Here is a 115,343-nt window from a genome sequence, read left to right as displayed (position 1 = left end):
ATTTATCATGCTTCCGCTCAATTCGTAACACGGACTTTTCACGATCGAAATACGTTGTATAACCTTCTTCTTCGAATGTTTGTGTCATCATTCTTCGGATTTGTTGTAGTTCCACTTGATTTCATCCTTTCTATCATGAAAAAAAGCGAGTCAGCGCTCGCTTTTTTCTTAAACCGTTTCTAAAAATGCTGTCACTTGTTCTGGTGTCTTCCGCTCTTTGCCGACATAACGCCCTGTTTCTTCACCATCTCGGAACGCGACAAAACTTGGAATTCCGAAGATGTCCATTTCCTGGGCAATTTCAATGTGATCGTCGCGATCAACATAGTAAAATTCGAACGCGTCAAACGTCTGCTCGATTTCCGGCATGAACGGATCTAAAAAGCGACAATCCGGGCACCAGTTTGCTGAGAATAAAAAGACGGCCTTGCCTTGTTTTGCTGTATCGAATTCTTGTTTAGATTGTAATGTTTTCATGATGGTTTCCTCCTTTAATTTCCCTAGAAGTCATTGCCCTCATCATAGCATATTCAAATGTGACTGTGCGTTTTTGTGCTCGGTTTGCTATACTGCAACTAGAAAACACCTTGAAAGGACTTCACTATGGCAGATCAACCAATCAAACATCCGTTCGAACGCTTCGTCGGCTTCATCGGCATGACGAGTTGTTTACGTTACGGCTATTCCTTCATTGATTCCGAACGGAGCTTACCCGAAATCTTTTTATATTTAGTTGTCGGTTTCGCGGTCATCATTCTACTCGAAGCACTCGGAAAACGACTTGCTCGGAAATTACCTATCGTGCGCATGCGTTACTTGATACCCCTCTATCTTGTTTATCTTTACATCTTCTTCACGAGTTTTTATTCGAGTTCATTCGGATTCTCTTTATGAAATGAAAAAAAGCTGATTCAAAAGGCATGTCCTTGTTTATCCACCATTCGGTCAAACAGACATATCCTTTAGAATCAGCTTTTTGTACTTAATATTCGATTTTCAAGTCACCATCTTGAATCCGACCGAGTCGAAGTAATAACCGATAGATGAGATAACTGATGATGCCAGGCGCAATAAAACATAATACGACGACGGCTACATAGTATTCCATTTCAAACCCCATCGTCTTCAATAACATCAATGGACCAACAAAACCACTCGTTCCCATGCCTGAGCCTTCTGGGTTGCTCTCAAGCATCAACAGAACAGTCGCGAATGGCGCTAGGATAGCACCTGCGATCGTAGGCGGAAGGAGAATCCAAGGATTGCGGATGATGTTTCCGACTTGGAGCATCGATGTGCCGATACTTTGTGCGATGACGCCCCCAATTCCGTTATCACGATAACTGATGACACCAAAACCAATCATCTGAGCGGCACAGCCGATCGTCGCAGCACCCGCAGCAAGTCCATCCAATCCAAGCATGATTCCAAGTGCAGCACTTGAAATTGGCGCTGTCAATGCAAGTCCCATCACAGTAGCAATAAAGATACCCATGAACAACGGTTCGCGTTCCGTCCCCCAGCGAATTATTTCACCCAGATCGGTCATGCCTTTTCCAATCCATTTCCCGGCATAACGTCCAGCAACGAATCCAACTAGCAACGTGACGAATGGTGTCACCAGAATATCGAGTCGCGTCGTCTTTGACACGAGTTTTCCGATTTCTGTTGCAAGTAGCGTCGCAATGTAACTACCTGCCGGTCCGCCAGCTTCATATCCAAATGCTCCAACCGCAACTGCTGCAAATAAGATGAGTGGCGGTGCTTCAAGCGCAAACGCTACGGCGACACCGATCGCTGGTCCCGTCAGAGCAATCGCCTGCTCGCCTAATTGAATGAGGAACTTTGCTTCGATACCACGATCTACCAACCCTTCTCCGATTGTTTGAACAATCAAGCCCATGATCAGCGAACTGAATAAACCAAGCGCCATATAACTTAATACAGTGATGAAATATACTTTAGGGCTAAGTGAAATTCCCTTTTGCTTGAACATCTTGTCACGTCCTTTACTCAACATCGCGTATTATTATACCAAATCCACTTTCGATTCGACTAGGCTGTTTTTTCAACTGACAAGACAATCAATATCATTATGTTCTCACTACAATAAAATAGACGACGGATTATAAGTCCGCCGTCTATTTCATGAGGATGGTCCTCCCCGTTCGTTATTTACTTGACTTGCAATGTTGCAAGCGTCGTCGTATCAAGATTCGTGACGAGTTTTCGTAGCAATTCCTTCGCCGAATCATAATCATCTGTATGCATGATCGATGCGTGCGTATGGATATAACGTGCCGGTAAACCAACGACTGTTGTTGGAATACCATTGTTCGAGCGATGGATGACACCGCCGTCCGTTCCACCTGCACCGACGTAGTATTGATACGGAATCTTGTTCGATTCTGCCGTATCAAGGACATAATCCGTCATCTCTTTCGAAAGAATCATGACGCTGTCTTTAATACGGAGTAATGGTCCTTGTCCAAGTTGACCAAATTCCGTTTTGTCTCCTGACGCATCATTGGCAGGAGACGCATCGACGACGAACGCCACATCAGGATCGATAAGTGTCGTCGCTGTTTGGGCACCGCGCAATCCGACTTCTTCTTGAACAGTTGCACCAGAGAACAAAATGTTCGGATGATCCGCTGCTGTCGTCTCCTCCAACAATTCGATTGCCATTCCGACACCATAGCGGTTATCCCATGCTTTCGCCATGATTTTCTTCGGATTCGCCATCGGTGTGAACGGGAAAAATGGTACTGCCGGAATACCCGGACGTACACCAAACGATTCCGCTTCTTCTTTTGAATCCGCACCGATATCGATGAACATGTCTTTGATTGCCATTGGCTTATTGCGTACTTCTTCTGTTAATAAGTGTGGTGGAATCGACGCGATGACACCAGGGATGATACCGTTGTCTGTACAGATCGAGAACCGTTGGGCAAGCAATACTTGACTCCACCAACCACCGAGCGGTTGGATCCGTAACATCCCATTCTTCGTGATTTGCGTCACCATGAATGCCACTTCGTCCATGTGTCCGGCAACCATGACTTTCGGTCCTGTCGCATCCCCTGTTCGCTTCCCGAAAATCGAACCCAGTCCATCTGTAACGATCTCATCCGTGACAGGTGTAATGCGTTCGCGAACGAACTGACGCACCTCGTGTTCAAACCCTGGTGCCCCATTTAATTCCGTCAGTGTTCGAAATAACTCTCTCGTTTTTTCATTCATATGTATCGCCTCCTGTTACCCATTATACAAAAAATTGCTTCAATCACTTAACCTTTTGTTTCTCTCTGAACGAATTATTTGGTACAGTAGGAATAGAACCTGTAAGGAGGGGAATTTTAATGAAAAAACGCTATTGGATTATCGGATTGGCAGCAGCTGTCGTCGCCGCTTTCGCAGTGAAGAAGGCCGTTGACAATAAACAACTTTCTGCCGAAGAAGCGCTCGAAATCACGAAACGCACATTTTCAGCAAAAGGACGTGTCCAAGGTGCATGGATCTCTGCAACACCGGAGGCTTACGCATATGAGTCACGTGACTACCAAAGCTATAAAGGTGGCATCTCGGTCCTTGAAGGTGATGACGAAAAAACGTATCAATTCACAGTCGATGCCGAAACTGGCGCATTACTCGAATACGCTTAATCAGAAGACCGTGCTTCAATCGATGAAGTACGGTCTTTTTTTCACGTTCCTATAAAGGAGGTATGATTCATGTCCATTCTTGCTACTATCTTCGTTTTACTTGTTTCCTTAGAGCACTTTTATATCATGGCTCTTGAAATGTTCTTTTTATCCTCTAAGGCGGCACGACGTACATTCGGACTGACGGATGAAGCGGTCGCATCTAAGCAAATCCAGACGCTTTTTGCCAATCAAGGTCTCTACAATGGATTTTTAGCTGCTGGTCTTCTGTTTGGTCTGATCCGTGAAGATATTGCTGTCCAACTGTTCTTTTTAGCTTGTGTGATCATCGCCGCACTCTATGGCGCCTTGACGGCTAATCGTTCCATTTTACTTAAACAAGGATTACCCGCCATACTCGCTTTCATCTTTGTATTGTTAGCATAAAAAAAAGCCTCTACCCAAACGGGTAGAGGTTTTTTTGATTAGCGCGGGTTATCGTTGCGCTCATAAATCGGATTCATGTATTCCGAAGTAGAGTACAAACGTGGTACGACGATGTATAAGACGATCGCTGGTACAGCGATGATCAACAACATCAAGAGTACCGGTAACCAGTAAACGACTTTTTGATGAAGATTATCCGAGTTGCTGTCGATGTATTCTTTTACGCCATCAACTTTTGCAGCGTCGGCATTCGTCAACAATTTACCGCTATCGGCATTGAAGAAGTGAATTTCACGTTTGATTGTGATGAAGATGCCGTCACGAACTGTCTTGATGACAGCGATTCCGCCAATGACTTCTTCTCCTTTTCCGTTCGTGAACGTCTTCGGATCCTCGATTTTGACCGAACCTTTTTTATAATCGTAATGCGTCGTTGGTAATTCCTCATTTAATGCTTTTGTCATTTCTGAGGTATCAACCGCAGCAAGTACCGATTGACCGATACTTAACGCGAGAAAGAGCGCCGTTACGAAGGCTAAGCTTTTCTGCCACATCCCCAAATTCCCCCTTTACCTATAAGTACAAGTTCTTCAGTCAACAACATTGTACCAATTAATAAGAAAAAAGTGTGAAAGAAATACCAGGAAAATAAGAAAACTTTTTGTCTAAATTAATTTTGGTATGTTGCTTCCATCCGATAAATTGGTTGACCCATTGAAGAAAAGCGCTCTTCATACTCTGTCCGGACGTTATCCTCCGGTTCATTCGCATGTAGATCAAGCGACATCCAGTCAAAACGCATACCGTATGCCGACATCGTCATCAGACTCGATTCAAACAACTTTCGATTGTCAGTCTTGAAATGGATTTGTCCTTTCGCAGGTAAGATGTCTTCATACGTTGAGAGGAACGTTTTATACGTCAAACGACGTTTCGCATGGCGTGTCTTCGGCCAAGGATCCGAGAAGTTCAAATAAACGCGCGCTACTTCACCTTTTTCGAAGTAATCACGTAAATCTTTCGCATCGACCGTCAAGACGCGAACATTTGCTTGTGGAGCCTCTACTAATTTTTGAACGATCGTCACTGCTACGCTCTCAAAAAGTTCAATCGCGATGAAGTTGATCTCCGGATGTTGGTTTGCCATCCCTGTAATGAAGGCTCCTTTTCCTGACCCCACTTCGATGTAGATCGGATTATCATTTTTAAACTCTGTCGCCCAGTTTCCTTTCAGGGATGCTGGTTCTGCTATATAGATCGAGGATTGTTCCTTCATATAATCCTGTGCCCATGGTTTATGTCGTAAACGCACTATCGTTCATCCTTTCCAAACTTAAATTATCCGCAGATAAGTTTATCATGATTCGGGTAATTATATAAGAACTTCTTCAATCCCGATTGAAGAATGTTCAGCAGTTCGTCACTTGAGAAACAGTGAGCAATCTACTACACTAAAGGTACGTAAGAACTAAAAAGGAGGGCTATACCATGGAAGACTTCTTGATTGCTTGGGGCTCCCCCATCGTTCTCGTCATGGGCATCTGTGCCTTATTCGTCTGGGCGACTTTCGGAAAAGTCGACGTTGAATAAGCGCAATCTCTGTACCTTGTGTAATCGTACACAAGGTACTTTTTTTATTCTCTAAACGAATTTAGGTTGGATTTACCATGAAACAGATGTATACTTTTTTCGAAACAGATTATTTATTACAGCTATCGAACACCAAAAACGTTGGTAAAAAGGAGAATTGTAATGAACGAAAATAAAAACAGTGATTCAAAAGAACTAGTACAGAAGAAAACAGGTGCAGACTTAGTCGTCGATTCACTCATCGAACAGGGTGTAGATTACATTTTTGGTATTCCTGGCGCCAAAATTGATTCCGTCTTCAATGTGTTACAGGATCGGGGACCTGAACTCATCGTTGCACGTCACGAACAAAATGCTGCATTCATGGCTCAAGCCATTGGTCGCTTGACAGACAAACCAGGCGTTGTACTTGTAACATCTGGCCCAGGCGCATCAAACTTAGCGACAGGTCTTGTGACAGCAAACTCTGAAGGTGACCCAGTTGTCGCAATCGCCGGAGCCGTTACACGAGCAGATCGCTTAAAACGAACACATCAGTCCATGGACAATCAGGCACTCTTTACACCGATTACGAACTTCAGTGCAGAAGTGCAAGATGCCGATAATATTCCAGAAGTACTGTCCAATGCTTTCCGAACAGCGGAAACGACAGCTGGGGCTGCTTTCGTTAGTATCCCGCAAGACGTCGGATTGAGCGAAGCGAACGTCACGGCATTCCGTGCGGTTGAAGCACCGAAGCTCGGTGTTGCACCAGAAGCTTGGGTTGAAGAAACAGCTCGTTTGATCCAAGATGCGAAGCTACCTGTCTTGTTGCTCGGTATGCGTGCGAGTCAGCCGGACGTCGTACATGCGATTCGTTCCCTGCTCAAACACGTCTCGATTCCTGTCGTCCAGACGTTCCAAGCGGCCGGCACATTATCACGTGAGCTTGAATCGAATTTCTATGGACGCGTCGGACTATTCCGTAACCAACCGGGAGATGCACTGCTCGCAGAAGCGGATCTCGTCCTCTCGATCGGCTATGACCCAATTGGCTATGATCCGAAATTCTGGAACCAACCGACGCACGACCGGACGCTTGTCCATATTGATCAAATGCGTGCTGAAATTGACCACTTCTATCGCCCAGACCGCGAGCTTGTCGGTGATATGGCGAAAACGGTCGATGCAATCGCCGAGCGCCTGCAACCACTCACATTACCTGAAAGTTCAGCTCAATTCCTTGAAGGATTACATCAACGTCTTGTCGATCGCGATGTTCCTCCTGTCGCGGATTCTCCGTTGACGCACCCACTCTATTTCATGAAGACGTTACGTGAAAAAATTGCGGATGATGTCACGGTAACAGTCGACGTTGGTTCTCACTATATTTGGATGGCACGTCATTTCCGTTCGTACGAACCACGTCACCTTCTCTTTAGTAATGGGATGCAAACGCTTGGTGTCGCGCTTCCTTGGGCAATCGCAGCAACACTCGTACGTCCTGGTAAGAAGGCCGTCTCGATTTCAGGTGATGGTGGATTCCTCTTCTCGGCAATGGAACTTGAGACAGCTGTTCGTTTGAACTCACCACTCGTCCACTTCGTATGGCGTGATAGCGGATTCGACATGGTCGCGTTCCAACAAGAGATGAAATACAAACGGAAATCCGGTACGTCATTTGGTGACGTCGATCTCGTCAAATATGCTGAGAGTTTCGGAGCAAAAGGATTACGCGTCAATCATCCATCTGAACTAGCCACAATCATGGATGAAGCACTCGCGACAGAAGGACCAGTCATCGTCGATGTTCCGATTGATTATCGCGACAACATCGCGCTCGGAGAACAAGTTCATCTCGATCAATTGAACTGAGGAGGATTCACATGACACACGATAAAACGCTCGTCCAGATTTCAACGATGATGGCACTGCTCGACGGAGTATTCGAGAGTGAAGTCACATACGCGTCCGTTCTTGATCAACGGAATTTTGGTATTGGAACGTTCGACCACTTGGATGGTGAGATGATTGGTTTTGATGGTCAGTTCTACCAGCTCCGTTCAGACGGTAGCGCTCGGCCACTTCAGCCTGAGACGACGACGCCGTTTGCGACATTGACCCGTTTTGTGCCAGAGCAAACGCTCTCCGTGACAGAAGAGATGTCAAAATCGGAATTCGAACACTGGTTGAATGAACAACTACCGACGATCAATAGTTTTTATGCCGTTCGAATTGATGGAACGTTCACAGAGGTGCAGACACGTACCGTCGCACGTCAAGAGAAACCGTTCGTTCCAATCACGGAAGCTGTCGCCTCTCAAAGCGCGCGTACTTTCGAACAAACGGAAGGAACACTCGCTGGTTACTACACACCACGGTTCGGTCACGGTATCGCCGTCGCTGGATATCATCTTCATTTCATCGATGCTGAACGCGCGGGCGGAGGCCATGTCTTTGACTACACGGTCAAGAACGTCACCGTCACATTCGAAGAAAAACCGCAGCTTGATTTACGTTTACCAACGACTGAAGCGTATCGGTCGGCGGATCTTGAAAGTCATGATATTGAAAAAGAGATTAAAATCGCAGAAGGTTAATCAAAAAAGCGTGTCGTTCCTTTTCGGAATGACACGCTTTTTAGTCGTTCGAGTATTCAAGTAACTGTTCTAGAAAATGATAGCTGTCCTCGACATCCGGATGACGCATATCTTCATACCAATACAAGGATAATACAGCTTGCGCTACGACATACCAATGCATTCGTTGTTTCAGATCATTCGTCAACGGATGACCATAATGCTCAAACCATTCGGGCCAAGCCGCTTCATCGACATAACTGTATAACATCATCCCGAGGTCATACGCACGGTCGGCAATGATCGCATCATCCCAGTCGTTCAGGTAGAGTTGACCGTCCGCTCCCGTCAACCAATTATTATGATTTAGATCTGAATGACAGACGACTTGTTCATCCGTTCTTACTTGCTCCAGATTTCGTTCGAGATAACCCATCGCAAGTTCTACCAGTTCTGGATTCTCTAAGTCTTCTGGTTGAAAATATAAGCGACATTGGCGCAATAACTCATCAGGCTCGATCGGACGTTGGTCAAGCTGTTGTAGCATGAACAGCAATTCCTTCGAATCATGAATTTTCCCAAGCAAACGCGCCACTTCCGGACGTTCCATCATTTCCGGCTCCAACTCGTCGCCTTCAATGAATTGTTGCGCACTGATGACATCCCCGCTATAGATTCGTTTCGTCCATAATAATTTCGGGACGATTCCGTCCGCGGATAAAATCGCCAAGAACGGCGATGAATTTCGTTTTAAGAACAATTTTGATTGTCCGGTTGAAGCGATGTACGCTTCTCCTGTGATTCCACCTGCTGGCGTAAGGGTCCAGCCTTCGCCAAGCGCATCTAAAATATCTATTTCCATTATAATCCGCTCAACTTTTTTAGTAGATTTGCCTAAGGCACAATGCTTATCTTAACACGTCGCAATCGTCGTTGACAACGGAAGGACTTGAATCCTATCGACACCTTTCAGAAGCGGGTCGACCGAGGCATCATCCCCTTGGACATGTACATTCCAGCGCGAGTGATCGAGTGCGACTTCCACGATTTCGTGCGTCGTATTGTAGACAACGAGCGTGCGTTGCCACGCATCGTACGAATGGATCGCTTCGACTTCGTAGGCGATGACACCCGGACGTAAGTTGATGAAACGAAGCAGTTCTCGAACCTGATTCGCCCGGTGTAGACGGAATCCGCCATGCATTCTGCGAATTTGTAAAATCGTCTTGATATACGTAACGAGGGAGAGATGATCATCCCGGCGTTCCCAGTCCATTCGGTTGATTTCGTCCGATGCATTATAACTGTTTTCGACACCTTGTTTCGTACGCAAGAACTCTTGACCCGCATGCAGAAACGGAATGCCTTGCGCAAGCAAAGCGATCGTTTGAGCTAATCGACTCATCCGTAATAACTGAAGTTCGTCCGCTTCCGGACAGGAGATTTTCAATTTGTCGTACAGCGTATGGTTATCGTGCGCCTCGACATAATTGATCGAATATGTCGGTTCCGGAAAACGTCCATACGTTTGGTTATCGATATGAACACTACCCGCAATCCCGTTTCGGACTTCTCCTTCTTTCCATCCGTCTCCGGCAACAAATCCTCGATCGTATGCACTGAACGTCGATCCTTTCAAGGCATCACGGAACACGTCATTAAAATGAGCGATTCGCGGCATTTGCGCAGCCGAGGCGCTCATCGCTTTGAATCGTTCCGGCAATGCCGTCGCAAGATCCCAGCCCTCTCCATACACAAGAATCGTAGGATCAATCGCATCGAGTGCTGCACGTACTTCATTCATCGTCTCAATGTCATGAATGCCCATTAAATCAAATCGAAACGCATCAATGCGGTAGACACGAGCAAAGTAGGTCAAGCAATCAACGATGAGTCGACGCATCATGAATCGCTCGGATGCGGTATCGTTTCCAACACCCGTTCCGTTTGAGAGCGTGCCGTCTACTTCATAACGGAAATAATAACCCGGAACGAGCTGTTCAAGAGAGGAACGCTCCCGAACAAAAACGTGGTTCATGACGACATCGAACGTAACACGAATCCCTGCTTCATGGAGTCGCTCCACCATATCCGCGTATTCTCGGACGCGAACGAGCGGTGCGACCGAACTCGCGTAGCTCCCAGCTAATCCGAACCAAAGCATCGGATCGTATCCCCAGTTATATGGCGACCTTGTTCGTTCATCGGTCGTTTCGAAGAAGTGGACCGGTAACAGCTGCAGATGCGTAATCCCGAGATCAAGAAGATAATCAAGACCTGTCGCATGTCCACGAGAAGAAACTGTTCCACGTTCCGCCACCCCTGCATATTGTCCCGGATGACTTGAACCAGCGGAACGATCAATTGTAAAATCGCGAATATTTGCTTCATAGATGACAGCGTCCGACGGTTTGACGAACAAAGGACGCGCGACTCGCTTTGGAAACCACTCGGAAATCGTCTGTTCAACGTCGGCGATGACACCGTAACGACCGTTCTCCGATATCGCATGAGCGTATGGATCGACGACTTCATGTGTGCCAACGTACGTCGTCACTTCATAGCGGTACCATCGTTCTGCTGATTCTTGCCCAAGTCGAAGGTGATAGGTACCTTGCTCTTGTCGTTCCATCTTGTGTCTTCCGAGTACCTGTTCATCTTGATCGTATACGATACATACGATTTGCTCTGCGACAGGCGACCAGACAGCAAAATGATACGCCTCGTTTTCTTCCCAGACACCGAGCTTCTCTTCGTAACGGTACTTTCGCTCGAACGCTTCCGTCCGGACTAATCGATCAGGAACGACACGGATTGACTTGCCTGCTCCGAATATCTCATAGCGACATTTTAACTCGACTGGTTCAAGAACCGTTAACTCATAAACCACGAACTGTTCCTCTCGATGCGTTTCGGTCTGTTGAATTTCAAGCAGTTTCCCATCACATTCAAGCGACCAGTGGATTGACGGATTGCCTTCGACCTCGACTCGGATGCTTCGAAACGATGAGAACTCTGCCCGGATCACCGGTATTACCACCTCTTGGTTCATCATGTCTTTCGCAACGACAATGCCGTCGCTTCCTCCCCTACTCTTGAATTCGTGACTGCCCTTCACTTAGAATTGCCATTTGAAACGGAATCGATACGGTCTCTTTTAGGATTTTTTCACACACCCGCATCTGAAACGCTTTTGTATGCGGCGCACTTGCATTCATTCGTTGTAGCCAGTTTGGAAACTCGACTTTATTGACGTAAGTCGTCGTCGTCTCTTTTGGAATCTGATCAAAATAACCTGAAGGTGCTAAAATGACTCGTTCGATCGGCAAGACATAATCTCGCCCAAGTACGACTCGTAGAATATCTTCCGTCCGCTTTAAACCAATGTTCGGATTCAAAATTTGTTTTGCGGATGCCTTGAACGGTTGTTCCCGCCACAACTTATCTCGCCGGATGTGATAGATACTTTCGTCACCGTCAAGCCATTCCATGATATAAATCGCGGATGGACCGACGACGAACGGACTCAATTCGACTTCCCCAACTTGATATTGAATGACGGCGCGATAAAACATTGCATACTGTTCATTCAAGAGATGTAACATCTGATAAAAGTCTAAATGACGTTTTAACGGAATCCGCCAAATGTCCTCTTCGCCCGCTCCACCAGTGACGTTTAATAATTTTTGTAACTCGAGACGTTTTTTGTACCATTTATCAAACGCTCTTCGAGATAATTGTTTACCCGGAAGTTGAATGACTTCGCTTTTTTTCATCACTTGCCACCACTTCTTCGGACGGATGAGCGTTTCCCCGGGAAATAATTCTCCAGCCTCCCATCTACGATAGACATGAGCGTAATCAAGTACCTGATGTTCACCGAACCGTTTTGTCATCTCAAGCGGATTTTTTTCAAATCGACTATCTAAGTCATATAGTTTCATCAAGATTGCGATGGGGATCACCTCATTCCTCTTTACCTAGATGAATCCGGTAAACCGGTTCATATCGCGGCGAAACGCCTGGTCGTACTTCAAACAGAATAAGTTCACGAACAGTCCATTCCACCGGTTGTATCGGATTCGTCGTCCATTCTCCCGCCTCCGCGCGCCACTTCTTCGCGATCGTGACATGCGGAACGAATGGTTTAGTCGCACTTGGATCAATCAGACGCACTAATCGAAACAATTCCTCTGCTTCTGTTCCGAATCCGACGACACGTGGTCGCTCGCTTTGTCCAAAGGTAATTAGACGATCTAATCGAAGTACGAAAGGTTCGATCGTGCGCGCAATCTCCTGCAGTTGCTGTTTCCACGATTGTTGTTCTTTTTCATCCAATGGACCAAAAAAACGAAGCGTCAAATGGTACTCTTCTAACGTATAGACATTTCGAAAGTAATCAGATAGAGATAAACGATTAGCGATATTTGCTAAATCTTCAGAAGGAATCGGTAAGGCAACGAAAAAGTGTCGTTCCTGTCTCATCGTATCTTCACTCCTTCATTCGACCACTGACACTGTACAAGACGGCACCAAGAATACTGCTAATTGTATATACCCAAAAGACGGTATAGATTGTACTTTGGTCTAGCACAAACCCACTCATCAAGTTAAACAGCGCTGTCGCTAGCCCTGTCGTCGTTGCCATATATGTACTGACAGCTGTTGCGACCATCGTCTCTGGAACGAGTGACCGAACATAGTCTAATGCAACAGGGATCAACAATCCGACGATCATTCCTTGCATCGCAGACAATACCCAAAGCATGACGATCGGAAGCTCTAATGCGATCATCGCCGTACGAGCAGCTGACAGCAAGGAAATGAAGACAAGAACTGGAATCGCTCCAAATCGTAACAATAAACGCGAAGCGATGCGCATGAACGGGATTTCGCACAGAACGGCGACGAAGAACAAGGTCCCAACGAGCGCGGTTGTCTCTCCACGAATCGTGACGTAGCTGCCAAAGTAATAGTTATTGGCGAAGATCGGTCCGAAGATCAAACTCCCTCCCGCTAAGAATAACAAGAAGCGTCGATTCGAAAAGAGTTGTTTCAACGGTACCTGTTGTCGATGTGAAATGTGCACACTTCCCGTTTCTTCAATACCGATCAACACAAGAAAACCAAGAACCCACGCTGCACCGGTCGCATAAAAAATCAGACCAAGTCCGCCCTCCTCAGTGATTTGTCCAAGAATGAAGACGGCTAAAGCAAAACCAGCTGATCCAAAAAGACGCAAGGCGCCATAATCTACCTTACGTTTTCGCGTATATTCGATCGCTAATGTATCAACGAGTGGAATATGCGCACACTGGAATAATGCCCAGACACATGAAATCAATAGTAAAAGTAGATAGGCGGACGTCAGTAAGTAACTTAATGTAAATACTCCAGCGGCGAGCATGGCAACGAGTAAGAGACGTTTCGGCTTTCCGAGTCGATCTGCCGCGATGCCCCAAACGGGCTGTAAGAAAATAGAGAGAATCGGTCCGATCGCAACGATTGTACCAATCTCTGAAGCGGACAGACCGAACGCATCGCTTGAAAAATAAAGCGCAAGATACGGAATGAGTGCACCTTGTCCAAAGAAAATAAAGAAATATAACGCTTGGAAATGATAAGTTTGACGATTTTTCACACGGAACTTCCTTTCAAGAAGCAATCCCCCCATCTTCACGATGCGGGGGATCATCAGTCATTATTTTGCGAGTTCATAAATTGCTTCTGCATAAATCGCGACAGCAAGCAAGAGTTCTTCAAAATCAACATATTCATCGACTTGGTGGGCAACTTCAGGACCACCTGGGAAGACTGGTCCAAATGCAACCCCTGCCGTCAACGAACGTGCATATGTACCACCACCGATAGCAATCAGATCAGCTGGTTGGTTCGTATGACGTTCATACACGGCACTCAGTGTCTGAATCAATTCATGATCCGGATCGACATGGTGTGGTGTCATATGTGTTCGAGTCTGTAACTCGAAGCCATATCCCGCTGCCGCTTCCTTGATGATTTGCAAGCGTTCCGTGAAGTCTGCTGAATAAGGATAACGGATGTTGATCGACGCTGTTCCTTGCTCTTCTGCATACCGGAATACACCACCGTTGATCGTTAAGTCACCTGTCTCGTCTGAAGCAGCGACACCAATCGCTACACCGCGAGAATCACGGAGCATGTGCGTGACAAGCTGAATATAACGACGACCGTTATAATCCAAGTGAAGCGTATTGAGAAAACGTGCTAAATGTAAGGCAGCATTTTTACCGTTATCCGGCTCCATGGCATGGGCTGCGACACCGTTCACATCAAGAACGAGACCTTCCGTTTCTTGCTTGACCGTCCCAGACAAACCTTGTTCTTCAAGATACGTATGGAAATCCGTTTCAAGTGTTCCCACTTCGACGACACGAAGAAGTGCTTGGGCATGACCCGGAACCATGTTCGGACGTTCGCCGCCTTCAAAACGAACGAGATGGTAGCCTGTATCAGATGCTTGCGCTGGTTTCCCTTGAATCAATAACCCATCATACAGTCCTTTTTCCGCATTGATGATCGGGAAGTCGGCATCTGGTGCAAAGCCGAGAGTCGGCATCTCTTCATGTTTGAAGTAATGATTCACACAACGCCATTCACTCTCTTCATCTCCTCCAGCAATCAAACGAATACGTTTTGAGAGCGGTAATCCGAGTTCTTTGACGATCTTCAAGGCATAATAAGCTGCCATCGTCGGTCCTTTATCATCGATTGCACCGCGCGCATACAGCTTCCCATCGACAAGCGTTGGGTTAAACGGACCGTATGTCCAGTGATCGCCACCAGCTGGTACGACGTCTAAGTGACAAAGAATACCGAGTAACTCTTCCCCTTGACCATATTCCAAATGTCCGGCGTATCCATCAACATTTTTTGTCTTGAATCCGTCTCGTTCCCCTGTCGCGAGCATCCAATCAAGGGCTCGTTTGACTTCTTGGCCAAACGGCGCGCCTTCTTCGATTGTTGATTCATCAAGTATACTCGGAATCCGCAGTAGTTCTTTTAAATCCTCTAATAAGTCCTCGCGACGCGCGAGTACTTCTTCTTTCCAATTCACCATCTGATTTCGCTCCTTCATTCTGGGTTGAATTCGTTTCCTTATACACCTTTCTAGTATAGCGAATATTCGTTCAGATACGAACATCCAAATTCTGTTTTCTTTTTTATTTGTTGAAATAACGAACATTCAACGACATTAAAACTACAATTATCGACTTTACAATCTGTTTGAATGTGTTTTTTATGCAAACGTTCGGTTAAATCACTTGCAATTTAACATCAAAACGTTATACTAAAGGCGAAATAACTGGATATTGCATTGTCTTTTGTCACCCGAAGCTTTAGAACACTATTCTATCCATTGGGGGAGTGGTTATACCAATGAAAGATTCTACAGACCGTATGTTGACCCGGATTAAATCGATTTATCTCTACATCCAAGAGAACGGAGCTACTACGACAGCAGAGTTGGTTGAAGAGTTTGGCATCACTTCAAGGACCGTTCAGCGGGATTTGAACGTGCTCGAATACAACAATCTCATTGTGAGCCCTCGACGCGGTACATGGACGTCGAGCAAGAAACAAAAGCAAGCGGGTTGATCCACTGTTTCACTATGTATATCTTTCGATGACGCGATTCTTCGCGTCTTTTTTTGTTATCTTTTTTAAAACGTGGGGTATAGCTATTAGGAGAAGGAGTTGAGAAGAATGAATATTTTAATCATTGGAGCAAACGGAACGACTGGACGCAAGATGGTCGAATTGATCGCTAAACAAGGTGATCATCAAGCAATCGCGGTCGTACGAGAAGAAAATCAAATCAACGATTTGATTGCACTCGGTGCATCTGAAGTCAGACTTGGGGATTTGACGAAGGATGTCAGTGGTGTCATCAGTAATGCGGACGTCGTCATCTTTGCAGCGGGTGCTGGTGGCGCATCAGACGAATTGACGCGCGCCGTCGATCAAGAAGGCGCAATTAAAGTCATCGATGCAGCAAAAGCCAACGGTATCGATCGTTTCCTGATGCTCAGTTCAGTAGGTACCGAAGAACCAAAAGGTGAATTGAAAGTATATCTCGAATCTAAAGCAACAGCAGACGCACACCTCCAGGAAAGCGGACTCAATTATACGATCGTACGTCCTGGTCCACTCAGCTATGACGACCCTGCAGGCACTGTCGAAACGAAAGAGCATTTCGATTCATACGAAGATCGTAAAGTGTCGCGTGATGATATCGCAGCATTATTCGTTCACTTGATCGATCATCCGACACAATCTCGTGTATTCGAAGTACTCAGTGGTCCTTATCCAATCGCAGAAGCATTGCGTAATCAATAATCGAAACCCATAACAAAAGGCGATGGAATGTACGCTCATTCCACCGCCTTTTCGTTTTGCTTATTCAGGTTGCCACTCAAACAAAGACAGTTCCGCTGGCGTCAGTTCACGATAATCTCCGAGCGCAAGTGCCGGATCGAGTTCCAAGCGGCCAATCGAGCGCCGTTTCAAGAACGTGACCTCTTTCCCGAGCGCAAGCATCATCCGTTTGACTTGATGGAACTTCCCTTCCGTGATCGTCAACTCAAGCTTTGAATCTGTTTCTGTCGTCGATAAGATGACAAGTTTTCCCGGCTTTGCTCGGTAGCCGTCTTCTAACGTGACGCCTGCCGCAACCACTTCGATGTCTTCTTGCGTCAACACTCCTGTCACTTCTGCGTAATACGTTTTTTCGACGTGTTTCTTTGGAGACATTAAAGCGTGATTAAACGACCCATCATTCGTCAACAGCAATAGACCCTCTGTATCTTTATCGAGTCGTCCGACCGGGAACGGTTTGAAATACGTCACGTCTTCAAACAACAGATCAATGACGGTCTCATCTCGTTTATCTTCTGTTGCACTAATGACACCCGGTGGTTTATTCATCATCAAGTAGATGTATTTTTGATACGTAACCGGTTCCCCATACATCAGAACCTGTTGCGTCTCGACATCGACATGTTGTTTCGGATCACGCACGATCTCTCCATCGACTTGAATCGCCCCTGCCTTCAGCAGCAGCTTCACTTCTTTTCGGGAGCCTGCTCCCATGTTGGATAACAATTTATCTAGACGCATGACCTCGTCCTCGTTTCAATGAAATTTTACGTCCTAATACGACTTCTGCTAAGCCACTCCAAATCGAGAGTCCTGCAAAAATCACGATTCCGACTGCTGCCCCTACGATCAGAATCAATAGAGACGCCCATGTCGTCTCTGGCAAGATGGATACCATTCCCCACTTGACGAGCGCGACACCCGCTCCCATCAAGGCGCTGATGATCAAGATCAACGACGTCCGGCGTAAGACCGTACTGAATGGGAACTTCACCGTTTGTGTGATTCGAAAGAACATCAAACCGGTCGCAACGAGATAGCCGATGATCGTCGCATATCCAGCACCTGTTCCATCACCCGTCAAATGAATCAACGGTGCATTCAAGAGATACTTCGCAAGTAATCCAGCAAGTGTTGCGATGATCGTAAAGTACTGACGGTTAATCCCTTGAAGGACCGCTGCCGTGACTGAATAAAGGGCAAGGAACAAGGCACTTGGTGCATAACTCAACAGATAGACCCATGCTGCTTGATCTTTCGGAAAGAGCACATGGAACGTTTCTTCACTGAGGAGAATCATTCCAACAACTGCCGGAATCGTCACGAAGAAGACGAGTTGATAAATCTGTGAAATTTGAGCCCGTACTTTTCGCATATCTCCTTGCGTAAAGGAAGCTGTCAACAGTGGCGTCGCAGACAACGATAAGCCTGTTGCGACCGAGACCGGAATCAAGACGATCTTATGACTATCCGCAATCAGATAGGCCGTCGCATTTCCGGCAGCTTCGAGCGTATAGCCAATACTTTGTAACGCGGCATTCATCGTGTTCTGATCGATGACTTGGTAAAGCGGCGTCGAAAGACCGACCATGACGATTGGAATCGCGTACGTCAATAATTCCTTATACAAATCCGTTAACGGGCGATCCGGCGAACGGACGATTTGAGTAGCACGAAGTTCCTGCAGCCCACTGGATCGTTTGCGGAAGTAATAGATGAGAACCGCGACACTACCGATTGCACCAATGAATGCGCTGAACGTTGCAATCGTCGCTGCAAAGGCTACACCTGAATCAAATACATAGATAGCGATGCTGACTCCTACGAGTAAGAAGATGATGCGGACGATTTGTTCTAGGATTTGCGAAATCGCAGTTGGACCCATCGATTGATACCCTTGGAAATATCCACGCGTCATACTCATCGGTGGAATCAAGAGTAACGCAAAACTAACCCCTCGAATCGTCATCGTGACGGCATCGACGTACGAGGCTGAATCGACGTCACCGCCTGGAATCGCCCGGTGTGCTAAATACGGTGCAAGGAAGAATAAGGCGAGAAAAGAGACAACCCCGGTCAAGGACATGATTTTTAGACCAGACCGATACAAACGTTCACTCGTATCATATTCTCCTAACGCATTGTATTTGGCGACGAATTTCGAGACGGCAACAGGAATCCCCGCTGTCGCAAGACCAATCATGATCGCATAGTAGTTGTAGGCATAGGTATAGAACATGATACCTGTCGCACCGACCATGAACTGAAACGGAAAGAGATAAATCAAACCCAGTGCGCGGGAAATCAGTGACGCACCGGACAGGAGCATCGTTCCACGAACGAATCCTGCATTGCCGGAAGAAGTAGACTGCTTATTACTGACTGTGGACATGGTAACATCCCTCACGCTTTCTAATTTTTAAATCGACACTCTAATCGTGACTGTCTCATTATACAAGTTCTCTCGTACACAATTGCAAATCATTATACCGCTGTCTATCTTGAATTGAAAGAGACGGTTTGTTTACAGTCGCAACTTCTGCTAAAGTGAAACAAGCAGAATTCTATGAATGAGGTGACCTTATGTACGATGTAATCGTAATCGGAGGCGGACCGAGCGGTTTGATGGCGACGCTCGCCTCTTTACAAGCTGGAGCCCGGACGCTCCTGCTCGATAAAGGAAATAAATTAGGACGAAAGCTCGCAATCTCTGGCGGCGGACGGTGTAATGTCACGAACCGAAAGCCACTCGATGAGCTCGTCCAGTCGATTCCAGGAAACGGACGTTTCCTTTATAGCGCCTTTTCTCAATTTAATAATGAATCGATCATCGATTTGTTCGAAGGATTTGGTGTCGCACTCAAAGAAGAGGATAACGGTCGGATGTTCCCGGTCTCGGATAAGGCGGCAGACGTCGTTCGTGTATTGATCGATCAAATCCGTGCACATGGCGCCGAGATTCAAACAGACGCGCAAGTCGCTACGCTCGACTTCCATCCAGATGGTTCTTTTGCAGCTGTCATCTTAGAAAACGGCATGCGTCTTGAAGCAAAAAGTTGTATCGTAGCGGTCGGCGGACAATCTGTTCCGCACACGGGTTCGACGGGTGACGGCTATCCGTGGGCTGAAAAAGCTGGTCATACGATCACGGAACTTTTCCCAACGGAAGTCCCGATTTTGTTAGGTGATACGTTCATTCATGAAAAAACATTACAAGGACTGTCGTTGCGTGACGTTGCCTTAACGGTTCACGGTAAAAAGGACAAAGCAATCAAGACACATACGGGTGATCTACTGTTCACACACTTCGGTTTAAGTGGTCCGATCGCTTTACGGTGTAGCCAATATACGATCAAAGAGCGCAAACGATCGAAAGAGACGATCGTTCATCTATCGATCGATCTCTTCCCGGATGAGTCACTTGGTGCATTAACAGAACGCTTCCAGGCAGCACTTGCGGCAAATCCGAAGAAATCGGTTCGGAATGCCCTTCGTGGTTTTGTACCAGAACGATTGCTTGAACTCCTGTTCGCTCGAATCGGCTTTGGCGATGAAGTTTGTACACAAGTAAAGAAACAGGACTGGACGGACTTCCTGCAACAATTGAAACGATTCCCACTCAAAGCAACAGGAACGCTCGATTTCGATAAGGCCTTCGTCACGGGTGGCGGTGTCTCGATTAAAGAGATTGATCCCAAAACGATGATGTCGAAAAAGGCGGAGCGATTATTCTTCGCTGGCGAAATTCTTGATATCCATGGCTATACAGGTGGATACAATATCACAGCTGCGTTCGTGACGGGTCATTGTGCCGGTAGTCACGCTGCAGAGATGGCACGTGACACTGTCTCTTAATACAAAAAAGACCCGATTTGTCTCTGTTAATCAGAGAAATCGGGTCTTTTTTCTACATCAGTCAATCGGTGTGAACGATCGACTTGAGAATTTATCCGTGACGACTAAGGCGAACAATTCATTATCTTGTACAAAGATTCCTTTTGATCCATACACTTTCGGACTCGCTGTCTCCCCCGTAATCGTTTTCTCTTTCTGATCAATCGAATAAAGATAAAGTGCTTCTGAGTCTAACGTATAGATCCGACCTTGCCGTTCTGCAAGACCAATCGGACGGAATCTGGATTCAAATGCTTTTTTCGCATCACTTCGCATTCCGCTCGCTGCTTCGATTTTCTCTCGTTTGATGATCGACAAGTACGGTGGTTTTTGCTTTTTCTTTAAGGCACGCTTCTTCTTTTCCGAAGCATCTGGATCAATCTTGATTTTGTCCTCTTTCATTGCAAAGTAAGTCAATTCAACACGACCAATCGAGCGAATTTGATTGATTGTATAGAATTCTTTTTTCTTCGCATCATATCCAAGACCGTGGAAACTGTCTCGAATCGTCGTCCCTTGTACTTTTTCGCGTTTTTCTTCGCTCCAGACGCCATCTTTTCGTTTAATCGTGACTAGAATTTGATTCGACGTCAATAAAGCGACTGTCTCTCCGTCAACGAGTGTCATCCCGTCAAGACCAGACAATAAGAGTTTCCCTTCTTCCAACTGAAACGTCGCATTGATGCGTTCTCCAGTTCCACTGATTTCAAAGAAACGATAGTCCTCTGTTACGACGAGGTACGAACCTATGGAATCGTCATATAACATCTGTTGAACATTTTTAATTAACGGTTCTTCTGGATTCGGAATGGCTGAAGGCGTTTTCGGTGGCACCTGTTTGACAGCTGCCTGATGCTTCGATTGCGTCTCGATTTTCGCGAACGTTTCCTGAATACGTGACAACGTCTCTGGCTTCGAGAAGACGAGCAGTATACAAAGGATCAACCCCGAAACGACAGCAAAAATCGTTGTATAGACTATATAAGATCGTTTCATTGATGATAATCGCCTTTCTTTCTCGGTTTCTGATTCAGTGTAGCAGAAGGACGTTCAAAAAAAAAGCGGACTTGCGACGGAAATGAAGAAACCCCTTCCATTCGCATCAAGTGAATGAAAGGGGTTATGGCTTAGTTCGCCACGATATTGATCAATTTTTTCGGTACGACGATGACTTTCCGAACCGTCTTGTCGCCAATCCATTCTTGTGTCTTTTCATCAGCAAAGGCAAGTGCTTCGATTTCTTCTTTTGTCGCATCGATGTTGATTTCGATTTTCGAGCGAACTTTACCGTTCACTTGAATGACGAATTCCATCGTATCGCTGACAAGTTTTGATTCATCGAATGTTGGCCATGCCGCATACGTCAATGTCTCTTCAAAGCCAAGTTGTTCCCACAGTTCTTCACCAAGGTGCGGCGCGACAGGTGTTAACAATTGAATGAATCCACGAAGGAAGTGACGCGGGAGAACCGGCTGTTTATTCGCTTCGTTGACGAAGACCATGAGTTGCGAAATCCCGGTGTTGAACTGAATGTTCGCGAAGTCTTCCGTGACCTTCTTGACGGTCTGGTGGTATGTCCGTTCGAAGTCAGCATCGACTTCCGTGACGTCTTGAATGTCTGCTGTCCGTTCGAACAAGCGCCAAACGCGATCGAGGAAACGACGCGCCCCGTCAAGACCATTCTCAGACCAGGCAACCGATGCATCGAGTGGTCCCATGAACATTTCGTATAAACGTAACGTATCAGCACCATGCGACTTGACGATTTCATCTGGGTTGATGACGTTACCGCGAGATTTTGACATTTTCTCGTTGTTCTCTCCAAGGATCATTCCTTGGTTGTATAACTTCTGGAATGGTTCTTTTGTTGGTACGACGCCTGCATCATACAAGACTTTATGCCAGAACCGTGCATACAACAAGTGGAGAACAGCATGCTCTGCCCCACCGATATAAATATCGACTGGAAGCCAGTATTTTAATTTTTCTGGATCCGCAATCGCTTCTTCATTGTGTGGATCGATGAAACGAAGGTAGTACCAGCAGCTTCCGCCCCATTGTGGCATCGTATTCGTCTCGCGACGGCCTTTCATTCCTGTTTCAGGATCTGTGTAATCCAACCAGTCTTCAGCAAGCGCAAGTGGTGATTCGCCCGTACCAGACGGTTTGATTTCTGGAATGATTGGAAGTTCAAGCGGTAATTCCTCTTGATTGAGTGTTTTCATTGAACCATCTTCCATATGAACGACTGGAATCGGCTCGCCCCAATACCGTTGACGACTGAACAACCAGTCTCGGAGTCGATACGTGATTTTTTTACGACCGACTTGGTTCGTTTCGAGTTCAGCGATCATCGTCTCGATTGCTTCTTGTTTCCCAAGTCCATCAAGCATATGCGAGTTGACGTGTTCGCCCTCTCCTGTGTAGGCTGCTTCGTCGACATTTCCACCCGCAACGACTTCAACGATCGGTAAGTCGAATTGTTTCGCGAATTCGTGGTCGCGCTCATCGTGTCCTGGAACAGCCATGATCGCACCTGTTCCGTAAGAAGCAAGGACGTAATCAGCGATCCAGATTGGAAGACGATCGCCTGAGATCGGATTGACCGCAAAAGCACCCGTGAAGACACCCGTTTTTTCCTTCGCTAAATCCGTTCGCTCGAGATCTGACTTCGTTTGGACTTGCGAAATGTACGCATCGACGGCTTCCTTGTGATCCGCTGTCGTGATGTCAGCTACGAATGGATGCTCCGGTGCAAGTACTAGATACGTCGCACCGAAGATCGTGTCCGGACGTGTCGTAAAGACCGTGACTTGTTTTTTATGTCCATCAATCGTGAAATCAATCTCAGCACCCTCAGATTTCCCGATCCAGTTGCGTTGCATCTCTTTGACAGAATCCGGCCAATCGAGATCATCCAGATCTTCAAGAAGGCGATCCGCATATTCCGTGATTTTCAAGACCCATTGACGCATCGGAACACGCACAACCGGATGATTTCCGCGTTCGGATAATCCGTCGATGACCTCTTCATTCGCAAGGACAGTTCCAAGTGCCGGGCACCAGTTGACTGCGACTTCGTCTACGAAGGCAAGTCCTTTTTCATACAACTTCGTAAAGATCCACTGCGTCCATTTGTAGTATTTTGGATCCGTTGTGTTGATTTCACGATCCCAGTCATACGAGAATCCAAGTTCTTTAAGCTGACGCTTGAACGTCTCGATGTTTTTCGCTGTGAATTCGCGTGGATCGTTTCCTGTATCGAGCGCGTATTGTTCTGCTGGTAATCCGAACGCATCCCATCCCATTGGGTGAAGGACATTGTATCCTTGCATCCGCTTCATCCGTGCGAGGATATCCGTTGCTGTGTAACCTTCCGGATGACCAACGTGGAGTCCAGCACCTGACGGATACGGGAACATATCAAGGGCATAGAACCCTTCTTTTTCTGGATCTTCTGTCGTGACGAAGGCGTTGTCTTGATCCCAACGCGCCTGCCATTTCGGTTCAATTTCGCGATGATTGTACGGCATGTCTTTTCCTCCTCTAATCTAAAAAAACCGGTCTTCCGCCCCTAAGAAAAGGGACGAAAGACCGGTTTGGCTTCCGCGGTACCACCCACGTTGTCTGTCTATGACAGACCGCTTGATTCACGGATAACGGTGTGAAAGACCGGATTCGCTACTACGACTTCACGAATCGTGCTCCCTGACGAGTTCACGGTTGTTACCGACTGGTTCGCACCTTCCACCAGCTCTCTTGACGGCACCTTTCCCCTACTACTTCAGTTCCATGCATTTGACTATCTTTTTCTAGTGTAATCTGTTTCTTCCTCAAGCGTCAACGCTTCCGTAAAATTTCCTCGATTTCTGCGTGTGATTGCGCGACATGATCCGCTTGCTCTAAGCGTTGCGTTGGCATCCGGTCATCAAGAAGCGCAATCACTTCCATGCCTGCTGCTTTCGCACCAATCATCCCGTTCGCAGCGTCTTCAATGACAAGACAGTTCTCGGGTGCGTGTCCAATCCGCTCTGCCGCAAGTCGAAAAATCGCGGGATCCGGTTTCGAACGGATGACTTCTTCTCCACTGACGTAGTGCGTGATCGGAAGCCCATAATGACGGATGACACGTTCGATTTTCTGAAGTGAACTCGAAGAAGCAATGCCGATATCGTAACCAAGAGTCGCCGCTTGTTCGATGACTTGTGTGACGCCTTTTTTTAATCCACACTCCTCCGGCTTTGCATGAATTTGAAACAAGCGATGTTCTTCCTCAAGCAACGCACTAGCTGTTTCTTTCAGCTGATGCTGGGCGACGAGTTCTTCCCACATTTCATCTCCTGTTTTTCCCATGAACGTCGCATACTGAACCGGATCAAGCGGAATCGATAACCTTTTGAACATCTGTTGATGCACTTCAAAGTAGCGAATCTCACTATCTAAGATAACCCCGTCCATATCAAAAATCAGACCGCGTTTTTTCACGATAACTCCCCCTTTATTGATCGATCCTGACTTCAGCATATCAAAAAAACGACTACACGATGTAGTCGTTTTCATACTCTCATTATCTATTTAACTAGTTGCCACCTGAATACCAGCTTGTCGATACGCCGGAAAATAATCGGAATCAGCATTTGATCCGTATCGTACGCAGAGCAAATCATATAGTGATGGCTGCAGGATGGATTTTCCTTGATGATACTCAAATAGTCGATATCCAGTGTAACGGCATTTACTCTCAAAAAGACTATCCCGTTCTTGATACCCGCCCCCAAGATGTTGTTCGACGAGTCCCCGTGCTTTTGCCTGAAGAATTGCTTCGTACTCAAGTCGCTGATTCGGGAACATCTTCGCTTCATCCCGCTTACAGCCGATCAAATGACCGTGGGCGTATTCTTTTCCAAGCAATACGAAGTATCCCCCAACCGCTTTTCCGTCGATTTCCGCCATCAGTAATAAGGGCTCACAAAGTGGGTTCGTCTCCATCAATTGCTCAAAATACGTCGCGGTAAAATAATAATGAGCCGAGGCATTCTTCCGGTCCATCGTTTCATGATACAACGCTAAAAAAACAGGTAGATCGTCCCGTGTTCCTGTTCTGACGGTTAAGGGTGAAGCAAGCGATTTACGAATCATGCTTCTCGTCTTCTTATGAAATGTCTGCATGATATCTTCAAGTGAAGGACGCAAATCAATACTCGTCGTATGACGGATGAAGGAAACTTTTGTCCAGTCCTGCATAAACCGTTCATTACCTGTTAATGGATTAAAGCGGATCATTTCCGAGACGATCGATTCTTGCTCCGCCCACCTCTCAAAGGATAAACGAGCCTGCTGGATCTCGGACGCAGTCAGTCGACCGATGATTTCCGGTCCGCCATAGCCGTACGGGGTAATGAGATCTGAATAAGGCGTATCAAAAATACGACGCTTCAAAAAAGGATAAAACAGTGTTCCTGCATGACCTTCATAAAGAAATAATACCGCTTGCTCAGACGGTCTAGCGTTGAGCGTGACGTATTTGTGACTATAGAAGATATCAAGAGGCTGTTTCTGTACGTGTGTCGTCCAAGTTGCGGCATCTGTGATGAATTGACACCTTTCCATCCGTGCACCTCCAGTCAAAAAGAAGCAACGTTCATATGACCTTTCTTTTCAAGTTCTTGATTAGAAAGTACCCGTTTCTTTGCCGAAATATTCCATATTATTAAATGTTTGTTTTATAATTTTCGAACGAATGATGTAACAAAAGACAGCTGATCTATTGTCCGCTGTCTCACAAGATAAAGCTCATGATGTGGTTTTAGGAATAGCACGAAGGAAGACAACTCCTGCTAACAGGATCAATCCAATTAAGGTCAAGAAAACTGCTGACATACCTGATAAATCGTAGATCAAACCTCCAACTGTCGGACTGATCATCCGCCCTGCTGAAGCAGCGATATTAACGTACCCTTGGAATTCTCCTTCTTTTCCGATTGGCGCAAGTCGCGCCGCCATTGCAGGAACCGCTGGCCAGATGAACATCTCACCGATTGTCAGAATGATCATCGCCACGAGGAACATCTTGAAGCCGCCTGCAAACGGAACAATCAGATAAGAGAGAAGGAAGATGCCTGTCCCGGTCATCAGTTGGCGTTTCAAATCATCTCCAAACCAACGAAGAATTGGTGTTAATAAAGGTTGTGCGAACACGATAAGCGCTCCATTGATTGTCCAAAGAATCGAGTACTCGGAAATCGTGACACCGAGCGATTTCGTATGGACAGCAAAGGTCCCTTGCCATTGCACATAAACGAACCAAAGTAAGACATAACCGATCGAAACGAGCAACATCGTCCGTGCGGATCCGCGCGAAAGTGGTGTGCGTGTCGTTTCGATCTCGTCATGTGCCGCATGCATCCGCGCTGGCGCCTGAATCCAGGACAAACCGACAAACAAAATGATGGCAAAGACGATATAGAGAACGAGATTGGCGATGAAGATGTACTGAATCGAAAAAGCAGCAATTTGACCACTAACAGCTGTCCCGAGGGCTACACCGACGTTTTGCGCGACATAGATCGCATTAAAGGCGCGGCGTCCGCCTTCCGGCCAGATGACGCCCGTCATTGCGTAGATCGTTGGGAAAACCATCCCACCGACGAATCCAATCAATCCAAGCATCGCGACGTATCCAATATACGTCTGATGAAATAGCAACAAGCCGACGGAAGACAGGACAAGTCCGATGACACTGATGACAAGCGTCTTCTTTCCACCGAGTCGGTCAAACGCTTTTCCGCCTAAGTAGTTCCCAACGATTGCTAAGGCTGAGTTGACGAATAACGCCATTCCGGCTTTTGTCATCGACTCCCCTAAATATTCATGAATATATAATGTATTGAACGGCCATAAAAAAGAGGATCCCGTCGTATTGATGGCCATCGCAAGGACGAGGATCCAGACCGCTTTTGGTAATTTTGGCATACCTTTGGTCCTCCTATTTCATTCTCAACCTTGCCACTTTACGCAATCCCTCCCCCGCCTGTCAAGCCACTTCACTTTTCGTCAATGACTCAAAAGATGGTATAATGCAGGAGGAATCATACATACGATGATCATGTATAAAGAGAAAAACAGCCCATAGGAACAGGAGTCTATGCCATGTCACTTGCCCGTGTACTACCTTATACGAAACAATTACTGGAGTCCGTCATCGAACCTGGTGACTGCGTCGTCGATATGACTGCCGGAAATGGACATGATACGCAGTTCTTAGCAGAATGCGTCGGTCCAGAAGGTAGAGTCCTTGCGTTCGACGTCCAAGCTCAAGCCATCGAGGAATCGACACGACGTCTCGACGAAGCCGGAATGTTAGAACGCGTCGATCTTTATCACGAAAGTCACATCCATGTTGGTGCGCGTCTTTCGGACGAACGACGGCCTGTTCGTGCCGGCGTCTTCAATCTCGGATACTTGCCTGGAAGTGATAAATCGATCACGACGACAGGTGAAGAGACGCTTGAAGCACTCGACGCTCTCCTCCCGGTACTTGCACCTGGTGGTCTTGTCGTCCTTGTCGTCTATCACGGTCATCTTGAAGGAAAACGGGAACGCGATGCTGTCCTAGATTACGTCACAGCCCTTGATCAGCAAGGTTATGCCGTTCTTCAGTACCGCTTCTTGAATCAACAGAATCATCCACCGTTCATCATCGCGATCGAGAAAAAAGTGCGCTGACAGTAGAAATAAAGAAGTGATGGCTTCCGCTATGGAAACCATCACTTTTTTCATTCTTCGACTAATTTAAAAAACAACAATAATTTTTCCGCAAACCGTGTATTCAACCGTTCAAAGCTGAAATGCGGGAAACCGTGTAGACGTTGTAAGTAAATCTGATCGCCACCCATTTTCCGACATACTTCGAGTGTCAGTTTGACGTCTGCGAACTGATCGTCTGGTGCATAAAAACAAGCCAAGTTTACACGAGGCAGTTTTTTTCGTTCCTCGTCATGTACGACGATCTCTTCTTCGATTTCCCGGTACTGCGCATACGTCAGTTCACCGATGCGAACGGTATCTTCCGTACTTTGACCAAACGGCAACGTACCGAGTGGCGCATCGGGACGGAAACGATCAAACGCACTCGCGAAGACTTGTTTGACACCTCCGAGTTGTTTCGATGGATGCCAATCAAACAATGGTGAAACGAACGCAAGACTTGCGACTGGTAATTCATATTCTTGCAACAGACGATTGACGACGAGTGCGCCCATGCTACAGGCGATGATATGAATCGGTAGCTTTCGTTTTCCTGCTTCGCGTAATGCTTCTTTTAACAGTTGACCGTGCTCTTCAAACGAAATGCGACGTGGTGCGTCGACGAGTAGCACTTCATACTCTCTTTCGAGTACTCGAATCAAAGCTTCACTCGGACGGGCACGCAGTTGTAACGGATAGACTAATACGATGATTCCTGTTGGTTGTTCAACCACAAACTCACCTCTTCACTTCATACTTCCTTTTCACGATACCTTATTTCAAACGCAAACGAAACCGTCCCGAGACGGATTTCACGAGGCAACATGGCGAAGACGAACGACTGATTCCGCTTGCCCAAACACTTCTTCCGTCATCTCACTAAGTTCTTCAAAACCAAATGAGGTCAGGAATTGACGCGCTTTATAGTTACGTGCTTCCACGTAGACTTCGAGTGGGACGGCTCCTTGTCGTTCGAGTTCACGAATCAGACGTCTTCCGATTCCGTTTTGCTGATATTCCGGCAAGACGTAAAGCCGAATGATCTCCCATGTTCCTTCGACATCAACAGCATGAATGAAACCGACGATTTCCTCGTCGATGATTCCGACATAAAAATACTCTCCCCGTGCTTCTTCCGCCGTCCGGATTGCACGAACGACTTCTTCTTGCGGATACGCCTCCTGCACGAAATGCGCTTTCGAACGTTCGGAATAGATTTCTTCATAAGTATCCAACCAAGATGTGATAGCAATGTCATGAATACGTCCTGCATCAGCTGGAATAGCTTCGCGTATTTCCATAATCGGAACCCCCCTTTATACTCATACAAATCGACTCATGTACTTTTACCCTTTTCTAGAAAAAACATTCGTTTCCTGCAAAGTTCCGCGGAAACAAAAAAGCCCGAAAACCCACGTAGGATTTCCGGACTTTTTGATTATGCGAAACGTTTTGCTTGTTCTTCAAGAACTGCTGCTTTATCTGTTTGCTCCCATGGAAGCTCAACATCTGTACGACCGAAGTGACCGTATGCAGCTGTTTGACGATAGATCGGACGACGGAGATCAAGCATGTTGATGATTCCAGCCGGACGAAGATCGAAGTTTTCAGCAACCAATTCGACGAGTTGTGCTTCAGGAAGTTTTCCTGTGCCGAATGTATCAACTGCGATTGATACAGGGTGCGCGACACCGATTGCGTACGCAAGTTGAACTTCTGCTTTGTCTGCAAGACCTGCAGCAACGAGGTTCTTCGCGACGTAACGTGCTGCGTATGCAGCTGAACGGTCGACTTTTGTTGGATCTTTACCTGAGAATGCTCCACCGCCGTGGCGTGCGTATCCACCATACGTATCAACGATGATCTTACGACCAGTCAATCCAGCATCTCCTTGTGGTCCGCCAATGACGAAACGACCAGTTGGGTTGATGAAGAATTTCGTTGCTGCGTCGATGTATTCAGCCGGGATGACCGGTGTGATGACGTGTTCTTTCAAATCAGCTTGGATTTGCTCAAGCGTAACTTCTTCCGCATGTTGTGTCGAGATGACGATCGTATCGACACGAACCGGCTCGTTGTTCTCGTTGTATTCGACCGTGACTTGTGTTTTTCCGTCCGGACGAAGGTAGTCGAGTTGACCGTTTTTACGCACTTCTGCCAAACGGCGTGCGAGACGGTGCGAAAGCGAAATTGGAAGTGGCATGAGTTCTGGTGTTTCTTTCGTTGCGTAACCGAACATAAGACCTTGGTCTCCTGCACCGATTGCATCGATTTCTGCATCAGACATGCTACCTTCACGTGCTTCAAGCGCTTGGTCGACACCAAGAGCGATATCTGCTGATTGCTCATCGATCGATGTCAATACAGCACATGTATCCGCATCGAAACCGTATTTCGCGCGTGTGTAGCCGATTTCACGAATCGTTTCACGAACGACTTTTGGAATGTCGACGTAAGTGGATGTCGTGATCTCACCTGCAACGAGAACGAGACCTGTTGTAACAGAAGTTTCTGCCGCAACACGTGCGTTTGGATCCGCTGCAAGAATCGCATCGAGGATTGAATCCGAAATTTGGTCACAGATTTTATCTGGATGACCTTCAGTGACTGACTCCGACGTGAATAGTCGGCGATTAAGGTTTGTCATGTATGACCCTCCCAAAAAAGAATTTGACGGTGTACTCATTTCCCCTAGTTGAGTGGGACGGTAAAATGAAAAAAACCTTTCCAAGTCCAAAAAATGGTCAGGGAAAGGTTGTGCGTTCTTCCTTTACCCTCTTATCGTTCGAAGTGTTTACTTCGCTTCAGGAGAGCACCTTTTCCCTCATTAATATATGAATTAATGTAGGACGGTTGCCGGGTTTCTTCGGGCCTTGTTCCCTCCACCTGCTCAGAATAAGAGTATCCGTTACGAATTACATGATATAAAGTTGTACCTACTCTGTCAAGCAAGGTTTCAAATTCTAGTCGAAACTTTTTAAAAGAGATGTTAAACTATTAATGCTGAAAGCGTTTCCAGATAAATAGAAATCAGCACCAGAAAATGATTGCGCTCCCTTTAGTATGTCATATATAATGAATGTGTCATACTAAATGCAGTGAGCCAAAACCAACGTAGGGGAAAGGTGGGGTCAGGATGCCGATGACGGTCCTGAATATCGAAGAACTACTCAAGAAAGAGCATGTGTTCAAACAACTATCTGTTGCTGAACTTGTCGAACATGCGATTCGAAACGAAGAAGGTGTCCTTGCTGAGAACGGCGCACTATCTGTAGAAACGGGGAAATTTACAGGTCGTTCACCGAAAGATAAGTTCATCGTCCGTGATTCTTCCTGCGAGTCTCACATCGATTGGGGTCATGTTAACCAACCGATGGATGGAGACAAATTTGAACAATTGTTACAAAAGGTTCTTCGTTACATGAACGAAGCCGATCAGCTCTACTACACAGAAGCTGCTGCTGGGGCAGATACGCACTTCACCCTTCCGGTTCGTGTGCTCACACAATACGCTTGGCATAACCTGTTTGCCAAACAACTCTTTTTACGCGAGTATCCTGAAGTGGCTGCCTTCGAACCGTTCACGGTCGTCTACGCGCCACATTTCAAAGCAGATCCTACCGTTGACGGAACGAATTCCGAGACATTCATCGCCATGTCGTTCGAACACCGGATCGTCTTGATCGGCGGAACCGAATATGCGGGCGAAATCAAAAAATCGATCTTTTCTGTCATGAACTACCTCTTACCACAAGAAAATGTCCTTTCGATGCACTGTTCAGCAAACGTCGGACACGAAGGCGACGTCGCCTTGTTCTTCGGTCTATCCGGTACTGGTAAGACCACCCTGTCAGCAGACGATAGCCGTCAATTGATCGGTGACGATGAGCATGGTTGGTCGCATGACGGCGTCTTCAACATTGAAGGTGGATGTTATGCGAAGACGGTCAATCTGTCACGCGAAAAAGAACCGCAAATTTTTGATGCGATCCGTTTCGGAACTGTCCTTGAAAACGTCGTGCTCGATGAATCTCGTCATCCTGATTACGATGACACATCGTTGACAGAAAATACACGTGCTGCTTATCCGATCACAGCGATCGATAACATCGCTGTTCCATCACGGGCTGGTCATCCGAAGACGATTGTCTTCTTGACGGCTGATGCGTATGGCGTCTTGCCTCCGATCAGTAAATTGACGAAAGAACAAGCGATGTATCATTTCCTATCAGGTTATACATCAAAACTTGCTGGAACAGAGCGTGGTATCACGGAACCGGAAGCAACGTTCTCGACATGCTTCGGTTCACCATTTCTTCCACTGATACCTGAAAAGTATGCGACGATGCTCGGAGAACTGATTGATCGTCACGGTGTGACCGTTTATCTCGTCAACACAGGCTGGACAGGCGGTGCTTACGGGACAGGTAGTCGAATGAAGCTATCGTATACACGGACGATGGTCAACGCTGCCGTCAACGGAACACTTGCAGCGATTCCAACAGAAGAGCACCCAATCTTCGGACTTCATATGCCACTTGAAGTTCCTGGTGTTCCAAGTGAATTACTCAATCCGGTACGCGTCTGGTCAAATCCTGACGAATACAACACACAAGCGCGTTCGCTTGCTGAGAAATTCCAACATAATTTCCTTCGTTTCGAAAGTGCGACGGATGCGATCAAGTCAGCAGGTCCATGTCTATAAAAAAAAGAGCCTCAGGGCTCTTTTTTTATAGAATGGCATCTGTCTCTTCTTGAAGATGCATCTCTTTTTGCATAAGCCACTCCTGACTTTCCGTCAGTAACGCATATGCTCGCGAAAGTGATACACCTAACCGTTGACTCAGCAATTCGAACTGTTCGAAATCACCGCGATCTGCGCTGATCGCAAGCACTAGACAATCCCGGAACGGATGGTCTTTTCCTTGGAGGACAATCTTCAAGGAATCCTCGATTGGCAATTGATCGATGATGTCGTCAATATCAACGGACAATAACGCATCGATATGCGATAACAAGCCGATCATATAGGCACTCTCTTGTTGCAGCGTCCTTGTTTCTGTTGCAAACAACTCACAGAGCTTTGCGCAATGTAAGGAAGAACGCAGCAACTCATTCGACCATTCATAAGGACTTGCGAGCTTCATTTCACGTAAGACAATCAACGAAATCCAGCTTTTAAGTTGAGCGAAGCCAAGTAGTGAGATCGCTTGACGAACGGAACTAACTGTATTGCGTAATCCCACTCCCGGAGAATTGATTAGTTGTAATACCTGGATGCTGATATACGGATTGGCTTCGATTTCATCAATGACTTCATCGTACTTCTCATCCGTATCAAGCCACTTCAGCATCTTTAACAACACCGGCAATTGTGGTGGAACAGCTTTCCCTTTCATCAGCATCGGTTTAGCATAAAAATAGCCTTGGAACCAGTCATACCCCATATCAAGACAACGTGTATGATCCTCGTGCGTCTCGACACGTTCAGCAAGCATCTTAATATGAGGATAATTACGTCGAACGATATGCAAAATGGCACTTTGCTCGCGAGGGGAAATTGCCTCGATGTCGATTTTAATTAAATCAATCAACGCAAACAATTCCGCTCCGTGCTGTCGAAGTAAATCTGTCACAAAATCATCAAGTGCTAATGTGAAGCCTGCTTCTTTCCAACTATGCAGAACCGACAATATTTCAGTATCAATATCAACTGTCTCTAAAATTTCAATGACGAATCGGTTAGGATCTAAATAATGAATCAGATCACTTTTCAACAAATCTGACGTAAAGTTGACGAAAAGTTTTTTTCCTTCCGCGACATGTTCCACCCCCATATGGACGAGTGTATTCGTCAATACATCCATCGTCGCTAAATCCCCATCAAAAATAGTCATTTGTTCAATCGAACGATACAATAATTCAAATGCATCAATTGATCCAACTCGATTAACGATGGGTTGACGTGCTAATAAGATATCCATCGTTCTCCTGCCCCCTCCATTGTCCTCAGATGGTTTCTATTATATCAAAGTTTACTTTTTAGGAGATTATTGTTTTTTACAATGTATCAATGGTCTGTTTTTTCAATCTCTATGCTTCATCTTCCAAAATACAAAAAGCAATACGACAAACGTCGTATTGCTTGAATCATGTATCATATCGGTTCCAAATGCCTGTCTCGAACCAAGTCAAAATATCACGCGTCACACGTAATTTTTCATGGATCGGGAACTGATGTGCATACGCATAAGTCTGAAGCAGGGTTTGGTCGGGATGACGTGCAGCATAAGCCGTCGCATGTCGTAAACGAACGTTCTCATCATACGCACCGTGAATCAATAATACTTCACCTTGAGGAGCGACATGAAGCGGCGAGCGCACCTTATACGCCTCAGGTACGGTGTCTGGTGTCCCCCCCGTATAGCGACGCAACATTTTTTGCATCGTCTTCTGCTCCTCGTAGGTCCATGTCAACTCGGTCACGCCTGCCCACGACACCGTCCGCGAAACTGGACGATGATGAGCCAGGAGTAATGCCATTTGCCCCCCACGAGAAAATCCGAATGCATGAACATGCGAGACACGTTGTTGCAACCAATCGAAAGCACTGCATGCGTCTTCGACATCCCGATGTCCGAAATCTTCTTTTCCTGTTCCGCCTAAGTTTCCCCGATAGAAAGGTGCCATGACGAAAAAACCAGCCTGCGCGAACGCGAGCAGCCGTGTCGGTCGAACCATTCCGATAGATCGTGTGCCACCTCGCAAGTAGAGAATCCCCTGTCCGTTCGCGACTTGCGGAAGTACGATATAGGCACCGACGCGCTCCCCGTCTGTCGTCGTATAGAACATCCGAAACGTCCGAAACGGACCTTGCCGCGGAAGTTCAAACCAATCGGCGTTCGCTAAGTACACGGAGTGTCTCTGGAAGGACGCGGTCCTTCATCATGAAACTGTATTGTCGGTTCGTATCGAGACGATCAGGGAGTTCCTCGAACAGAAAAGCACCATCTGTTTCATCTACAGCCAAATGGGATGACAGCGATTCGATTTGCGCGAAGTAGATATTTTTAATGATCGTATCCCCTTTTCCGGCAACACGATATTGCCCGATGTACTTCAAGGAATCGATTTTTCCGCCTGTCTCTTCCATCACTTCACGACGTGCGGCTTCTTCTGCCGTTTCACCCGGTTCAACCTTCCCACCCGGAAATTCATATCCGCGTTGCTTATGATGGGTCAGCAACCATTTCCCTTCGTACACGGCAATGACCCACACATGTAGAGGGCGATCCGAGAACGGATGGTCCTCAAAACTTAACTCCACTTGATTTTGATAATAATCCAAGAATGTAATCACGTACGTGCACCTCATTTCTTCTTCTAACTTCACTTTACCTGTTTCACGGGTATTCTAAAAGTGAAAACGCTAGGATTGCCTATAAATCTGGAAAATGATTACTCGTCCTCATCTCGTGAACGTAAAAAAACAGCCGATGTTCCACTAAGGAACAATCGACTGTCGTTTTGTATTACTTCAAACGTGCTTCGAGTTCTGCTTTTTCTGCTTCGAATCCTGGTTTTCCAAGAAGAGCGAACATATTTTTCTTGTACGCTTCGACGCCTGGCTGATCGAATGGATTTACTCCAAGGAGGTAACCACTCATCGCACATGCTTTTTCGAAGAAGTAGAACAGGAATCCGAGGTGATACGGTGTCATCTCTGGAAGTTCGACTGTCAGGTTCGGAACTTGTCCGTCCGTGTGCGCAAGCAATGTGCCTTCTGCTGCCTTATCGTTGACGAACTGAATCGACTGTCCTGCGAGGAAGTTCAATCCATCAAGGTCCTGAGCGTCTTCTTCAATCGTCAACGCGTGACGCGCTTGTCCGACTTTAATGACTGTCTCAAACAGATCACGACGACCTTCTTGGACATATTGTCCCATTGAATGAAGATCGGTCGAGAAATCAACTGCTGCTGGGAAGATCCCTTTGAAGTCTTTTCCTTCAGATTCGCCGTACAATTGCTTCCACCACTCTGATACGTAATGAAGTGCTGGTTCGTAGTTGACGAGTAGCTCGATCGTTTTCCCTTTCGCATACAATGCATTTCGGACGACTGCGTATTGGTACGCTTCGTTGTCAGCTAAGTTTTCGCTCGCGTAGCGCTCTTGTGCGTCACGTGCCCCTTGCATTAACTCTTCGATCGAAATTCCTGCTGCTGCGATCGGTAATAGACCAACTGGCGTTAACACAGAGAAACGTCCGCCGACATCATCTGGAATAACGAATGTTTCGTATCCTTCAGAATCTGCGAGTGTTTTTAATGCACCGCGGGCTTTGTCCGTTGTTGCGTAAATCCGGTGTTTCGCTTCTGCTTTACCGTACTTTTCTTCCATGAATGCTTTCAAGAGACGGAACGAGATTGCTGGTTCTGTCGTCGTACCTGATTTCGAGATAATGTTGACCGATACATCTTTTCCTTCAAGTACTTCAAATAAATCATGCAGATACGTTGATGAGATATTATGCCCTGCATAGATGATTTGTGGTGCTTTACGCTCGTCTTTTGATAACAAGTTATGGAATGAGTGTCCAAGCATCTCGATTGCCGCACGTGCACCGAGATACGAACCGCCGATTCCGACGACTAGCAACACATCAGAATCCGACTTGATTTTTTCTGCAGACGCTTGGATACGTGCAAACTCCGCTTGATCGTAGTTCGTCGGAAGATCTACCCATCCTAAGAAATCACTTCCTGCACCTGTTCCTGCATGAATCGCATGGTGGAGCGTCTTTACGGTCTCCGTCATGTGTTCTACTTCATGTTGACCTACGAATTGTAGGGCTTTCGAATAATCAAAACGTACTGTTGACATGCCATCGTCCTCCTTATTCATTCGCAACGAAATGCGACCTTCCTTTTCATTAAAACGCAAGAAGGAAGGTCGTTCAAGTCTTTTGTGAAAAGATTAGCAAATGTTACGAGTTGTTATAGGGCAGCTGTCACGATTTGACGAACATCCTCGTTTCCGAGTGATTTGAAGTTTCCGAAGTCGCCGCGAGTCATTGCTGACTTGACGATTGAATCGACTGTATCTTCTTTGATGTCGTAATCCGCAAGACGGTTTGGTGCGCCGAGTGATGTCCAGAAAGCACTAATCGCGTCGATTGTTGCATGTGCTGCTTCCATCTCTGATTTACCTTCCGTGTCGACGTTAAAGACGTTCTCACCAAGTGTGACGAAACGATGTGCGTTTGATTCGTCGAGTACGTGGCGCATCCAGTTCGGGAAGAGGATGGCGAGTCCACCTGCATGTGGGATGTCATGAACAGCTGAGACAGCATGTTCGATGTTGTGTGATGCCCAGTCGCCGCGTGCTCCCATTTGAAGAACACCGTTGAGTGCCATCGTACCAGCGAAGAGAATCGTTCCACGAAGTTCCACGTTTTCGAGATCGTTCACGAGTTTTGGTGCTGCTTCGACGACTGCTTTCATGACACCTTCTGTCATGCGTTCTTGAACCGGTGCATGTGCAGGGTGGAAGTATTGCTCAAGGCAGTGACTCATCATATCGACGATACCATAGATCGTTTGATCTTTCGGTACGCTGACTGTGTATTTCGGATCAAGAATTGAGAATGTTGGGTACGTAAGCGGACTACCCCAACCGTATTTCTCTTGTGTTTTCCAGTTCGTGATGACCGATCCTGAGTTCATCTCAGAACCTGTCGCTGCAAGCGTCAAGACTGTTCCGAATGGGATGACTGTTTTGGGTGTCGCTTTACCGATGACGAGATCCCATGCTTCGCCTTCATACGGGATACCTGCTGCGATCAATTTCGTGCAGTCGATGACAGAACCGCCACCAAGTGCAAGTAGTGCGTCAACGCCTGCTTCACGTGCAATTTTAATTCCGCGTTCTGCAGTTTCGATGCGCGGGTTCGGTTCGACACCGTCGCATTCGACGTACTCGATTCCTGCCGCATTGAGTTCACGTGTGACATCATCATAGACGCCGTTACGTTTAATACTTCCGCCGCCAAAGACGAGCATGACTTTCTTCGCACCAAGTGACTCGAGTTGTGGTTTCAGTTGGCTGACTTGACCGTCACCAAAAATAAGTCTTGTTGGATTGCGATATTCAAAGTTTTCCATCTGTGTTGCCTCCTCAATAAGTAATGAACACCTTACATTATCCACACATTCCCCTTTCGCATCTAATTTAATGCTTATTGTATGTAACAATCGCAAAAAAAAAGAGAACCGACCGATGTCGATTCTCTCATGTGGCTTATTTTTGGAAGTTTGATTTTTCAATCCATTCTTCCAATTTACCTTTAAGAACGTTGAATCCAGGTGCTTCTTCTTGTTTGAAAGCAGGACCTGCATCGCGACGTCCAGCGTTTTTGCGTGGACCTTTCGCGCGTGCTTCACGTTTTGGAGCTTCCTGAGTTGCTTTGATCGAAAGCTTCATTTTTTTGTTAGCTTCGTCGATGTCGAGAACTTTAACAGTTACTTCATCGCCAACTTTTACGTAATCGTTAATGTCTTTTACGTAATCGTGTGAGATTTCTGAAATGTGGACGAGACCTTGTGTTTGCTCGTCAAGTGCTACGAAAGCACCGAAGTTTTGAATACCAGTTACTTTACCAGTAACGACTTGGTCTTTTTCAAAGTTTGCCATAATGTATACACTCCCTAACTAAATTCATCAACTTATAATAACACACTTTTCTTGTATCGTAAAAAATATTTTTGGAATTTGTTTATTTTTTATTTCACAAGGGAACATTTTATTAGCAAGACTTCAAGTATTCCCCCTGATTCTGCCGAACTTTCCGAGTTCGGCCCTTTTTTTGTTCTTTTGTTGAATTGACCTAGGTGATAAAGAAAAGTAATGCTTGAAACGATAAAGACAAAGGACAGATAAGACTATTAAAAAACGGACAGTCTCGGTCTGCTCGCTTTCCGCGGACAAGCCATCATGCCGCTTCAGATGCGTCGCATCTTCCAGGGTCATGATGACTTGTTTTTCCGCAGGAGTCGAGCAAGACCTCACCTGTCCTAGGTTATATGAATTCTCTCTGTGAAGCAATTACAATTTAAGACGATTAATTAATTACTCAAAAATTAAATCGTAATTGACAATGACCGTTCACAAACGAACCTGAACGAAAATGTTCATTAATCCAGCGAGTCCCGCGATAGTGACCGCAGACCCAATGTGGATTACGATAATGAGGCGCAATAATACACATTTAGAGTTACCCCCTTCCCTTTTAGCAGGGAAGAATGACTCGCAACATTAATCAAATAAAGTTTTACCTGAATACGCATATGTAGTATCGTATAAATTAAGTATTTAAACACTACCTCTATTCATGTTGTATTGGCGTACAACATGAGTGCAACGCGTAGTTGAAGATCATTCTTCACTGCCGTACTAAGCAGTTGCGTTCTCGCAGCTGCTTTTTTTGTAAACTTTTTCGGATCACCTCCTCTGATATCTGAATTTTCGATAATTTAAGCCGTTAGAAAAAGGACTAACTGAATAGTGTAAACAAAACTTTATCAGTTAGTCCTTTCCACATGCTTTTCATTTCACTTACAGATCATCGAATCCATTCGCATCCGTTACTTTCGCATATGAACGTGATTTTTGTTCGAAGAAGTCCGATTTCGTCGCGTTCATCGAATCATCTGAATATGCACGAATCCACGGCATGACGTCTTCGTCGTGTCCTTCGTAAAGATCCGACAAACCGATAACGCGAAGACGTTTATTCGCGAGATATTTGACGTAGTCACGCATTTCACTAACATCAAGACCATCTAGATCACGCAAGACATATTCGCTCCACTCGATTTCAAGATCCACGGCACGCTTGAACGTGTCGTAGACGAATTGTGTGAATGAGCCATCTGCATCGATTTCTGGATGCTCCGACAAGACAGCACGTAATAACTGGCTGATGAAGTACGAGTGTTGCAATTCATCACGTTGAATATAGCTGATCATCGTCGATGTTCCGACCATCTTCTGATGGCGCGCTAGGTTATAGAAGAAAGCAAAGCCAGAATAGAAGTTGATCCCTTCAAGAACGATTGAAGCAACGAGTGATTTCGCGAAGTTCTCTGGCGTCCGGTCATTTTGGAAATCTTCGTATAAATCAAGAATGAATGCATTACGCTTCATGACCATGTCATCGTCTTTCGCGATATCGAAAATCCGGTTTTGTTCAGCCAATGGAACTAAGCTGGATAAGACGTAGCTATACGATTGATTATGAACGACTTCCTGTTGCGCGATGATGGCGAGAATCGCATGAACGGATGAATCTGATGTGAACATCGCTGATTCCAAAATATAACGTGTCTGAACCGAATCAAGGATCGAGAGTAGCCCAATGATTCGTTTGAATGCATCTTGTTCCCGTTCGCTCAGTTGATTCCATTGTTGCATGTCTTTTGACATTGAAATCTCATCTGGAATCCAGAAGTTCGATAACAGTTGTTTGTAGATCGAGTAAAACTGTGGATAGGCAATATCGTTCCAATTGACGATGGCACTTGTTTCGCCACCTATGATTGCTGTCGCGCGGTTTGGATGACGTGCATCAAGCAGTTTGATTTTTTGTAGCTGTTCCATGTGCTTCGACTCCCTCTTGCTGTAATTGAAGAATGGTCCGTCTTGTCCATTCCTTGACGAGATGCGGGCGATTGCGTGGTGACTGTTCGATTTTCAACAGTTCTCCGGCAAGCGGGATCCCGAATTTCGAGAGGTGATACGCCATCTCATCGACGGCGCGACAATATTTGACGAACATCTTATCCCCTGTTCCAAAAACAGCTGCCTGCGGAATCGCATGCGTGCTCTCCTTCAAAACCGTTCTAAGACAGTCGCGCATATCGTCGGGTAATTGCCCATCTCCCCACGTATACGAACCAAAATAGACGATATCATAAGGCATTAACTGATACGTCGTCACTTCGTCCGCAAACAACATCGTCGGCTCGATTCCCATCTCAGAACACGTCTTCGCGACGAGTTCTGCCACCTCCTCCGTGTTTCCACTCAATGACGCGTATACGATTGCTGCCTTCATGATATCGTCCTCCTTATCTTATGATGAACACGATTCACATTCGTCGATCTCAACCGTCGTCGAACGCGTGTAGTAGATCGTCTTCATCCCAAGTTGCCATGCTTCCATGTGCATCTCGAGTAATTCTTTTGCTTTGACGTTATTTTTCACGTACAGGTTAAAGCTGATCGCTTGGTCGATGTGACGCTGACGCGAAGCATTTTGACGAATGCTCCATAACTGGTCAATCTCAAACGCTGATTTATAGAACCAGTTCGTTTCCGGTGTTAAATCCGGAACGGTAACTGGGATCTTATAGTTTTTCTTCTCTTCTGAGTAGACTTTTTTATAGATTGGATCAATCGATGCCGTACTTCCCGCAATGATCGCCGTCGATGAGTTCGGTGCGACTGCCATCAAGTAAGCGTTACGCATCCCGTGCGCCGTGATGTCGGCTTGGAGACGATCCCAATCGAGTTCATCCGTCGTTTTGTAGTGGCGACGTTTGATGTACTCTCCTGTTTGCCATTCTGAACCTTCAAAGAGACGGTACGCGCCTTTCTCTTTCGCAAGTTGCATCGACGCATCGATCGTCAAGTAAGCGATTTTCTCGTAGAGACGGTCTGCGTATTGTACCGCTTCGACTGATTCCCAACGGATACCTTCGAGCGCGAGCAGATGGTGCCAACCGAATGTTCCAAGACCAACGGCACGGTATTTTTGATTCGTCAATTGTGCTTGCGGAACATCGATCGTATTCAAGTCGATGACGTTATCAAGCATCCGCATTTGAATCGGAATCAATCGTTCGAGAACATCTGAACGAACCGCACGTGCAAGCGCAATCGATGATAAGTTACAGACGACGAAGTCACCTGGTGTCTTCGTGACGATGATTTTACCGTCTTCTGTATATTCTTCTGTCACGGTCGTCGGACTCATGTTTTGCATGATTTCCGAGCACAGGTTTGATGAATAGATCATGCCTGCATGTTTATTCGGATTCGCACGGTTAACGGCGTCACGGAAGAACATGTATGGCGTCCCTGTCTCAAGTTGCGAACGCATGTAGCGTTTGACGAGATCAATCGCTGGGACTGTTTTTTTGCTGAGACGCGGTTCGTTGACACATGCTTCGTATCGTTCCGTGAAGCTACCGCCTTGTTCTGTCTCATCGAAATAATCTTCAAGGCTGAAGCCCATAATCGTCCGAATTTCGTGTGGGTCAAACAGGTGCCAGTCTTCTCGTGCTTCTACAGCACGCATGAAGCGGTCTGGTAAGTTAACGCCCGTGAACAAGTCATGTGTCCGAAGTCGCTCGTCCCCATTGTTGAGCTTCGCATCTAAGAACTCGAGGATGTCCTTATGCCAGATGTCAAGATACACGGCGATTGATCCTTGGCGCATACCGAGCTGATCGACGCTGACTGCCGTATTGTTCAATTGTTTCATCCATGGGATGACACCACTTGAAACACCTTTAAAGCCTTTGATGTCTGATCCACGTGAGCGAATTTTCCCCATGTAGACACCGATTCCGCCGCCACCCTTAGAAAGTGTCGCTACATCCGTGTTCGAGTCATAGATGCCGCGTAGCGAATCATCGACTGTATCGATGAAGCATGATGAGAGTTGACCATATGATTTACCGGCGTTCGAAAGCGTCGGTGTCGCGACCGTCATGTAGAGGTTCGACAATGCCCAGTAGGCTTCTTTGACGAGTTCTAAACGACGTTCCTTCGGTTCGTTCTGCATCAGCGTCATCGCGATGACCATGAATCGTTCTTGCGGTAGCTCGTACAAATTTTTGACGTGATCACGTGCAAGATACCGGTCTGCCAGTGTCCGAAGGCCAATGTATGTGAACAGGTGGTCGCGGGAAGGATCAATCGTTGCCGACAGTTCGTTGATGTCTTCTTTCGAATACGCATCCAGTAAATGTTTCGTGAAGATACCGATTTCTGTCAGCTTTTCAATCAATGTATACAGCGAACCATATCGTTCTTCCACTGCATATCCGCGGTTTTCACCCGCTTCTAGATATAACCGATTTAAGTAAGTCGCTGTCGCTACGAATGTCCAGTTCGGCTCTTCTGCCTTCAACATATCGAGTGCATGCATCGTTAACAGTTCATAGACTTGATCTGCTTGTAAGGACTTCCCTTCAAGCGCTCGGATGGCACGTTCTGTATAGCGGTCGATATCAAGTTCCGGATACGTTTCCGTCGCTTGTCGAATCACGACATATACGTCTTCTATTGTCATTGCACCCTTAAAGATGCGTGCTGTATTCAGTGGAGATGCCACTATGAACCACTCCCATTCTCTATCGTTAAACAGGTTCGCATTACACGATGAAATACGCTAAACTAAAAAAAGACGTCCTACATATAGAAAGAACTCTACAAGTATCACTCTATATATAGACGTTTTAGACGTTTTTAAACCTGTTAATGTACAAGATATAGGTTATCACTGAAATCTAAAAAAATAACCCCTTGCTTTGAAATTCAGGTCAAACAATTTGAAAAAGGCATCATGACGCCTTTTGAGATATATTGAGATAGCGAGTAAAACATATTATAAGTTCACGCGAACCCTTAAAATAAAGATGAGTCATTTCTCCTATCAGAAGAAAAATATTCTCTTCGAATTTTCTGATATACTGAACGTACCGATCTTCCGTTTGGAGGAAGAAGGATTGAATCCAACTATCACGAAAAGATGACATATGGCATATACGTATGTACGTTGAAAGGAGCTTACCTATGCAAGTCGATTACACACCAAACCCGAATTCCGTCAAAATCACGCTCGAGGAACAGCGCTTCGGTGCGAAAAGTACGAGTGTCAAAAAAGAAGATACACCGGAAGATACGTTGCTCGCATCTTTGATCGCGATCGACGGCATCGATAATCTATTCGCTTACGGCGACTTCGTGACGGTCACGAAAGAACCAGAAGCAGAATGGAATGAGCTGCTACCACGTATCGAAGCAAACATGTAAAAAAACAAGAAGACACCTGTTCCTGAACAGGTGTCTTTGTTCAAGGAGCGATCGCTGATGCCAACCGTATCCATCATCATCCCGACATACAATCGTCCTCGCGAACTAGCAGAAGCGCTAGAAGCGTTGACACGTCAACACTATCAGGACTTCGATGTCATCGTCCTAAACAATAATGGCGACGATGTCTCAGCAGTGACCTCTGCCTATCAGGATCGTCTGCAGATCACATATGTCGAGTTACCTGAAAATCATCACGTCCGTGCTCGAAATCACGGTGTCATGCTCGCTTCCGGTCGGTATATCTTACTTCATGATGACGATGACCTCTTATTACCGAGTCATCTCGAAGAGGCAGTCGGTGATCTCGAAGCCGGCGCGGATCTAACGTATACGGACGCGGAGCTCTTTACGTATCGCTGGGAAGACGGTCACCGGATTGCACTCCATTCCGAACCGTTCGCGTACCCGTATGATCCGGAGACGATCCGAGAAGACTCGACGTACATTCCGTCCGGATCGCTCTACCGTAAATCACTCCACGATCAACTCGGTCTGTTTGATGAAGACGTCTTCAACTACTGGGACTGGGACTGGATTTTACGCGTCGGTAAGGATCATTTAGTGTTACATCCGGCACGAGCAACCGTCCTGTACGCCTTCAACCCGTCCGGCAATCATGAGTCGGCACGACAAGACGCAACGCGACGCGTCTATTTTGACCGCCTGGTCGAAAAACATCAACTTCCGACACGTGAAATGAAGAACTTCCATATTGTTCAGGAAGAACGACGCGCACGATTGCGACAGACACGCCGTACCTTCAATGGTCAATTGACAGAAAGTGAGTGATTCCATGTACACCGAAAAACAACTCGAATTATTAGCACTATTAACACAAAATGGTCCGATGGACGTAAACTTACTTGCGCAGATGCTCGATTGGGAAGCGTCAGAAGTAGCAGCTTCGATCGAAACATTCAAACGTGACGGTGTCCTACTCGGCTATACCGCCGTCATTGACTGGCAAAAGATTCATGCCCATCACGGCGTGACAGCTTTCATCGATGTCAAAGTCACACCAAAACGGGGACGCGGCTTTGATGAAGTCGCAGAGCGAATCCATCGTTTCCCGGAAGTGACGTCCCTGTATCTGATGTCAGGCGCATATGACTTACAAGTCGTACTTGATGGCAAATCGCTACAAGAAGTGTCTCAATTCGTTTCTGAAAAATTATCGACACTCGACTCCGTCATCTCGACGACGACCCATTTCCGCTTAAAGACGTATAAGCACGATGGCGTTCTCTTCAGTCAGGATGATGACGACAAACGATTGAAGGTGTCTCCATGAAATCTTTATCAACACGTGTCGAACAGCTAGCCCCATCCGGCATTCGTCGTTTCTTTGATTTAGCCGGATCGATGGAAGATGTCATCTCACTTGGTGTCGGTGAACCCGATTTCGTCACGCCATGGAACGTCCGAGAAGCAAGCTTTGCAGCACTTGAACAGGGCTACACAGCATACAGTGCTAACGCCGGTTTACTCGAGTTACGTCAGGAAATCGCGCTTTACATGCAAGAAAAGTTCGCCATCTCCTATTCGACGACGGAAGAGATCATCGTCACGACCGGAGCTTCGGAAGGACTTGACCTTGCGTTTCGTAGTTTGATCAATCCGGGAGATGAAGTCATCGTCGTTGAACCGGCGTTCGTTTCATATGCCCCCTTGATCGAACTTGCTGGAGGAATTCCTGTCGCCGCTGCATGTCACGCAGAAGACGGTTTTGCGATTCAACCGGAAACGATCGAACAGTTGCTGACGGACAAAACGAAAGCAATCATTTTCTGTTTCCCATCGAATCCGACAGGCTCGACGATGACACGCGATCAATTAGCGGACCTCGCGTTACTTGTTCAAAAGCATGATTTATATGTCATCAGTGATGAAATCTATGCGGAGCTATCCTACGAAACGGAAGCGATTTGTTTTGCGACCCTTCCTGGTATGCGGGAGCGGACAATCATCATCAATGGTTTCTCGAAAGCCTTCGCGATGACGGGCTGGCGGCTCGGCTTTACTTGCGCACCACCTGCGATCACGCAATCGATGCTGAAGGTCCACCAATATGGAATGATGTGTGCACCAACACTCGTCCAATTCGCGGGTATTGAAGCGTTACGTTCTCGTCATAAGACGGTCCCTGATATGGTGACAAGTTATCGCCAACGCCGGAATTACTTCGTCAAGGCGTTAAACGATGCGGGTCTCCCGACGCACTTACCAGGCGGTGCCTTTTATGCTTTTCCGTACATTGGTCATACCGGGCTGACGAGTGAGCAGTTCGCCGAGCAATTGTTGCTCGCTGAGCGCGTCGCCGTCGTTCCAGGATCCGTCTTCGGAGCAAGCGGTGAAGGCTATGTCCGAGCAAGTTACGCGAGTTCAATCGAACAACTGCAAGAAGCCATCGCGCGCATTCAGCGCTTCATGAAAAAATGGCAGACTCAGGATGAGACAACATCGTCTCATTCACACTAAAAATAAGCCGCTTGCTCAAACGAGCAAGCGGCTTATTTTTAATCGACATAGAAAACAAGAAACATCCGATAGTCGTCTTCCGCATGATACGGCGAGACTGGACCGAGTTGTGGCGCAAAGACTTCCAACCGATACGGTGAGTCCTTAAAGTCAAGCGGTGTCCGTTCCTTGATCAAACGTCCCATTTCATCCGCCAGCTCTTTGACTTCAACTAGACTACGCGAGCGTTCCATCGGTGCTTCGAAGACGAACGCCTCGATTCCTTCAATCGTTGCACAACGTAGGAAACGCCGGAGCGAAGGGAGTGCCGTCTCCATATTCTCCTTTAGCGTTTGATCCTCTTCGTACGCAGGGGCTCCCCAGAGACGTGCCTCACTTCCTGTCGCACTCCGGAAGTGATCAATCGTTTTTTCGGTAATGGGATCACGTGTCAAGGCAAAGCGTGTTTTATCCCGCTTGAGATTCTTTTCATTCGTCCGATCGATTTCCGACAGTAAATCGAGTTGAAGTGGTCGTGCTAAACGAAATAATTCCCGTTGCAGACGTGCGATAGAATGACCGATTGGAACAATTGTATCCTTCGCTTTAGGCGGTTTATCCCCTTCGTATCCATTCATGACGCGTGCGACTTGACCAGCTTCATGCACAAGTCGATAAAAGGAACCATCCTGATCATCGTTTACCGTTCCGAGTGTCTCATGTTGCACCGCAAGATCCGTCACGTATTGATTGGCAAGACACGTCGAGATCATCAAAACGTCGACAAGTTCTGAACGAAGAGCTTCTTGATCTCTTTGTTCGAGTGCTTCGCCGACTTCACCGATTTCTTCTGTCAAGCGTGCGAGACCAGATAGCGGTCGAAAATAACCTCCGAGTGAACGAATCGTCGCATCAACCTTTTGTTGCAGTATCTTCATCTGTTCCATCTGTCTGATCCTCCATGATTGCTTGACGTACTTGCGCCTCCGTCTCTTGTTTGACACGTTTGGCAAACGCCTGATTTTTCTTCCATTCTCGGATTCCAACGGATGTCGCAGCAATCAATGCAGCAAATAATCCGATTTCTCTTTTACGCATCGCTTTCTCCTCCTTTTGAATGACTCGTTCCCTACCTAAACATGATATGATGATATCAATTCTACATAATCCAGTAAGAGGTGTTGCTTGTGTCGACTGAACGTCTTTGGCAAATGGCCCGGTTCTTGACGGTGATCTTCGCCTTCGTAGCTGTTGGATGGTTACTCATCCGCCTCTCGTCCATTTTGTACCCGTTTGTCTTTGCGTTTCTGCTTGCTCTTTTCAGCCGTCCGCTCGTCGATTTCTTTCAAAAGCGATTACGGATCAATCGTGGATGGGGTGCGTTGTTGTCCATCATTTTGATCAGTGGTTTATTGATCGGTTCGCTTGCCTTGATCATCATGCAGTTGATTCGCGGTCTCGTATTTGTCGCCAATCAATTACCGGCACAAATCCAGGAATTAAGTCTGTATTTTCAAAAGCTATACAACGAAAAACTGGCACCGATTTGGAACGATGCGTCCGAAGCATTACGTTCATTAGAACCATCCCAACAAAATACGGTCCAAAACAGTATTCAATCGCTCGGTAGCTCGCTTGCGAGTGCGATTGGAGAAGGCTCAAAAAGTATTGCGATGATGCTTCAATCTGTTCTTGCGACTTTGCCATCGATTGCGTTGATTTTCGTCATCGTCTTACTCGCTTGGTTCTTTATCGCAAAGGATTGGCACCAGTACGAAATGCGATTGAAGCGCTACGAGATGCTTCCTTGGTTCGCTCGTGTCGAGTCGGTCTTCTTGAGCTTACGATCTGCCTTATTTGGCTATCTTAAAGCGCAGCTCACGTTGATCACGATCACGTTTTTCATCGTCTTGATTGGTTTGTTCATCATTGGTGTCGATCATCCATTCGCAGTTGCTTTCATCGCTGCCTTCTTCGACATCTTACCGTATCTCGGTACTGGTTCCGTCTTCCTGCCTTGGATCGCCTACTCGGTGATTACTGGAGATACGACGCTTGCGATTGGACTTGGCATTTTGTACGCCATCGTCATTCTCCAGCGCAACATCATGGAACCGAAGATCGTCGGCGATAACATCGGCATTCAACCGATTACGGCATTGATTGCGTTGTTCGTCGGTATCAAATTCTTCGGCGTCTTCGGGTTAATCCTTGGACCATTGATTGCCGTCATCTTAAAAGCACTCTACAATGCACAGATTTTCCATTATATCTGGGACTTCGTGAAAGGATCACCCACACCATTTCGGTGAGGGTGATTTTTTGGGTACAGCGGCATATAAAGGATATCCTTCCGTGTCCACTGGTTGACTTGCTGGAAAGTAATCGCATGGAAAACGTGCACCGGTCGCAAGCAGACAAGCATCAAGCCAATCATCAATCGCGACGTTCGGCTGACGCTGTTCCCATAACGGGGGACAATCGTATTGTTCAAGTAATTCGATTCGTTCCGCGATGCCTTCTTTTGTTTTCTTGGAAAAACGTGCCGGATGACCGGCGAGACGTGCAAAGCAGACTTCCGGATGTGATTCGATCATTTCAGATCGATACGCATGACGGACTTCTCGGATTTTCGGCAATAGATACCACGCTTGTTTCGAAAGTCCGATACCAGCATGTTGTTTCGCTAAATCATTTGCTTCCATATAACTTGATGTTGTCAACGCACTGAGAAATGGTGCATTAAAGACACTACTCGTTCGTCCGGGGCGCAGTTCCTGTCGCAACAGCTGATCTGTTTCGCGTCGTCCTTCCATCAAACCGATCGGCATATCGATCCAAATTCGGTCGGCTGGCGGGATCTGTCCAAGCGTCGGTTCGATTGATCCTGAGTACGTCTCATTTTCGTACCTGACGACGACCCATCCTGCCTTTGCCGCATCAATCCCGATGACGTGCATTCGTCTTCTCCCGGAAAGAACGCAGTAGTGATAAGACCGTGAAGATACCGATAAATATCGCAAGACCGAGCGATAGACGATCTCGTGCATCCAAGTACCAGACGACGGTAAGAATCGTCAACAAGACGCCGAGTAGATTCCAACGTCTCATTTTTCTTGCTCGACGAATCGATACAGACTACGAACCATGACACCCGTTGCTCCTTTTGGACCAATCTCAGACGCTTGATTCTGTTCCGATGTTCCCGCGATATCGAGGTGCAACCATGGTGTGTCGCCGACGAATTCCCCGACGAACGCACCACCGAAGATCATGTGTCCCATGCGTCCCGGTGAGTTATTCAAATCTGCGACATCTGAGCGGCGGACTTGTTTGATGAACGCATCGACATATGGCATTTGCCAAACCATCTCGTTCGTCTCTTTCGTCACCTGTTCAAAGCGTTCGTAAAGTGACGCATCATTCGTCAACGCACCTGTGATTTCTGTTCCAAGGGCGACAAGGACACCACCTGTCAATGTTGCGAGGTCGATGATGGCTTTCGGCTGGTACTCTTTCACGTACGTGACTGCATCTGCGAGGACAAGTCGTCCTTCTGCATCCGTGTTCAAGACTTCAATCGTTTTTCCTGCCATCGATGTGATGACATCATCCGGTTTGAAGGCATCCCCAGAAATCATGTTATCCGTTGCCGGAATGACGCCAATGACGTGAACATCAGGTTTGAGTTGACCGAGTGCTTCAAACAGACCAAGAACTGCTGCTGCGCCTCCCATATCTCCTTTCATCCCGACGATCCCGTCTTTTGGTTTGATCGAATAACCACCTGTATCGAACGTGACACCTTTTCCGACGACAGCAATCGGTGCTTCTACTGAGCCTTTGTATTCAAGGACGATCAACTTCGGCGGAATGACCGATCCTTGATTGACGGCAAGCAAGGCACCCATGCCAAGTGCTTCCATCTCTTCCTTATCGATGATTCGGAGATCATGTCCATGACGCTCCGCGATGAAGCGTGCTTCGTCCGCAAGCGCTGGCGCCGTCAAAAGATTTCCCGGCATCGTTACGAGACGTCGCGCCAAGTTCGTTGCTTCCCCTAAGGCTTTTCCGCGACGCACTGCCTCGTCTTCAGAAGGTAAGACCGTCAGATGAAGCGTGTACGCTTTAGAAGGAGATGTTTTATAATGTTTGACCTCATATGTAGCGAGGGTGAATGTCTCAGCAATCAGTTCGACCGGTTGACCTGGAAACGTCGTCGCGTCGACTGTCACCTGTTCTAAGCGGCGTGCTTTGACATGTTGTGCGGCTTTTCCGAGCAAACGGCGCAAGTTGTCTTGCGAGAGTTGATCGACTTTCCCAAGTCCGACGAACAGCACACGTGCGACGTCTCCCGATAACGTCGGCAACAGACGAAGTTCTCCCCGTTTCGTTGAGATATCACCTTGACGGACCCACTCTTCTAGTTTGTCACCATACAGTGCTTGTAATCGTTCATCAAGCGGTTGATTCCCTGATATCCCGACGATCAGTACGTCTACGGGTTGATTCGTTTGCATAAAAATTCCCCCTTTATCTAATACCTATTAGTATGAAGTGTTTTCAGTCATTTTCCAACTGATAGCCTCTCAACGAATCGCAAGCGCTTACATGATTCTTGTTTGCCAATTTGTCGAAATGCTTGGTTTCAAACAATTGTTGCCCGTTTCACAATATGATAGGATTAAACAGGTGAAATATTGAGACACTTCAAGAAACGATGCGTTTGCTGTTCCGGGAAATGTCTACGTTTTCATTCAAGGGAGAGTGCGCAGAAGGCTCGTTAAGAGAGAGGCGTTTATGGGTATCTATAGATAGCTAAGAAACGAAGTCGTCGCGTTAAAAAAACTTACTGAAAAGAGGGTAATGCACATGGCACAACACATCAAAGGAATTGGCGCTTCTGCAGGGATCGCGATTGCAAAGGCATTCGTGATGGAAACACCGGTCTTTGAGATTCCATCGCACAAAATCGAGGATGCGGCTGCGGAAAAAGAACGTTTCCAAGCAGCGATCGCAAAATCGAAGACGGAACTCGAAGTCATTCGTGAAAATACCTTAAAAGAATTAGGTCCAGATAAAGCGGAGATCTTCTCGGCTCACCTTCTAATCCTAGAAGATCCGGAAATCGTTAGTCAGGTGAACGCAAAAATCGAGGACGAGCAAGCAAATGCTGCGAAAGCACTCGATGAAGTCGCGAACATGATGGTCATGATTTTCGAATCAATGGATAACGAATACATGCGTGAACGTGCAGCGGACGTCCGCGACGTCACGAAACGGACGATGGCTCACCTTCTCGGTATCACGTTCGTCACTCCAGCTCAAATTAACGAAGAAGTCATCATCATCGCGGAAGACTTGACTCCTTCAGATACGGCACAATTGAATCGTAAGTATGCTAAAGGTTTCGCAACGAACATTGGTGGCCGGACATCGCACTCTGCCATTATGTCACGTTCACTCGAAATCCCAGCAGTCGTCGGAACAAAAGTTGTCTTGACGGACGTTAAACACGGCGATCTTCTCATCCTTGACGGTGCGGAAGGTGATGTCATCGTCAACCCAAGTGAAGAGCAAGTCGCTGAGTATGAAGCAAAACGTGCAGCATACATCGCACAAAAAGAAGAGTGGAAAAAACTCAAGAACGAAAAAACAATGACGGCTGACGGTCACCACGTCGAGCTCGCTGCAAACATCGGTACACCAAACGATGTCAAAGGCGTGCTTGAAAACGGAGCAGAAGCTGTCGGTCTCTACCGTACAGAATTCCTCTACATGGATGCAGAGACATTCCCAACGGAAGACGAGCAATTCACAGCATACAAAACCGTTCTCGAGTCAATGGGCGATAAAAAAGTCGTCATTCGGACACTCGATATCGGTGGCGACAAAGAATTGTCGTACCTTGATCTCCCACACGAGATGAACCCGTTCCTCGGTTACCGCGCGATCCGTCTTTGTCTCGATCAAACAGACTTGTTCCGTACACAATTGCGCGCACTTCTTCGTGCGAGTGCATACGGTAAACTCGCTGTCATGTTCCCAATGATCGCAACAATCGAAGAGTTCCGTGCTGCAAAAGCACTTCTCCTCGAAGAGAAAGCAAACCTCCAAGCTGAAGGTGTCACTGTATCAGAAGACATCGAAGTCGGTATGATGGTCGAGATCCCAGCAACGGCGGTCATGGCTCGTCAGTTCGCAAAAGAAGTCGACTTCTTCTCTGTCGGAACGAACGATTTGATTCAATACACGATGGCGGCAGACCGGATGAACGAAAAAGTATCGTACCTGTACCAACCGTTCAATCCTGCGATCTTGAACCTCTTGAACAATGTCATCACAGAAGCACACAAAGCAGGCAAATGGGTCGGCATGTGTGGTGAGATGGCAGGAGAAGAATTGGCACTCCCAATCCTTCTTGGGCTTGGTCTTGATGAGTTCTCGATGTCTGCTTCATCTGTCCTTCGCGCACGTAGCTTGATGACACGCCTCAACAAGTCAGAATGTGAAGCAATCGTCGAGCAAGTGCTTGATATGGATACAGCAGAAGAAGTCGTCGACTTCCTCAGCACGACATTCGATATCAAAAAATAATTTCTGTTAGACGAATCTGGAGTAATCCAGGTTCGTCTTTTTTTATGCCGATTAACAAAAAAACAACGCCCTCTTTTAATAAGAAAGAAGGCGTTGTTGAAACCTGATTATTGAGCTTGTTTTTTCTTCTCTGGGGTCGCTTGTTCCGATAAAATCGGACGCTCGTTCCCCATTAAGAAGATAAAGATGACACCGAGTACTGCTGGAATCAAGGCCCAGAAATAGACAGTAGAGATGGATTCTGCAAGCGATGTCTTGATTGCTGCCGCGACTTCTGGTGGCATCTTCGCAAACGCAGCTGCCGTCGGGAACTGCCCACCTGACGGCGCTCCACCTTGCGGCAATCGATCCGCTACAGCCGATGTGAACGTTCGTGATTGAATGATGCCGAGGACCGTGACACCAAGCGTCATCCCGATCGTCCGGAATGTCGATCCCATCGACGTCGCAGCACCACGACGTTGCATCTCGATCCCATTGATGCTTGCTAGGTTCAACAACGAGAAGCTAAAGCCAACACCGAACCCAAGAATGATCATATAGATCGTTACTGCTGTACGCGATGTCTCAAGCGTCATTGTACTGAGGAGATACACACCGAGTAGGAAAAAGACAGCCGAGACGATCATGACATTTCGGAAACCAAACTTATTCGGCAACTGGCCACCGAGCTGCGCCGAGATGACTGAGGCAATTAACATCGGCATCAGGATCAGACCGGAGTTCGTCGCACTGCCACCAAAGACACCTTGAACGAAGATTGGAATGAACACACTCGCCGAGATGAAGACGAATCCATAAAAGAACGCAACGCCTTGTGTTGCCGCAAATAAACGACGACGGAACAGACTGAATGTAATAACTGGATCCGCGGCACGGCGTTCAGCGAATGCGAAGGCAACGAACGCGACGAGTGCTGCTACGAACAGACCAAGAATTTGTGGTGAAGACCATGCATACTCTTTCCCACCCATTTCGAGCGCGAGTAAGAATAAAACCAATCCTGCAACAAGCGTAAAGGCACCGACGTAGTCGATTTTCTGTGTCCGGTGAACTGGTGATTCCTGATAGAAGACCGTCACGAGACCAAGGGCAATCAATCCGAGTGGGATGTTGATATAAAATACCCAGCGCCAGTCGAGGGAATCCGTCAATACGGCACCAAGCAACGGTCCGAAGATACTCGAGATCCCGAAGACCGCTCCGAACAATCCACTGACTTTCCCACGTTTCTCCGGTGGGAAGATATCAAAAATAATCGTAAAGGCGATCGGCATCAACGCACCGCCACCAAGCCCTTGCAAGGCACGATACGCAGATAATTCAATGATTGAGTCTGCCATTCCACACAAGATACTCCCTATCATGAAGATAAGCATCCCAAAGAGGAAGAAGCGTTTTCTTCCATACATGTCGCTCAATTTACCGAAAATCGGCATCCCGGCAACGGTTGCGATCATGTAAGCCGACGTGACCCAAGCGTACTGATCAAACCCATTCAGTTCACTGACGATCGTCGGCATCGCCGTCGCAACGATCGTGTTATCCATTGCTGCGACTAAAATACCAATCAATAATCCGATGACGACAGGTGTCGTATTCGTTTTTGTTGTAGTCGAAGACATCGACGCACCTCATTTCTAAAAAATTAGCTAACTCTTATAATAGCTAACTCATTGTATCATCATATGTGCAAAATCTCACTATCAAATGTGCTTTATGATATTTTCACATAAAAAAGACGGATCGTTCGTGACGATCCGTCGCTTTTCTTCCTTTACTCTACACGATACGAAATCGCTTCTCCGGCTTCGACCGTCTGTCCGACATCGACGTCGACTTTTCGATCGCCAATGTTCGTGACGATGATCGGTGTCAGTAACGATGGCACGAGTGGTCGTACTTGCTCGAGATCGACATTGAGAAGTGGTGTCCCCGGTTCGACACGATCTCCAGCTTTCGCTAATGCCTCAAATCCTTTTCCTTCAAGTGACACTGTATCAATACCAATGTGAATTAAGATCTCATCTCCGTTATCTGCAAGAATACCGATTGCGTGTTTCGTCGGGAAGAAGGTTGTGATCTCACCAGAGACGGGAGAGACGACATATCCTTCCGTCGGTTCGATCGCATATCCGTCACCCATCATACGACCGGAGAATACTTGATCCGGTACATCATCCAGAGAACGAATGATACCGCTCAGTGGTGCGACGTATCCATCTTCAGGCACATAAGCACCCCCACGATTTCCAGCGAATGGTCCCGTATCGGTTGTACCCAATCCAGAAGTTCGCGCTTCATCTCCTGTTGGAACTTGTGGAATTGGATCGGCTTCCGGTGTCTCTTTCGGTTTGTAATTTGGATCTTTCATGATATCTGCCATTTCTGACTTGATCCCATCGGATTTCGGTCCAAAGATCGCCTGGACGTTATCTCCGACTTCAAGGACACCGGCAGCACCGAGCTCTTTCAAGCGATCCTTGTTGACACCTGATTTATCATTGACGGTAATCCGAAGACGCGTGATACAGGCATCGAGGTGCTTGATGTTCGATGGACCACCAAACGCCTGTAGGATTTCATACGGAAGATCACCTGCTTGTGCCGTCGATGTCGCAGCACCTTCTTTAATCGCTTCACGTCCTGGAATCTTCAGATCGAATTTCGTGATGACGAAACGGAAACCGAAGTAATAAATGACGGCGAAAACGAGACCGACTGGAATGACAAGCCACCACGAAGTGCGATTCGGTAAAATCCCGAACAACGTGTAGTCAATTAATCCGCCGGAGAACGTCATCCCAATCTTAACGTTTAGCAAGTCCATAATCATGAACGATAGACCTGCAAAAACAGCGTGCACAGCGAACAAAAGCGGTGCAACGAATACGAATGAGAACTCGACTGGCTCCGTGATCCCAGTTAGGAAAGACGTCAATGCAGCTGAGAAGTAAAGACCTTCAACAGCTTTTCGACGATCTTTTGCGACAGTATGGTACATTGCAAGACAGGCTGCTGGCAAACCGAACATCATGAATGGATATTTCCCAGTCATATATGTCCCTGCTGTAAATGGTACACCGTCCTTTAATTGTGCAAAGAAGATTCGCTGGTCCCCATTGATGATCGTTCCTGCTTTATCCGTATATTCACCGAATTGGAACCAAAAGCTTGAGTACCAAATATGGTGAAGACCGAACGGAATCAATGAACGTTCGACGAGTCCAAAGATGAAGGCAGACAACGGTTCGTTCGCTTCGATGATTGTTTTGGAGAACGTATTGATGCCTGTTCCGATCGGTGGCCAAATATATGACAAAGCAAAACCTGCGACAAGACTGAACAAGGCGGTCGCAATCGGAACGAAACGTTTACCTGCAAAGAATCCAAGGAAATCAGGCAGTTTGATTTTAAAGAATTTATTATAACTGTACGCTGCTATCAAACCGGCAATGATCCCCCCGAATACCCCCATTTGCAAGGTCGGTATCCCAAGGACCGTCGCATACGACAAATCACTCGCCTTTTGTGCTTCTGTGATTTTTTCTGGTGTAATCTGCAAGAATGAACTGATGACCTTGTTCATGATCAGGAAACCAACGATGGCTGCTAAGCCGGCGACCCCTTCTCCGTTCGCAAGGCCAATTGCGACCCCTACAGCGAACAATAATCCGAGGTTCGCAAAGATGATGTCACCCGCATCCTGCATGACTCGCCAGATGACGACAAGCGAATCGTTCTCCAGAAACGGTAAATATTGTGTTAAGTTCGGGTTTTGAAACGCTGTCCCGAACGCAAGCAATAATCCCGCTGCCGGCAAAATCGCTACCGGTAACATTAGGGCCTTACCGATCCGCTGTAAGACACCAAACACGTTTTTCCACATGCGCATATTCCCTCCTTTTTTTAAACAAACTACTTAATTCATACCCTAAAATATTCTAGTGCAAAACGATTCTAAACGATTTCGAAAAAAAAGATGAGCCCTTCCGCAGAAGGACTCATCTTAAAAAACATTAGACTGTTTTTTCTTGTTTACGTGACGCGATGACAGCTTGAATCTCAGACTTGATGTTGTCTGATTTCGGTCCATAGATCGCTTGGACGTTGTTACCAACTTCAAGGACACCAGCAGCACCTAATTTTTTCAACTCATCTTTGTTGACTTTCGATTTGTCGAGAACTTCAACACGAAGACGTGTGATACATGCATCCAAGTGTTTGATGTTCGACTCTGAACCGAGTGCGTCGAGGATACCTTCAGCAAGTTCAGAACCTTGAGCAGATGAAGTCTCTTGAACTGCATCTTCACGACCTGGAGTTTTCAGGTTGAATTTGCGGATTGCGAAACGGAATCCAACATAGTAGATGACAGAAAGTGCAAGACCGACGACGATGACAAGCCACCACTGCGTGCGTCCTGGAAGAACACCGAAGAGAAGGAAGTCGATCAAACCACCAGAGAATGTCATACCGATCTTAACGTTCAACAATTGCATTGTCATGAACGAAAGACCTGCGAAAACTGCGTGAACTGCGAACAAGATTGGAGCTACGAATAAGAACGCGAATTCGATTGGCTCTGTGATACCTGTCAAGAATGCTGTAAGTGCTGCTGATCCAAGAAGACCACCAACGACTGCACGACGCTCTGGGCGAGCTTCGTGGTACATTGCGAGTGCTGCTGCTGGAAGACCGAACATCATGAACGGGAATTTACCAGTCATGAACGTACCAGCTGTTAATTTTGCGTTGTCTTTCAATTGTGCGAAGAAGATCGCTTGGTCACCATGAACGACTGTTCCTGCTGCATTCTTATACGAACCGAATTCGAACCAGAATGGTGCATAGAAGATATGGTGAAGACCGAATGGAATCAACGAACGTTCGATGAGACCGAAGACGAATGCTGCGAGTGTTGGGTTTTTCTCCATCATGAAGTGAGAGAACGTGTTCAATCCATCTTGCGCGAACGGCCAGACGAATACGAGAACGAGACCTGCAACCAATGAAACAACTGCTGTGACGATTGGAACGAAACGTTTACCAGCAAAGAATCCAAGGAACTGTGGCAATTCGAGATTATGATACTTCCCGTACGCCCAAGCTGCGATTAGACCTATGATGATACCACCGAATACCCCAGTTTGAAGTGTTGGGATACCGAGTACGTTTGCATATCCTTGACCGTTAGCAACCATTTCAGGTGTAACGCCGAGCCATACGCTCATTGTTTTGTTCATGATCAAGAATCCGACGATTGCCGCAAGTCCGGCTGCGCCGTCCCCTGCAAGACCAATCGCGACACCGACCGCGAATAAGAGTGCTAAGTTACCGAAGATGATATCCCCGGCTGCTTCCATCAATTTTGCAATCTTGATGATTGCATCATTTTTTAAGAACTCGAGTTTTGACGTCAAGTTCGGATTTTGCATCGCGTTACCGAATCCGAGTAGGATACCGGCAGCTGGCAAAATCGCTACAGGAAGCATCAACGCTTTACCGACACGTTGAAGAACAGCAAAAATCTGTTTGAACATGTGTGTTTCCTCCTTTTCCTGTTAAGAGCGAAGTATGATGAATAATGCCAATGATTGAGACGAAAAAAGTCAGACATCTGACCGTTTTTTTACAGAAAAAAATCAGGCACGAGCGGATTGTAGACAATAGACTTATCCCGTTGCATAACGGAAATAAAGCTTCTTGCCCGACATCCCACTCATGCCTGATCGTATCAGTAACACGTAGTCCGTGCGGTCATTTACCTGAATCGTACTGCACTAAGCGTTGCAGATGCATCGTAAGATACGTCGCCTCACCGCGCGGTACCGCTTTCTTCAACTGACGTTCCATGATGGACATCAGCTCCCAAGCAGTATCATAGCATAGCGGATATTCTTCACGCAATAGCTTTTCTACTTTTTCTGGAGCCTCTAGATACTCCCCATTGGAAACCCTTTCAATCGCTGAACGAAGGTGCCGAATCAGACGCTTGTAATCAAGCGATTTTCGGTCGATTTTAATCTCCAGTCGCTGTTCGATATGACTAGCAATTAAACCGACGAGCTGATGATGGCGGTTAACTTCAAGTACGTCTTTGAAGTTCGTCGCAGAATGAATATGAAGTGCAATGAATCCTATCTCGGCTGGAGGCAGGTAAAAATTCATCTCGGCACTGATGAACTCGACGATTTCTTCTGCAAGTGCGTACTCTTCCGGATACAAGGCTTCCGTTTCGGCAAGAAACGGATTGGTGACTTCCATTCCTTGTTCCAGTCGTTTGAACGTAAACGTCAAATGATCCGTTAATCCGATATGGATATGTTCATCGACTTTTTTCCCAAACCGTGTCTCGATCATTGAAACGATTTCATTCATCAACGCGATGAAATTTTCATCGAGGTGACCGACGAGCGCCTTATATTGATCCTGTTCTTCTTTATCCTTCAACGTGTAGACTTTTTCCAACTTGTCGAGATCTGTCAGTTGATCGCCTGGCTTCCGACCGAAGCCAATCCCTTTCGCGAGGATAATGACTTCCTGATTCGCACCAGTTGAACAAATGACGACATTATTATTCAATACCTTGATAACGTGGTACATTTGTTTATCCATTCGCTCTCAACCCAATCTGCTCTTACACATTTATTTAAAGACATTGTTTTTATTATAACGGTTTTTCAAGCACGAAAAAAGCCTACTTACTCAAGTAGACTTTAAAACATTTGGTAACCGCTCTTACGCAAGAAGCGAATCGATAGACCGGCGATGATGATTCCAGCAAACCCAGCTGCGAACATCGTGATATCTGCTGCCTGCAGTCCAGCAATCCGGTCCCCAAGATTCGGAATCGCTTCACGCGCATTCGTGAAGTATTCGAGCGTAGATTGGTTATCGATCATCATGATGAGGATGATCGGATAGAGTACGAGCATCACCCATGTACTCCGTAACAACATGTTTAAAATGAATCCGATACTAAAGAACATGACGAGATAAAGCACACTCCCGATCACGGCTTGAATGATATGCATACTGTTCCCCCTTTGAATCTCTTCTAGTATAACCGACAAAAAAGGCAAATGCACGAGTGTACATTTGCCTAAAACGTGAACTTAGAACTTCCCTTTTTTGATCGCAAGACCAAGTTTTTTCAGTTCAAAGAAGTGTTTGTTATCGATGACTTTTTTCATGAACGATGCGTTACGACCGTAAATCTTCTTACCGAAGACCATACCGATGCCATCTTTATGACCAAGTGAAGCGACCGTTCCTTTGTTCTCGTACGTGAACGTCGATGTTTGACGACCCGCGATGAGTGCTGCGATGTTCTCAGCGACTTTGTGTGCTTGTTGTGTCGCGATTTGTGCAGTTGGTGGGTACGGACGGTTCGAACTTGGATCCATGACTGCTGAACAGTCACCGATCATGAAGACGTTATCGTGTCCTGGAACACGAAGATCTTCTTCGACGACGACACGGTTACGCATCGCTTCGAAACCAGATGCTGCAACGACAGGGTTACCGCTGACGCCACCTGTCCAAATGATCGTACTTGCTTCGATCGTTTCAGTCGTGTCGCCTTGAAGCGGACCGAACGTGACGCTTCCTGGTCCACATTCCTTGATGCCGTTACCGAGTTTGAACTCGACGCCTTGGCGCTCAAGCCATTTGTGTGCGTAGTTGACGAGATCAGCATCGAATCCTGGAAGGACTGTTGGCGCTGCCTCGATGTTAACGACACGAACGAGTTCGCGTGGGATATCATATTGTTTGCACAGTTCTGGAATACGGTTGACGAGCTCACCCATGAACTCGATTCCTGTGAATCCAGCACCACCGACGACGATCGTCAAGAGTGAACGATCTTGTGATCCTGTTGTTTTGTACTGTGCGAATGAGTAATCGATATGTTCCTTGATTTTACGGACGCTGTTCAACGAGCTGATCGTTAATGCGTGTTCCTTCAATCCTTTGATACCGAATGTTTCAGGAACGCCACCGAGAGCAACGACGACGTAATCGTAAGGAACTGTTCCGCCATCTTGTAAAAGAACCGTTTTAGCAGCCGTGTCGACTTTCTCAACGATACCTTTGACAAGTTTGACGCGTGATGGGTTGATGACATCATTGATGTAGATGCGTGCTTGCTCCGCAGACATCGTACCTGCAGCTGGTTCATGCAACCAAGTTGTTTGGTAATGATAGTCGTGTTTATTAATCAACGTGATGTTCGCTTGATCGACGCCGAGTTTCTTTTGAAGGTTGACTGCTGTGATCAATCCACCGTAGCCCGCTCCAAGAATAACAATGTTAGGTGTGTTCATGTTCTGATACTCCTTACGAATCGTAGTTTTGTTGTGATTTTCTTCACATTCAATTACAGACGAATGTTCAAAAACTTTGTTCAAATAATGTTCACATGTCTATAAGCCTATTGAAACACTTTTTAAGAATGATTGCAAAAGAAAAATGTAATTTCCTTTAAAAAAATGTGAGATGTTCCGTACTTGCACCTGAACCCCCTACTTCCTATATAATAGACCTATCCAATGCTAGGAGGGAATCAGATGTACCAACCATATGATGTCACGATCATCGGCGGCGGTCCGGTCGGACTGTTCACCGCGTTTTATTCAGGAATGCGCCAGATGAAGACGAAGGTCATCGAGAGTCTACCTCAATTAGGTGGTCAACTCGCTACGCTTTATCCTGAAAAATATATATACGATATCGCCGGTTTTCCAAAAGTAAAAGCGCAGGAACTAGTCGATCGGCTACTTGAACAAGCGAATGAATTTGATCCGACGTATGTGCTCGGTGAGACAGTCATCGCTTATGAACGGATGGATGATGGGATCATCCGCCTCGTCACGAACAAAGGCGAGCATTATACGAAGACCGTCATCTTGACAGCAGGGAACGGTTCGTTCGCTGCGCGCCCACTCGGTGTCGCGGACGCGGAACGCTTCGAGGAAACAAACTTGCACTATTTCGTCAACGACATGGAACGTTTCAAGGATCGTCAAGTCGTCCTGCTTGGTGGTGGCGATTCAGCAGTCGACTGGTCATTGATGCTTGAACCGATTGCGAAATCCGTCACGCTCGTCCACCGTCGCGATAAGTTCCGTGCCCATGAACATTCGGTCGAACTATTACACGACTCATCCGTTAACGTCATGACGCCGTATACGCTCGAATCGGTCACAGGTGAGACGCACATCGAGACGATGACGTTCAAACATGCTGAAAGTGGCGAAGTCGTCGTCGTTGCTGCTGACGATGTCGTCTGCAACTTTGGTTTCGTCTCGTCACTTGGGCCGCTCAAAGAATGGGAAGTCGAGTTCGAACGCAATTCGATTCGCGTCAACTCGAAGATGGAGACTGCGATTCCAGGCGTCTTCGCTTGTGGAGATATTGCGACTTACGAAGGACGCGTCAAATTGATCGCAACAGGCTTCGGTGAAGCACCGATTGCCGTCAACCAGGCGAAACTTCTTGTCGATCCATCGGCTCGTCACCCGCAACACTCGACAAGTCTGTTCGAAAAAGTAACGAATCATTCTTGAGATAAATGAATGGCTGCAAACAAATAAGAGGTCGAATTCTGGATAACATACCGGAGTCCGACCTCTTATTTTGATGGAATCACACCTAGGACGTGACCAAACATCTTTGACTCCTACAGGAAAAGGAAGCACGATGTGTGCTTCCGTCAGGGATAAGGAAGACCCGACAGATCACATGGAATGGGAACTGGCGCGGCTTACATCCCGCCTGAGGAAAGCGAAGATGTTGAAACGTCCGATTTCATACGAATGATCTTTTAACAGGCATCCGGTAAACCCGCTGCACGAGTTCCACCCCACCACGCTCAATCATCGATTCTTCGAAGACCTGACCACCGAATCGCTCGTAAAACTGGCACGCAGGATTATCCCGCAAGACAGAAACCTGCATCGTCTCATACTCCGCTAAGTCCTCAGCGATGCGTTGAAACAACGCTTTACCGAGTCCTTGACCTTGAGACGCTTGCAAGACATAAATCGCATAAAGCTCCCCTTCACGCGCATCACTTCGACTTGGTCCACCTTGCGCGAAGCCAACGACTTCTTCTCCTGACAGGGCAACATACACGCGTTGATCAACTAACGTCTGCTCCCACTGTTTCGTTCGTTTCGCATACGACAACTGCGCTAAATACGAATCCGGGATGACATCTTGATACGTCTCCCGCCAGGCATCGATATGAACTCGCGCAATGGTCGACGCATCTTCAAGACGTGCTTCACGAATTCTCATAACGGGATAATGAAGCGACGTGTCTCGCGTCCATTGCGAACAGTCGGTTCGATTTCCTGTCCGCCGTTCGCTAAGATGACACGACGTGATGCGAGATTATCAACACCACACGTCAATAGCACTTGATCGAGTCCACGCTGACGTGCTTCTTCAAGCGCCAATCGAAGACCGGTCGTCGCATATCCTTTCTGACGCTCGGATGGTCGGATGCCGTATCCGATATGTCCGCCGTACAATTTTAAGTTCTCCGTCAAGTCATGCCGGAAGTTTAACGCGCCGACGATTCGTTGTCCGTCGACCATCCAGTACGTCGAATGGGTGACGAGACCCGGTCTGACCGTTGTCTCCATTTCCTTCAGTTCCGCAAAATAAGCGCCGAGCGGCTCATATGTGACTCCGACTGCTTCCGGCACGATCGTTTCGCCCGACTCTCGCCAGTCTTCTAAAAAGGCGCGGTATTCTGTCTCCCATGCAAGAGTTGGTTTCATCAACTGCATCATTGGTGATTGCGCACCTCCTCTTCAATCAAACGATCAAGCCAGTCATCGACATGTTGGAACAGATAGCCCGCTTGTTTTGCGGCTGTCGTATCCATATAAAAATCGCGTTCTGGCGCAAGAGGCGATTCATCCTCTCCTTTTGCGACGATTTGGCTCGTCGTTCCCGCAATACGGTCGATTTTATCCATCAGGTCTTGAATCGATAGGACGCCGTCACTCGCAGCGTTGATCGGTCCTGTCAATTCCGAACGACCACACCATTCAAGAAAGGCAGCGGCTTCGTAACTTGAGATGTAGCCCATCTTCGCATAGTTGTTTTCAGCGATAATCGGACGACCGTCAAGCGCGCGTTTGATATGGAAGACAAGTCGTTCCGTATAATCGTCTGGTCCGAGGACAACAGGAAAACGAACGGCAACGACAGGGAAGGTCGCGCGTTGGAAGAAATAACTCTCCGCTTGGCGCTTTCCTTCGCCATACCCATGTTCCTTCTCAAGATCATATTTCCCGGGAAACGGATTGTAGGCACGTTCCGTGATATTCGCACCACCGTCTTCATAAACAGACATCGTCGACGTCAACACATAGCGTCCGACTTTTCCTTCAAACGCGTCGATCGCGAGCTTTGCTTGATACGGCGTGAAGCAAATGTTGTCATAGATGACATCCCAGTGCTGTTGGCTTAAATCCTTCATCGTACTACTTGACGTCCGGTCTCCTTTGAAAAATGTCAAGCCCTTCGCGACGGGTGGAGTATGCTCACCGCGTGTGACGATCGTCACATCATCCCCCGAATCGGCTAAACGAATTGCTAAGCGTCGTCCGAAATAGCGTGTTCCCCCGAAGATCAATACTTTTCTCATCCTGAAGCCCTCCCTATTCGTAGTAGCATTCACTCTCTGTAATATTTCGAGTAAACTCAACAAGTCTCCTGTATGAGAGCAACAAAAAAATCGTGGACGATGTCCACGATTGGATTCATTAACAGCCACCTGGTGTCCCGGCATTCGTTGCTGTCCGGAATGATGTTCCGCAACCACACGTTGCGATGGCATTCGGATTCGTGATCGTGAATCCGCCACCAAGCATTGACTGTTTATAATCGATTTCCAGTCCTTTGACGACCGGATAATCCTTTTCGTCCACGATGACGGTCACGCCGTGCTGTTCAAAAACGAGATCCGTTTCTTTTTGTTGATCGAATCCCATTCCGTACGACAGACCACTACATCCACCACCTTGGACGAGCATCCGAAGATTTCGTTCATCTGCTGGTGCCTGCGCCATCATGTCCTGGACTTGTAGCGCTGCTGCCTCCGTTAAATGGATCATGTCATCACCTTCCTTTTCTTTAGTATACGCAACTTCTGAGCGAATCGAAACCTAGTTGCTTGAAACTATCTTGAATTCGTTGTATAAATGGTATGTACAATAAAATAATCGTTCCATCTTCAGGGCAGGGTGAAATTCCCGACCGGCGGTAAACAACTCTTTTTAAGTTGAAGCCCGCGAGCGAATAGGGCGCTATTTGCTGATTCTGTGTAATTCAGGAGCCGACAGTACAGTCTGGATGGGAGAAGATGGCGGCATGAGTTTGAATTTGATCGATTTTGCAATAATCGATTAGGTTTATTTAATGCGGACTTCTCCCCTGTTGATCTGATCAATAGGGGTTTCTTTATGGTCGCAGTCATGCCAATACTTCATCGAGAGGAACGAGCAAAAGGAGACAATACTCGTATGAAACGCACACAAAAAATGGTCACTCTGTCAATGTTAGGTTCAATCTCGTTTGTTCTTATGCTTATCAATTTTCCACTACCGTTCTTACCAAACTATCTGAAGATCGACTTCAGTGATGTTCCTGCTCTTGTCGCAGCGATCATGTTCTCACCGGTCGCAGGTGTCATCGTCGAAGCATTGAAGAACGTGTTATACTACATTTTCCGCGGAAGTGGTGTTCCGGTCGGAGAATTCGCGAACTTCGCTGCAGGCGTCGCATTCGTACTACCTGTCAGCTGGTTCTACCACAAAAAGAAATCAACACAAGGTCTCGCAACTGGTCTCGTCGCTGGTACGATCACGATGGCACTCGGTCTTGCGATCCTCAACTATATCTTGATCCTTCCAGCGTATGCATGGTTCCTCGGTATGGATTACATGGCGGATCCAGCTGTCAAATGGACAGCGATCACTGCCGGTATCTTACCGTTTAACGTCATCAAGGCTTTGTTCATCTCGGCACTCTTCATTCCATTGTTCTTGAAACTACGCCCATGGATGATGCGCCGTCAACAATCTGCCTGATCCGAAAAGCTGCGCCCGCTGACGGACACGAATCCCCTCGTTCAGACGAACGAGGGGATTTTTTGGCTGTCCATGCTCACAGCTCATTCTCTTCGATTTTCAGGTAAATCTTTTCAAGCAACTCTTCCGGCGTTTCACCTACGACGGTCTCACCATCTACGAGACAAAAATGGTCAAGCGAACAAATCCCGCAATAACCGAGACAACCGTATTCGACGACGTCAACATTCGGGTCACGTTCAAGTTGCTCCATGACGACCTGTGTACCAGCCGCTAAGTTACTAATACAAAATTCAATAATCGGATTCACTTTTTTTCCTCCTTCAAGCAGGAAACGACCTGCCTCATGTCGTATTATACAAGGTCAGACTGATTTAGGGGAACTAAGGGGGATTTTACGTTATGAAGCAATTGATCGTACTCGGCGGAGGTTATGGTGGAATGCGGATTTGTGAGCGATTCAAGGACGAGGAAGTTGCCGTCACGCTCGTCGACCGTCTACCGTACCACGCACTCAAAACGGAATACTACGCACTCGCAGCAGGTACATTATCAGATCGGGATGTCCGGATTGAATTTCCGGAGGGGAAACATCTTACCTATAAATATGGACATGTCATCAAAATCTCACCAGAGACGAATACAGTCCATCTGCAGGACGGATCAGAATTATTCTATGATGACTTAATCATCGCCCTCGGTTGCGAGGATAAATACCACAACATTCCGGGTGCTCAAGAATTTACATACAGCATCCAGACACTAGAAGAATCACGGAAGACACAACAAGCGATTTATGGTCTGTCACCGGAATCCGTTGTTTCGATCGTCGGTGCTGGTCTATCTGGTGTCGAACTCGCCAGTGAACTGCATGAGAGCCGGAAGGATTTGACGATTCGTCTATTCGACCGCGGTCCATCCGTCTTGTCGTTCTTATCCGATAAAGTCTCGTCTTACGTTCAGGAATGGTTCGAGGAACATGACGTTGAAGTCATCAACAACTCGAATGTCACGCTTGTCACAGCGGACGATGTGCGAAACGGCGACGATACGTATCCATCCGACTTAACGATTTGGACAGCTGGTACGCAGCCGGTCAAAGTTGTACGCGATCTCGGCTTTGCTGCGGATAGTGGCGGTCGGATCAAATTGACGGAACATCATCACGTACCGGAATACGATAACGTCTTCGTCATCGGTGATTGTGCAAGTCTACCGTATGCACCAAGTGGTCAACTCGCAGAACATCAGGCAGAACAAGTCGTCGATGTCTTACAAGCCAAGTGGCAAGGAAAGAAATTACCGAAGCTGCCAGAAATTAAACTGCGCGGGATGCTCGGTTCACTCGGAAAATCAGATGGTTTCGGAATCGTCATGGGCAAACAAGCACTGACGGGGAAAGTCCCACGTCTCTTGAAGTCCGGTGTCTTATGGAAACACAAAAAGATTAAATGAGCAAAAGAGGTGTCCCAAGCTTTGGGATACCTCTTTTTCGTTCATCCCGCCTGATTCAGCTTCGCATCGATTGCCGCTGTGATCGTCTTGAGTTTGACGTACCCCTCATCAATCATCTCATCATCGAGCACGATCAGTGGATAAAAATAGACATCCTCTTTCAGCGCTTCCGTCCATTGATCTGATGTTGCTGTCTCGAAATCAACATAGCGAAGCGTCATCGCTTGCTCATATTTCCGCCCGAGGACGGCTTGTAGCCAACTGAATGTCTCTTCCGAGCTAGGTGCCCCGACACAACTCGGACAGGTGACCGCTGTTCCGTAAACCGTGATTTCCATCTTGAAGTCCCCCTTTTCAATTCACTCCTCTTTAGTATACAAGTTTTCCAGATTGAGAACATTTTTCAACCCTGTTACAATGAAACTATACGAAAGGATGTGTTTACGCATGGAAATGTTTGATCAAGTGAATGAAGTTCTTGAAAAATTGCGTCCGTTCCTTCTTCGTGATGGAGGAGACGTTGAACTCGTAGATGTAGAAGACGGAATCGTAAAACTCCGTTTGATGGGAGCTTGTGGTAGCTGCCCAAGTTCAACAATCACATTGAAGGCCGGTATCGAACGTGCCCTTCTTGAAGAAGTCGCTGGCGTCGTCGAAGTCGAACAAGTCTTCTAATACATGAAATCCCGAACGAATTCTCGTTCGGGATTTTTTGATTCATAGAATCCATTCAGCTAACGTATCAACCATGTATGTCGGTTGACGATCCTGCCCTTGAATGAAGACTGGTGTATGGACGCCAGAATTGACGTGCATCGTCCGGATACCTCCATTGATCCCGAAAAGAATGTCCGTATGGTAGTTGTCTCCGACCATGATGACGTCTTCTTTTGACAGACCAATCATTTCTGTCGCGATATCGACCATGACTGGTTCTGGTTTACCGATGAAGAACGGTTCCTTCTCCGTCGTCACGCGCAGGACGGACGTCAAAGCACCATTACCTGGCAGGAAACCACGTTCGGTCGGAATCGCGATATCACCGTTCGTTGAAATAAACCGGGCACCGGCACGAATCGCAAGTGCACCAACAGCGAGTTTTTCGTACGTGATTTGACGATCGAGACCGATGACGACGTAATCTGCCGCTTCGGTTGCGACGACGTCTAACCCTTCTCGTTCAAGCGCGTCGATCAGTCCTGTTTCTCCGATCGCATAGACGCGCGCTTTTGGTGACAGGTCAGCAATATAACGACCAGTCGCCATCGCACTCGTCAAAACGTGTTTCGCATCGGAATGAACACCCATCCCGCGTAGTTTCTCTGCCACGGCTTCTGCCGTCATCGACGCGTTATTCGTCACGAACAAGTATGGAATGCCCTCTGCTTGCAGACGATTGACGAAATCGACCGCTTCTTTTACCGGTTCCGTTCCGTTATACATCGTTCCATCTAAATCAAATAAATAGCCTTTTGCCTTCATCCTGACTCACTCCTCGTTTGGTAAAAATGCAGACACCGGTCCGAGTTCTGTCTCGATATACCGGCGAATCGCTTCCGGAAAACGACGTAGTTCTGCTTCCTCTGTCTCAAGTATCGCCCGAATCTCCGCCATACTCGACTGTGTGAATGACCGGACGATCAACGTACGTAACGCAACGAGCTTTTTCAGACTCGTCGCAAGCGGTCCATCAATCACCTTCTCATCTTCTAGGATGAGGATAATATCTTCATAACTTCCCGGATCCCGCATGATGAATCCATCAATCATACTGTTTCCGATATCGATGACACTCTCGATGACTAAAAAACCGATCCGCTCCATAGCCAGTGCCGTCGTTACCGGATCCCCCGTAACTTCCTTACTTTGTCGAAGTGCTGTCTCATAACAGACGACCGTCTCTTCGATTTTTTGACGATTGACGAAATACATCTTCATTCCCCCTCACATTCTCCATTTTATCGTTATCCAGCAATCCTGAAAAGCAGAAAGGTCATTTGCATCACATTCCCCAATGTGTTATCCTCAATTTAGATTTTTGCTGAAAATAGTATGTCACATTGGTGACGTGGAGGTTATATACATGGAACGGGAACTCGCACTGGAAATCGTACGCGCTACGGAAGCAGCAGCACTAGCTTCTGCTCAATGGATTGGTCGCGGTAAGAAAAATGAAGCGGATGACGCAGCAACGACTGCGATGCGCGAAGTCTTGAACACGGTCAACATGAACGGAACAGTCGTCATCGGTGAAGGCGAGCTCGACGAAGCACCGATGCTCTTCATCGGCGAACGTGTCGGAACAGCGAACGGTCCAATCGTTGATATCGCCGTCGATCCGCTCGAAGGAACGAATATCGTCGCTAAAGGACTTGGCAATGCGATGGTCGTCATCGCCGTCGCCGATCAAGGCGCCCTGCTCCACGCACCCGATATGTATATGGATAAATTAACAGTCGGACCGAACTTGAAAGGGCACGTCTCACTCGACGACCCGCTTGAAGTCATCATCGAAAAGGCAGCACAATATAACAATAAACGGATCGAGGACGTCACGGTCATCATGCAAGACCGTCCACGTCATGATCATTTCCGCGAAGCAGCGATGCGGATGGGCGCACGCGTCCGTCTGTTTGAAGACGGTGATGTCTCAGCTGGAATCGCACCACTTTCTCCTGCGACAGGAATCGATATCTTCATCGGAACAGGCGGTGCGCCTGAAGGTGTCATCACGGCTGCTGCCGTCAAAGCGATGGGTGGCGATATGCAAGCACGCTTACATCCATTGAACGAAGAAGAAACAGCTCGCGTCATCCGAATGGGTCTAGCGGATCCACTTCAACTCTTAACGCTCGACGACCTGATCAAAAGCGACGACTGTATTTTCGCAGCAACAGGCGTCACGACAGGCGAAATGCTCGATGGCGTGAAGTTCTTGACGGATGATATCGTTGAAACGACATCTCTCGTCATGCGTTCGAAAACACGGACAATCCGAAAAGTGATCGCCGAGCATAGCTTATCGCGTAAACCATACTTGCAAAAAGTCCCCCAAACCCTTTAATCTGAAACAGACGTTAGGGAAATGAGGGAAGCTGAATGATGGAAGAACGTGATTTTTTATACGATGATGTCGAACAAACGAAGACACGCTTCGTCAGTTGGATTGGAGAAGCCAGTCGGTTTGATCTCGCCATCACGCATTCGGAACATTTTTACGGTAAGATTCTCGTCTTGAATCTCTTATCGAATCGCTATGCAATCATCGGCGCGGATGATTTCGATGAACCCGGCTACATCGCAACGGCGTTTGACGTCGAAGACGATGCGGCAACGGAACTCGAAATGTATCTTCGCGCTTATATCGGTCTATGAAAAAAGCCTTCGTCGCGGACGAAGGCTTTTTTGTCTTATAAGAGACGATCGTTTCGTTCATTTAGTGTGTTCGGTCCGCTAAAGACATTCGTATTATCTGACTCGTCATGAGCACGGCGCTCTGAATGCTGATCCGCTTCATCACCGACAAGTAACACGAACTGACCACTTTCGACTGCATGATTCGCACGATCGACGTCTTCCTTCGTCAAGCCACTTCCGTGGATGGCATCTCCATGAGAGAGCGATTCATCTTTTTTGAAGATACTCTTGATTTCCTGCCATAGATTACGATGATCTTCCTGCGATAGACGCGTGGATGTCTGTTGGTTGTTTAGATCCGCCAATTCCTCGATTTGTTCGAGATCGTATTTGTCGTGTGCTAAGACTTTTAAATCAGTCGAGACGACACCCGCAACACGGAGATCGTGCACGGCACTGACGACTTCTGGTACGGATGAGTAAATTCCAACGATTCGCATGGATGATTCCTCCTATAGGTACGTGATACTTATAGTAATAGCCGAATTCCTTCCAATAAAAACGCTTTTCTGTATGACAGTTTGATTACTCGCCTTCCGTCTTGTCTGGTACAGGTGCGAACTTCCGTTTCAACTTCAACGTATTGGATGAAGAACCGTCGAAGCGAGGTGGTGCTTCTTCTCCTTCTACCAATCCGACCTTCTTGACGATGAAATAGGCACATCCGAAGTTACAGTATTCGTAGAGATAATCAGCCACATGCGAAATCTTCGTATCGAATGTTGCTTTCTCGTGTTGATCCTCATAGAAGCCACGTAGTCGTAATTGACCGTGCCCCCAGTCGCCCACGATATAATCATATTTTTCAAGGACATCGCTGAAACGACCGATGAAGGCTTCTTCATTAAAGCCTTCCCGTTTCTCTTCGACGACTTCATAACGTTCCCGATTGACTTGTATCATTATTCCCACCTCCTGCTGTTCTTATCATAGCATATTCCATTTCTCCTGACAGACGAAAAACCGTCCGAGTCAGCTGCTCGAACGGTCGTTGATCGTTAGTCGATCGGAAGTGCTGTTTTATTCTTTTTCGCTGCGTTGACTTGCTCATCTGCATGATACGATGAACGAACGAGTGGACCAGCTTCACAGTGTGAGAAGCCTTTACCAAGCGCAATCTGTTTCAGTTCAGCGAATTCTTGCGGTGTATAGTACTTGATGACGTCGAGGTGCTTTTTCGTCGGTTGGAGATACTGACCGATCGTCATGATGTCGACGTTGTTTGCGCGAAGATCATCCATCGTTTCGAGAATCTCTTCCCATGTCTCACCAAGACCAAGCATCAAGCTCGACTTCGTTGGAATTTCAGGTGCGAGCTCCTTCGAACGACGAAGGAATTCAAGCGTCCGGTCGTATGTGGCTTTTGCACGAACAGTTGGTGTCAGACGGCGAACCGTCTCGATGTTATGGTTCATAATGTCTGGTTGTGCGTCAATCAATGTTTTCAGAGCTTCGAAATTCCCACCCATGTCTGAAGGTAAGACTTCGATTGATGTCTCCGGGTTCATCCGACGAACTTCACGAACCGTCTCAGCGTAAACGCCTGCTCCGAAATCATTCAGATCATCGCGTGCGACCGCTGTGATGACCGCGTGCTTCAGGTTCATCAAACGGACCGATTCCGCGACACGTTTTGGTTCTTCGAGATCGAGTTCGTTCGGACGTCCTGTCGTCACGGCGCAAAAACGGCACGCACGTGTACAGATACTTCCGAGGATCATGAACGTCGCCGTCCGGCGTACCGCCCAACACTCGTGGATATTCGGACACTTTGCTTCCTCACAGACAGTATGTAGCTTTTTCTCGCGCATCATACTCTTTAATTCTGTGTAGGTCTCATTCGTATTCAGCTTGATTTTCAACCATTCCGGTTTACGTTGGATTTCTCCGCGTCCCATGGTTTCGCTTCCCCCTTCATCCCCAAAAAAGTCAATTAAGTCTGCTTTAGTATAACAAACAATCAGGGTTTGCGAACATGCAATTCATTATATTCCGACTTCTCCGATAAGCGTTCAAACAACAAATCACGCAACAATTCAGGCATGAAATATTCTTTTGGCATCTCTTTGATGGCCGGGAATAATGGACCGAACGTAAACATATCCGGCAAGACGACAGAATAATCGCGTGTTAGCTCAAGCGGTTGATGATCCGCCAAACCAGCATAATGCATCCGTCCCATCAACTTTCCTCGGAATCCAAGACCACGAACCTTTAAGTGCTCGAACTGTTCTTTGTTGACTTCATCGAGGAATGTTTGTAATTCCATTCCTGTCATCGTGACTTTACAAGGATTGATCGGATGTGGACAGAGTCGATGTAAATCAAAGGCAGAAACGGGACCTGGTGGAAGCGACCCGAGCAGAATACCGGCTGGTACACAAGCGATATCTGCCTCACACCAGTCGCGCATCGTCTCGACGAGCAACTGTGAAAACGGCGACTCACTGAACCAATCATTGGCTAGACCCGCTGTCTCGCCAATCGGTTCCTTCATCTGTTGTTCCGCCAGATATTGTTCTCGATCGAGTAATTTCGCTGTTGCCTCATCCTCAACGTAATCGTGTAGGGAATGAAGTACTGCTTCTTTCTCACCCGTATCCGTATTCATATAAATCTCACCCGCATACTGACCGTGTTTTCCGGCTTGCGTGATTAAGACACCGTTCTTGACGACACCATCATCGAGGACATGATGTGTATGCGCACCGATGATTAAATCAAGTTCTGGAAAGCGCATCGCAAGTTCTTCATCCTGATAAAATCCGAGGTGACTTAAACAAATCAGGACGTCGACTTCCTGGCGCAAACGTTCGATCTCGCGCGCCGCGACGTCAAATGGTTCTTCGATCGTCCAACCGAGTAATCCGTATAGTTCAATATAAGGTGCCGTCAGACCAAAAACACCGACTTTTCCCGTCGGTAACTCATGAATGACACCTTGCTTGGCGAATGGTGCTTCTAAATTCGAGACAAGGACTGGAAAGTCTGCTTCCGTATAGAGGTCTGCTAACCAGTCGTGCGGAAACGTAATCCCTTCATTGTTTCCGATCGTCACAGCAGTCGGCATCAACGCGTTCAATAAATGCGTATTAATTTTTCCTTTTGTCGCTTCCGTCGCTGGATCGACACGGTCAGCATGATCGCCTAAATCAAAAACAAGCGAATCATACGTCCGGTGTTCCTTGACGAATGACATGTAGCGAGGCCACATGTCGAAGTGTGAGTGCAAATCATTATAGTGAATGATGTGTAACTTCATGCAGAAGCCCCCCTTGATGATTTAAAACAAAGAGATTTGTCGCGGCGCGAGTTCATAGTCGAGATCAAGAATTTCGATTAATCGTTTCGCATTCGGGGCAGCATCTCCTGCTGAGTTATTATTGAAAAAGACATAGACATCCTTTGCTTCCGCTGCAACGTCGCGGACGTGACTTGCAAGTTCCTGTAGCTCATCTTCTGAGTAACGATAGAGACAGCGGACTTTTCGCCAATCGTCACTACTTTGACCCGGTTTCTTTAACCAACCGGCCTTGTTTCGTCCATGTAATCGAATGAATGCCGTCTCCTGCGTCACGACAGGTACGAATGGTACGGAACCGTCTTCCGTCTGCGGTTCATCACAAATCGTATGGATGAACTGATGTTCCTTCAAAAAACGGAGCGTCCGCTCACGATAGGCTTCCGAGTACCACGATGGATTTCGGAATTCGATCGCGACTGGCAGTCCAGCAAGCGATTTTCGGATCGTTTGCAAGTATTCCAAGTGCAATTTACTGACATCGAACCATGGTGGAAGTTGGACAAGGATTGCCGCAATTTTTCCACTCTTACGCATCGGTTCAATCGACGTGATATATTGTTCAAAAATTGGTCCGAGCGGATCTTTATTTTCCCGGTCGTGCCCACTCATCGCGCGGTGGACCTTAACGATGAAGCGGAAACCGTCCGGTGTCTCAGATACCCATTTCTCATAGTTTCGTTCTGGTTGAATCGCATAGAACGTCGAGTCGACCTCAACTGCTGGAAAATGCCCAGCATAGGCAGCTAGTTTTTCTTTTCGATCTTGCGGGGTCAAGTAGAGACTATCATGATCTCCCCAGCCCGTGACACCGATATATATCATGCTCTCTTCCCCCTCGCGTGTTCTATTCTACCTATTCATCATAGCATAGCAGAATCCAGGATTTCTTCTTCGATGCTTCCTGAGCAAACACTCTTTTTCAGAAAAAAGACATCCCTCTCCCCCCTGCTCATGCAGGAAGAAAAAGGATGTCTAGTTAACGATTTTCATTATGAAGCAGAAGTCTGTGCCTCAACGATTTTTGGAGCAGGCGCTCTTCGTTTCGGTACCGGAACGATATAGTTACCGTAGGGCAATAGACTGATGACATACGATACAGAAATCGAAGCTGCAAGCGTGACGATCATCGCACAAACGAACATACTCGCAGAGTCGAAGTAAGCAAAGAGATCCGTTCGACCGATTCCGCGGATGACGAGCGGATGAATCAGATAGATGCCCATCGAATGTGTTCCAATCGTTTGAAAGAGTCGCATTGCTGTCGCATCTCTCTGCACATATTGAAAAGCATAATTCAAAACGACAAGAACGAACGGGATATACACGAGGTTCGCAAGATTCGTCGAAGTATAAATTCGGTTCAAATCAATACTGACCCAAATATCAACCAAAATCAATCCACTGATGAGCAACAAGATTGTCCGGTGACGTTTTAGAATCTGTTGTATTTCTTCATAATAAACAGCGTATGTAATTCCCATCATGAAATACGCGATCCAGTTGAGTAAGAAAGAGCGACTGTTGACGACTTGATTGAGGAAGTCGTTATTCGTCGTTAAGCTTCCTGACGTCAGCCAGAAATAGTTGACGCCCATCGCAACCACAGTTGCAACAAGTAGCATGGTTCCTTTCTTGAATCTTACGAGAAATGGAAAGACGACATAAAACTGAAGCACAGTCAAAATGAAGTACAAATGGAAGTTCGCCGTTCCATAAAGGAAGTACTCCGATAACGGCACACCCGGCTTCAAACTATCTTCTACATGAAAACGATACACGAGATAGACGGTACTCCAAATCAGATAAGGGATGAAAATTTTAGAAAAACGTGATTTAACGAATGTTCCAAGATTAAATCCTTTGCGCTGGACCATCGACATCAATAGAAAAGCACTGATGATGGCAAAAATCGGCGTACCGATTCGAGCAAACTGGTTGATATAACCGATTGCCTCGTTTGTAAATTCTCCTTGAGAATAATAGAGACCAGCGATGACATGGACAGCGACGACCAAAATTGCCGCAATCGATCGAATGACTGGAATTTCCTGATAAAATTTCATTTTTTCACACCTTAATCAGTTTTATAGATTTTTTACAAAAGTTATTATAATCTATTTTCGCCCATATTAAATGAAAATATCCAAATTTTATTGAATGTCACAAAAAAAAGAATCTCTTTTGAAATAAGAGACTCTTTTTATAAAGACTAGATTTTTTCGTAAGATAACACGATACATCCCGATTTAAAGACGTGTGTCTCGACTAACCGTAGCGCTTGTGATTGATCAAACACTGGAAACATTCGTTTCCCATCTCCGAGTAGAACAGGATAGATCACAACATGATAGCGATCGACGAGTCCAAGCTCAATCGCTTCAGCAGCAAGTGTCGCCCCCCCGATCGCAATCTGCTTTCCAGGTAGGGCTTTTAGTGCTTGAAGTTCCTCGGCAAGCGACGTGGTCGCTAGACGCGCCTTTCCTTCGACAGCGTCGAGCGTTCGCGAGAAGACAATCTTCTCAAGCGCCTGCCACGTTTTCGCATACTCAACGATGATCGGCTCGTCTTCTTGATCCGCTGTCTCCCAGTACTGCATCATTTCATACAAACGACGTCCATAGACATGGGTATCGAACGTTCTCTCATAATCGTTGAAGTATTGATGCAGTTCCGCATCCGGTGAAGCGAAATCGATGCTGCCTGACGCATCCTCGATATAACCGTCAAGTGAGACTTGAAAGGAATAAACGATGTCACGCATAGTAACCCCTCCTTTTTCCCTCCTATACCCGTTTTCCTCCAACCATGAAAAAAACTCCCTCATCCGCAGATGAGAGAGTAAGACGAATTATCCGATTGAACCTTCCATCTCGAACTTGATGAGACGGTTCATTTCGACCGCATATTCCATTGGAAGTTCTTTTGTGAACGGCTCGATGAAACCCATGACGATCATTTCCGTTGCTTCCTCTTGTGAGATCCCGCGGCTCATGAGGTAGAACAATTGCTCTTCCGAGACCTTCGAGACTTTCGCTTCGTGCTCGAGCGAAATGTTATCGTTGAGGATTTCGTTGTACGGAATCGTATCCGACGTCGATTGGTTATCCATGATGAGCGTATCACATTCGATGTTCGAACGTGCACCTGTCGCTTTACGTCCGAAGTGAACGATACCGCGGTACGTGACTTTACCACCGTGTTTTGAGATCGACTTCGAGACGATCGTCGACGATGTGTTCGGTGCTAAGTGAATCATTTTCGCACCCGCATCTTGGTGTTGACCTTTACCTGCAATTGCGATTGACAATGTCATACCACGTGAACCTTCACCTTTGAGGATGACGGCTGGGTATTTCATCGTCAGTTTCGAACCGATGTTACCATCGACCCATTCCATCGTTGCGCCAGCTTCACAGATCGCACGCTTCGTAACGAGGTTGTAGACGTTGTTCGCCCAGTTTTGGATCGTTGTATAACGGCAGTAAGCGTTTTTGTTGATGAAAATCTCAACGACCGCTGAGTGAAGCGAGTTCGTCGTGTAGACCGGTGCTGTACATCCTTCGACGTAATGAACCGATGCTTCGTCATCAACGATGATCAACGTCCGCTCGAATTGACCCATGTTTTCCGAGTTGATCCGGAAGTAGGCTTGAAGCGGCGTGTCGACTTTAACGCCTTTTGGTACGTAGATGAACGATCCACCTGACCAGACCGCTGTGTTCAAGGCTGCGAACTTGTTGTCTGTTGGCGGAATCAATTTTCCGAAGTACTCACGGAAGATATCTTCGTTTTCTTTTAAGGCTGTATCTGTATCTTTGAAGACGACACCGATTTCTTCGAGGTCTTCTTTCATGTTGTGGTAGACAACCTCTGACTCGTACTGAGCCGAGACACCTGCCAAGTATTTTTGCTCTGCTTCTGGGATACCGAGTTTGTCAAACGTACGTTTGATTTCTTCCGGTACTTCATCCCACGATTTCTCTGCACGTTCAGACGGCTTAACGTAGTACGTGATATCGTCGAAGTTCAATTCTGAGAGATCGCCACCCCAAGCTGGCATTGCTTGTTCGTTGAAGATCTTGAGTGATTTCAAACGGAAATCAAGCATCCATTGTGGTTCTTCCTTCATTTTCGAGATCGTTTCGACGACTTCAGTCGTCAAGCCACGTCCAGAACGGAAGATCGAGATATCGCGATCGTGGAAACCATATTTATAATCGCCAATTTCCGGCATGTTCTTTGCCATGTTCATTTCCTCCTCTTACTTGCTTGTGACCGAAGTTTACTTCCCTTCTTCTACGCCGCGTTCGAGCGCCTTCCAGGCAAGTGTCGCACATTTGATGCGTGCCGGGAATTTCGTGACACCCGAGAGTGCCTCGACGTCCCCGAGGTCGAACGATTCGTCGTCATAGTCTTTTCCTTGGACCATGTCCGAAAAGATATCCGCGAGTCGTAAGGCTTCATCGATAGTCTTACCTTTGACGAGTTGCGTCATCATTGAAGCAGACGCCATGCTGATCGAGCAGCCCTCCCCGTCAAATTTCGCATCACGGACGACATCGTCTTCAATCGCGAGCTGGAGACGAATCGTATCGCCGCACGTCGGATTGTTCATGTCGATCGTGACTCCCCCCTCGATCGCACCGCGATTTCGGGGAGTTTTATAATGATCCATGATCACTTGACGATACAAGTGATCGAGATTGTTAAAATCCATGACTGAAATACTCCTTCGTTTGGCGAAGTCCTGTCACGAGTGCGTCAACCTCTTCTTTCGTGTTGTAGAGATAGAAGCTAGCGCGAGCCGTCGAGCTCGCTCCGAGCCAACGCATCAGGGGCTGTGCACAGTGATGACCGGCGCGAACCGCGATTCCCTGCATATCAAGGACGGTTGCGACGTCATGTGCATGGACATCACCGAGATTGAACGTGACGAGTCCAACGCGTTCTTCCGGACCGTAAATCGTGAGTCCGTCGATGTCACGCATTTGTGCCATCGCATACTGCGCGAGTTCACGTTCGTGTGCTTCGACGTTCTCTAGACCAATCTCTTCTAAGAAATCAATCGCTGCCGATAAACCAACGGCACCTGCAATGATCGGTGTACCCGCTTCGAAACGATATGGAGACGGTTTGAACGTCGACTCTTCAAGACCGACGTAATCAATCATCTCACCACCGAATTCGACCGGTTCCATCGCATTGAGTAATGCCTTTTTCCCGTAAAGAACACCAACGCCTGTCGGACCACACATCTTGTGTGCAGAGAAGGCGAGGAAATCACAATCGAGATCCGTAACATTAATCCGTTGATGCGGCGCACTTTGCGCGGCATCGACGACCATGACGGCTCCTCGAGCGTGCGCAAGACAAGCGACTTCTTTGATCGGATTGATCGTACCGAGGACGTTCGAGACATGTGCCATCGCGACGATCTTCGTCCGGTCGGACAGTTGTGCTTCGACCGCTTCGACCGTTACGCGACCATCTGCTGTCAAATCAACGTATTTCAACTTCGCTTTTTTGCGTTTAGCGACTTGTTGCCACGGAATGAGATTCGCATGGTGTTCGAGGTACGTGACGACGATCTCGTCGCCTTCTTCGACATGCTCCATCCCGTAGCTTGACGCGACGATGTTGATCGCTGTCGTCGTACCGCGGGTAAAGATAATTTCTTCATGGTGTTGCGCCTGGATGAAACGACGAACGTTCTCACGCGCACCTTCGTACGCATCCGTCGCTCGTGTTCCGAGCGTATGGACGCCACGGTGCACATTCGAATGAATCGTCTTATAGTAGTCGTCAATCGCATTGATGACGACGAGCGGCTTCTGCGACGAGGCCGCACTATCGAGATAGACGAGTTTCCGGTCGTTGACCTGTTGGTCGAGGATCGGAAACTGATTGCGGATGGATGCATCGATTCCCATATTAGTTTACTTTCCCTTCGATGACTTGAACGAGACGTTCTTTCACCGAGTCAATCGCAAGTTCCGAGACGACTGGCTGGAGGAAACCGTGAACGACGAGGCGTTCTGCTTCCTTCCGTGAAAGACCACGGCTCATCAAGTAGTAGAGTTGTAATTCATCGACACGACCGACAGATGCCGCGTGTCCTGCCATGACGTCATCCTCATCGATTAAGAGGATTGGGTTTGCATCACCACGTGCCTTTTCCGACAACATGAGGACACGTTCCGTTTGAACGCCGTTTGATTTCGAAGCGCCGTGATGGATCATCGACGTTCCGTTGAAGATTGATGTTGCTGCGTCTTTTTGGACACCGTGGATCAAGATGAAACCTTCTGATCCTTTACCGAAATGGTCCGTACGGACGTTGAAGTTTTGTTTTTGCTCTCCACGACCGACCGTAACGGCTTTCGTATCTGAGAACGAATCGTTTCCGACGAGGTGTGTTTTTGTTTCGGTGACCGTGTGACCGTCATTCATGTGACCGAGTGCCCATTCGAGCTTCGCGCCTTGTTTGACGACACCGCGACGGTTCATATACGTGATGGCACCCTTAGATAGTGTATCTACACCACCAAAGAGAACTTTTGCGTTGTCTTCGACGAATACTTCTGTGACGACGTTGACGTTATGCGCTTCGTCACCGTAAGAGACGAAGTTTTCGATATACGTCAATTCGCTGTCAGCATCTGCAACGATGATTGCGTGATGGTAAAGGGCAGCGCCTGATTGCTCAAGCGTGTAGATTGCTTGCATCGGTACAGACAGCTTGACGCCTTTTGGTACATAAAGGAACGTACCGCCGTTACGAAGTGCTGCGTTTAATGCCGCAAGACGATCTTCGTTGACTTGAACACCTTCAGTCATGAAGTACTTCTCGACGAGTTCCGGGTGTTGTTTTAATGCGTCTTCGAGCGTCGTGAAGATGACGCCGTTCGCCGCTTCACTGTTTTGCGCGTGGACGAGTTGTCCGTTACGCGTGACGAGCATGTGATCACGGTTTTCGCCGATCAATGCTTCGATATCTGAAGAAAGACCAGTGACGGTTTCAAGTTCCGTCGTACCTTCTGTGAAGTTCCAGCCTTCGATCTTGATTTTTTCTACTTTTGGCAATGCGAGCGTTGGGGCAAGATCAAGCGCGTCTTGACGCTTTGCGACCATCCAAGATGGTTCCCCTAAGCGAGTCGCACGTTCTGCCACTGCCTCGCGATTTACTGCAAGATTCAGTTCTACAGTCATCATGCTTCCTCCCTCGTCTTACGCTTTTGTTTCGATTTCGACGTCTTCGATGCCGAGTTCTTTTTTAACCCAGTCATAACCTTCTGCTTCGAGACGGTGTGCGAGTTCTTTACCGCCAGACATGACGATTTTTCCGCCCATCATGATGTGGATGAAGTCTGGCTCGATATAGTTCAAGAGACGTTGATAGTGCGTGATGATCAAGCAGCCGAATTCAGGTGAACGCATTTCGTTGACACCTCTTGCAACGACTTTAAGTGCATCGATATCAAGACCTGAATCGATTTCATCGAGAATCGCGATTGCTGGTTTAAGCATCATCATCTGAAGAATTTCGTTACGTTTCTTTTCTCCACCAGAGAAACCTTCGTTGAGGTAACGGTGTGCCATTTCTGAAGGCATCTCGAGAAGACCCATTTGTGAATCAAGTTCACGGATGAATTTCATGAGTGAGATTTCATCGCCTTCTTCACGACGCGAGTTGATCGCTGAACGAAGGAAGTCTGAGTTCGTAACACCACTGATTTCGCTTGGGTACTGCATTGCGAGGAACATACCTGCTTGTGCGCGTTCATCGACTTCCATGTCGAGGACGTCTTCGCCGTCGAGTGTGACTGAACCAGATGTCACTTCGTACGATGGGTGACCCATCAATGCTGATGCGAGTGTTGATTTACCTGTCCCGTTTGGTCCCATGACCGCGTGGATTTCCCCGCCTTTGATTTCCAAGTTGACGCCTTTCAAGATTTCCTTGCCGTCGATCGCGACGTGTAGATCTTCAATCTTCAAGTGTGAAGCCTTCATGTTAGAATCCCTCCATCTATTCATTTCGTGACTGACGATTCAGAACACGAGCGTTACTAATTTAGTATCATTCTAATCTTAAAGAAACATGGCGTATTATTCAAGCGTCATCGCTCGTTGTTTTTTCTCAAAATCATGCGTTTTGTTGAGAATCATTCGAAAGTTTCACCGGTTCCTCGAGTTCCTCGATCGTCGAAGTCCGATGAATCCGTTGTGACAGTAGGAGCAGTGGTATTCCGAATAATGTCAAGCCCGCTAAAATCCCGAAAATCGGTAACGGACGGTCCGCTCCATATAAACTTAATAAATGTCCGCCGGCAATTGGACCGATTGATTGTCCGATCGACGTCAAACCCATTGCCCCGAAATAACTGCCCCTTAATTCCGGCTTCGCAAAGCGATCAGTCAAGATGTCGGTCATCGTGAACATCATGACTTCCCCGCACGTGAAGATGACCATCGCGACGACCATCAACCAAATCGAACTCGCATTACCGATGATGAAAAGTCCGATCGCAACAGTCGCAATCCCGGTCGTGATCGAAACGAGCGGTGACGTCTTGACGCCGAACTTCATGATCGGATACTGCACGATCAAGACGGTGATCGCATTGATCGTAATCAAGATCGCATAGAGTGTCTTCCCGCCTTCAAGGAGTGACGTCTCCGTCAAGAATTGCGGCAAGGTCGAATTGAACTGACTGTAGCCGAAGACCCCGAAGATGATGCCGGCGAGTGCGAGCGTAAAGGCGATATCCGTCCGCAACAGACGAACCGTCGCTCCGAATGAGACCTTCTTGCCACCATGTGTCTCAGTGATCGGATGACGTTTGAACAAGATCCCGATCATCACGCCGTAGGCGATATAGACGAACGCCGTGATGTAAAACGTCGCTGACGTGTTCCCCGCACTCAACAGTAAGGCGATTCCCGGACCGATTGCAGCTGCGATATTGATCATCGCGTAACGAATGTTGAAGACGAATAACCTATTCGCTTCGTCCGTCGTATCACTGATCAAGGCACGAGCAGATGGTTCAAAAATCGAGCGACAGACTCCGTTCAAGGCACTGAGGATGAAGAACGCCCAGAACGTCTCGACTTGCGCGAGTGCGATGAAGACGATCGCAAACCCGATCGTTCCGGCAAGCATCATCGCTCGGCGACCATACCGGTCCGACAAGGTACCACCGATGAAACTCATGACGAGACTGGCGATCGCCGAGATACTGAGGACCCAGCCGACATCGACCGGATCAAACTTCAGGACAGTCGTCATGTAGATGGCGAAAAACGGCATCGTGATGAATGTTCCAAGACGTGAGAAAAACGTCCCGAATAAGACCCCAAGTGTCAACGGATGCAGTTGACGAATGCGTTGCATATGATTCCCCCTAACCCCTGTTTCCGACAAATGAAAAGCATCCTTCCATTATATAGGAAGGATGCCGGCTTCGGTGAACTTATTTGCTAACTGGAACGACCGCACCTTTGTACTTGTCGAGGATCCAATCTTGGTTTTTCTTTTCGTGTAGAACGTCAAGAAGTGTCGTGACACGCTTGTCTTTTTCATCGCCATCACGTGTAACGATGATGTTGACGTATGGTGAAGACTCATCTTCTGACGCGATCGCGTCTTTCAACGGGTTCAAACCGTTATCGATCGCATAGTTCGTGTTGATGAGGACGGCGTCGCCTTCATTGTTTTTATAAGCTTGCGGAAGCAGTGATGCTTCGATGTTCGTCTTGAACTTGAGTTTCTTCGGGTTCTCTGCGATATCACCGAGTTGTGCATCTGTCGTTTTACCGTCTTTGAGTTTGATCAGCCCTTCGTTTTGAAGGAACGTCAAGACACGACCGCGTTCCGCGACGTTTGAGCTCGTTAAGATCGTTGCACCGTTTGGTAACTTATCGAGTGATTTGTATTTCTTCGAATAAATACCGAGTGGTTCAACGTGGACGCCACCTGCGTTCGCAAACTTATACGATTTGTTTTCTTTCTCTTGTTGCTCGAGATACGGCACGTGCTGGAAGTAGTTCGCATCGATTTCTTTTTCAGCGAGTGCCTTATTCGGAAGCACGTAATCTTGGAACTTCTTGATTTCAAGCTTGTAGCCTTTTGCTTCGTATTCCTTTTTGACGTGTTCGAGGATTTCAGCGTGCGGTACGTTCGAAGCACCGATGACGAGTGTCTTGTCGTCGCTTCCTGATGATTTTTCACCACAAGCAGCAAGACTGATTGCTAGAACGGATACAGCGGCAGTACCTACGAATTTTTTCCAAACTTTCATGAATGATTCCTCCAATATGATTAAGATTCGAATTAACGTTTATCGATTGCTCGGATCAGCAAGTCACCGATGATTTGGATGACGAAGACGATCGCTAAGATTAAGAGTGTCGCAATGACGATGACATCGTTTTGAGAACGCTGGAATCCTTCGATGAAGGCCATGTCTCCGAGTCCACCTCCGCCGACTACTCCGGCCATTGCCGTGTAACCGACAAGTGCAACGAGTGTAACCGTGATACCCGAAACGATGGCAGGCAACGCTTCTGGGATTAAGACTTTATAGATGATTTGGAACTTCGTCGCGCCCATCGATTCAGCTGCCTCAATGACACCTTTATCGACTTCGCGTAAGGCAAGTTCAACCATCCGACCATAAAATGGTGCGGCTCCTAAAATCAGTGCCGGTAATGCTGCTGTTGGTCCGAGGAACGAACCGACGACTGCTTTCGTAAATGGAATCAATAAGATCAGTAAGATGATGAACGGAATCGAACGGAAGACGTTAACGATTAAGCTCAAGATCGAATAAAACGCCCGATTCTTGAACAACAACTCTTCGTTTGTCGCAAACAATAATAAACCAATGATCAAACCGAGAACGAATGTCGAAAGACCAGCGACTGCCGTCATATAGATCGTACTACCTGTCGCTTCCCACACCATGTCCCAGTCTAGGTTGTCAAAGAATGAAATCATCGGTGATCCACCTCCACTTCAACATCACTGGCTTGAAGCTTCGTAATGACCGCTTGTGTTGCTTCTGTTTCCCCGATCAACTGAATGAACAGTGTACCGAGTGCCCCTTCCTGTGATTGACCGACGTTTCCGCCGATGATATTGAACAGGACGGGTGAATCTTTCATGACTTCCGCAATGATCGGGCTTTCCGCTGTCGATCCGACGAACGTCAATTGAACGATTTTTCCGGTTGGATACCGTTCGCGGAGTTTCGCAAACGTCAACTCGTTCTCCGATGGCGACGTCAATTGTTTGACGAATTCTTTCGTCATCGCTTGTTTCGGGTGACGGAAAACTTCTGCGACCGGTCCTTGCTCGACGATTTTACCGGCTTCCATGACGGCGACCCGGTGACAGATTTTTTGAATGACATGCATCTCGTGTGTGATCAAGACGATCGTCAGTTTTAGTTTCTGGTTGATATCGACGAGTAACTCAAGGATTGAGTCCGTTGTTTTCGGATCGAGTGCACTCGTTGCCTCGTCACATAAGAGAACGTCAGGGTTCGATGCGAGTGCCCGAGCGATACCGACACGTTGCTTTTGACCACCCGATAATTGCGACGGATAGGCTTTTTCACGTCCATCTAAACCAACGAGTTGAATCAGTTCCGCAACTCGTTCCTTACGGCGAGCCTTCGGGAAGCCACCGAGTTCGAGTGGGAACATGATGTTTTCTTCAACAGTCCGTGACCAGAGTAAGTTGAAGTGCTGGAAAACCATTGAGACATTCTTGCGGACGCCTCGTAATTCTTTTGGTTTCAGTGATGTCATTTCGACACCATCGATTTGAATCGAACCACTCGTTGGTGCTTCGAGCATATTCAACAATCGGATCAAGGTCGATTTCCCTGCTCCGGAATAACCGATTATTCCAAAAATTTCACCGCGTTCGATTGTCAGATCGACATTCGCGACGGCTTCGACCGCTCCGCGCTTTGAGCGATAAATCTTTCCTACGTCTTGTAAACGAATCACAACTGTCCCTCCTAAAATAAAAAAAGTGCGCGCGTTTTAGAGCAAACGCGCGCACTTTTCAGTACACAAAACCATTTGCTCTCATCTCCCAGACTTTTGTCTGCTGGAATTAGCACCACTTCGGATCAGATCCGCGGTTGCCGGGTTTCATCGGGCCAGTCCCTCCACCACTCTCGATAAGAGTTTCGGTATTAAGTTTGTAGAATATATTCTGAATATTAGCAGGGGTTATTTTTGTTGTCAAACAGTTTTTTCAGAAACTTTTTCGAGGAACGTGAAAGCACGTGTTAAGTCTTCTTTCAAATCTTCCGCATCCTCAAGTCCAACTGAAATCCGGACGAGACCGTCCGTGATGCCGAGTTCTGCCCGACGTTCTGCTGGGATCGACGCGTGCGTCATCCGTGCCGGCACCGAAATCAGACTCTCGACGGCACCAAGACTCTCAGCAAGTGTGAAGAAGTGTGTCGCCTCGACGAGTTTTTCTGCGTTCGCTGCTGAACCGACATCAAAGCTGATCATCCCACCGAATCCAGTCGCTTGTTTCGCTTGGATGTCATGTCCAGGATGCGATGCCAGTCCTGGGTAGAAGATGTTCGAGACGATGTCTTGTGCTTGTAAGAACGCAACGAGATCATGCGCTGTCTCTTCGATCGCATCCATCCGGATACCGAGCGTACGTAGACCACGGACGAGCAAGAAGCTGTCTTGCGGTCCAAGCACGCCGCCTGTCGAGTTTTGGATGAAGTGAAGCTCTTCGCCAAGCGCATCATCTTTGACGACGACAAGTCCAGCGACGACGTCCGAGTGTCCGCCGATGTATTTCGTTGCACTGTGTAAGACGATGTCAGCACCAAGTGCGAGTGGTTGTTGATGGTATGGAGTCGCGAACGTGTTGTCGACGACGAGTTTAAGATCGTGACGTTTGGCAATCGTTGCGATGGCTGTGATGTCTGTTACTTTCAACAACGGGTTCGTCGGTGTTTCGACGTAGACAATCTTCGTGTTGTCCTGGATCGCTGCTTCCGTTGCCGCGAGGTCCGTCGTATCGACGAATGTCACTTGGATGTTGAACTTCGGTAAGACGCGTTGCATCAAGCGGAACGTACCACCGTAGACGTCATCCGTCATGACGATGTGGTCGCCAGACTCAAGCAAGTGGAAGACGGCATGAATCGCTGCCATCCCAGAACCGAATGCAAAACCACGTGCGCCACCTTCAAGATCCGCAATCAATCGTTCGATGCTCGTCCGTGTCGGGTTCGCTGTCCGTGAGTATTCGTATCCGTCCTTGAGTTGACCGATTTTATCCTGCTTGTATGTGCTTGTTTGATAGATCGGAGGTGTGACGGCTCCTGTTGCCCGGTCGACACCTGTTCCTCCATGAATCAATGCTGTCTTCTTACGCATGAGTTTCGTCCACCTTTTCAAAGATTTGTTGGCTTAAGTAGCGTTCGGCACTGTCTGCGAAGACGGTGACGATCGTACTGCCGGGGTGACGCTTTGCGATATCAAGCGCAGCAACGAGCGCTGCCCCTGCTGAACTACCAACGAGCAATCCTTCGCGAGCAGCGAGTGTATGAACCGCGTCAAATGCATCGCGGTCAGAAATCGTATGAATCTCGTCGACGAGTTCACGCGGAACGAGACTTGGCCATTTTGCTGTCCCAATGCCTTCTGTCTTGTGCGGACCCGCTGGACCACCATTTAAGACGGAGCCTTCCGGTTCAACGATTGCTGCTTTTGTACCGAGACGTTGTTTTAAGAAGTCCGCTGTTCCGGCGAACGTACCACCTGAACCACAACCGGCAACGAACCAGTCGATGTGCGGCAAGTCCGCCATCAGCTCAGGACCGAGTGTCCGCTGATACGTGACTGGGTTCTCTTCGTTTTCGAATTGTAACGGAACGTAACTGTTCGGAATTTCCTGACCGAGTTCTTTTGCCCGGTCGATTGCCCCTTGCATATCGAGTTCAGTCGGCGTGTTGACGACGGTTGCGCCGAGTGCCCGCATCAACGTCTGCTTTTCCTGACTGAATTTTTCCGGAACGACACAGATGACTTGAAGATCATATTTTTTAGCGGCAAGCGCCAAGCCGATGCCGGTATTCCCGGCTGTCGGCTCGATGATCGTACCGCCTGGTGTCACATGTCCGTTTTCGATTGCTGCATCAACGAGTTGAATGCCAAGGCGGTCTTTGACGCTGCCCCCAGGGTTCATCCATTCGAGCTTCGCCAAAATGCGCGTACCAGCAGGCAAATCGAATGAAGTGATCTCGTAGAGTGGTGTGTTTCCGACGAGGTCGCGGACGTTGTTCGCGATCATCCGAAGACGATGTCCCATTCATCACGACCGGCAAGCATTTTCTCGGCATAGTGCTTCGCTCCTTTGAGGTCATGTGCGCTTGCAAATCCACATTGGACTTCGTTTTGCGCTGGAATCTCTTCTGCTGCGAGGACGTCATTCAACGTCTTCTCAACGAGTTCGCTCATTTTTTCGACCGAGTCGAAGTTCATCATCGCCATGTAGAAACCTGTTTGGCATCCCATTGGCGAGACATCGATGACATCATCCGAGTAGTTGCGGATGTTTTCAGCAAGTAAATGCTCGAGTGTGTGCATCGCACGCATTGGCATTTGCTCAACGTTTGGTTGTGTGAAACGAATATCGTATTTGACGACTTGGTCGACTTTACCTTCTTTATAACCCGCGACGCGGATATAAGGTGCTTTGACTTTCGTGTGATCCAGGTTAAAGCTTTCGACGTTCATTTTTTGAAGTGCCATGATTTATTCCCCCATTTTCTCGGCTTCTACGAGCCAGACGAAGTGATTGTATTGTATAAATTTAACAGTGAATCCCCGTGCTGTAAACAATTCTTCCATGACTGGAATCAACGGGTAGAACTCGCGTTCGAGATCTTCCGCTAACGCATCGAACCCTTGAGCACGTGCTTCGCGGATCGTTTGCAGGCGTGCCTCTTCTGAGACGAACATCGTATCCGCGTAGACGATTTTTCCGTCTTTCGGTAAATGCGACGCCATCAGATCGATTGCTTCTCCCTTTTCCTCATCCGTTAGATGATGAAACGCATAAGTGGAGACGAAACTGCTTGCTTCCTTCGCTTCGAACGAGAGGAAGTGACCATCCTGTACATCAAGCGACGGAATCTTTTCCGTCAAAATCGCCCGCATTTCCGGACTTGGTTCGACGGCGAGTACGGCGTCGTGACGTGCCAGAAGACGTTGTGTCAGGTTCCCTGTGCCTGCTCCGAATTCAATGACCGGCGACTGCGCTTTATCCGCTACTGTATCCAAAATCTCATCGTATCGACGAAAAACCTCTTTGTACTCCGGATCGTGTCCGGTTACTGTCTCGTCATACGTCGATGCCCATTCTGTGAAAACATCCATAAAACGTACTGTCATGCCTTGTCGTCCTCCATCTCACCAGTTAATTCCGAGTAATCGGATATGAATTAAAGTAATTTTCCTTATTCGCATTGTAGCAAGGAGATGCTATCCTGGCAAGCGACCGGCTCGAAAAAACTTCCAGAAAACAAAAAAAAGGCGTTGCCGGCGAACCGACAACACGAATAATGTGGTTAGAAATGCTACGAAGGAAAACCCAGCTCCATTCGGAATTGTTCGCTCTTCCGCGTGGAGGACGGCGCCTGTTCGACATGATCGCCAGCTTACGTTCACTTCTTGATCAGTCCTTTCGATCCACCACCTATCTATTGCACCGCTTCGTCTTTGGGGGACGACTTAAGGGGAAACAATACACTGGCTTAGGATGGGAGAAAGGGTTCAAGACTTGAAGCGTATTGAACGATCACCTCTGCTAGACTTCCTATAATGCATTTCTAGAAGTTGTTATGAATATACCATTCATATTTCCGCGTTGTCAACGGATTATTGTAAATATTCGGACAATTTAACAAAAAGAAAAATCCAGTCGGACTTTTCTTACCGTTCTTGACAGAATGCAAAAACGTTTTGGACGGACTGGAAAGCATAAAGTCGCTCTACGACTTGGTTTTCTTCAATTCGCAACAACGCGGGAACACTCATGACACGGGCTTCTTCTAAGAAGTCCGGGATGAAATTCCCATTTGCCTTCTGAATCGATTGACCTGAATCCGTCGCTTCGACGATATCAAGCATGCGCTCAGCGATGGCGCATGTCCCGCACATCGGTGCATAGACATACAATAAACCGTTTTCCGGGACAGTCGTGACCTCTTGCATCGGGGTCGCTCCTTTCTTCGTGGTATCTGTCGTCAGTATACAAAAAAAAGAGAGCGGACGAAACGCAAGCGCCTCGTTCACTCTCTTTTCGTTAAGTATTACTCGTTGATCATCGATTTGTACGCTGCAGCGTCCATCAATGCTTCGACTTGTGAAGCATCTTCGATTTCGATGTCGACCATCCAAGCGCCTTCAAATGGTGACTCGTTAACGAGTTCTGGGGAATCCGAAAGGTTTTCGTTGATGGCAACGACTTTACCAGAGATCGGTGCGTATAGTTCCGAAACCGTCTTAACCGACTCGACTGAACCGAATGGCTCGTTTGCTGAGATTGTATCCCCGACTTCAGGCAATTCGACGAAGACGATATCCCCGAGTTCGTGTTGCGCGAAATCCGTGATTCCGATGCGCGCCTTGTTTCCTGATACTTCGACCCATTCATGTTCTTCCGAATAGCGTAAGTTGTCTTTTACTTGACTCATTTCCGATTCCCCCTGTGGACTAATTTGGACTAACGTGTTCAGTATACCAAAATCGACTCTGAACTTAATACCATTTTCCTTGATACATTTCTTCCTTGAAGCCAATCGTGACATCTTTCCCGTCTGTGACGATCGGACGCTTCAACAACATACCGTCACTTGCAAGCAACTTGTATTGCTCGTCTTCCGATAACTCTGGAAGTTTGTCCTTGATGCCTTGCGAACGATACGATTGACCGCTCGTATTGAAGAATTTCTTCAGTGGCTCTCCACTCTTTTGATGAAGTTCCTGGATCGTCGCAGCAGATGGTGTCTCCTCGACGATATGTTTGTAATCGACTTCGACACCGTGTTGTTCGAGTGCTTTTTTTGCTTTGACGCACGTACTACATTTCGGGTAGCCGTACATCGTGACTATTGTTGTCATGTTCCTCACCTCACTTCCAAGAGTAGCAGATGGATCACTTCTGCTTCAAGCGTGCGAGCGCCCCGTCGATCTGATCTTGATGATGGGCGTCATGGGCAACAAACGACTCGACGAATTCTTGCGGTTGGAAATTCACATAGGTCGCCGCAAATTCCTCATCAGACAGACGATCGAGGTGATCGACGATATCACGCCGGACACTGATCGCTTTCTTCAGTAAGGCAAGCGGATCGATATGATGCGCATATTCGACCGCCAGTCGATTGAACTGATCGAAATCCGTCTCGACCAGTGTCAGCGGTTCGTCCGGTAACTTCGAAATGGCATGATCATAATAAAACCGGTCCCATAAATAGAGGTGGCTGACGCACTCAAGGATAGTCCACTTGTTCAGGGCAAGCGGCAGATTCCATTCTTCTGGCGACAAACGTTCAAGGGATTGATAGTAGGCAATCGCAAATTGCAGTTCAACCAAGTCTTGGCGCATCTCGTTTTCCCTCCTCAACCAAAAACTTCGCCTTTACAGAGATTTTCCCTGCAAAGGCGAAGCGGTAAACCTGACTTAGACCGTATATTTGTTTGACTCGATGAGGCGTTTTGCGATGTCGCGTTTCGTACCGATGACGTTGATCGGCTGGTAACGGCTGAATTTTTTGAGCGCTGAGAGCAACATCCGGAGTTCGTCGCCGCTTGCTGCCGCGTAGAGAGTCTCTTTCGCGTCACGCTCGACAGCTTCGAATGCTTGTTGCGCGAAGACTTCCGTATAACGGACTTTCAGTTCGCTCTTCTCGATGCCTTTATCGGCAATCGCTTTGTCCGTCCGGACGATCGCTGACTCAAGCGCATAGATTGCACTCATGATGTCGGCTGTGTTCGCTAAGATCTCTTGCTCGCCTTGGAGTTTGTCCTGGTATTTCTGGACCGCTGTTCCGGCAGTCAACAAGAAGATTTTCTTCATCATCGCGAGTAAGTGACGTTCGCGATCGAGTGGCGCTGTTCCGATGTCAGTCGGCATGAAGCTCATCACTTCTTGTTGCAGACGCTGTGCTTCCGCAAGCAATGGTAACTCGCCTTTCATCGCTTTCTTCAACAATGTTCCTGGTACGAGGAGACGGTTGATTTCGTTCGTTCCTTCGAAGATCCGGTTGATCCGTGAATCGCGATACATGTTCTCGACTTCATATTCTGCCATGAAGCCGTAACCACCGTGAATCTGAACCGCTTCGTCGATGACATAATCAAATGTTTCCGAAGCAAAGACTTTGTTCATCGAGCATTCGATCGCATACTCCGCGATGGCATCGGCGATTTTCTTACCGTCTTTGCTCTCTTCTTCCGACAGCTGATCAAGACTATCTTGGAACAAACCACCTGTCCGGTAGACTGAGCTTTCCATCGCATACGTCTGCGCTGCCATCGTCGCGAGTTTTTCTTGAATCAATGGGAACGAGCTGATTGGTGTTTTGAACTGCTTGCGTTCGTTCGAGTACTGGACTGCGAGATCGATCGCCCGTTTTGACGAACCGACAGCACCAACAGCTAATTTATAACGACCGACGTTCAAGATGTTGAAGGCGATGACGTGACCGCGTCCAATTTCACCAAGGACGTTATCGACTGGTACTTCTGCATCTTGTAAGATCAGCGTCCGTGTCGATGATCCTTTGATTCCCATCTTCTGTTCCTCGACGCCTGTCGAGACGCCTGGATACGATCCTTCGACGAGGAAGGCTGTGAACTTGTCACCGTCGATTTTTGCGTAGACGACGAACAAGCTTGCGAAACCAGCGTTCGTGATCCATTGTTTTTCACCGTTCAAGATATAGTGCGTGCCGGCTTCATTCAAGACAGCCGTCGTTTTGGCACCGAGAGCATCCGAACCAGAGCCTGGCTCCGTCAACGCGTACGAAGCGATCCACTCCCCTGAAGCGAGTTTTGGCAAGTATTTATGCTTTTGCTCTTCGTTACCGAAGAAGACGATCGGCAACGAACCGATTCCGACGTGTGCGCCGTAGCTGAGGGCGAATGAACGACCACGTGCGAACTTCTCCGTGATGATCGAAGACGAAATCTTATCCATCTGATAGCCGCCGTATGCTTCCGGAACGTCTGCGCCGAGTAAACCAAGCTCGCCTGCTTCACGGAGGAGACCGACCGACAGTTCAAACTCGTGTTTTTCGATCCGGTCCAGGACAGGAACGACACGATCTTCGACGAACTTCGCTGTCATATCACCGACCATTTTGTGTTCTTCTGAGAAATCCTCTGGTGTGAAGAGACGTTCTGGTGCTAACTCATCTAATACAAAACTGCCACCTTTGATTAATTCGTTTGTCGTTTGGCTCATTGTCCTGTTCCTCCTTCAACTAGTTCGAATACACCTGCTGCGCCCATTCCGCCACCGATACACATCGAGACGACACCATACTGGACATTCCGGCGTTTCATTTCATGCAAGAGCGTCAATGTGAGTTTTGTTCCTGTACAACCGAGTGGGTGACCGAGGGCGATCGCTCCACCGTTGACGTTGACGATGTCTTCGTTTAATCCAAGCTCGCGGATGACACCGAGTGACTGCGATGCGAACGCTTCGTTCAACTCGATCAATCCGACGTCCTCAAGCGTGATGCCTGCGAGTTCAAGTGCTTTCGGAATCGCGACGACCGGTCCGATGCCCATCACTTCCGGACGGACACCACCGACAGCAAACGACTTGAACTTGCCGAGAATCGGTAAGCCTTGGCGTTCTGCTTCTTCCCGTTCCATGACGAGGACAGCAGCGGCACCGTCTGACGTCTGCGAAGAGTTCCCTGCCGTGACGCTACCGCCGAGGCGGAACGCTGGGCGAAGTTTTGCAAGACCTTCAGGTGACGAATCCGGACGAACGCCTTCATCGTGCTCGACAACGAATGTCTTCTCTTCGATTTTCAGTTCATCATTGACGAATTGTTCCGTCACCGTTACCGGGACGATTTCGTCAGCAAACTTACCAGCTGCGATTGCTGCCGCTGCCTTTTGGTGACTCTTCAAGGCAAAGGCATCTTGATCTTCCCGTGAGACATTGTAGGTCGCAGCGACTTGCTCCGCTGTATGCCCCATGCTCATATAGTATTCCGGTGCCGTGTCGACGATCGACGGATTAGGTCGGACGACGTGACCTGGCATCGGAACTTGACTCATCGATTCGAGTCCACCGGCGACGACGGCTGTTGCTTGCCCCGTCATGATCTTCATTGCCGCGTCAGCGATCGATTGTAATCCACTTGAGCAATACCGGTTGATCGTGATCGCCGGTACCTCATGGGATAATCCACCGAGGACTGAAGCATAGCGGGCGATGTTCATGCCTTGTTCCGCTTCCGGTAAGGCACATCCGAGAATGACGTCATCGACCGCTCCCGTGTAGCCGGACCGTTTCAACGTTTCCTGGATGGCGATGCCTGCTAATTCATCCGAGCACATCGATTTGAATGCGCCCTTTTTTGCTTTTCCGACCGGTGTCCGTGCACCGGCGACGATTACTGCTTCCTTCATCCGAATCCCCCCAGTCCTCAGTTACGAAGCGGCTTGCCTTTGACGAGCATGTGCTGCATCCGTTGTTGTGTCTTCATCTCACCGATCAGGCTCAAGAAGGCTTCCCGTTCGATGTCGAGCATATATTGTTCATCGACGAGGCTACCGAAGGCGACGTTTCCGCCGGCGATGACGTGTGCGAGTTTACTAGCGATTTTCAAATCGTGTTCCGAGATATAGCCGCCGTAGAACATTTCGCGTGTCGCGAGTTCAAGCGTCGCTTTCCCAGCACGACCGACGACTGGAATCTTCGCTTTCGCTGGTGCCGTGTAGCCGGTCCGGTCCAGTTCAAGGACGAGTTGTTTCGCATCATACGTCAAGTGATCGCGGTTCATCGAGATCTGATCAACGGAGCGGACATATCCGAGTTCGCGTGCTTCAAAGGCTGATTTTGAGACTTTTGCCATCGCGACGTTTTCGAATGTCTTTTGCGCCGCTTTCTCGATGTTGACGAGTCCGTCCGGTGTGTTTTCTAACAGTCGACGGTACGTGTTGACGTTTCCGCCGCCTCCTGGAATCAGACCGACACCCACTTCGACGAGACCCATGTATGTTTCAAGACCAGCTTGCAGGCGAGCTGCCGGAAGCGAGATCTCGGTACCGCCACCAAGCGTCATTCCTTGTGGTGCAGCGACGATCGGACGCGATGCATAGCGAATCTTTTGAATCGATTGTTGGAATTTGTTGATGATCCAGTCGAGTTCGAACCAGTTCTCATCTTCTGCTTCCATCAGCATCATTGCTAGGTTCGCTCCGACACAGAAGTTCTTGCCATCGTTTGCGATGACGAGACCACGGTGGTTTTTCTCAACTAAATCGACTGACTGTTCGATCATCTGCATGATGTCGACGCCGATCGCGTTGCTCTTCGATGTGAACTCAAGGACTGCGACATCGTCGCCGATATCAAGCAAGCGTGCCCCGTTGTTCTCAAGTAAGACACCGTTTGACTTCCGGACGTCACGGAGGCGGATTTCCTTCGGATTGACCGTCGCTCCGACGTAATCCTTCGTTGCAACGTCATAATGACGACCCGATGCATCATAGAAACTCGTCTTTCCTGCTGCGAGCATCTCATCGACCCATGTCGGTACTTCGTAACCGTCTTGTTTCATTTTTGCGACCGTTTTCTCGACGCCAAGTGCATCCCATGTCTCGAACGGTCCCATCTTCCAGCCGAAGCCCCATTTCATTGCTTCGTCGATCGCTTTGATGTCGTCTGCGATCTCGCCTGTCAGTTGTGCCGAATAGAGCAAGGTTTTCGCGTGGATTGGCCAGAGTAACGCGCCGACACGATCTTGTGCGAAGACGACGGCCTTCAGTTTATTTTTTGCGCCCGGAAGTGCTTTTGCTTGTCCGATCGACGGTTCGGTAAGCGCTTTCTTTTCAACGTACTCAAATGTCTCAAGATCGAGTTCAAGGATCTGTTTTCCGACTTTCTTATAGAATCCTTGCCCCGTCTTTGCACCGAGCGACCCTTGTTCGACAAGGCGACGCATCTCAGTCGGAACTGCGAACGTCTCCTTCTCTTCGCCTTCCGGCAACAAGTCATAGACGTTGTTTGCAACGTGAACGAACGTGTCGATGCCGACGACGTCGAGTGTCCGGAACGTCGCTGACCCTGGACGTCCGAGTAATGGACCTGTGACCGAATCGACCTCCCCGATCGAATAGCCACCTTTTTTCATCTCATCCATCGTCACGAGGAGACCGTATGTCCCGATCCGGTTGCCGATGAAGTTCGGTGTGTCCTTCGCAATGACGACACCTTTCCCGAGTCGTTCTTCTGCGAATTGTTTCATAAAGTCGACGACACTTGGATCCGTGTCTGACGTCGGAATCAACTCAAGCAACTTCAGATAACGTGGTGGGTTAAAGAAGTGTGTCCCGAGGAAACGACGGTTGAACGATTCCGAGCGCCCTTCGCGCATCGCTTCAATCGAGATGCCGGATGTGTTCGAGCTGACGATTGCGTCTTCCCGAATGAACGGTTCGATCGTTGCGAACAATTGCTGTTTGACATCGAGTCGTTCGACGACGACTTCAACGATCCAGTCCGCTTCTTTCAGACGCTCTAAGTCGTCTTCTAAGTTTCCGACCTCGATGAAATCGATCAATTTCTTTGATGCCAGTGGTGCTGGGTTTTGTTTCAAGAGTTTTTCGCGGTTATCGCGCGCGATGCGGGAACGAACGCGCGGATCACTCAGCGTCAAGCCCTGCTTCTCTTCTTGTGCCGTAAGTTCTTTTGGTACGATATCAAGCATCAATGTCCGTATGCCAGCATTCGCAAGATGTGCCGCGATGCCTGCACCCATCACCCCTGAACCGATGATGACGGCGAATTGGATGTGTTTCGTCAACTGGATTGTGGTCGGCTGACCGATTTGACTCGCCATGATATACCCCCTGATTTTAAATTGAATGAACAACCATTCATTATACTGACAAAAAAAGAAGCCGAACGACTTTGGTGTGCTTCTTCTACATCTTCATCATAAATGAATAATGATTCAGTAGCAATAAAAAATCAGTCAATGGACAAATTTTCCTGTTAGACTGTTAAAAAGGAGTGATTGAAAATGAGTCAAACCGAGCATGTATGGAATCAAAAAGCCGCTGACTGGGCGGAGCGCGCTGATGATATGTGGACGAACGGCAGCCGCAAAACCGTTTTACCGTTCTTACGAAAAATGATCACCGGTGGTCGGTTGCTTGATCTCGGTTGTGGCGATGGTGCCGCCTGTCGACTACTGACACCGGACTTTCAGACAGTCGGACTCGATGTCTCAGATGCGATGATTCGAATTGCGCGTGAGAAATCACCCGAGCAGACGTTCATCGTCGGAACGGGCGAAGCGTTACCGTTCGCAGATCATGCATTTGACGTCGTTCTTGCCGTCAACTCACTCGAATGGTCGACACGTCCCGTCCAAGTACTGCAAGAAATCGAACGCGTTGCCCCACTTGTCGTCATCAGTCTACTTGGTCCGACAGCCGCTCCGCGTCAACTTGCTTACCGTCGTCTCTATGGCGAAGAAGTCGCGATGGGAAATACGATGATGCCGTGGGAATTGCTGCAGCTAGCAAAAGAGCGCGGCTGGACGTTGCTCGATGAAGCAGTCATCCAAAAGGAAGGAGCCGTCATGACGGGGCACCAGTTACTTGATCAAGCACATGCTTTCTCGTGTTTATTTGCTTTTCAGACGACGGCTGTGAGGGAGCGATAAATATGTCACACAGTACCTTTTATACGTCTATATTAATAGCTTTATGTATTGTTTTTTTATTTTACATTGATGCTCTCGATGTTCTAGAAAGATGGCAATTCTTCCTACTCTTTATTGGTCTCTTATTCTGTATACAGGCATTGGGGGACCGTTTATTTCGACATTATCGGGAGAAACGTTTCCAACCACAAACTACTGTCTTCTTAATGATTGGTTTATTTGCTGGGATGGTGTTTCTAGGTAATATCATTTGGCCATGATGCGAAATGAACGATGTAACGCACTATTCACCTCACTGTCTTCTCACCCGCTTTCCTCAGGCGAGACACAAGCCAGTCTTCCTCATCCCTCGGATGACGAATCCGGGTCTTGTTTGTCTCTGACAGCGCGAGATGAAACGTCGCGCTTTTTCCTGTAGGAGTCGGGTGAAGACTTGTGAGGTAAGGTAGCTTAAATGAAATAAACGGTCTCTCACCAGGCGAAGAGACCGTTTTTAGTTGGTTTCATCCAATTTGAGACTGCAAGCCAGATTGTCTTCATCACACTGGTACGGGTAATGAAAAGTGCGAATCGAGATCGTCCACTTAACGAAAATTCGCTTAGTATTTTAAAAAATACTTTTACAGATTTAATCTTCCAAGTCATATTTTAAGCGAGAAAAAGAACGACTCACCTTAAAATTAAAATCAATAAGAGTACTTAAATCGAAGTTCTTTTGTCGATAGATCTCTTTCATGAATTGCAAGAAAATGTAGCGACACGTATATAAATCGTCTCCAGTGTCTTCTCTCATCGAAGCATAATCAATTTCTTCACCTAGCGAATCATACACAATCGTTTCAAACTCTAAATTCGTATGCCACATAAAATCTAAAAATCCTTGTAGGACTGCCTTTTTATACATATCTAGTGGAAAAGTAGCCAAGATTTGATTTTTATAATAAAACTCTACTACTTTTTTTTGATAGAAAAATCGAATGATAAAGTTAGAAGAAATTTCCTCGCTCTCATATTGTAAAAACCAGTTTGATTTTTCAATGTCATATAGTTCACTTGTCGATACACTTTTTATTAAAGAGTGCCAAAACATGTATAGTTCACTTACATGTGCGTCAAAGGGAAGTGGTTCACCATCTATACAAAAAACAACTTTTCCAGAAGGATACCCGTCAGCTCGGCCAAATGCATAATTAAATACATCGTTGTCTTTTAAATCGGTCATATTTATAAACCCTGGGTATTCTTGATTAATATCTAGTTCTTCTTTTTCAGGAGGAAATTTAATGAAACTTTTAATTTCTAAATGCATAATAAAACCACCCTTTCATTTATGATCGTACTTCCCGCCTGAGGAAAGCGAAGATGCCAAGGATATCCCGTATACTATGTATTCTCATCCTCCGTGCGTTCGCTGATGTACCTGTCGCAACCAATCTTCGATCAAGGTGTGACCCGTTCGTTCTTCCCATTTCAGTCGGAAATAGAGTGTCTGTAGCATCTGCTTGATGTTACGATACGTCGTCCATTCCGCATCTCCCCATGTCACGTCACTCTCAATCCACACCTGAATGGTCTGTTCGATTCGTTGTAATAAGACGTCTTCCGACAGTCCATGGTGACAAGCTTGCAACCATGCAGTCACTATCCGGTCTGCTTCTTCATCGATGTAGAGATAATCAGACCGGATCAACTGACGAATCATCGCATCAATCGCTCCGATTTCCTCCTGCGGACGACTCGCTGGATGCGTAAACCAGACCGCATAAACATCGGCGATATGCGCCATGCTATGTGCCCATCCAAACCCGTCAATGAATCCCCGGACATCTCTTTCTTGCTCCAAATAGGTTTGTAAGTAAGTGGACAGCTGATCCAGCTGACTTTGGGTCAATAAGTGTCTTGTTTTATCTATCACTAACAGCTCTGCAAGTGCCAAAGCTGAAAACGATCGCGTCAAAACAGCTGTTGCATCCGATGTTCCCATCCGGTACATCAATCCATACCCGCTTAAAATGAAATCGAAAATCTGCTCTGCCTCAGCTACTGTCAATGTGTCTGAGCTGATATATGTCGCTAATTGTGGATAGACCAATCCATCCCGCAACTCAGAATCCGTCGAGCCGATATGGAGAAGCAACTCATCGAGTAACGCAGGTGTGACACGCACATCTTGTTGTAACAGTTCTTTTAGCTGTTGTTCCGTTCGAGCCATTTTGTCCTCTCCTTTCTAAATTCAAAAAAGACGATGCAGCGCTGCATCGTCTTTTCTACTTATCCTTTGACCATTCCTTTAAGAACGAAGGCAACGTTTGCCGGTCGTTCTGCTAAACGGCGCATAAAGTAACCATACCAGTCACGTCCATAAGGGACATAGACACGGACTTTATAGCCTTGTTTGACGAGTTCGAGTTGACGCTCAACCCGGATGCCGAATAACATCTGGAATTCGAACTGGTCTTTTTCAATCCCGTTTTCTTTAGCGTAACGGATGATTTGCTCGATCATCGCATCGTCATGTGTTGCGACGGCAGCATAGTTTCCGAGTGATAATTGTAACTTCACGAGCTTGATGTAGTTGTGATCGACGTCTTCTTTTTCTGGGAACGCCACCGTTGCCGGCTCTTTATATGCCCCTTTGACGATCCGGAGATTCGTCTCGAAGCGACCGACGCGTTTGATATCATCTTCCGACCGGTAGAGGTATGACTGGATGACCGTACCGATGTTATCGAAAGATTGGCGCAATTCTTCAAACAGTTGAATCGTTTTTTCACAACGTGGCTCATCTTCCATGTCGATCGTGACGAAGACACCGAGTTCTTTTGCCCGTGTTAAGATCCGTTCCATGTTCGAGCGAATCAAGTCGTCCGAGATATCAAGTCCGAGTGATGTCAGTTTCAACGAGAGTTGCGAGTCTAATTTTTCTTCCGCAATCATCTCAACCGCACGAATACATTCTTGTGTCATCATCTCTGCTTCCGCTACCGTCGAGATGAACTCCCCTAAATGGTCCATCGTGACGCATAATCCTTTTGCGTTCAATTCCTGGATCGCCCGTTTTGATGCTTCCAATGAATCCCCTGCCACGAAGCGACTTGCTCCGAATTTAAGCCCGTATCGCTTGGCGAGACCGTTCAATGTCTTGTTTTGCGATAAGAAGATAAAACCATCCCGTAGTACTTTTTCCATCACTCATGATTCCCCCTAAATAAATGCTAGGCTGTTTTACCGTATCGGTTCACATCTCTGCCTTTATATTATGACATAAAGCGCTTACATACGCTCTTTCTTTTGTTTATTTTTGAGAATCTGTTGTGCGACAAGTCCCACGGCAAAGAATAAGACATACAGACCGATCGCGAGGAAGAACTGCCATGAGAACGGATCACGTAGGCTTGAGCCAATATTGTTGTAAACGAACGCACCGGGAATGATCCCGATGTAGTTCGCGATCGCGAACTGTTTGAAGCGGATTTTCGAGAGACCTGATGTGTAACTGATTGCGTCAAACGGAAACAGCGGGATCAATCGGACGATCAAGACGACGAGAAAGCCATTTGTCGCGATTCGATCGTCAAGTACGTTCAGTTTCCCTTTGCCAATCAACTTCTCGACCCCACGGCGTCCGAGCAACCGGGCAATCCAAAAGCTGAGCAAGCCACCAGTACCAGCACCAATGACGTCGAGTAATGTTCCGAGCCACGGACCATACGTATAACCACCAAAAACGGTCAAGAGACTCGCCGGGAAAAAGACGAGCGGTCGAACGGTATAGGCGAGGACATAAAGCACCATCCCGGTCAGACCTTGATCCCGTACCCAGTTAGATAGTGCCTGAATGTCGAATTGCTCCAGCATTCCAGACATCCGGAAGTACAGGAGCAATCCAAGACCAAACATAAAATACAGCGTGATCGGGAGCCAGTCCCGGAGCCGTAGTTTCTTCATGACATCGTCGCCGGAGCAACGTAATAGAAAATCGAGAGGAAGATCAAGACACTGCCGGCAAGGACGAACAGATGCCAAATCGCGTGGTTATACGGCAAGCGTGCCCAGACGTAGAAAATGACGCCGAGGGAATACGCGAGTCCACCACCGAGGAGGAGTAAGAATCCTTGTAACCCGAGTGCTTCATAGATCGGCTTGATTGCAAAAAGACAGCACCAGCCGAGAATCAGATAAGATGCATTTGAAATCCAAACATACTTACCTGTCGAATAGAGCTTCCAGATGATGCCGAGCGTTCCGACACCCCAGACGATTCCAAGCAACGTCCAGCCGAGCGGACCACGGAGCGTGATCAAGGCGAACGGTGTATAACTACCAGCAATCAAGAGATAGATGCCAGCATGATCTAAAATTTGTAGAACCTTGTTTGCTTTCGTATGCATCAGCGAATGCATCAAGGTCGAGAACAGATAAAGGAGAATCATCGTTGCCCCGAAGATACTGACAGCAGTGACGTTCCAAGCGCTGCCGGATTTTGTCGCCTGCAGGATTAACATCACGAGCGCGACGATACTGAAAATGACACCCAATCCGTGTGTAATGGCACTGGCGATCTCCTCTTTCAAGGAGTCACCTTTCGCGAGTAGCTCTTCGATCGTTTCTTTCGATTGTTGCTTGATCGTTTGCTTAAGTTCTTTTTTGGTAACCAACCGAACACCTACTTTCTAATGACACAAGACTAACACTTTGATTATACGCTCTGAAGCGACAGCGTGCCTATCGAAAGATTCTGTCGATTTGATGACAACCGTCATCTGTTTGTCTTTTCCCGCTTATACAAAAATCCACACCGCCTAGGCGATGTGGATGTCGTTTACCACTTTTCAATATCTGGGCGATCCTTGAACGTCGATTTTGTTCCATGACGTTCATTGAGGACAGCTTCGACTTCTTTGAAAGAGATACCACGGTCAGCAAGCAAGACCGTTAAGTGATACAGCAAGTCTGCTGTCTCTTCTGCTAACGTATCGTTACCGGCGAGGACGACTTCAAATGCCTCTTCGCCGAATTTCTTCGCGATCTTCTCATACCCAGAAGCGATCAAATAGTTCGTATAAGATTCTGCTTCCTTGGCGTCAATCTTCGCTTTGACGGTCTGTTCCAGTTCGTATAACATCGGGCACCTCCACTTCTGTATAGAAACAACTGCGATTTCCGGTATGACATGTCGGACCGTTCGCTTTGACTGCAATCAAGAGACTATCCTGATCACAGTCGATCCACATCCGTTTGAGTTCAAGCGTGTTCCCGCTCGTCTCACCCTTCGTCCAAAGACGATTCTTCGTCCGTGAGAAGAAGGTGACAAGACCAGTCGCAAGCGTCTTATCATAGGCGGCTTGGTCCATGAAGCCGACCATCAAGACATCGTTCGTCTGCTCGTCGACGACAACGGCAGCGACGAGTCCTTTTGAAAAATTCAATGTCGTCATCGGACTTCGACTCCCCGTTCTTTGAGGTAAGCTTTCGTTTCCGGCATTGTGTACGTCGCTTCATGGAAGATCGAAGCAGCTAAGGCTGCATCAGCTCCTGCTTCCAACCCTTCCGCTAAGTGATCGAGCGTTCCGACCCCACCAGAAGCAATGATTGGCACGTTGACAACTTCGCGCAGACGACGGATCAAGGCGAGATCATAGCCGTCTTTTGTGCCGTCAGCATCCATTGATGTAACGAGTAACTCTCCAGCACCAAGGGCAACCGCTTCCTGCGCCCACTCGATTGCGTCACGTCCGACGGGTTGTGTGCCACCGTGTGAGAAAACACCCCATGAATCGCCCGTCTGTTTTGCATCAATCGCGACGACCGTCGCTTGGACACCGAACAGACGGCTGACTTCCTGAATCAGTTGTGGGTTTTGAAGCGCTGACGAATTGAGGGAGACTTTATCGGCACCGGCACGAATCAAGCGTTTTGCGTCTTCAATCGTCTTGATTCCGCCACCAACCGTAAACGGCATGTAGATGACTTCTGCGACACGTTCGACGATATCAAGCATCGTCTCGCGCCCTTCTTGCGTTGCTGAGATATCGAGCAGGACGAGTTCGTCCGCTCCTTGTTCGTAATAGTACTTCGCGACGGCAACCGGGTCACCAAGATCACGTAAGTTCTGGAATTTAACGCCTTTGACGACACGCCCTTCCTTGACGTCAAGACAGGGAATGATTCGTTTCATCAACATACGCGTAACACCTCTTTTAAGGCGAGTGATCCATCGAGTAACGCCCGACCGACGACTGCTCCGTCCATCCCAATTTCTTTCAGACGCGCGACGTCGTCAACTGTCGTCACACCACCGGAAGCGATCAATTCGACCCCTTCCCGTTTTAAACGATCAAGTCCGTCAACGTCCGGTCCCATCATCATCCCGTCACGCGAAATGTCTGTGTAAAGGAACGTCTTGATGCCTTTACCGATCAGATGCGTCATCGCCTCTTCAAGCGTCCAACCGCTCGCTTCAAGCCAACCGCGTGTCTGGACGATGCCTTCTTTGGCATCTAACGCAACAGCCAGTTTATCACCAGCGAGAGCAATCATCTGCTCGAGTAGCGCTTCGTCTTCAAGAGCGACCGTGCCGACGAGTATCCGGTCGATTCCGGCACCAACATACGCTTCGACGGTCTCGATGTTACGGACACCACCACCGGCTTCCACGAACAAACCGGTCTCCTTTTTGATGTCGGCGATCAAGTTCAAGTGCAACGGTTCGCCGGCTTTTGCACCGTCAAGATCGATCAAGTGAATCGCAGTCGCCCCGTCTTCCTTGAAGCGCTTCGCGATCGTCAAGGCATCACCGAAGAATGTCTGTTGGTCAAAATCTCCTTGCTTCAGGCGTACCGCCTGTCCGCTCATTAAATCGATTGCTGGGTAGAGTTGCATGTCGTCTCTCTCCATTCCTTCAGTAGTTTCAGTCCGACTTCGCCACTCTTCTCCGGGTGGAACTGCATCCCGGTGACTTGTCCTTTTTGGACGATCGCTGGAACGAGGCGTCCGTATTCGACCGCGTCGACGATCCATTCTGGGTCACAAACAGCGCCGTACGAGTGGACGAAATAGACCGCTTCGCCGTGGTTCGTCAGCTGGTGCCAACCCATGTGCGGCAAGCGGACGTCGCTCGGTAGTTTTTCGATCGTTCCCGGTAAGATCCCGAGACCTTCCGTCAGTCCATCTTCGTCACTCGATTCAAAGAGCAGTTGCATCCCGAGGCAAATCCCAAGAAACGGTTTCTTTTCCGCTTGTTCTTTTAAGAAGTCGACGAGTCCCGTTTCCTTCAGGCGCTCCATTGCCGGTGCATAGGCACCGACACCCGGTAAGACGAGTGCTTCCGCTTGGTCAAGCAACTCCGTGTCACTCGTGACGATGACTGCTTCGCCAAGTTCCTTTAATGCGCGCTCGACGTTCGCGATATTCCCGACGCCATAATCGACGATTGCTATCATTGATCAATCAACCCTTTCGTAGACGGTACCCCTTCGCTCGTCACGGCGACTGCCTGACGGACGGCTCGACCGAGTGCTTTGAACAACCCTTCGATCATGTGGTGTGTGTTCGAGCCATATAAGACTTCGGCATGAATCGTCATCCGGGCACTGCGTGATAAGCCTTGGAAGAACTCTTCTGCGAGCTCCGTATCAAAGTCACCGAGTTTCGGATTCTTGAAACTAGCACGGAAGACCGTGAACGGACGACCGCTGAAGTCGAGCACGACCGATGCGAGTGTCTCGTCCATCGGTACACGCGATTCGCCGTAGCGTTCGATCCCGGCTTTATCGCCGAGCGCTTCCGTCAATGCTGCCCCGAGGACGATCGCTGTATCTTCGACCGTGTGGTGAGCATCGATCCACGTATCACCTTTGGCGGTTACCTTCAGACCGATCCGGGCCTGGAAGGCGAATAACGTCAACATATGATCAAAGAAGCCGACACCGGTCTTGATTTCAACCGGACCTCCTGCGAGATCGACCTCGACCTTGATGTCTGATTCTGCACTTACTCGTTCGCTTGCGCCACGCCGCATCGTAATTCCTCCTCTACACACGTTTCTAATACTTGCATCGCTTCTGGTGATCCACAGCTGACACGGAATGCTTGGTCAAACAAGCGGATCCGTAATCCGGCGTCAGCACAACGCTGCGTAAAGCGTTCGGCTTCCGGATACTCGACATAGACGAAGTTCGCTGCACTCGGATACGTCTTGCCGATTGGCGCGAGAATCCGTTCAATTGCTTCACGGCTCGCGTACGTTTCCTCTAAGACCCGATCGAGTTCCGGTTCTGCCATGATGGCGATACCGACAGCTGCCGATAGACCAGAGACGTTATACGGTGATTTGATCTGTTCGATTTCTTCGATGATTTGTTCGCTCGCGATGACAAAACCAAGTCGGAGCGATGCGAGTCCGAACGCTTTCGAGAGCGTCCGCAAGATGATTGCTTTTGGATACTCTTCCAGTAAGTGAAGCATCGACTGTTCGAGCGCGAAGTCGATATAGGCCTCATCGATGACGACGTATTTGCCACTGTCGAGCAAACGACGGATGTCCGCTTCCTTGCGGAGGACACCGGACGGATTGTGCGGGTGACTCAAGAAGATGATCTCACCAGGAGCTGCGATCAATCCGTCGACGTCAAGCGCCATCTCGTCGAGTAACGGCACGCGTTCAAACGGTGCCCGTGCCCGGTCAGCGTAGAACTGGTACATGACGAAGTCCGGTTCCGAGGCGATGACTGGCATGCCGGGTCCGCCGTAGCGGGCACATAAGTAGCCGATCAACTCATCCGAACCGTTTCCGGCGACAAGTTGCGTCGGACGGACACCGGCGTACGTCGCATACGATGCCTTGACTTGATCGATGATTTCGACAGGATATTCATTTAAAGGGAACGTTGCGATCAGTTCCTGGATTGCTTCGATCCCGACTGGACTGTGGGTCGTGAATCGTTCGTTTTGGTGTAATCGCATTAGTCTTCCCTCACTTCGATGGCTTGTGCGTGTGCTTCGAGTCCTTCAACCCGGGCAACGGTCTTCGCTGCGTTCGCGAGACGTTGTACGCCTGCGCGTGTGGCTTCGAGCATCGTCTGGTGACGCAGGAATGTCCGCGCCGATAATCCAGACGCAAAACGGGCTGTCCCAGATGTCGGTAAGACGTGGTTCGTTCCAGCGACGTAATCACCAAGCGTTTCCGGTGTCTCGTGACCGAGGAAAATCATCCCGGCGTGACGGATCGATTTGACGACCTCTTGCGGATTGGCAACGGCAAGTTCCAAGTGTTCCGCTGCGAGACGGTTCGCTTCTTCGATTGCTGTTTCGAGTGGAGCAACGAAGACGCCACCGTTTTCCATCGCACGACGGGCAATCTCTTGACGCGGCAATTGTTGTAAGCGTCGTTCGATTTCCGCATCAACCGCTTGTTTCATTTCTTCCGTTGGCACGAAGGCGATCGCGACAGCGTCACGGTCGTGTTCGGCTTGCGCAAGGAGGTCGGCTGCAATGCGGTCTGGATGCGCTGTTTCGTCCGCGATGACGACGACTTCCGATGGACCAGCGACCGAGTCAATCCCGACGATGCCGTAGACTTGGCGTTTCGCTTCGGCGACGAAGCGGTTCCCAGGTCCAACGATTAAATCGACGGCTTGGATACTTTCTGTTCCAAATGTCAGCGCGGCGACGGCTTGCGCTCCACCAATCGTATAGATTTCTGTCACACCAGCGATCCGTGCCGCAACGAGCACCTCGTCACTTAAGTTCGTCATCGGCGTCACCATGACGACGCGTTCAACTCCGGCGACTTTCGCTGGAATCGCGTTCATTAAGACGGTTGATGGATAACTTGCTGCACCACCCGGTACATAGATTCCGACCGAATCAACGGGAACGAACCGTTGGCGTCGTGTCACGTCTGCTTCGACGAGTTCGATGTCAGACGGAAGTTCTTGTTCATGCCATTCGACGAGTCGTGTCGCCATCAACTTCAACGAGTCGATCAAGTTGGCATCTGCCTGTTCAAAGGCTTGCGTGATCCGTGTTTCACTGAGACGGAAATCTTCGAGATCGACTTGATCGAATTGGTTCGTGTAATCGCGGACAGCAGCGTCACCATCTGTTGCGACGCGTTCGAGGATCGCGCGGACCGCGAGCTCCGTATCGCGATCGATGCTGAAAGGTTTTGTCGGTGTCATGATCGTGTCACTCCTTCTGTCAATTGCTCGAGCAAGCGGATGACTTCCACCCGCTTCCGTTTTAACGTCCATTCGCTCGTAAAGAATCGAGCGCTAATATCGATGATTTTTTCGTATTCATTTAGTCCGTTTGCCCGTAACGTCTCACCTGTCTCGACGATATCGACGATTGCGTCAGCAAGTCCGAGTAACGGTGCCAACTCGACGGATCCGTTCAACGGTACGATGTCGACGTCGACACCGAGTTCGCTGAAGTAGCGTTTGGCGATGACCGGATACTTCGTCGCAATCCGGACGCGGCGCCCACCTTCGAATTGTAGTGGTTCCTTCGCACAGACCGACATCCGGCAGACACCGAACGGCAATTCTGCGAGTTCCGATAGTTCTTGATCCGATTCGAGTAAGATGTCACTGCCGGTGATCGCGACGTCAAGAACACCTTGAGCAACGTACGGAATCAAGTCCGATCCTTTCATGAAGACGAATTCGTGCTCGCCCCGTTTGACGATCAGTTCGCGTTCAATGGCTCCCCATGTCTCGACGCCAGCTTCTTTCAGATAACGTTCTGTCGCTTTCGACAGCCGTCCTTTCGTAATTCCGATTCGCATTTAGAGCACCTCCGCCAACCGTTCGACCGAGAATCCGATGCCGAACGCCTGTTGTTCTTGTCCGAATTGTTCATAGAGCCGGTCGTAGCGTCCACCGACGAGGACGGGTTCCGTCACACCTTCGATGAAACCGTGAATCGTGATCCCGTCGTAGTACGTCTGTAAGCCCATTTGACCGAAGTCGAGATCGGCATTGACGGCTTCCGCGAGATCAAGCACGGCATTGAGTCGTGTCTCGTCGACGTACGGGAGGATCGTCTCCGCCCCTTCACGTCCGAATAATAAAGGAAGTTTCGCGAGTAAGGCATCATCGAGTTGACCCGCGATTCGCTTCAATTCGATGACGTTACGTAAACGGAGCATCTGCGTCACTTGGTCGCGTAAGTGGTGATCACCGACACGCGTCTCGATCAAATGCTCGATCAAACCGGCATCACCGATCGAGAGTGTGACTTCTTTTCCCGTCAGTTCCTCAACGAGTCGGACCGCAAGTTGAATTGCTTCGACTTCTGCGATTTGTCCCCGTTCCTCGAATCCGACCTGGAACTTCTCTTCCGGTTGAAAGACCGAGCCACTGTAGAAGACGCGTTTATATTGTTCGCGACCGCGTTCGCTGAGTGCACGCGCGACACTAGTCGTAAAATCCATCCGAATCTGTTCCCGTCCACCGATTTCCTCAATTAAGGGGGTGATTAATCGGGTATAGTTAGATTGTTCGAGTCCATCTTCGAGCTGACGGATGACCTGCTGGAGCCGCGTTGCCGAGGCACCAACGTAATCTGTCGCTCCATCCTTGAGTCGAATCGTAGAAAATGATTGCATACTCCCACTCCTTTATCTTATTATCACTGTACCACGCTAAATTATTTAACGATAAGATACCGCGTTTCGGGCACATTGTCAATCGCTTTGCTTGCCAATTCTAAAAAATCGGAGGGTTTATCATGCAATTATTGAAATGGGACGGTCACGTCCACAGTCCATATTGTCCACACGGTACGAAGGATCCACTCGAAGCCTACATCGAGCGTGCCTTAGAACAAGGCTTAGAACGAATCAGCTTCACGGAACATGCCCCTTTACCTGAAGGTGTGACGGATCCTGCGCCAGATAACGATTCCGGAATGTCGTTCGCGACAGCCGATGCCTACCTGAAGGAATTGACGCAACTCCGCGAGACATACAAGAATCAGATCGATATCCGGATCGGGATGGAGTTCGACTATTGGGAAGGGCATGTCGACGGCACGCATGACATCATCGCCCGTTACGCTGACGTCTTGACCGACGGCATTCTCTCACTGCATTACTTATATATTGATGACAAGTACTACATGGTCGACTTCAGTAAGGAAAGCTTCGGTGAGATCGTCACGAAACTCGGAAGCGTCACGGCGGTCCATGAACGGTATTATGAAGGCATCCAAGCCCTCGTCATGACGGATCTCGGTGCACACCAGCCGAAGCGGCTCGGTCACTTGACGTTACCGACGAAGTTCATCCAAGCCTACCCGCTCGAATCGAATCCGTCGAACCTCGACGACACGTTACGGAAGATCCGTCAGGCGAACTTTACGCTCGACGTCAACACGGCAGGACTCCGGAAGCCGTTATGTGGTCTTTCCTATCCTTACCCGGAACTCCTGCAAGTCACGCAGTCGTTATCGATTCCGCTCGTCTATGGATCAGATGCCCACCTCGCAAAAGATGTCGGTGCTGATTTTGATTTCAAATGGTAAACAAAAATCCGGATGCCGCGGCGTCCGGATTTTTGTTTAGGAATACGGGAAATCAGCAGAGTCGACAGGAGCAATTGATCGTGCTAATTTTTTTAATTGTTTTAGTGATACGTTACCGGACAGGAGGACGATTTGATTGTCTTCGACGTAATAAAGGTTCGTTCTCTCTTGTTTTTCTTGGAAGTAAGCCGTCTGTCCGTTCGCAAGCGTCGTTTTCTTCCAGTCCTCGCCTTGAACGTCTTGCTTCGGAACAACGGTTAGCAGAATCGTTTGGGACTTCGTGTGGAAGAACCAGACACTATCGTCTCCATTAGGAGTTGAACTACTGGCAATCGCTTGGAATGTCGAGAACGGTAAATTCAAACCGCGAGTCGAACCATCATCTTTTTTAATGTTTTGAACGTCGTCATGTAAACCGCCTTTTAAAATCCAGTTCTTCTCTTGCTTGGTATACTCTAGTACAGCAAGACGCTCTGCTCCTTTTGGGTAATGCAACGTCACGTAAGCATAATTCCCGAGGGCGACACTGCTCCAGATATCACCTTCAGTCGGGTGTGCTTTTGTTCCATCTTTAAAGTAAAACATCACATGACGACGGAAATCCGCTTCAAACGAATCCTGTTCTGAAAAGTCTTCTGCTTTAATACGTTGTACGATGGCATCCGGCTCAGCACCATCCTCAGCCGTGTTATCATCGATCCATCGCGTGTGAAGCTGATTTAAAGGCGGAACTTAGTCCGGTTCTGCACAACTGGTCAAGATACTTGCAGCGAGTAAAGCACTGATTACACCAAGCCGTTGAAATCGCATGACAATCTCCTTTTCCTCTTTTTTCCTTTCTTTGAGTATCTCATGTTGCGGGACTAAGTCTTCAAGAAAATTACGAAAAGAGGGAAAGGAGAATTTCTGATTAATACGCATTCACACGTGAAAGATCTACAGACAAAAACAGACTAGCTCTCTTCTATTGAAGATAACTAATCTGTTTCGTATGTTTCACTCTAAGTTGGCATGTTTCCCGTACATCGTTTGCGAATCAAGTTGCTTCTCTTCCATGATCTGCAGAATCAAGGCATCATAGAACAACAACATCGTCTGTTCAAACAACGAGCCCATCGGTTGAACCGTCTCATCCGCTGATGCCGTTCGTTCTTTCGGAACCCCAGGCAGTTGGACAATCAAGTCGGCTAATCGTGCTAACGTCGATGTCGGATTGATCGTGACAACGGCAACCGTTCCACCGAGTTGCTGTGCTTTCTCGACGATTGGTACTAACGTTTTCGTCTCACCTGATCCTGAACCGACGATTAACAAGTCACCCTCGCGTAAGTTCGCCGTGACCGTCTCGCCGACGACATAAGCATCGAGTCCCATGTGCATCAGCCGCATGACGAACGCTTTCCCCATCAAGCCGGAGCGACCAGCTCCTGCGAGAAAAATTCGGTTCGCTTGCAGCACAGCGTCTGCCAGTTCTTTTGTCTCGGTCGCATCGATCGCTTCGACCGTCGAAGTCAGCTCTTCGATAATCGTTTGAATGTGTGTCATTTACGCCTCTTGTAGCATCCGGTGCATCATTGACGCTGTCTCTTGTTTATCATCTTGTCCCGTGATCCCGCCACCGACGATGATCAGATCAGGACGTGCCGCGATGACTTCCGGTAACGTCTCCATCTTGATGCCACCCGCAACAGCTGTTTTTGCATTTGTCACAACCGACTTGATTGTCGCAAGATCCTCGAACGAGTTTTGACCGACTGCTTGGAGATCGTAACCTGTGTGGACACAGATATAATCGACGCCTAATGCATCAAGTTCTTTCGCACGTGTTGCGATATCTTTCACAGCAATCATGTCGACGAGAATCTGTTTGCCTGATTTTTTCGCTTCTTCGACTGCCCCTTTGATCGACATGTCTTCCGCTGCACCAAGAATCGTTACGATATCAGCGCCGTGTGCGACAGCTTGGCTGACTTCGTAGCCGGCAGCGTCCATGATCTTCAAGTCAGCGAGGACCGTTAAGTTCGGGAACGCGGCTTTCATTTCTTTGACGGCGCGGAGCCCTTCGTTGATGACGACCGGTGTGCCGATCTCAACGATATCTAAATTGTCTTCCCCGATTTCTTTGACTAAAGCAATCGCACCTGCTGTATCGACTAAATCAATTGCGAGTTGTAATTTCATTTTATATCTCTCCCATTCTTCTCTGTATTGTCGTACCTGACACTTCCTTCAGACGTTCACGAAGGAACAGGACTAAATATAATTCGCAGGAGCATTCTTGAGAAGTACGCACTTTTAATTTACATAGTGCGGTTTTTCATACATAGTGCAGAAAAGTATACTGTCAATTAGGAGAAGGTCTATACTGGAGAAGGAGGTGGATCGATGCCACATTTTGAAGATCGTCAGTTTAACTGTGAAAAGGAATTGACCCTCTCGATCATCGGGGGAAAATGGAAGATGCTCATTCTTTGGCACTTAGGCAAGGAAGGAACGAAACGCTTCGGGGAACTGAAAAGTCTGATGCCCGGGATCACGCAACGGATGCTCGTCAATCAACTGCGGGAACTCGAAGAACACCAGATCATTCACCGGGAAGTTTACCCGGTCGTACCACCGAAGGTCGAATATTCGTTGACGCCACACGGTCATAGCTTAATGCCGATTTTAGATGCGATGTATGACTGGGGAAAGGATTATGCGAAAAATGTCCTAGAGATCGATTTCGAGCAACAAAAGATATCACCATAAAAAAGATGCTCACGGTCTCGTCTCCTTTTAGAGATAAGTCCACTGAGCATCTTTTTTTAGGATTCCTCCACTGTATAAATCTTCGACATCGCCAGTTCATCAACGTATTCGCCATCGATGAAAAGTGACGCGATGCGAGTTCCTTCAATGTTGAAGCCAAACTTATGATAGAGCTCGATTGCCCGCAGATTGTCCTTGCGAACCGTCAACTCGAGTCGGATGAGTCCTGCTTCAATCGCAAAGGCGTCGACCGCTTCAAGTAGACCTGCACCGAGTCCACGACCCGTATAGGCGTCAAGTAAGCCGATGACAAGATTCGCCCGGTGACGGATCCGACTTGGCTCACCACCGACAACGAGCACGTATCCGACAAGTTGTTCATCGACGTCCACGACAAAGATATCCGAGTTAGCAGCCTGACCGAACTTCTCGATAAACGCCTCGGCCTGTTCCGTCGACAGGACGCGTTCCTCTGGCTCATACAACATATATTTCGTTTCCCGATCAATGCGTCGCATTAAGTCCGATAAGGCTTTTCCGTCCATCAACGTGGCACGTCGTATCATAGGTGTCAGCTCCTTTTCTACTTCGTTACTCTATCGCTAAACTTAAATTGATTTAAAATGTATCATTTTGTTACTTAATATTAAACCTTCATTAAATTTCATTTCGAATGATCAAATAATATATTAAATAATGATACTGCAATTACCTAATACCTTAAACTAAATTCAATTTTATATATCGAATTTTCTAATATAAAACTTATCTACCACTTTTTTGTCATTCTCAAGAATAATCTCATTTTCTAATAACTTATAAACCTTATTTTTTAATGATTTATTGCTCATTATTTCGTTAATTTTTTTTTCATTTAACGTAGAAATTAATTTAATATCTGTTAGATTTATATCCTCAACTAGAAAATAAAGATCAAAATATTCAGAGTGATTTTTCATAATATTAATATTCGGCTCAATTAATTTTCTATCTATACAATCATTTCTGTATAAATTTGTAATGATTTCAAGATTTTCTTCTATTGGATCAGGATACGACTTTTCTCCAGGATTTTGATTTCGAATTTTTTCTAAAGTATCATTAATTATAGCAATATTAATATTCTTTGCAGAATCAATAAATTTATATATTGTTACCATTTGATAAAAAATCATTTCGCTTTTGTTTATGATCCTATCATTTTGTTCAATTTTTTCGATTATTTTTTCTACGTAGCTTAATATAATTACTTTTTGTTTTTCACTAATTAGTGGGATTATT

At 47.5% G+C, this 115,343-nt stretch carries 119 protein-coding genes, 3 pseudogenes, 3 riboswitches and 1 other annotated feature (1 of these 126 running past the window's edge); of the genes and pseudogenes, 26 read left to right on the top strand and 96 right to left on the bottom strand.

Features of this window, described 5'->3' with window-relative positions:
- Together BW42_RS00605 and BW42_RS00600 are read right to left on the bottom strand one after the other, a co-directional pair.
- Positions 1-115 carry the start of a DUF1444 domain-containing protein gene (locus tag BW42_RS00605; protein WP_035406180.1) on the bottom strand. Its footprint begins 683 nt before the window's first position, so 115 of the gene's 798 nt are visible here — the first part of the coding sequence; it begins with the start codon at positions 113-115; the stop codon falls past the left edge of the window.
- A 53-nt stretch (positions 116-168) separates the two neighbouring features.
- Positions 169-477 carry a thioredoxin family protein gene (locus BW42_RS00600; RefSeq protein WP_035406177.1) on the bottom strand — a complete coding sequence of 103 codons (309 nt, stop codon included), beginning with the start codon at positions 475-477 and terminating at the stop codon, positions 169-171.
- Between the two features lie 126 nt (positions 478-603).
- Here BW42_RS00600 and BW42_RS00595 point away from each other — a divergent pair, with 126 nt between their 5' ends.
- The gene (locus tag BW42_RS00595) at positions 604-894 is read left to right on the top strand and encodes a hypothetical protein (RefSeq protein WP_035406175.1); all 291 of its coding nucleotides are present in this window, start codon (positions 604-606) and stop codon (positions 892-894) included.
- Between the two features lie 88 nt (positions 895-982).
- Here the strand turns inward: BW42_RS00595 and BW42_RS00590 are convergent, their stop codons facing one another.
- The gene (locus BW42_RS00590; RefSeq protein WP_035406172.1) at positions 983-1,996 is read right to left on the bottom strand and encodes a PTS transporter subunit IIC; all 1,014 of its coding nucleotides are present in this window, start codon (positions 1,994-1,996) and stop codon (positions 983-985) included.
- Positions 1,997-2,175: 179 nt separating this feature from the next.
- Positions 2,176-3,246 carry a M42 family metallopeptidase gene (locus BW42_RS00585; RefSeq protein ID WP_035406169.1) on the bottom strand — a complete coding sequence of 357 codons (1,071 nt, stop codon included), beginning with the start codon at positions 3,244-3,246 and terminating at the stop codon, positions 2,176-2,178.
- Positions 3,247-3,365: 119 nt separating this feature from the next.
- On the opposite strand from BW42_RS00585, the gene BW42_RS00580 reads away from it, so the two are divergent.
- Entirely contained in the window at positions 3,366-3,668 is a 303-nt protein-coding gene (locus tag BW42_RS00580; RefSeq protein ID WP_012371126.1) for a PepSY domain-containing protein, read from the top strand.
- Between the two features lie 69 nt (positions 3,669-3,737).
- Positions 3,738-4,094, top strand: coding sequence for a DUF1304 domain-containing protein (locus BW42_RS00575; RefSeq protein ID WP_035406166.1), 357 nt, complete (start codon positions 3,738-3,740; stop codon positions 4,092-4,094).
- A 38-nt stretch (positions 4,095-4,132) separates the two neighbouring features.
- On the opposite strand, the gene BW42_RS00570 is transcribed toward BW42_RS00575, so the two are convergent.
- Positions 4,133-4,648, bottom strand: a complete 516-nt coding sequence (locus BW42_RS00570; protein WP_035406163.1) for a hypothetical protein — start codon at positions 4,646-4,648, stop codon at positions 4,133-4,135.
- Positions 4,649-4,764: 116 nt separating this feature from the next.
- Complete coding sequence (trmB, locus tag BW42_RS00565; protein ID WP_035406161.1) at positions 4,765-5,406, bottom strand: tRNA (guanosine(46)-N7)-methyltransferase TrmB; 642 nt, start codon at positions 5,404-5,406, stop codon at positions 4,765-4,767.
- A gap of 440 nt (positions 5,407-5,846) precedes the next feature.
- Between trmB and alsS the strand changes: the two genes are divergently transcribed.
- Positions 5,847-7,538, top strand: coding sequence for an acetolactate synthase AlsS (alsS, locus tag BW42_RS00560; protein ID WP_035406159.1), 1,692 nt, complete (start codon positions 5,847-5,849; stop codon positions 7,536-7,538).
- An 11-nt stretch (positions 7,539-7,549) separates the two neighbouring features.
- Positions 7,550-8,263, top strand: a complete 714-nt coding sequence (gene budA / locus BW42_RS00555) for an acetolactate decarboxylase (RefSeq protein ID WP_035406157.1) — start codon at positions 7,550-7,552, stop codon at positions 8,261-8,263.
- Positions 8,264-8,303: 40 nt separating this feature from the next.
- Here budA and BW42_RS00550 read toward each other — a convergent pair whose 3' ends face one another.
- The 6 genes from BW42_RS00550 to pepV all read right to left on the bottom strand — a co-directional run bounded on the left by BW42_RS00550 (position 8,304) and on the right by pepV (position 15,341).
- Positions 8,304-9,104, bottom strand: a complete 801-nt coding sequence (locus BW42_RS00550; protein WP_035406155.1) for a phosphotransferase family protein — start codon at positions 9,102-9,104, stop codon at positions 8,304-8,306.
- 51 nt (positions 9,105-9,155) lie between these two features.
- Positions 9,156-11,270 (bottom strand): type I pullulanase, encoded by a 2,115-nt coding sequence (gene pulA / locus BW42_RS00545; RefSeq protein WP_231496829.1) that lies wholly within the window; start codon positions 11,268-11,270, stop codon positions 9,156-9,158.
- 61 nt (positions 11,271-11,331) lie between these two features.
- The gene (locus tag BW42_RS00540) at positions 11,332-12,207 is read right to left on the bottom strand and encodes a hypothetical protein (protein WP_231496828.1); all 876 of its coding nucleotides are present in this window, start codon (positions 12,205-12,207) and stop codon (positions 11,332-11,334) included.
- Position 12,208: 1 nt separating this feature from the next.
- Positions 12,209-12,727 carry an RNA 2',3'-cyclic phosphodiesterase gene (gene thpR / locus BW42_RS00535; protein WP_035406151.1) on the bottom strand — a complete coding sequence of 173 codons (519 nt, stop codon included), beginning with the start codon at positions 12,725-12,727 and terminating at the stop codon, positions 12,209-12,211.
- Positions 12,728-12,734: 7 nt separating this feature from the next.
- Positions 12,735-13,883 carry an MFS transporter gene (locus BW42_RS00530; RefSeq protein WP_035406149.1) on the bottom strand — a complete coding sequence of 383 codons (1,149 nt, stop codon included), beginning with the start codon at positions 13,881-13,883 and terminating at the stop codon, positions 12,735-12,737.
- Between the two features lie 60 nt (positions 13,884-13,943).
- The gene (gene pepV / locus BW42_RS00525) at positions 13,944-15,341 is read right to left on the bottom strand and encodes a dipeptidase PepV (RefSeq protein ID WP_035406147.1); all 1,398 of its coding nucleotides are present in this window, start codon (positions 15,339-15,341) and stop codon (positions 13,944-13,946) included.
- 320 nt (positions 15,342-15,661) lie between these two features.
- On the opposite strand from pepV, the gene BW42_RS00520 reads away from it, so the two are divergent.
- A complete protein-coding gene (locus BW42_RS00520) occupies positions 15,662-15,880 on the top strand; it encodes a DeoR family transcriptional regulator (protein WP_023469095.1) in 219 nt (72 codons plus the stop codon).
- A gap of 108 nt (positions 15,881-15,988) precedes the next feature.
- Entirely contained in the window at positions 15,989-16,621 is a 633-nt protein-coding gene (locus BW42_RS00515) for an SDR family oxidoreductase (RefSeq protein WP_035406145.1), read from the top strand.
- A gap of 60 nt (positions 16,622-16,681) precedes the next feature.
- On the opposite strand, the gene BW42_RS00510 is transcribed toward BW42_RS00515, so the two are convergent.
- Both BW42_RS00510 and BW42_RS00505 read right to left on the bottom strand, forming a co-directional pair.
- Positions 16,682-17,401, bottom strand: coding sequence for a pseudouridine synthase (locus tag BW42_RS00510; RefSeq protein ID WP_035406142.1), 720 nt, complete (start codon positions 17,399-17,401; stop codon positions 16,682-16,684).
- Complete coding sequence (locus tag BW42_RS00505; RefSeq protein WP_035406140.1) at positions 17,388-19,052, bottom strand: polysaccharide biosynthesis protein; 1,665 nt, start codon at positions 19,050-19,052, stop codon at positions 17,388-17,390. Before BW42_RS00505 ends, BW42_RS00510 begins: the two co-directional genes overlap by 14 nt.
- Before the next feature lie 191 nt (positions 19,053-19,243).
- Here BW42_RS00505 and BW42_RS00500 point away from each other — a divergent pair, with 191 nt between their 5' ends.
- On the top strand, positions 19,244-20,515 hold the full coding sequence (locus BW42_RS00500) for an NAD(P)/FAD-dependent oxidoreductase (RefSeq protein WP_035406136.1): 1,272 nt from the start codon (positions 19,244-19,246) through the stop codon (positions 20,513-20,515).
- A gap of 57 nt (positions 20,516-20,572) precedes the next feature.
- On the opposite strand, the gene BW42_RS00495 is transcribed toward BW42_RS00500, so the two are convergent.
- The 5 genes from BW42_RS00495 to BW42_RS00475 form a co-directional block, all read right to left on the bottom strand.
- Positions 20,573-21,550, bottom strand: a complete 978-nt coding sequence (locus BW42_RS00495) for a hypothetical protein (protein WP_035406133.1) — start codon at positions 21,548-21,550, stop codon at positions 20,573-20,575.
- A 131-nt stretch (positions 21,551-21,681) separates the two neighbouring features.
- Positions 21,682-24,087: a leucine--tRNA ligase gene (leuS, locus tag BW42_RS00490; protein ID WP_035406130.1), complete on the bottom strand. Its 2,406-nt coding sequence runs from the start codon at positions 24,085-24,087 to the stop codon at positions 21,682-21,684.
- Positions 24,088-24,133: 46 nt separating this feature from the next.
- Positions 24,134-24,356 (bottom strand) — a binding site (T-box leader).
- Between the two features lie 38 nt (positions 24,357-24,394).
- Complete coding sequence (locus tag BW42_RS00485) at positions 24,395-25,039, bottom strand: HAD family phosphatase (RefSeq protein WP_035406128.1); 645 nt, start codon at positions 25,037-25,039, stop codon at positions 24,395-24,397.
- A gap of 90 nt (positions 25,040-25,129) precedes the next feature.
- The gene (locus tag BW42_RS00480) at positions 25,130-26,164 is read right to left on the bottom strand and encodes a peptidoglycan bridge formation glycyltransferase FemA/FemB family protein (protein WP_035406125.1); all 1,035 of its coding nucleotides are present in this window, start codon (positions 26,162-26,164) and stop codon (positions 25,130-25,132) included.
- A gap of 183 nt (positions 26,165-26,347) precedes the next feature.
- Positions 26,348-27,526: an MFS transporter gene (locus tag BW42_RS00475; protein ID WP_035406122.1), complete on the bottom strand. Its 1,179-nt coding sequence runs from the start codon at positions 27,524-27,526 to the stop codon at positions 26,348-26,350.
- Positions 27,527-27,682: 156 nt separating this feature from the next.
- Between BW42_RS00475 and BW42_RS00470 the strand changes: the two genes are divergently transcribed.
- Positions 27,683-28,279, top strand: coding sequence for a class I SAM-dependent methyltransferase (locus BW42_RS00470; protein ID WP_255344364.1), 597 nt, complete (start codon positions 27,683-27,685; stop codon positions 28,277-28,279).
- A gap of 50 nt (positions 28,280-28,329) precedes the next feature.
- Here BW42_RS00470 and BW42_RS00465 read toward each other — a convergent pair whose 3' ends face one another.
- From BW42_RS00465 to metK, 3 genes are all read right to left on the bottom strand, one after another.
- Positions 28,330-29,034 carry a serine aminopeptidase domain-containing protein gene (locus tag BW42_RS00465; protein WP_035406117.1) on the bottom strand — a complete coding sequence of 235 codons (705 nt, stop codon included), beginning with the start codon at positions 29,032-29,034 and terminating at the stop codon, positions 28,330-28,332.
- Positions 29,035-29,112: 78 nt separating this feature from the next.
- Positions 29,113-29,601 carry a GNAT family N-acetyltransferase gene (locus BW42_RS00460; RefSeq protein WP_035406114.1) on the bottom strand — a complete coding sequence of 163 codons (489 nt, stop codon included), beginning with the start codon at positions 29,599-29,601 and terminating at the stop codon, positions 29,113-29,115.
- Positions 29,602-29,738: 137 nt separating this feature from the next.
- Entirely contained in the window at positions 29,739-30,947 is a 1,209-nt protein-coding gene (gene metK / locus BW42_RS00455; RefSeq protein WP_023469108.1) for a methionine adenosyltransferase, read from the bottom strand.
- Positions 30,948-31,075: 128 nt separating this feature from the next.
- Positions 31,076-31,202, bottom strand: a riboswitch (SAM riboswitch).
- Between the two features lie 234 nt (positions 31,203-31,436).
- On the opposite strand from metK, the gene pckA reads away from it, so the two are divergent.
- Positions 31,437-33,005, top strand: coding sequence for a phosphoenolpyruvate carboxykinase (ATP) (pckA, locus tag BW42_RS00450; RefSeq protein ID WP_197026209.1), 1,569 nt, complete (start codon positions 31,437-31,439; stop codon positions 33,003-33,005).
- A gap of 25 nt (positions 33,006-33,030) precedes the next feature.
- Here pckA and BW42_RS00445 read toward each other — a convergent pair whose 3' ends face one another.
- The 9 genes from BW42_RS00445 to BW42_RS00405 form a co-directional block, all read right to left on the bottom strand.
- Positions 33,031-34,284, bottom strand: coding sequence for an EAL and HDOD domain-containing protein (locus tag BW42_RS00445; RefSeq protein ID WP_035406111.1), 1,254 nt, complete (start codon positions 34,282-34,284; stop codon positions 33,031-33,033).
- Between the two features lie 166 nt (positions 34,285-34,450).
- On the bottom strand, positions 34,451-35,215 hold the full coding sequence (locus BW42_RS00440) for a S9 family peptidase (protein ID WP_052018981.1): 765 nt from the start codon (positions 35,213-35,215) through the stop codon (positions 34,451-34,453).
- Positions 35,187-35,660 carry an RNA deprotection pyrophosphohydrolase gene (ytkD, locus tag BW42_RS00435; RefSeq protein WP_035406108.1) on the bottom strand — a complete coding sequence of 158 codons (474 nt, stop codon included), beginning with the start codon at positions 35,658-35,660 and terminating at the stop codon, positions 35,187-35,189. The genes BW42_RS00440 and ytkD overlap by 29 nt, the downstream gene beginning before the upstream one ends.
- A gap of 172 nt (positions 35,661-35,832) precedes the next feature.
- On the bottom strand, positions 35,833-37,182 hold the full coding sequence (locus tag BW42_RS00430; protein ID WP_035406105.1) for a glucose-6-phosphate isomerase: 1,350 nt from the start codon (positions 37,180-37,182) through the stop codon (positions 35,833-35,835).
- A gap of 113 nt (positions 37,183-37,295) precedes the next feature.
- Complete coding sequence (locus tag BW42_RS00425) at positions 37,296-38,462, bottom strand: iron-containing alcohol dehydrogenase (RefSeq protein WP_035406102.1); 1,167 nt, start codon at positions 38,460-38,462, stop codon at positions 37,296-37,298.
- A 136-nt stretch (positions 38,463-38,598) separates the two neighbouring features.
- A complete protein-coding gene (gene yugI / locus BW42_RS00420; RefSeq protein WP_012371159.1) occupies positions 38,599-38,991 on the bottom strand; it encodes a S1 domain-containing post-transcriptional regulator GSP13 in 393 nt (130 codons plus the stop codon).
- A gap of 921 nt (positions 38,992-39,912) precedes the next feature.
- Positions 39,913-40,956 (bottom strand): ribonucleotide-diphosphate reductase subunit beta, encoded by a 1,044-nt coding sequence (locus tag BW42_RS00415; protein ID WP_035406099.1) that lies wholly within the window; start codon positions 40,954-40,956, stop codon positions 39,913-39,915.
- Positions 40,925-41,413: a flavodoxin domain-containing protein gene (locus BW42_RS00410; RefSeq protein ID WP_035406096.1), complete on the bottom strand. Its 489-nt coding sequence runs from the start codon at positions 41,411-41,413 to the stop codon at positions 40,925-40,927. The genes BW42_RS00415 and BW42_RS00410 overlap by 32 nt, the downstream gene beginning before the upstream one ends.
- Before the next feature lie 18 nt (positions 41,414-41,431).
- Positions 41,432-43,699 carry a ribonucleoside-diphosphate reductase subunit alpha gene (locus BW42_RS00405; protein WP_035406094.1) on the bottom strand — a complete coding sequence of 756 codons (2,268 nt, stop codon included), beginning with the start codon at positions 43,697-43,699 and terminating at the stop codon, positions 41,432-41,434.
- Between the two features lie 461 nt (positions 43,700-44,160).
- Here BW42_RS00405 and BW42_RS00400 point away from each other — a divergent pair, with 461 nt between their 5' ends.
- The 4 genes from BW42_RS00400 to BW42_RS00385 are packed head-to-tail and all read left to right on the top strand — an operon-like array spanning position 44,161 to position 46,941.
- Positions 44,161-44,400 (top strand): NifU N-terminal domain-containing protein, encoded by a 240-nt coding sequence (locus BW42_RS00400; protein ID WP_035406091.1) that lies wholly within the window; start codon positions 44,161-44,163, stop codon positions 44,398-44,400.
- 57 nt (positions 44,401-44,457) lie between these two features.
- Positions 44,458-45,252, top strand: coding sequence for a glycosyltransferase family 2 protein (locus BW42_RS00395; protein ID WP_035406088.1), 795 nt, complete (start codon positions 44,458-44,460; stop codon positions 45,250-45,252).
- A gap of 4 nt (positions 45,253-45,256) precedes the next feature.
- Positions 45,257-45,754: an Lrp/AsnC family transcriptional regulator gene (locus BW42_RS00390; RefSeq protein ID WP_035406085.1), complete on the top strand. Its 498-nt coding sequence runs from the start codon at positions 45,257-45,259 to the stop codon at positions 45,752-45,754.
- On the top strand, positions 45,751-46,941 hold the full coding sequence (locus tag BW42_RS00385) for an aminotransferase (RefSeq protein WP_035406082.1): 1,191 nt from the start codon (positions 45,751-45,753) through the stop codon (positions 46,939-46,941). Before BW42_RS00390 ends, BW42_RS00385 begins: the two co-directional genes overlap by 4 nt.
- Before the next feature lie 38 nt (positions 46,942-46,979).
- Here the strand turns inward: BW42_RS00385 and BW42_RS00380 are convergent, their stop codons facing one another.
- Together BW42_RS00380 and BW42_RS00375 are read right to left on the bottom strand one after the other, a co-directional pair.
- Positions 46,980-47,867, bottom strand: a complete 888-nt coding sequence (locus BW42_RS00380; RefSeq protein ID WP_231496827.1) for a MazG nucleotide pyrophosphohydrolase domain-containing protein — start codon at positions 47,865-47,867, stop codon at positions 46,980-46,982.
- Positions 47,833-48,018 (bottom strand): hypothetical protein, encoded by a 186-nt coding sequence (locus tag BW42_RS00375; RefSeq protein ID WP_035406076.1) that lies wholly within the window; start codon positions 48,016-48,018, stop codon positions 47,833-47,835. The genes BW42_RS00380 and BW42_RS00375 overlap by 35 nt, the downstream gene beginning before the upstream one ends.
- Positions 48,019-48,107: 89 nt before the next feature.
- On the opposite strand from BW42_RS00375, the gene ytvI reads away from it, so the two are divergent.
- The gene (ytvI, locus tag BW42_RS00370; RefSeq protein WP_035406072.1) at positions 48,108-49,232 is read left to right on the top strand and encodes a sporulation integral membrane protein YtvI; all 1,125 of its coding nucleotides are present in this window, start codon (positions 48,108-48,110) and stop codon (positions 49,230-49,232) included.
- Here ytvI and BW42_RS00365 read toward each other — a convergent pair.
- Genes BW42_RS00365 through BW42_RS00360 form a run of 3 tightly spaced genes read right to left on the bottom strand, consistent with a single transcriptional unit; the run spans position 49,212 to position 51,440 of the window.
- The gene (locus BW42_RS00365) at positions 49,212-49,880 is read right to left on the bottom strand and encodes a DUF429 domain-containing protein (protein ID WP_035406068.1); all 669 of its coding nucleotides are present in this window, start codon (positions 49,878-49,880) and stop codon (positions 49,212-49,214) included. The genes ytvI and BW42_RS00365 overlap by 21 nt on opposite strands.
- A complete protein-coding gene (locus tag BW42_RS16230; protein WP_155960137.1) occupies positions 49,861-50,031 on the bottom strand; it encodes a hypothetical protein in 171 nt (56 codons plus the stop codon). The genes BW42_RS00365 and BW42_RS16230 overlap by 20 nt, the downstream gene beginning before the upstream one ends.
- Complete coding sequence (locus BW42_RS00360; RefSeq protein WP_035406065.1) at positions 50,028-51,440, bottom strand: leucyl aminopeptidase; 1,413 nt, start codon at positions 51,438-51,440, stop codon at positions 50,028-50,030. Before BW42_RS00360 ends, BW42_RS16230 begins: the two co-directional genes overlap by 4 nt.
- 352 nt (positions 51,441-51,792) lie before the next feature.
- On the opposite strand from BW42_RS00360, the gene ptsP reads away from it, so the two are divergent.
- Entirely contained in the window at positions 51,793-53,517 is a 1,725-nt protein-coding gene (gene ptsP / locus BW42_RS00355; RefSeq protein WP_035406062.1) for a phosphoenolpyruvate--protein phosphotransferase, read from the top strand.
- Between the two features lie 107 nt (positions 53,518-53,624).
- Here ptsP and BW42_RS00350 read toward each other — a convergent pair whose 3' ends face one another.
- The 6 genes and pseudogenes from BW42_RS00350 to BW42_RS00325 all read right to left on the bottom strand — a co-directional run bounded on the left by BW42_RS00350 (position 53,625) and on the right by BW42_RS00325 (position 61,847).
- The gene (locus tag BW42_RS00350; protein ID WP_035406059.1) at positions 53,625-55,142 is read right to left on the bottom strand and encodes an MDR family MFS transporter; all 1,518 of its coding nucleotides are present in this window, start codon (positions 55,140-55,142) and stop codon (positions 53,625-53,627) included.
- Between the two features lie 152 nt (positions 55,143-55,294).
- Positions 55,295-57,406: a glucose-specific PTS transporter subunit IIBC gene (ptsG, locus tag BW42_RS00345; protein ID WP_035406056.1), complete on the bottom strand. Its 2,112-nt coding sequence runs from the start codon at positions 57,404-57,406 to the stop codon at positions 55,295-55,297.
- A 151-nt stretch (positions 57,407-57,557) separates the two neighbouring features.
- A pseudogene (gene ptsG, locus BW42_RS00340) lies at positions 57,558-59,060 on the bottom strand (glucose-specific PTS transporter subunit IIBC); the annotation flags it as partial.
- A gap of 217 nt (positions 59,061-59,277) precedes the next feature.
- The gene (gene glcT / locus BW42_RS00335) at positions 59,278-60,135 is read right to left on the bottom strand and encodes a glucose PTS transporter transcription antiterminator GlcT (protein ID WP_035406051.1); all 858 of its coding nucleotides are present in this window, start codon (positions 60,133-60,135) and stop codon (positions 59,278-59,280) included.
- A 101-nt stretch (positions 60,136-60,236) separates the two neighbouring features.
- Positions 60,237-60,554, bottom strand: coding sequence for a YuiB family protein (locus tag BW42_RS00330; protein ID WP_035406048.1), 318 nt, complete (start codon positions 60,552-60,554; stop codon positions 60,237-60,239).
- Positions 60,555-60,635: 81 nt separating this feature from the next.
- A complete protein-coding gene (locus BW42_RS00325; protein WP_023469134.1) occupies positions 60,636-61,847 on the bottom strand; it encodes an NAD(P)/FAD-dependent oxidoreductase in 1,212 nt (403 codons plus the stop codon).
- 243 nt (positions 61,848-62,090) lie between these two features.
- Here BW42_RS00325 and BW42_RS00320 point away from each other — a divergent pair, with 243 nt between their 5' ends.
- Positions 62,091-63,089: an NAD(P)/FAD-dependent oxidoreductase gene (locus BW42_RS00320; protein WP_035406045.1), complete on the top strand. Its 999-nt coding sequence runs from the start codon at positions 62,091-62,093 to the stop codon at positions 63,087-63,089.
- Positions 63,090-63,330: 241 nt separating this feature from the next.
- Here the strand turns inward: BW42_RS00320 and BW42_RS00315 are convergent, their stop codons facing one another.
- From BW42_RS00315 to BW42_RS00300, 4 genes are all read right to left on the bottom strand, one after another.
- Positions 63,331-63,822, bottom strand: coding sequence for a GNAT family N-acetyltransferase (locus tag BW42_RS00315; protein ID WP_035406042.1), 492 nt, complete (start codon positions 63,820-63,822; stop codon positions 63,331-63,333).
- On the bottom strand, positions 63,819-64,322 hold the full coding sequence (locus BW42_RS00310) for a GNAT family N-acetyltransferase (protein ID WP_035406040.1): 504 nt from the start codon (positions 64,320-64,322) through the stop codon (positions 63,819-63,821). Before BW42_RS00310 ends, BW42_RS00315 begins: the two co-directional genes overlap by 4 nt.
- A complete protein-coding gene (locus tag BW42_RS00305) occupies positions 64,319-65,185 on the bottom strand; it encodes an NAD-dependent epimerase/dehydratase family protein (protein ID WP_035406038.1) in 867 nt (288 codons plus the stop codon). The genes BW42_RS00310 and BW42_RS00305 overlap by 4 nt, the downstream gene beginning before the upstream one ends.
- A 118-nt stretch (positions 65,186-65,303) precedes the next feature.
- Positions 65,304-65,654 (bottom strand): iron-sulfur cluster assembly accessory protein, encoded by a 351-nt coding sequence (locus BW42_RS00300; RefSeq protein ID WP_029342414.1) that lies wholly within the window; start codon positions 65,652-65,654, stop codon positions 65,304-65,306.
- Between the two features lie 111 nt (positions 65,655-65,765).
- Positions 65,766-65,908, top strand: a riboswitch (FMN riboswitch).
- Between the two features lie 154 nt (positions 65,909-66,062).
- On the opposite strand from BW42_RS00300, the gene BW42_RS00295 reads away from it, so the two are divergent.
- A complete protein-coding gene (locus BW42_RS00295) occupies positions 66,063-66,629 on the top strand; it encodes an ECF transporter S component (RefSeq protein WP_029342415.1) in 567 nt (188 codons plus the stop codon).
- A gap of 76 nt (positions 66,630-66,705) precedes the next feature.
- On the opposite strand, the gene BW42_RS00290 is transcribed toward BW42_RS00295, so the two are convergent.
- The gene (locus BW42_RS00290; RefSeq protein WP_023469141.1) at positions 66,706-66,939 is read right to left on the bottom strand and encodes a YuzB family protein; all 234 of its coding nucleotides are present in this window, start codon (positions 66,937-66,939) and stop codon (positions 66,706-66,708) included.
- A 92-nt stretch (positions 66,940-67,031) separates the two neighbouring features.
- On the opposite strand from BW42_RS00290, the gene BW42_RS00285 reads away from it, so the two are divergent.
- Entirely contained in the window at positions 67,032-68,084 is a 1,053-nt protein-coding gene (locus BW42_RS00285) for an NAD(P)/FAD-dependent oxidoreductase (protein ID WP_035406037.1), read from the top strand.
- Positions 68,085-68,125: 41 nt separating this feature from the next.
- Here BW42_RS00285 and BW42_RS00280 read toward each other — a convergent pair whose 3' ends face one another.
- Positions 68,126-68,422, bottom strand: coding sequence for a DUF1462 family protein (locus BW42_RS00280; protein WP_035406035.1), 297 nt, complete (start codon positions 68,420-68,422; stop codon positions 68,126-68,128).
- 109 nt (positions 68,423-68,531) lie between these two features.
- On the opposite strand from BW42_RS00280, the gene BW42_RS00275 reads away from it, so the two are divergent.
- Positions 68,532-68,759 (top strand): NifU family protein, encoded by a 228-nt coding sequence (locus tag BW42_RS00275; RefSeq protein ID WP_012371190.1) that lies wholly within the window; start codon positions 68,532-68,534, stop codon positions 68,757-68,759.
- 42 nt (positions 68,760-68,801) lie between these two features.
- On the opposite strand, the gene BW42_RS00270 is transcribed toward BW42_RS00275, so the two are convergent.
- Positions 68,802-69,566 carry a TIGR01457 family HAD-type hydrolase gene (locus tag BW42_RS00270; protein WP_023469144.1) on the bottom strand — a complete coding sequence of 255 codons (765 nt, stop codon included), beginning with the start codon at positions 69,564-69,566 and terminating at the stop codon, positions 68,802-68,804.
- 6 nt (positions 69,567-69,572) lie between these two features.
- Positions 69,573-70,016, bottom strand: a complete 444-nt coding sequence (locus tag BW42_RS00265) for a DUF86 domain-containing protein (RefSeq protein ID WP_035406033.1) — start codon at positions 70,014-70,016, stop codon at positions 69,573-69,575.
- Between the two features lie 151 nt (positions 70,017-70,167).
- On the opposite strand from BW42_RS00265, the gene glpX reads away from it, so the two are divergent.
- Entirely contained in the window at positions 70,168-71,148 is a 981-nt protein-coding gene (gene glpX, locus BW42_RS00260; protein WP_035406031.1) for a class II fructose-bisphosphatase, read from the top strand.
- A gap of 35 nt (positions 71,149-71,183) precedes the next feature.
- On the top strand, positions 71,184-71,459 hold the full coding sequence (locus BW42_RS00255) for a DUF3055 domain-containing protein (RefSeq protein ID WP_023469147.1): 276 nt from the start codon (positions 71,184-71,186) through the stop codon (positions 71,457-71,459).
- Between the two features lie 35 nt (positions 71,460-71,494).
- Here the strand turns inward: BW42_RS00255 and BW42_RS00250 are convergent, their stop codons facing one another.
- From BW42_RS00250 to BW42_RS00155, 20 genes are all read right to left on the bottom strand, one after another.
- The gene (locus BW42_RS00250) at positions 71,495-71,941 is read right to left on the bottom strand and encodes a general stress protein (protein ID WP_035406027.1); all 447 of its coding nucleotides are present in this window, start codon (positions 71,939-71,941) and stop codon (positions 71,495-71,497) included.
- A gap of 85 nt (positions 71,942-72,026) precedes the next feature.
- Positions 72,027-72,404: a YutD family protein gene (locus tag BW42_RS00245; protein WP_035406026.1), complete on the bottom strand. Its 378-nt coding sequence runs from the start codon at positions 72,402-72,404 to the stop codon at positions 72,027-72,029.
- 95 nt (positions 72,405-72,499) lie between these two features.
- Positions 72,500-73,399, bottom strand: coding sequence for a lipoyl synthase (gene lipA, locus BW42_RS00240; protein WP_035406024.1), 900 nt, complete (start codon positions 73,397-73,399; stop codon positions 72,500-72,502).
- Positions 73,400-73,461: 62 nt separating this feature from the next.
- Positions 73,462-74,763, bottom strand: a complete 1,302-nt coding sequence (locus BW42_RS00235) for a bifunctional UDP-sugar hydrolase/5'-nucleotidase (protein ID WP_035406022.1) — start codon at positions 74,761-74,763, stop codon at positions 73,462-73,464.
- A gap of 21 nt (positions 74,764-74,784) precedes the next feature.
- Positions 74,785-75,627: a DUF72 domain-containing protein gene (locus tag BW42_RS00230; protein WP_035406019.1), complete on the bottom strand. Its 843-nt coding sequence runs from the start codon at positions 75,625-75,627 to the stop codon at positions 74,785-74,787.
- Positions 75,628-75,794: 167 nt separating this feature from the next.
- On the bottom strand, positions 75,795-76,868 hold the full coding sequence (locus BW42_RS00225) for an acyltransferase (protein ID WP_035406017.1): 1,074 nt from the start codon (positions 76,866-76,868) through the stop codon (positions 75,795-75,797).
- Positions 76,869-77,014: 146 nt separating this feature from the next.
- Positions 77,015-77,566 (bottom strand): dihydrofolate reductase family protein, encoded by a 552-nt coding sequence (locus BW42_RS00220; protein WP_035406015.1) that lies wholly within the window; start codon positions 77,564-77,566, stop codon positions 77,015-77,017.
- Between the two features lie 87 nt (positions 77,567-77,653).
- Positions 77,654-79,051: a Fe-S cluster assembly protein SufB gene (sufB, locus tag BW42_RS00215; protein ID WP_023469154.1), complete on the bottom strand. Its 1,398-nt coding sequence runs from the start codon at positions 79,049-79,051 to the stop codon at positions 77,654-77,656.
- 36 nt (positions 79,052-79,087) lie between these two features.
- Positions 79,088-79,522 (bottom strand): Fe-S cluster assembly sulfur transfer protein SufU, encoded by a 435-nt coding sequence (gene sufU / locus BW42_RS00210; RefSeq protein WP_035406013.1) that lies wholly within the window; start codon positions 79,520-79,522, stop codon positions 79,088-79,090.
- Positions 79,512-80,735, bottom strand: coding sequence for a cysteine desulfurase (locus BW42_RS00205; protein ID WP_035406011.1), 1,224 nt, complete (start codon positions 80,733-80,735; stop codon positions 79,512-79,514). The genes sufU and BW42_RS00205 overlap by 11 nt, the downstream gene beginning before the upstream one ends.
- 1 nt (position 80,736) lies before the next feature.
- Positions 80,737-82,014: a Fe-S cluster assembly protein SufD gene (sufD, locus tag BW42_RS00200; RefSeq protein WP_023469157.1), complete on the bottom strand. Its 1,278-nt coding sequence runs from the start codon at positions 82,012-82,014 to the stop codon at positions 80,737-80,739.
- An 18-nt stretch (positions 82,015-82,032) separates the two neighbouring features.
- Positions 82,033-82,818, bottom strand: a complete 786-nt coding sequence (sufC, locus tag BW42_RS00195) for a Fe-S cluster assembly ATPase SufC (protein ID WP_035406009.1) — start codon at positions 82,816-82,818, stop codon at positions 82,033-82,035.
- A 133-nt stretch (positions 82,819-82,951) separates the two neighbouring features.
- On the bottom strand, positions 82,952-84,202 hold the full coding sequence (locus tag BW42_RS00190; protein ID WP_035406007.1) for an MFS transporter: 1,251 nt from the start codon (positions 84,200-84,202) through the stop codon (positions 82,952-82,954).
- Positions 84,203-84,281: 79 nt separating this feature from the next.
- Complete coding sequence (locus BW42_RS00185; protein ID WP_035406004.1) at positions 84,282-85,109, bottom strand: MetQ/NlpA family ABC transporter substrate-binding protein; 828 nt, start codon at positions 85,107-85,109, stop codon at positions 84,282-84,284.
- 32 nt (positions 85,110-85,141) lie between these two features.
- Positions 85,142-85,807, bottom strand: a complete 666-nt coding sequence (locus tag BW42_RS00180) for a methionine ABC transporter permease (RefSeq protein WP_035406001.1) — start codon at positions 85,805-85,807, stop codon at positions 85,142-85,144.
- Entirely contained in the window at positions 85,804-86,826 is a 1,023-nt protein-coding gene (locus BW42_RS00175; RefSeq protein ID WP_035405998.1) for a methionine ABC transporter ATP-binding protein, read from the bottom strand. Before BW42_RS00175 ends, BW42_RS00180 begins: the two co-directional genes overlap by 4 nt.
- Positions 86,827-86,904: 78 nt before the next feature.
- A riboswitch (SAM riboswitch) is annotated at positions 86,905-87,009 on the bottom strand.
- A 57-nt stretch (positions 87,010-87,066) separates the two neighbouring features.
- On the bottom strand, positions 87,067-88,233 hold the full coding sequence (locus BW42_RS00170; protein WP_035405996.1) for a bifunctional cystathionine gamma-lyase/homocysteine desulfhydrase: 1,167 nt from the start codon (positions 88,231-88,233) through the stop codon (positions 87,067-87,069).
- The gene (locus tag BW42_RS00165; RefSeq protein WP_035405994.1) at positions 88,226-89,149 is read right to left on the bottom strand and encodes a PLP-dependent cysteine synthase family protein; all 924 of its coding nucleotides are present in this window, start codon (positions 89,147-89,149) and stop codon (positions 88,226-88,228) included. The genes BW42_RS00170 and BW42_RS00165 overlap by 8 nt, the downstream gene beginning before the upstream one ends.
- Positions 89,146-89,610 (bottom strand): S-ribosylhomocysteine lyase, encoded by a 465-nt coding sequence (locus BW42_RS00160; protein ID WP_029342435.1) that lies wholly within the window; start codon positions 89,608-89,610, stop codon positions 89,146-89,148. The genes BW42_RS00165 and BW42_RS00160 overlap by 4 nt, the downstream gene beginning before the upstream one ends.
- Before the next feature lie 3 nt (positions 89,611-89,613).
- On the bottom strand, positions 89,614-90,252 hold the full coding sequence (locus BW42_RS00155) for a class I SAM-dependent methyltransferase (RefSeq protein ID WP_035405992.1): 639 nt from the start codon (positions 90,250-90,252) through the stop codon (positions 89,614-89,616).
- A gap of 182 nt (positions 90,253-90,434) precedes the next feature.
- Between BW42_RS00155 and BW42_RS16225 the strand changes: the two genes are divergently transcribed.
- Positions 90,435-90,644, top strand: a complete 210-nt coding sequence (locus tag BW42_RS16225; RefSeq protein WP_155960135.1) for a hypothetical protein — start codon at positions 90,435-90,437, stop codon at positions 90,642-90,644.
- Between the two features lie 148 nt (positions 90,645-90,792).
- Here BW42_RS16225 and BW42_RS00150 read toward each other — a convergent pair whose 3' ends face one another.
- From BW42_RS00150 to BW42_RS00120, 7 genes are all read right to left on the bottom strand, one after another.
- Entirely contained in the window at positions 90,793-91,074 is a 282-nt protein-coding gene (locus BW42_RS00150) for a thioredoxin family protein (protein WP_035405990.1), read from the bottom strand.
- Between the two features lie 98 nt (positions 91,075-91,172).
- Positions 91,173-91,556, bottom strand: a complete 384-nt coding sequence (gene gcvH / locus BW42_RS00145; RefSeq protein WP_029342437.1) for a glycine cleavage system protein GcvH — start codon at positions 91,554-91,556, stop codon at positions 91,173-91,175.
- A gap of 64 nt (positions 91,557-91,620) precedes the next feature.
- On the bottom strand, positions 91,621-91,983 hold the full coding sequence (locus BW42_RS00140) for an arsenate reductase family protein (protein WP_035405988.1): 363 nt from the start codon (positions 91,981-91,983) through the stop codon (positions 91,621-91,623).
- Between the two features lie 34 nt (positions 91,984-92,017).
- Complete coding sequence (locus BW42_RS00135; protein WP_035405985.1) at positions 92,018-92,470, bottom strand: DinB family protein; 453 nt, start codon at positions 92,468-92,470, stop codon at positions 92,018-92,020.
- Between the two features lie 75 nt (positions 92,471-92,545).
- Positions 92,546-94,330, bottom strand: coding sequence for an acyl-CoA dehydrogenase family protein (locus BW42_RS00130; protein ID WP_035405982.1), 1,785 nt, complete (start codon positions 94,328-94,330; stop codon positions 92,546-92,548).
- Positions 94,327-95,517 carry an acetyl-CoA C-acetyltransferase gene (locus tag BW42_RS00125; RefSeq protein ID WP_035405979.1) on the bottom strand — a complete coding sequence of 397 codons (1,191 nt, stop codon included), beginning with the start codon at positions 95,515-95,517 and terminating at the stop codon, positions 94,327-94,329. The genes BW42_RS00130 and BW42_RS00125 overlap by 4 nt, the downstream gene beginning before the upstream one ends.
- A 17-nt stretch (positions 95,518-95,534) precedes the next feature.
- A complete protein-coding gene (locus BW42_RS00120) occupies positions 95,535-97,952 on the bottom strand; it encodes a 3-hydroxyacyl-CoA dehydrogenase/enoyl-CoA hydratase family protein (RefSeq protein ID WP_035405976.1) in 2,418 nt (805 codons plus the stop codon).
- Between the two features lie 183 nt (positions 97,953-98,135).
- Between BW42_RS00120 and BW42_RS00115 the strand changes: the two genes are divergently transcribed.
- Positions 98,136-98,783: a class I SAM-dependent methyltransferase gene (locus BW42_RS00115; RefSeq protein WP_035405960.1), complete on the top strand. Its 648-nt coding sequence runs from the start codon at positions 98,136-98,138 to the stop codon at positions 98,781-98,783.
- A 628-nt stretch (positions 98,784-99,411) separates the two neighbouring features.
- Here BW42_RS00115 and BW42_RS00105 read toward each other — a convergent pair.
- The 14 genes and pseudogenes from BW42_RS00105 to BW42_RS00040 all read right to left on the bottom strand — a co-directional run bounded on the left by BW42_RS00105 (position 99,412) and on the right by BW42_RS00040 (position 110,394).
- Positions 99,412-100,092 carry a hypothetical protein gene (locus tag BW42_RS00105; RefSeq protein WP_035405956.1) on the bottom strand — a complete coding sequence of 227 codons (681 nt, stop codon included), beginning with the start codon at positions 100,090-100,092 and terminating at the stop codon, positions 99,412-99,414.
- Positions 100,093-100,176: 84 nt separating this feature from the next.
- Positions 100,177-100,995 carry a DUF2785 domain-containing protein gene (locus BW42_RS00100; RefSeq protein WP_035405954.1) on the bottom strand — a complete coding sequence of 273 codons (819 nt, stop codon included), beginning with the start codon at positions 100,993-100,995 and terminating at the stop codon, positions 100,177-100,179.
- Between the two features lie 59 nt (positions 100,996-101,054).
- A complete protein-coding gene (locus BW42_RS00095; RefSeq protein ID WP_035405952.1) occupies positions 101,055-101,972 on the bottom strand; it encodes a proline dehydrogenase family protein in 918 nt (305 codons plus the stop codon).
- An 84-nt stretch (positions 101,973-102,056) separates the two neighbouring features.
- A complete protein-coding gene (locus BW42_RS00090; protein ID WP_035405949.1) occupies positions 102,057-102,731 on the bottom strand; it encodes a TVP38/TMEM64 family protein in 675 nt (224 codons plus the stop codon).
- Entirely contained in the window at positions 102,728-103,387 is a 660-nt protein-coding gene (locus BW42_RS00085) for a hemolysin III family protein (RefSeq protein ID WP_035396436.1), read from the bottom strand. The genes BW42_RS00090 and BW42_RS00085 overlap by 4 nt, the downstream gene beginning before the upstream one ends.
- Before the next feature lie 218 nt (positions 103,388-103,605).
- Positions 103,606-104,221 (bottom strand): annotated as a pseudogene (hisIE, locus tag BW42_RS16490) (bifunctional phosphoribosyl-AMP cyclohydrolase/phosphoribosyl-ATP diphosphatase HisIE).
- On the bottom strand, positions 104,218-104,967 hold the full coding sequence (gene hisF / locus BW42_RS00075; RefSeq protein ID WP_023469183.1) for an imidazole glycerol phosphate synthase subunit HisF: 750 nt from the start codon (positions 104,965-104,967) through the stop codon (positions 104,218-104,220). The pseudogene hisIE and the gene hisF overlap by 4 nt, the downstream one beginning before the upstream one ends.
- Positions 104,961-105,665, bottom strand: coding sequence for a 1-(5-phosphoribosyl)-5-[(5-phosphoribosylamino)methylideneamino]imidazole-4-carboxamide isomerase (hisA, locus tag BW42_RS00070; RefSeq protein WP_029342450.1), 705 nt, complete (start codon positions 105,663-105,665; stop codon positions 104,961-104,963). Before hisA ends, hisF begins: the two co-directional genes overlap by 7 nt.
- Complete coding sequence (gene hisH / locus BW42_RS00065; RefSeq protein ID WP_029342451.1) at positions 105,638-106,225, bottom strand: imidazole glycerol phosphate synthase subunit HisH; 588 nt, start codon at positions 106,223-106,225, stop codon at positions 105,638-105,640. Before hisH ends, hisA begins: the two co-directional genes overlap by 28 nt.
- The gene (hisB, locus tag BW42_RS00060; protein WP_035396348.1) at positions 106,222-106,803 is read right to left on the bottom strand and encodes an imidazoleglycerol-phosphate dehydratase HisB; all 582 of its coding nucleotides are present in this window, start codon (positions 106,801-106,803) and stop codon (positions 106,222-106,224) included. Before hisB ends, hisH begins: the two co-directional genes overlap by 4 nt.
- Positions 106,776-107,747: a histidinol-phosphate transaminase gene (locus tag BW42_RS00055; protein ID WP_035405946.1), complete on the bottom strand. Its 972-nt coding sequence runs from the start codon at positions 107,745-107,747 to the stop codon at positions 106,776-106,778. The genes hisB and BW42_RS00055 overlap by 28 nt, the downstream gene beginning before the upstream one ends.
- Positions 107,747-108,964 (bottom strand): histidinol dehydrogenase, encoded by a 1,218-nt coding sequence (hisD, locus tag BW42_RS00050; RefSeq protein ID WP_035405944.1) that lies wholly within the window; start codon positions 108,962-108,964, stop codon positions 107,747-107,749. Before hisD ends, BW42_RS00055 begins: the two co-directional genes overlap by 1 nt.
- Positions 108,961-109,572, bottom strand: a complete 612-nt coding sequence (gene hisG, locus BW42_RS00045) for an ATP phosphoribosyltransferase (RefSeq protein ID WP_023469189.1) — start codon at positions 109,570-109,572, stop codon at positions 108,961-108,963. The genes hisD and hisG overlap by 4 nt, the downstream gene beginning before the upstream one ends.
- Positions 109,573-110,394 (bottom strand): ATP phosphoribosyltransferase regulatory subunit, encoded by an 822-nt coding sequence (locus BW42_RS00040; RefSeq protein ID WP_035396343.1) that lies wholly within the window; start codon positions 110,392-110,394, stop codon positions 109,573-109,575. It lies immediately after the preceding gene.
- Between the two features lie 122 nt (positions 110,395-110,516).
- Here BW42_RS00040 and hisJ point away from each other — a divergent pair, with 122 nt between their 5' ends.
- Complete coding sequence (gene hisJ / locus BW42_RS00035) at positions 110,517-111,311, top strand: histidinol-phosphatase HisJ (protein WP_035405942.1); 795 nt, start codon at positions 110,517-110,519, stop codon at positions 111,309-111,311.
- 36 nt (positions 111,312-111,347) lie between these two features.
- Here the strand turns inward: hisJ and BW42_RS00030 are convergent, their stop codons facing one another.
- From BW42_RS00030 to hxlA, 3 genes are all read right to left on the bottom strand, one after another.
- A complete protein-coding gene (locus BW42_RS00030; protein WP_035405939.1) occupies positions 111,348-111,896 on the bottom strand; it encodes a hypothetical protein in 549 nt (182 codons plus the stop codon).
- 411 nt (positions 111,897-112,307) lie between these two features.
- A complete protein-coding gene (gene hxlB / locus BW42_RS00025; protein WP_035405936.1) occupies positions 112,308-112,856 on the bottom strand; it encodes a 6-phospho-3-hexuloisomerase in 549 nt (182 codons plus the stop codon).
- On the bottom strand, positions 112,857-113,492 hold the full coding sequence (hxlA, locus tag BW42_RS00020; RefSeq protein ID WP_035405933.1) for a 3-hexulose-6-phosphate synthase: 636 nt from the start codon (positions 113,490-113,492) through the stop codon (positions 112,857-112,859). It abuts the gene before it with no gap.
- A 204-nt stretch (positions 113,493-113,696) separates the two neighbouring features.
- On the opposite strand from hxlA, the gene BW42_RS00015 reads away from it, so the two are divergent.
- A complete protein-coding gene (locus BW42_RS00015) occupies positions 113,697-114,062 on the top strand; it encodes a helix-turn-helix domain-containing protein (RefSeq protein ID WP_035405932.1) in 366 nt (121 codons plus the stop codon).
- 56 nt (positions 114,063-114,118) lie between these two features.
- On the opposite strand, the gene BW42_RS00010 is transcribed toward BW42_RS00015, so the two are convergent.
- A complete protein-coding gene (locus tag BW42_RS00010; RefSeq protein ID WP_035405931.1) occupies positions 114,119-114,628 on the bottom strand; it encodes a GNAT family N-acetyltransferase in 510 nt (169 codons plus the stop codon).
- A gap of 171 nt (positions 114,629-114,799) precedes the next feature.
- Positions 114,800-115,343, bottom strand: a pseudogene (locus tag BW42_RS00005) (SIR2 family protein); the annotation flags it as partial.

Origin of the sequence: Exiguobacterium sp. RIT341 (assembly GCF_000632205.1) — a bacterium.
In the GTDB taxonomy this organism is placed as follows: Bacteria; Bacillota; Bacilli; order Exiguobacteriales; family Exiguobacteriaceae; genus Exiguobacterium_A.
This window is presented reverse-complemented; position numbering and strand designations above follow the sequence as displayed.

Bases quoted from the DNA above. Each gene is read 5' to 3' on its own strand.
- leuS (WP_035406130.1), bottom strand. From the start codon at position 24,087: ATGCCGTACAATCATCGCGAAATTGAACCGAAATGGCAGGCGCGTTGG.
- BW42_RS00135 (WP_035405985.1), bottom strand. From the start codon at position 92,470: ATGCGCCAAGACTTGGTTGAACTGCAATTTGCGATTGCCTACTATCAA.
- lipA (WP_035406024.1), bottom strand. From the start codon at position 73,399: ATGGGACGCGGAGAAATCCAACGTAAACCGGAATGGTTGAAAATCAAG.
- BW42_RS00305 (WP_035406038.1), bottom strand. From the start codon at position 65,185: ATGAGAAAAGTATTGATCTTCGGGGGAACACGCTATTTCGGACGACGC.
- BW42_RS00265 (WP_035406033.1), bottom strand. From the start codon at position 70,016: ATGTATTTCGTCAATCGTCAAAAAATCGAAGAGACGGTCGTCTGTTAT.
- ptsP (WP_035406062.1), top strand. From the start codon at position 51,793: ATGGCACAACACATCAAAGGAATTGGCGCTTCTGCAGGGATCGCGATT.
- BW42_RS00510 (WP_035406142.1), bottom strand. From the start codon at position 17,401: ATGCGTCTAGATAAATTGTTATCCAACATGGGAGCAGGCTCCCGAAAA.
- BW42_RS00505 (WP_035406140.1), bottom strand. From the start codon at position 19,052: ATGTCCACAGTCAGTAATAAGCAGTCTACTTCTTCCGGCAATGCAGGA.
- BW42_RS00460 (WP_035406114.1), bottom strand. From the start codon at position 29,601: ATGGAAATACGCGAAGCTATTCCAGCTGATGCAGGACGTATTCATGAC.
- BW42_RS00250 (WP_035406027.1), bottom strand. From the start codon at position 71,941: ATGCGAATCGTTGGAATTTACTCATCCGTACCAGAAGTCGTCAGTGCC.
- BW42_RS16225 (WP_155960135.1), top strand. From the start codon at position 90,435: ATGCTACGAAGGAAAACCCAGCTCCATTCGGAATTGTTCGCTCTTCCG.
- BW42_RS00365 (WP_035406068.1), bottom strand. From the start codon at position 49,880: ATGCACGTCATCGGGATTGATGCGGCAAAGGCAGGATGGGTCGTCGTC.
- BW42_RS00310 (WP_035406040.1), bottom strand. From the start codon at position 64,322: ATGATGCAGTTGATGAAACCAACTCTTGCATGGGAGACAGAATACCGC.
- BW42_RS00105 (WP_035405956.1), bottom strand. From the start codon at position 100,092: ATGCATTTAGAAATTAAAAGTTTCATTAAATTTCCTCCTGAAAAAGAA.
- BW42_RS00315 (WP_035406042.1), bottom strand. From the start codon at position 63,822: ATGAGAATTCGTGAAGCACGTCTTGAAGATGCGTCGACCATTGCGCGA.
- BW42_RS00580 (WP_012371126.1), top strand. From the start codon at position 3,366: ATGAAAAAACGCTATTGGATTATCGGATTGGCAGCAGCTGTCGTCGCC.
- BW42_RS00480 (WP_035406125.1), bottom strand. From the start codon at position 26,164: ATGGAAAGGTGTCAATTCATCACAGATGCCGCAACTTGGACGACACAC.
- BW42_RS00170 (WP_035405996.1), bottom strand. From the start codon at position 88,233: ATGCGTAAGAAGACAGCATTGATTCATGGAGGAACAGGTGTCGACCGG.
- BW42_RS00280 (WP_035406035.1), bottom strand. From the start codon at position 68,422: ATGGAAATCACGGTTTACGGAACAGCGGTCACCTGTCCGAGTTGTGTC.
- hisG (WP_023469189.1), bottom strand. From the start codon at position 109,572: ATGCGAATCGGAATTACGAAAGGACGGCTGTCGAAAGCGACAGAACGT.
- BW42_RS00125 (WP_035405979.1), bottom strand. From the start codon at position 95,517: ATGAAGGAAGCAGTAATCGTCGCCGGTGCACGGACACCGGTCGGAAAA.
- BW42_RS00015 (WP_035405932.1), top strand. From the start codon at position 113,697: ATGCCACATTTTGAAGATCGTCAGTTTAACTGTGAAAAGGAATTGACC.
- BW42_RS00380 (WP_231496827.1), bottom strand. From the start codon at position 47,867: ATGGAACAGATGAAGATACTGCAACAAAAGGTTGATGCGACGATTCGT.
- BW42_RS00300 (WP_029342414.1), bottom strand. From the start codon at position 65,654: ATGATCCATTTAACGGAGGCAGCAGCGCTACAAGTCCAGGACATGATG.
- BW42_RS00570 (WP_035406163.1), bottom strand. From the start codon at position 4,648: ATGTGGCAGAAAAGCTTAGCCTTCGTAACGGCGCTCTTTCTCGCGTTA.
- BW42_RS00550 (WP_035406155.1), bottom strand. From the start codon at position 9,104: ATGGAAATAGATATTTTAGATGCGCTTGGCGAAGGCTGGACCCTTACG.
- BW42_RS00495 (WP_035406133.1), bottom strand. From the start codon at position 21,550: ATGAAACGATCTTATATAGTCTATACAACGATTTTTGCTGTCGTTTCG.
- BW42_RS00425 (WP_035406102.1), bottom strand. From the start codon at position 38,462: ATGGAAAACTTTGAATATCGCAATCCAACAAGACTTATTTTTGGTGAC.
- sufB (WP_023469154.1), bottom strand. From the start codon at position 79,051: ATGGCAAAGAACATGCCGGAAATTGGCGATTATAAATATGGTTTCCAC.
- BW42_RS00205 (WP_035406011.1), bottom strand. From the start codon at position 80,735: ATGGGAATCGATGCATCCATCCGCAATCAGTTTCCGATCCTCGACCAA.
- BW42_RS00295 (WP_029342415.1), top strand. From the start codon at position 66,063: ATGAAACGCACACAAAAAATGGTCACTCTGTCAATGTTAGGTTCAATC.
- BW42_RS00445 (WP_035406111.1), bottom strand. From the start codon at position 34,284: ATGGATATCTTATTAGCACGTCAACCCATCGTTAATCGAGTTGGATCA.
- BW42_RS00320 (WP_035406045.1), top strand. From the start codon at position 62,091: ATGTACCAACCATATGATGTCACGATCATCGGCGGCGGTCCGGTCGGA.
- BW42_RS00040 (WP_035396343.1), bottom strand. From the start codon at position 110,394: ATGCAATCATTTTCTACGATTCGACTCAAGGATGGAGCGACAGATTAC.
- BW42_RS00095 (WP_035405952.1), bottom strand. From the start codon at position 101,972: ATGGAAAAAGTACTACGGGATGGTTTTATCTTCTTATCGCAAAACAAG.
- BW42_RS00090 (WP_035405949.1), bottom strand. From the start codon at position 102,731: ATGAAGAAACTACGGCTCCGGGACTGGCTCCCGATCACGCTGTATTTT.
- glcT (WP_035406051.1), bottom strand. From the start codon at position 60,135: ATGGATAAACAAATGTACCACGTTATCAAGGTATTGAATAATAATGTC.
- BW42_RS00600 (WP_035406177.1), bottom strand. From the start codon at position 477: ATGAAAACATTACAATCTAAACAAGAATTCGATACAGCAAAACAAGGC.
- BW42_RS00165 (WP_035405994.1), bottom strand. From the start codon at position 89,149: ATGATCGCGAACAACGTCCGCGACCTCGTCGGAAACACACCACTCTAC.
- hisF (WP_023469183.1), bottom strand. From the start codon at position 104,967: ATGTTGATGAAACGAATCATTCCCTGTCTTGACGTCAAGGAAGGGCGT.
- BW42_RS00130 (WP_035405982.1), bottom strand. From the start codon at position 94,330: ATGAGCCAAACGACAAACGAATTAATCAAAGGTGGCAGTTTTGTATTA.
- yugI (WP_012371159.1), bottom strand. From the start codon at position 38,991: ATGGCAAACTTTGAAAAAGACCAAGTCGTTACTGGTAAAGTAACTGGT.
- BW42_RS00430 (WP_035406105.1), bottom strand. From the start codon at position 37,182: ATGTCAACAGTACGTTTTGATTATTCGAAAGCCCTACAATTCGTAGGT.
- BW42_RS00285 (WP_035406037.1), top strand. From the start codon at position 67,032: ATGAAGCAATTGATCGTACTCGGCGGAGGTTATGGTGGAATGCGGATT.
- hisJ (WP_035405942.1), top strand. From the start codon at position 110,517: ATGCAATTATTGAAATGGGACGGTCACGTCCACAGTCCATATTGTCCA.
- thpR (WP_035406151.1), bottom strand. From the start codon at position 12,727: ATGAGACAGGAACGACACTTTTTCGTTGCCTTACCGATTCCTTCTGAA.
- alsS (WP_035406159.1), top strand. From the start codon at position 5,847: ATGAACGAAAATAAAAACAGTGATTCAAAAGAACTAGTACAGAAGAAA.
- BW42_RS00595 (WP_035406175.1), top strand. From the start codon at position 604: ATGGCAGATCAACCAATCAAACATCCGTTCGAACGCTTCGTCGGCTTC.
- BW42_RS00410 (WP_035406096.1), bottom strand. From the start codon at position 41,413: ATGAAGGCAGCAATCGTATACGCGTCATTGAGTGGAAACACGGAGGAG.
- hisD (WP_035405944.1), bottom strand. From the start codon at position 108,964: ATGACACCGACAAAACCTTTCAGCATCGATCGCGATACGGAGCTCGCG.
- pckA (WP_197026209.1), top strand. From the start codon at position 31,437: ATGCCGATGACGGTCCTGAATATCGAAGAACTACTCAAGAAAGAGCAT.
- BW42_RS00150 (WP_035405990.1), bottom strand. From the start codon at position 91,074: ATGCAAGAGGTCACGACTGTCCCGGAAAACGGTTTATTGTATGTCTAT.
- BW42_RS00190 (WP_035406007.1), bottom strand. From the start codon at position 84,202: ATGCAACGCATTCGTCAACTGCATCCGTTGACACTTGGGGTCTTATTC.
- BW42_RS00100 (WP_035405954.1), bottom strand. From the start codon at position 100,995: ATGGCTCGAACGGAACAACAGCTAAAAGAACTGTTACAACAAGATGTG.
- BW42_RS00275 (WP_012371190.1), top strand. From the start codon at position 68,532: ATGGAAATGTTTGATCAAGTGAATGAAGTTCTTGAAAAATTGCGTCCG.
- hisA (WP_029342450.1), bottom strand. From the start codon at position 105,665: ATGCAACTCTACCCAGCAATCGATTTAATGAGCGGACAGGCGGTACGC.
- BW42_RS00140 (WP_035405988.1), bottom strand. From the start codon at position 91,983: ATGACAACAATAGTCACGATGTACGGCTACCCGAAATGTAGTACGTGC.
- gcvH (WP_029342437.1), bottom strand. From the start codon at position 91,556: ATGAGTCAAGTAAAAGACAACTTACGCTATTCGGAAGAACATGAATGG.
- hxlB (WP_035405936.1), bottom strand. From the start codon at position 112,856: ATGACACACATTCAAACGATTATCGAAGAGCTGACTTCGACGGTCGAA.
- BW42_RS00415 (WP_035406099.1), bottom strand. From the start codon at position 40,956: ATGGAACAGCTACAAAAAATCAAACTGCTTGATGCACGTCATCCAAAC.
- BW42_RS00325 (WP_023469134.1), bottom strand. From the start codon at position 61,847: ATGAACACACCTAACATTGTTATTCTTGGAGCGGGCTACGGTGGATTG.
- hxlA (WP_035405933.1), bottom strand. From the start codon at position 113,492: ATGAAATTACAACTCGCAATTGATTTAGTCGATACAGCAGGTGCGATT.
- BW42_RS00515 (WP_035406145.1), top strand. From the start codon at position 15,989: ATGAATATTTTAATCATTGGAGCAAACGGAACGACTGGACGCAAGATG.
- BW42_RS00235 (WP_035406022.1), bottom strand. From the start codon at position 74,763: ATGAAGTTACACATCATTCACTATAATGATTTGCACTCACACTTCGAC.
- BW42_RS00115 (WP_035405960.1), top strand. From the start codon at position 98,136: ATGAGTCAAACCGAGCATGTATGGAATCAAAAAGCCGCTGACTGGGCG.
- BW42_RS16230 (WP_155960137.1), bottom strand. From the start codon at position 50,031: ATGAGACGTTGGAATCTACTCGGCGTCTTGTTGACGATTCTTACCGTC.
- BW42_RS00350 (WP_035406059.1), bottom strand. From the start codon at position 55,142: ATGTCTTCGACTACAACAAAAACGAATACGACACCTGTCGTCATCGGA.
- glpX (WP_035406031.1), top strand. From the start codon at position 70,168: ATGGAACGGGAACTCGCACTGGAAATCGTACGCGCTACGGAAGCAGCA.
- pepV (WP_035406147.1), bottom strand. From the start codon at position 15,341: ATGGTGAATTGGAAAGAAGAAGTACTCGCGCGTCGCGAGGACTTATTA.
- BW42_RS00030 (WP_035405939.1), bottom strand. From the start codon at position 111,896: ATGTTTTACTTTAAAGATGGAACAAAAGCACACCCGACTGAAGGTGAT.
- BW42_RS00270 (WP_023469144.1), bottom strand. From the start codon at position 69,566: ATGAAGGCAAAAGGCTATTTATTTGATTTAGATGGAACGATGTATAAC.
- BW42_RS00245 (WP_035406026.1), bottom strand. From the start codon at position 72,404: ATGATACAAGTCAATCGGGAACGTTATGAAGTCGTCGAAGAGAAACGG.
- metK (WP_023469108.1), bottom strand. From the start codon at position 30,947: ATGACAAACCTTAATCGCCGACTATTCACGTCGGAGTCAGTCACTGAA.
- budA (WP_035406157.1), top strand. From the start codon at position 7,550: ATGACACACGATAAAACGCTCGTCCAGATTTCAACGATGATGGCACTG.
- BW42_RS00230 (WP_035406019.1), bottom strand. From the start codon at position 75,627: ATGATATATATCGGTGTCACGGGCTGGGGAGATCATGATAGTCTCTAC.
- BW42_RS00520 (WP_023469095.1), top strand. From the start codon at position 15,662: ATGAAAGATTCTACAGACCGTATGTTGACCCGGATTAAATCGATTTAT.
- BW42_RS00475 (WP_035406122.1), bottom strand. From the start codon at position 27,526: ATGCCAAAATTACCAAAAGCGGTCTGGATCCTCGTCCTTGCGATGGCC.
- BW42_RS00500 (WP_035406136.1), top strand. From the start codon at position 19,244: ATGTACGATGTAATCGTAATCGGAGGCGGACCGAGCGGTTTGATGGCG.
- sufU (WP_035406013.1), bottom strand. From the start codon at position 79,522: ATGGATTTTAACAATCTCGATCACTTGTATCGTCAAGTGATCATGGAT.
- BW42_RS00155 (WP_035405992.1), bottom strand. From the start codon at position 90,252: ATGACAGTACGTTTTATGGATGTTTTCACAGAATGGGCATCGACGTAT.
- ptsG (WP_035406056.1), bottom strand. From the start codon at position 57,406: ATGTGGAAAAACGTGTTTGGTGTCTTACAGCGGATCGGTAAGGCCCTA.
- BW42_RS00220 (WP_035406015.1), bottom strand. From the start codon at position 77,566: ATGCGTGACATCGTTTATTCCTTTCAAGTCTCACTTGACGGTTATATC.
- BW42_RS00385 (WP_035406082.1), top strand. From the start codon at position 45,751: ATGAAATCTTTATCAACACGTGTCGAACAGCTAGCCCCATCCGGCATT.
- hisH (WP_029342451.1), bottom strand. From the start codon at position 106,225: ATGATAGCAATCGTCGATTATGGCGTCGGGAATATCGCGAACGTCGAG.
- BW42_RS00585 (WP_035406169.1), bottom strand. From the start codon at position 3,246: ATGAATGAAAAAACGAGAGAGTTATTTCGAACACTGACGGAATTAAAT.
- BW42_RS00375 (WP_035406076.1), bottom strand. From the start codon at position 48,018: ATGCGTAAAAGAGAAATCGGATTATTTGCTGCATTGATTGCTGCGACA.
- BW42_RS00180 (WP_035406001.1), bottom strand. From the start codon at position 85,807: ATGATTTCATTCTTTGACAACCTAGACTGGGACATGGTGTGGGAAGCG.
- BW42_RS00575 (WP_035406166.1), top strand. From the start codon at position 3,738: ATGTCCATTCTTGCTACTATCTTCGTTTTACTTGTTTCCTTAGAGCAC.
- sufD (WP_023469157.1), bottom strand. From the start codon at position 82,014: ATGACTGTAGAACTGAATCTTGCAGTAAATCGCGAGGCAGTGGCAGAA.
- BW42_RS00160 (WP_029342435.1), bottom strand. From the start codon at position 89,610: ATGGCACTTCAAAAAATGAACGTCGAAAGCTTTAACCTGGATCACACG.
- BW42_RS00590 (WP_035406172.1), bottom strand. From the start codon at position 1,996: ATGTTCAAGCAAAAGGGAATTTCACTTAGCCCTAAAGTATATTTCATC.
- BW42_RS00360 (WP_035406065.1), bottom strand. From the start codon at position 51,440: ATGCAAACGAATCAACCCGTAGACGTACTGATCGTCGGGATATCAGGG.
- BW42_RS00010 (WP_035405931.1), bottom strand. From the start codon at position 114,628: ATGATACGACGTGCCACGTTGATGGACGGAAAAGCCTTATCGGACTTA.
- BW42_RS00395 (WP_035406088.1), top strand. From the start codon at position 44,458: ATGCCAACCGTATCCATCATCATCCCGACATACAATCGTCCTCGCGAA.
- BW42_RS00330 (WP_035406048.1), bottom strand. From the start codon at position 60,554: ATGCATATCATTCAAGCCGTGATCGGGAGTGTGCTTTATCTCGTCATG.
- sufC (WP_035406009.1), bottom strand. From the start codon at position 82,818: ATGAAGGCTTCACACTTGAAGATTGAAGATCTACACGTCGCGATCGAC.
- BW42_RS00185 (WP_035406004.1), bottom strand. From the start codon at position 85,109: ATGAAAGTTTGGAAAAAATTCGTAGGTACTGCCGCTGTATCCGTTCTA.
- BW42_RS00225 (WP_035406017.1), bottom strand. From the start codon at position 76,868: ATGAAATTTTATCAGGAAATTCCAGTCATTCGATCGATTGCGGCAATT.
- BW42_RS00255 (WP_023469147.1), top strand. From the start codon at position 71,184: ATGATGGAAGAACGTGATTTTTTATACGATGATGTCGAACAAACGAAG.
- BW42_RS00055 (WP_035405946.1), bottom strand. From the start codon at position 107,747: ATGCGATTACACCAAAACGAACGATTCACGACCCACAGTCCAGTCGGG.
- BW42_RS00120 (WP_035405976.1), bottom strand. From the start codon at position 97,952: ATGGCGAGTCAAATCGGTCAGCCGACCACAATCCAGTTGACGAAACAC.
- BW42_RS00390 (WP_035406085.1), top strand. From the start codon at position 45,257: ATGTACACCGAAAAACAACTCGAATTATTAGCACTATTAACACAAAAT.
- hisB (WP_035396348.1), bottom strand. From the start codon at position 106,803: ATGCGGCGTGGCGCAAGCGAACGAGTAAGTGCAGAATCAGACATCAAG.
- BW42_RS00400 (WP_035406091.1), top strand. From the start codon at position 44,161: ATGCAAGTCGATTACACACCAAACCCGAATTCCGTCAAAATCACGCTC.